Below are 114,091 nucleotides of genomic sequence, written 5' to 3'. Positions count from 1 at the left end.
CGTGGAACAGCGGCCGGATGTGGGCGAACATGCCGTCGCCGTCCAGTCCGTCGAGCGGGGTGGCGGTCAGGTCGTGCGTGGCACCCATCACCAGCAGGTGTGACAGGCCGTTCAGGCGGGAGATGACGTACTCGGCGGTCGGCAGGGTCTCGTCGTTGGCCTCGAACGGGCCGGTCTCGTGCATCGGGCCGAGCTTGACGCCGGTCCGTTCCGGGCCGACAGTCGCGGCCACCGCCTCGGCGATCTCCAGGGTCAGCCGGGCGCGGTTCTCGATGGAGCCGCCGTAGGTGTCGGTGCGCTGGTTGGTGGCCTTGTTGAGGAACTGGGCCGGCAGGTAGAGGTAGTTGGCGAGGATCTGAACGCCGTCGAACCCTGCGGTGATGGCGTTGCGGGCCGCGGTTGCGTAGTCGGCGATGGTCTGACGGATCTCGGCCCCAGTCATCGCGCGCGGTGTGACCGTGGGCTTGCGGCCGGTCGGGGTGACGCTGCGCTGTTGCGGGTCGACCGCGGAGGCCGACAGCGGGAGTGCTCCGTCGCGCAGGTCGGGGTGCGAGATGGCCCCGGTGTGCCAGAGCTGGGCGATCATCCGGCCGCCGGCCGTGTGCACGGCCTCGGTCACCTGCCGCCAGCCGTGGATCTGCTCGGAGCTCCACAGTCCGGGGGTGTCGGCCCAGCCGAAGCCCTCCGGGCTGATCGCGGTCGCCTCGCCGACGATGAGGCCGGCGGAGGCCCGCTGGGCGTAGTACTCGGCCTGCAGTGCGGTCGGCACATGGCCGGGGTTGCCGGCCCGCATGCGGGTCAGCGGTGCCATCGCGATGCGGTTGGGCAGCTCCAGGTCGCCCATCCGGACCGGCGTGAACAGCGGTGCGACGTTCATCGTGTGCCTTTCTCGTCCGCTCTCATCGCAGAATCACGACGCGATCGTGGCTGCCGCCGAGACGCTGTTCCGCCAGCGTGGAACGGAGGCGGTCGGCCTGGTGGAGCTGATGGCGGCCGCCGGAATGACCCGCGGCGGCTTCTACAACCACTTCGCTTCCAAGGGAGCGCTGGTGGACGAGGTCGTCGCCAACGCCATGACGCATGCGCTGGCCAACCTCACCGCGGCCCTGGACGCGTCCCGTGCGGACGGGGCCGACCCCCCTGGACGCCCAGATCGACTGGTACCTCTCACCGGAACACCGCGCCGACATCGACCACGGCTGCCCCAACGCGGGCTTCCTCGGCGATGCCCCCCGCCTCGACGACGACGCCCGCGCCCGCTACACCACCGGGCTGACCGCCAACCTGCACCGCTTCAGCCAGGCCGTCCAGGACGCCACCGGACTGGACGAGGAAGAAGCCTGGTCACGCGCGCTCGCCCTCTTCAGCCAGATGGCCGGCGCACTCCTGCTGTCCCGTGCGGTCGCCTCCACGGACCCCGAACTGTCCGACCAGGTGCTCGCCGCCGCCCGCCAGGACCTCCACGACCGCGCCCACCAGAGCTGAAACCACGCCGTCAGCTCGCTCGCAGGGCACGCGACGCCTGCAAGCGCGTCAGCCGCAACGAACGACCCACCGCCCTGGCCCGAGAACGTCGGAGGTGGGTAGCGCGCAGAAGGCCCAAGGGGGGAGGCCCCGACCCAGGCGGTTTCGTGCCAGGAGGTCAGGGGCGGACGGCGGCCATGAGCTCGTCGGTCGTCACGACCCGGGCGAAGCGTCCGCCGTGCAGCGAGACGGCACTCGCCCGGGCCAGCTCGTCGGCCGTCAGATGCCAGCCGTTCGGGCCGGTCAGGTCGAAGGTGTGGGTGGCATCGAGAGCGACCAGCACGTCGTAGCCGAGGTTGCCGCCCATGCGGGCGGTGGTCTCCACGCACATATTGGTCTGGATGCCGGCCAGTACGACCTGGGTGATGCCCGCCGCCTTGAACCAGTCGTCGAGGTCGGGGGTGCCGTAGAACGCCGAATTCACGGACTTGGTGACGAGCAGCTCCGGTCCGCCGCCCTTGCCGCGCCGCTCCTCCACGTACTCCTTGAAGTCGTTTCCCTCCTGCCCGGTTCGCAGCGGCGAGCCGGGTTCGTTCGAGTCGTGCCGCACGAAGACGACCGGCCGGTCCGTGCCCTGCCAGGCCGCGATCAGCGAGGCGATGTTCTCGTCGGCGGCCGGGTTGTTGCGCGGGCCCCAGAACTCCGACTCGTCGAAGCCCTTCTGCACGTCCACCACTACCAGCGCCGCGTTCTGTGTGATCTCCATGCCCACGATCCTGCCGTCCCGCCGGGTCCGCTCACAGAAGGCGGAAAGACAGCGATCGATGGTTTACTGCCAGGATGACCCGACCGGCGCCGGCCCATCGCATCGCCCTGCTCGCCTTTCCCGGCATCCGGGCCTTCGACGTTTCGGTGATCACCGAGGTGTGGGGGGCGGACCGCACCGACCGCGGGGTGCCCGCGTTCGAGTTGCGCCGGGTGGCCGCGGGCCCCGAACCGGTACCGATGCGCGGCGGGCTCGCGCTCACACCGGACCGCACCCTCGCCTGGCTCCCTCGCGTCGACCTCATCCTGGTGCCTGGCCTGGACGACCACGTCACCCCAGCACCCGAGCCGGTCCTGGCGGCGCTGCGCCGCGCCCACGCCCGGGGCACCACCATCGCCGCACTGTGCGGCGGCGCGTTCACGCTCGCCCAGGCGGGACTGCTGGACGGTCGTCGGGCGCTGACCCACTGGGCACTGACCGACCTGCTGCGGGCCCGGCACCCACGGGTGCGGGTCGAACCTGACGCCCTGTTCGTCCAGGACGGCACTCTGTGGACCTCGGCCGGCACCGCCGCCGGCATCGACCTGTGTCTGCATCTGGTACGCGCCGCGCATGGCGCCGAGGTGGCTGCGACAGTCGCCCGCTCCATGGTCACCGCGCCGTTCCGGACCGGCACCCAGGCCCAGTTCATCGAACATCCCACCCCGCACGCCGACCGCGACGCGGACGCCCTGGCCCAGGTGCGCGCCTTCGCCCTGGCCCATCTCGACGAGCCGCTGACCGTGTCCGCGCTCGCCGCCCGCGCCGGGATGTCGCCGCGCTCCTTCGCCCGGCACTTCACGGCGGCCACCGGGACCACCCCACTGCGCTGGCTCGTCGACCACCGCATCGCGGCGGCCCAGAAGCTCCTCGAACGCACCGACCTGCCCATGCCCGAGGTCGCCCGCCGGTCCGGATTCGGCAGCGAGATCACCATGCGCCAGCACTTCGCGTCCCGCCTGGCAACCAGCCCGCGCGCCTACCGCGCCGCATTCGCCGAACAACCGCCCGCTGCGCAGAGGCTGTGACTTTTCGGGGGAGGGGCGAGGGCCCCTCGATACGTCCGCGGAGGGTGCCTTGGCCGGCGTGGAGGGTGAAGTGCCGTACCAAAATGGCAAGTTGGGCGAGGGCCGCGCCGATCCCGCGCCGGTACTCACTCCTCGACCAGGAAAGTTATGGGCTGCTGCACCAGTGCACTGGCCGTGGTCGACATGGTGCCGTTCTTCGTCGAGGCGAATCCGTACGCCCGTGGGCGGCATCGTGCCCGGCATCAGCCGCAGCGCTGAGGCACTGCGCAGGGTCGACGGCCTGACCACCCCCGACCACGCCTCCTTTTCGGGGGATACGGGGCGGAAATGGCCGGCATTTCCGATGTCCCTCACTATTCTTCTTGTATGCCAAGGCCCTTGGGTGATTTGGAAGACGCGGTGATGACGCGGGTCTGGGAGTGGAACCGCCCGGTCACCGTTCGAGAAGTTCTGGAGGATCTCCAGAAGGAACGGTCGATCGCCTACACCACGGTCATGACCGTATTGGACAACCTCCATCAGAAGGGCTGGGTACGCCGCGAAGCCGAAGGTCGCGCCTATCGATACAAGGCGGTCTCCACTCGCGCCGCCTACTCGGCCGCACTCATGAACGAAGCATGGTCCACCAGCGACAACCCCGCCGCCGCACTCGTTGCCTTCTTCGGCATGATGGCGCCGGAACAACGACGTTCTCTCCGTGACGCCCTACGGATGGCGCAGGTCGACGGTCAGGCCGAAGCGAAGGAAAAATAGGGTGGCCGCCGGCCGCATACCGTCTCGGCCCGGGTTCGAGGGCGTGGTGCCGTGGCTGTGCCCCACCGCGTAGCCGCTCTCAGCGGCCACTGTTGCGCTCTCCGGCATGGCGCAAAGCGTGGGGTATGTGTCGTTGACGCCCTCCGGTGCCGAAGACAGGGTGGAGGCGTGGAGCAGCGCCGCATCGTTTTTGTGATCTTCGAGGGTTTCCAGCCCCTCGACCTCTTCGGCCCGTACGAGGTGTTCGACCATGCTCACAAGCTCACCGGTGGGTACACCTGCCAGATCACGGCACCGCAGCCGGGAGCGGTCCGGTTCGGCAGTGGCCTCTCGGCGCACGTTCCCCACGGCGTGGCTGATGTGGACCCCGAGGGGATCGACACCGTGGTGGTGGCGGGGGGCGGTGGCGTCGACCAGGCCAGGCATGATCCCGCGCTGACGCGTTGGATCGCCGAGGCAGGGGTCAGTGCCCGCCGGGTCACCTCGGTGTGCAGTGGGGTGTTTCTGCTGGCTGCCGCCGGTCTGCTCCGGGGGCGCAGGGTGACCACTCATTGGGCGCGTGAGCAGCAGCTTGTGCGGGAGCATCCGGAGCTGATCGTCGACTGTGATCCGATCTTTCTCAGGGATGGGCGGGTGTGGACGTCGGCGGGGGTGACGGCGGGGATGGATCTCGCGCTGGCCTTGGTGGAGGATGACTTGGGCAGGGAGGTCGCGCACGCGGTGGCGCAGGAGATGGTGTTGTTTCTGCGCCGCCCGGGCAGCCAGTCGCAGTTCAGTGTGCCGTTGTGGTCCGCGCAGCCGGCCACCGATCCCCTCCGTGCCGTGGTCGCGGCGGTCCATGCCGACCCCGGTGCTCGGCACGGCATCACCGAGCTCGCCTCGCGCGCCGGGCTGAGCCCCCGTCATTTCCAGCGCAGGTTCACAGCCGAACTCGGGGTCCCGCCGGCGACGTATGTCGAGGGCGTACGCATCGAGGCCGCCAAGCGGGCGCTCGCCGAGAGCGACCACCCCATCGAGACCCTCGCGCGACGGTACGGCTTCGGCACCGCGGAGACGCTGCGCCGTGCGTTCCACCGGCACGTCGGCGTTGCACCGTCCGACTACCGCGACCGATTCCGATCCACCAGGGAGCACCTATGACCGCCTACGGGATATTGATCTTCGAGGGAGCGGAGGAGCTGGACTTCGTCGGGCCGTGGGAGGTGTTCACCGCCTCCTCCATGCTGCGCGACCACACCGACACCGTGCGGCTCATCGCCGAACACCCCGGCGCCGTCCGTTGCAACAAGGGCATGCGGGTCCTGCCGGACCACACCCTGGACGACCACCCCGCGCTGGACGTCCTGCTGGTCCCGGGCGGCAACGGGACCCGTCGCCAGGTGTCCAACCCCGTCCTCATCGACTGGATCCGCACCACCGCCGCCCACACCACCTGGACCACCAGCGTGTGCACCGGAGCCCTGCTCCTGCACGAAGCAGGCCCGGCACGCGGCCGACGGGTCGCAACCCACCACCTCTTCGAGGACACTCTGCAGGCCAGGGGCGACGTCACCGTGGTCCGCGACGCCCGCTATGTCGTCGACGGGAACCTGGTCACCAGTCAAGGCGTCTCGGCCGGCATCGACATGGCCCTGTGGCTCATCGGCCGCCTCCATGGCCGCGACCACGCCCGCGCCGTCCGCCGGTACATCCAGTACGAACCCGCCCCGCCCTACCTCGCCGACGACCCTGCGCCCGCATGACACCGTGGGTTTTGCACGAAGGAGGCAAGGACGGCGGCGATCCTGGGGAGGAAGATCCGCCGGCGACCCTCTGGAGGGTTGCCTTGTGCTCCCCGGTCTCGGCCCAGAGCCACGGACGGTGCAACTTTTCCGGCCGATGGAGTGGGAAGTGGGCGCGCCTGCGTGAAATCCGGCGTGCAGAGGTACACATCTCGCGCCCGATTTCCTGCCGACCAGGAGAAAACGCGATGCATACGTACATAGGCCGTTCGCTTGCCGCTGCGGCGCTCGCCGTCGTGATGGCCGCCCCGTTCGCCGGCCCGGCCCAGGGTGACCCCCAGGGCCGGGCCATGGGGACGAGCGGCGACCACGGCCGCGATCGACGGCACGATGGGTGTGACCCGTGGTGCCGTGGCGGTGATGATGACGGTTTTGACTCGGGGGGCGTTGGTGCGGGGGGTGATGGGGAGCGGGGTGACCCTCGGCGGCACGATGGGTGCGATCAGTGCCGTGGTGACGGCGATGGGTTCGGCGCGGGTGGCGTCGGCTCGGGTGGTATCGGCTCTGATGGTGTCGGCGCGGGGGGCGATGGCGGCGGGCAGGTTGACGGTCGGCGGCATGACGGGTGCGATCAGTGCCGTGGTGACGGCGATGGTCTGGGCTCGGGCGGCGTTGACCCGGGGAGCGTCGATGGGGGCGACGGCGAACGGAGCCATGGCGACCAGGGTGGCTCCGATGGGGATGACCCCGGCCTGTTCGACGAGTTCGGTTCCGGGCTCTTTCGCTTGGGACTGTTCGGCGTGGATCCGCTCGGCTTCGGTAGCTCCCTGTTCGGTAGCTCCCTGTTTGGTTGATTCCGCCGCCGGAAGCCGGAAGCCGGAAGCCAGTCAGGGATGCCGAGCTCGGTGGGCTGTTCGCACAGCTCGTCATGCTGACCGGAGTGGCTCGATGCCGTGAGTCCGTCGTGATTTCGCGGCATCGGTACAGGGACCGCCATGGAGGGTGAGGGCGCCAACGGAGCGGTGATGGGCGGGCGTTACCGGCTTGTCGACGTGATCGGCCGAGGTGGGATGGGCCGGGAGGGGCGCGGCCTCAGCGGGTGGGGTCTGGCGCGATGTTCTGGCCGGCCCTGGTCATCGTGACTTCCACTGGGCGAACGCCTCCTGCACGTCGTGTGGTGAGTTGGCGAGGGCGTCGTCGTCGGGTTGGGCTGCGGTGACGTGGGGGAGGTGGACGATGACGTCGTAGGCGTCCAGGGGCCTCACATCGGAGTAGAGGGTGCCCAGACGCTGCTGGGAGCTGGCCCGGACGGCGGCGGTGTCGGCGGGGGACAGCCGGCGCAGATCGGTGGCGAAGGGGCCGTCGCTGCTGGCGGCCATGAGCGCATCCAGGCTGCCGGGCCGGGGCGGCTCCAGATCGGTGAAGAGCTGGCCGGCGTAGAAGTCGGCTCCTGCGCTGAGGGTCTGTCCGGTGCCGTTGGTGATGCCGATGGCAAGGTAGTCCTCGCCGATCCGATCGGCCAGGTGCATGCCCATGGCGGCGGCCGAGGTCATGCCGGGCCACAGGGCCGGCCAGCGCTGGACGTGGCCGTTGTGGGCGACCAGTATGATCCGGTCCTCCCGGCGCAGGATCCATTCGACGGTGTCCGCGATGGCGGCGTCACGGTTGGCGAACAGGCTGTCCCGGTCGCCTCGGGCCATGGCGCGGGCATTGGCGTCGATGACGACTGCCAGGCGCAACGCGCGCAGCGCGCGTTCGTAGGCGCCGGCAGTGGTCCGTCCCCGGTAGTGCAGGCTTCGTCCCTCCATGCGCCCGGTGAGCTCGGCCAAGCCCGCCGTCAACGCGTCCCGACGCGCGGGTGCGAGCTGCCCGTAGGCGGCAACGGCCTGGGCGAGGGAGAGGGCGGAGGGCGCCGCGAAGGCGGCTGCGGTTTCCCGGATGCTCGGGTCCACCTCGAAGTCGGGGTCCGCCTGCGCGAGGTAGGCGGTGGCGGTGTCCAGGCCGGGCAGCACGGACACGTTCGACCCGGACAGGTCGATGCCGTAGAAGCCGACCGGTCGAGCGGCGGTGAGGTTGTGCCCGCGCATCCACTCCAGATGGTCCCGCATCTCGGTCCACAGACCCATCAGCGAAGTGATGCCGTTGGCCATGACGTGGCCGGGCTGCCCCTGGCCGCCGCGGACCCAGTCGTCGGTCAGCCAGCCCTCGACGAATCCCGACTCCATCGCGTAGGCGCCGAACCCGTGCCGCTCGACCAGGTAGCGCATCAGGCGGTGACGTAAGAGGTAGGACTCGTGGTTGTAGTGCGCGTTCTCGCCGATCGCCACCACCCTCGCGTCGCCGATCGCCTCGTCCAGCCACGCCAGATCGTCCTGCGGCCCGTCCGGGTCCAGGGTGCGCAGCGGATGCACCGCCTCGCTGCTCAGCCGAGTCGATGCCGGCGAGGCGTCCGTGTTCGCTGTCATGTTCCCATGCCCCCTTCATGAGTTCTCAACTTTGGGAACGGTATCAGATATGGGAGCATTGGGGAGTGGACACCCTCGACCTGCTGCTGCACCCGGTGCGACTGCGCATCACCCATGCCATGTCCGGCGGACGGACCTGCTCCGCCGTCGAGTTGTGCGCGGTACTGCACGACGTCCCCAAGTCCACCGTGTACCGACACGTCGGTCTGCTGGCCGAGGGCGGAGTGCTGGAGGTGGCGGGCGAGCAACGGGTGCGCGGCGCGGTGGAGCGGCGCTACCGGCTTCGCCGGGACCGGATGGCGATCACCCCCGAGGCGGGAGCGTCGATGTCCCTGGACGACCACCGCCGCGGGTTCGCCGCCGCCATGGCCGTCCTGCTCGCCGAGTTCAACGCCTACCTCGACAGGCCGGGAGCCGCGCCGTTCGCCGACTCCGTGGGCTATCGACAGGGCGTCTACTGGCTCAGTCCTGACGAACTCGCCGAAATGATCGATGAGTTGCGTCATTCCTTCGCGTCGCGCGCGGGCAACGGGCCGGCGCCGGGCCGCAGGCCCCATCTGATGAGCCCGATCTTCTTCCCGGCCGAGGAACCAGTCAGCTGCGAAGAGCACCCCGACGGCCGCGGCGGGGCCGATGGACAGGCACATACCGAGGGACAGGCGAAGTAGGCTGGGCGGGCCCATTGGCAGGCCGACGGAGAGTGACGCGGTCACCGGGCAATCCGCGCCACCCCGCCGGCCGCCTCGCAGTGAGTGTCTGGTCTCACCGCCGCCAGTCGACGGCGGGCTGCCGACCAGGGGTGACTGGCTTCGTCGAGACGACCGCTCGCCGGCTGGGCGTGGAGATCCCAACCCGATGGCCTGCGTCGACTCGGCTCGTTGAGACGGATCGGTCGATTCCGGCCGCCCCGAAGTGGGCCGGCCGCCCCCGCGCCAAGCCGGACGGCGACCTCCCCGCCAGGGCTGTGATCGGCAGTCGGAGACCGAGCAGATGAAAGAATGAGCAAAAAGTTCACTTAGGGTGTGTCCGGATCTCTTCGCACGGCAGAACGGACACAGCCCGCCATGGACATGAGCGCGGCCAGCACAAAGAACCTCAGCCTTTTCGCCTTGATCATGATTGGGCTGGGGTCCATTTTCGGCTCCGGCTGGCTCTTCGGGGCAGGTCAGGCCGCACAGGTCGCAGGACCCGCGGCGCTGGTCGCCTGGGTCGTCGGGGCCCTCTTCATCGGCATGATCGCCATGTCGTACGCCGAGGTCGGGGCCGCCTACCCGCTGCCCGGCGCCATGGCGCGCTTCGGATCGATCTCCCACGGCCCGGTGCTCGGATTCGTCAGCGGCTGGGCGGTGTGGATCGGGGTCGCCTCCCTGATCCCGATCGAGTCCATCGCGGGCACCCAGTACATGTCCTCCTGGAATTACGACTGGGCCAGGGGGCTCGTCTCCGACGGCAGCCTCACGGCCTCCGGCATGGCGATGGCCCTGTTCCTGACCTTCGTCCTGTGGTTCGCCTGCTACTGGTCGGTCGCGCTGCTGGCCCGGGCCAATACGGTGCTGACCCTGGTGAAGTTCGCCATCCCGGTGCTCGTCGTCGCCGCGCTGATCGCCTCCGGCTTCCACCCCGGCAACTTCACCGGCCACGGCGGCTTCGCGCCCAACGGCTGGTCCGCCGTGATGACGGCCGTCACCACCTCGGGCGTCGTCTTCGCCTTCAACGGCTTCCAGGCCGTCGTCAACCTCGGCGGTGCCGCCCGGAACCCCGGCCGAGCCATCCCGCTCGCCCTGGTCGGCGCGCTCTCCCTGGGACTGGTGATCTACCTCGCGCTGCAGGTCGCCTTCCTCGGCTCGGTACCGCCGGAGAAGCTCGCCGCGGCAGGCGGGTGGCACGGCATCAACTTCGCCTCCCCCTTCGCCGACCTGGCCAAGCTCCTGATGCTGCACTGGGTCGCCACCCTGGTCCAGTTCGGCGCCTTCATCTCGCCGTGCGGTGCCAACATCGCCAACGTGGCCTCTGCCTCGTACCTGGCGCAGAACCTGGCGGAGACCGGCTTCTTCCCCAAGAAGATCGCCGAGGTGCACCCCCGCTACGGCACCGCCCGGCCCGCGATGTGGCTCAACCTCGGCTTCTCCGTGCTCCTGCTGCTCACCATCGGCCACAGTTGGGAAGCCCTGGCCAGTGTCGTCTCGGCCGCCATGGTCGTCTCGTACCTGATCGGCCCCATCGCGGTGGGCGTCCTGCGCCGGACCAAGCCGGATCTGCCGCGCCCGTTCCGCCTGCCGGCCGCCTCGGTGCTCTGCCCGATCACCTTCGCCTTCGCGGCGTGCGCCCTGTACTGGTCGAAGTGGCCCAACACCGGCAAGGTGACCCTGCTCGTCCTGGTGTCCGTACCGATCGCGGCCCTGGTGTTGCGCCGCCGAGGCGAGCGGAACCTGTCCCGCCAGTTCGCCGCCGCCTGGTGGATGATCGGGTTCTTGCTGTGGCTCTCGACGCTGTCGGCCCTGGGCGGCAAGGAGTTCGGCGGCAACGGCGTGCTGCCGGGCGGTGTGGACATCGCCCTGGTCGGTGTGTCGGCCCTGGGCTTCTACTTCTGGGCGGTGCGCGCCGGCGTCCAGGCCGATCGTGCCGGCCTGACGGATTCCGACCTCACCCTCGCCACCGAGCCCGAGGCGGAACGGACCGTCCTGCCCGGCCAGCGATCCGGGGAGCGCGAAGCCGTCGTCTCCTGAGACAACTCGCTCGGACAGCCGTCGGATGGGCAATGACCCGTCCGGCGGCTGTCTGTTTCTGGATGCCTTCGTATGTCTGCGTCCCAGGCGATCGGGCGATGGGGCGATGGGGACGCGTACGTGGACGACCGTCGGTCCGACGCGGGAGCACGACGGGCCGGTCAGCGGTCCGCACAGCGGATTCGCGGCGAGCGAGGTCCGCGAGGCCCTCGGCCCCGGCCCCCACAGCACCTACTGGCACGGTGTCGATCCTGAGAGCCCAGGCTTGCTCCGAGCCCACCGGGAGATGCGCGCCCCCACCAGCCGGCGAGCCCACCGCCAGGCATTTCGAACCATGCTGTACAGCGGGCTCGTCCCGATGGTGGCCATCGCGCTGGACCACTTCTGCGACGACGAGGGGCTCACCCGGTTCGACCTGGACGTCGAGGCGCTCCGCCCCAACGTGCTTGCTCTCGCCCGCCATCTCCTGACGCTGTCGCCGTCAGCGGTGCGGGCCAGCCCGGAGACCGGTGCCGGAGCCAGTCACGCCAGCGCGCTGGACGTTCCGGCGTTGCTCGCCGGGCCCGAGGACGCCACTCTGCTCACGACGGCGCTCCGACGCCGCGACGCCGAAGCGCTGGTCCGCGAGCGTGCGATCCGCGCGGCGCAGGACTGCCTCGAACGATGGGAAGAGCCGGACGCCCGAGTCGTCGCCGCCCTGGAAGAACTCGTCTTCGACCCCACGGCAGCCATGGACGACCGCACGCTCGCCGTCATCGCCCCGTTCGACGTGCCCGGACCACAGGTCACCGCCGTGCTCCTGCGCGCCGCCCACTCCGACGTCCTGCCCCTCCAGGCCGAAGGCGCGCTGGGCCTCACCCACGACGACCTGATCGACCAGCACCGCGACCTCGTCGCCTCCTGGCCCGGCGGCGACGACGAACCCCAACGGGCCTGGCTCGTCCGGCACGCACTGAGGGCCTGACACCCAGCGAGAACCATTGCGGCGCCGCGGCAGCACCGGCGAGGACGGAACGAGCGGATGCCGCGGCGGAACGAGACGGCGTGGTGCATGGTGATGTCTTCGCCCGGCCCAACGGACCCGACCTGGGACAGAATTGACTTGTCCCAGGCGCAACGCCCCGATACCTTCCGGTCCATGCCTGCTCAGACTCCGCTGCCCGTCACGCTCACCGGCCGCCAAGTACGCCTGGAGCCGCTGGCGATGAACCATCTCGATGAACTCTTCGAGGCGGGGGGCGGCGACGAGGAGCTGTGGCGGTGGCAGGGTGGGCCGGCGCCACAGACACAGGCGGAGCTGGGCGACAAGCTCGCCACTGTGCTTGAGGCCGCCGAGCGGGGCGTCTACGTTCCCTTCGCGGTCGTCCACCGTGCCACCGACAAGGCCATCGGCTGGACCACGTACATGGACATCGACGTGGACGACGAACGACTGGAGATCGGCTGGACGTGGTACGGGCGCGCATACTGGCGCACCGCCGTCAATACCGAGTCGAAGCTGCTCCTGCTCACCCACGCCTTCGAAGACCTGGGCATGGGGCGCGTGCAGTTGAAGACCGACCATCTCAATCACCGCTCCCAGGCCGCGATCGCACGTATCGGGGGGCGCCGCGAAGGCGTACTCCGCCGCCACTACCGACGCCCCGACGGCACCTGGCGGGACACGGTGTACTTCTCGATCCTCGCCGACGAGTGGCCTGAGGCCAAGCACAACCTGGCTGCTCGCCTGGGAGAAGCCGGCCACGCAGGATAGTTGTGACGCGCACCTGCTGCGGGCGGGAACGCGGGTACATCGACAAGGGGCGGGTCTACGCGGCCGAGGAGCGCAAGGGCCGGCTGTGCCCCTGGTGCATCGCGGCGCCTGAGCGCGGCGCCCTTGGTGTTGGAGCGGCACGCGCCGGGCACGGCGCGCATCACGCTAGGGCCGGTGTCCGTCGGGCGCATTCGCGAAGCGGTCCCGCGCGGCTGTCGTCTCAGTCGAGGATGTGACGTAGGTAGGACTGCGGGTCGGCGAGATAGCGACGCCAGTGGTCGACCAGGGTGAGTTCGTGCCAGGCAAGTCGGCGCATGCCGTGCTCGCCGACCTCGATGATGTCCGCGCCAGGCAGTGCGGTCAGCAGGGGCGAGTGGGTGGCGCAGATGACCTGACCGCCGTTCTTCACCAGCTGGTCGAGGTGTCCGAGCAACTCCAGGCAGGAAGCGAACGACAGTGCGGCCTCGGGCTCGTCCATCACATACAGGCCGGGCTGGAGGAACTTGCCTCGGAATGCGGCGAGGAAGCCCTCTCCGTGACTGACCGACTCCGGCGTGAACCCTTCTCGGTCCAGGGCGTCCAGCGCCGTCTCGGCGCGCAGGAAGAACCCCTTGCGGGCGGCCCAACTGCCCAGCATGCGCCGTCCGCGCGGAGTCGCGTCGAAACGGATCCGCTCACCCAGCACCGACTTGGGGCGGTGACTGGCGTAACGCCAGTCGTGCGAGCCGCCCCACGAGTCCAGACCGAATCCCTCTGCGAGGGCCTCGACCAGGGTCGACTTGCCCGAACCGTTCTCGCCGACGAGGAAGGTCACCGGCGCGGTGAACCGCAGCCCTTCCGCCATCAGCCCGCGCACACAAGGAACGGACCAGGGCCACTCATCGCGGGCATACGAGGCCACATTTGCGTACGCATGTTCGATAATCACAAGGCGAGTCTCCCATATGGCGGGCGAAGGGTGCGGGGTGCGGCGCGGGTGTGTGATCAGCTCTGGGGCGCATGGCCGATGGCGCGCAGGATCTCGGACAGCCAGACGAGATGGCAGTCCAGGGCCTCGTCCGGCTCGTCAGGCAGCTTCTCGACCGACTCCCAGGAGTGGGCGAGCGAGCCGAGGGTGAGTTCCGTCGGCCGGCGTCCCGTGTCGTAGAGCTCTTCCTGGGGGATGGACCAGAAGTAGTCCTCGGCTGGCGCCTCGAAGTGGACTGCTGAGCGGCGGGAGCGGCACGCCGACGACCAACGTCCGGCGCGATCATGCCTGACGTGAGAGCGGTGGGGATCGGTGTGAGACTGGGCACGGAAGGGGTGATCCCTGTGTCGGACCTACCGCGCACGTCCGCCGGTCCGGACACAGCCGTCGACGAGAATCGGCTGGAAGAGCTGATCATCGAGGCACAGACGGCCCTGCCGTTCGAACTGCCTGCCCTGGCGAACCGGTGCGCCTCGGCCCTCGGCCTGGACTCTGCACTGATCTACCTCGTCGACCTGCAACAACGACTGCTCATCCCGCTCGACGAGGTCACGGAGCCGCTGCCGGTGGACCGCTCGCCGGCAGGCTGGGCGTACCGCACGGTCTCCGCGCGGGTGGCCGAGGCCGACGACGGCGTGATCGTCTGGCTGCCCTTGATCGACGGTGCGGAGCGGCTGGGCGTGCTGGCGGTGCGGACCGCCTCGCTCAACGGGGCGCGGATGCGCCGTAGCCGGATGTTGGCCCATCTGTTCGCCATGCTGATCACCTCCAAGCGCGCCTACAGCGACTGGCTCGCCGGCCTCACCCGCACCGCCACCATGCGGTTGCCCACCGAGATGCTGCGGGCCTTCCTGCCACCCCACACCGTCGGCAGCAGCAGGTGCGTCTCGACCGCGGTCCTGGAACCGGCGTACACCGTCGCCGGCGACGCCTACGACCACTCGGTGGTCAAGAACGTGCTGCACACCATGATCCTCGACTCCATGGGGCACGATCTGATCGCCGGCCTGACCACCTCGGTCGCCATGGCCGCGGCACGGAACGCCCGCCGCGGCGGTGGCGACCTGGTCGACGTCGTCGGCTCCGTCGACCAGGCGCTCGCCCAATGGCTGCCCGACCACTTCTGCACCGGCGTGCTGTGCCGGCTCGACGCGGTCACCGGGGTGCTGCAATGGGTCAACTGCGGTCACCCGCCGCCGCTGCTGATCCGCGCCAAGCGAGTGCTCGACGGCGTGTTGGACAGGCCCCCGCAGCCTCCGATCGGCCTGGCCGGCCAACTCGCCCCGGCAGTACGGGAAGTGCACGAGACCACGCTGGAACCAGGCGACTGCGTCCTGCTCTACACCGACGGTGTCGTGGAGGCTCGTGACGCGGACGGAGCGGAGTTCGGCCTCGACCGGTTCACCGAATTCATCATCCGCTCCTCCGCCGCGGGCCAGCTCCCGGCCGAGGTGCTGCGGCTGCTGACGCACGCCATCCTCGATTACCAGCGCAACCAACTGCGGGACGACGCGACCATCCTGCTCTTCGAGTGGCGTCCGCAGTACCGGTGACGCGGTAGGTACGGCATCGAGCCTGGCTGTGCCGCTCTCGCGCCCTCTCCGGCCGGTTCAGGTGCTCGGCCAGCACCTCCGGGAACACCCAGAGTTGCTCGGTGACGGCTGCGGGCTGTGGCGGTGGCGGCGGAAGGCCGGTCGCCTCAGCAGCCAGACCCAGGTGGCTGCCAACAGCGGGCGTATGTGTTCGGCGGCGCAGTGGGTGGCGCCCAGAGCGTTGCCCAGGATGCCAGGCATGCCGTAGGGGAGGGCGAGCACGTCGATCGGTTCCTCGGGCTCGGCCGCTCCAGTCGGTCCAGGGTGTGGAGGCCCAGCTGCACGGAGTGCGTCAAATGCGGGGGAGGGGAGGGGCGGGTCAGAGGCTTCGGGCGGTGATGTCGCCGTTGGGGGTGGTGGCGGCGATGTCGAGTTCGGTGGTGCCGTTGTTCCTGAGGGCGTTGTTGATGCGGCCGTGGCTGGTGCTGGCGTCCAGAGCAGCGGAGATGCCGGCGGCGGCGCCGATGGTGATGTCCCCGGAGCGGGTGTGGAGGGTGACCTTGCCCCCGGTGGCCTCGGCGATGCGGATGTCGCCGTGTGCGGTGCTGACGTCCGCCGGGCCGCACCGGCCGACCTCGACGTCGCCGTCGATCGCGGTGAGGCGGATACTGGCGGCTTCGTCCAACTTGATCTGGCGGTACGCGCCTTCGAAGACGACATCGCCGAGGCGGCCGACGGTGCGCAGTTCGGTGCTGGCCGTCTTGGCCTCGATGCCGGAACCTGCGGGCAGCTTGACCGTCACCTCGACGGATCCGGAGGGACCGAAGTACTGGTCCTTCGCCGAACTGACGATCCGCAGAACTCCGTCGGCGTATTCCACCGTGGTCTGCTCCGCCGCCCTCATGTCGCGGCTCTTCGAGGCGTTCACGGGCAGGATCTCGACGGTGGTGTCGGCGCGGTCTGCGGCGATGAACTGGACGCGTCCCGCGGGGATGTTCAGGACGGCGGAGATCGGGGCGGGGGTGTTGTACTTCTGCATCGTGCTCTCCCTGGTGCTTGCGGCTCGACTGCTGACGGCTTGCTGTTTCGTGATGATGGAAACGCTACGTTGCTTTCCGGGTGGCGGCAACGGTTGTTTTGCTTCCGTGTGGCATTTATGCAGGTGAAGGTGGAGTAATCATTGCAACGCCTTCTCGCTTAATGCAACGGCGAAACGCTTGGTCGTTGCAATGTGTTGAAGGTGAACGCTATGGTGACGGTGTAACGGAACATCGAGCAGCGCCACGGAGCATTCGTGGGGCACGAAGGGGGTCGTGATGCCGGGAGGCAGGCTCACCCAGACCGAACGCCAGCAGATCGCGACGGGACTGGCCGACGGCCTGGCCTACGCCGAGATCGCCCGCCGTCTCGACCGGCCGACCTCCACGATCACGCGTGAAGTGATGCGCAACGGCGGCCCCGCCGGCTACCGCGCCGACCTGGCCCACCGCGCCACCCAGCAGCGCACCCAGGGACGCAGGCAGGCCGTACCCCGAGGATCACAGGCGTCCCCGCAGGCGTACGGACGCGACGCCGAGGCCGTGCGCGACTACCAAGAGGCCCTCACCACCGTCTACATGGTCTCGGGCCTGCCCAAGATGATGGCGCGGGTGCTGGGTTGCCTGTACACCACCGACACCGGCAGCCTCACCGCCTCCGAACTCGCCCAGCGCCTCCAGGTCAGCCCGGCGTCGATCTCCAAGGCGATCACCTTCCTGGAGAGCCAGGACCTCGTCCGCCGGGAACGGGACGAACGCCACCGCCGCGAGCGCTACGTCGTCGACGACGACCTCTGGTACCAGGCGATGATCCGCAGCGCCCGGGCCAACGACCAGTTCATCGAGATCGCACGGCAGGGCGTCGGCATCCTCGGCCGCGGCACCCCGGCCGCCACCCGCCTGGAGAATGCCGCCCGCTTCCTGGACTTCGTCAGCGAGGGACTCATCCGCGCCGCGGAGCAGGGTCGCGAAGTCCTCTACACCAGAACCGAATCGACCCCGGACGGCACCGCCGAGCCGAGTTCGGATGACGGGCGGACCGCCACCCCGACGCCCACACCATGAGACGAAGCTGACCGCGGAGCCGCGGGTTTTCCCCCGCCGGTCGGGTTTCCCTCCGCCGGTCGGGGCGGCCCGCGCGGTCGGGCGCCCGGGCAGCCCGCTCGCTCGCCGCGTCCGGCCCCTCGTCGTCCGTGAGTTGGGGCAGGGCGATGCTCGGGTGGGCCCGGCCGTAGCGCCCGGCCGTACGCAGGGGAGGCGGTGCCGAACGGATCAGGTCGGGAAGTAGTCGCTCAGTACGCAGCCGTCGACGAGTGCCTTCTCCGTCCGGTGGCCGCTCGGCGGCGAGAAGTCCGGGGCGCAGGTCAGGAAGGCGAGCCCGGAAGGGGAGAGAGCCTCGATCTGGTCGTCGCCGACGGGGACGACCGCGTAGTTCTTGCCGATGGCGAAGGGGGCTTTGGCCTTCTTGGCCGCGGTCTGGAACTTCCGCATGTCCGAGACCAGGAGCAGGGCCATGGGGCGCCTGAAGTCCTTGCAGACGGCGCGTTCCTTGATGCCCCAGGACGGGTCCGCCGCCTCCTGTACGCCCCATCCGGCGTCCGTGCCGTCGTGGGAAGCGTCGTACTCCGTGCCTGGCTTCACCTCCTTGCACGAGGTGAAGAGGTCGACCTGGCGGGCGAGGGTGTCCATGGTCGACGCCTCGGGCAGGGCGCCACTGAAGCCCTGCTCGGAGCGGCGCCCACCGCGAACGAGTCGTCTCCTTCGTACCTGCGGCAACGCCTCCCGTCGGCTCTCGAAGAACTCTGCATCGCCCGCCGCGAGGCGGAGTTAGTGACCGGCATCAGTGCGGACGGTCCGCCTCGCCCTGAGCGAGCGACTCCGTCAGACGCTCCAGGCGCATGGCGAAGGCGTCAGCCTCACCCGAAGGCCACGTCGCCATCTCCTCCGCCACGAAGGATTCCAACGCCCCGCGCAACGCCGTGACCGCCCGCTCGCCCTCAACGGTGAGGGCCAGCCTGGTTGCGCGGGCGTCAGCGGGGTCAGGGCGACGGGTGACCAACCCGGCCTCCTGCAGTCTGGTCGCGTAGCGGGTGGTGACGGTGCGGTCCATCCCGATCACCTCGGCCAGCTTGGTGGCGGTGACGGGCCCCAAGCGGGCGAGCCCGGACAACACCGGGTAGGTCGTGGCGTCCACGCCCTCCACTCCGGAGGTCAACCGGCCGTAGAGCCCTGCACGGGTGGCCCGCAGGGTCAGTGCCCCGATGGCTGCGGCCACGCGGGCGGCGGACGTGCTGTCACGTGTCGATTCGCTCACCCCTCGATGATACGTGCAAAAAGCACGGAGTCCTGCTAGTGTCATTTGCGTGCAGAAAGCACGTGCATCAAACACGCAAATGCCCGAACATGCCAACGCACGCCAACGTGCAAACACGCAGAGGACAGTCATGTCGCATTCGTCTTCCCACCCGCACCAGCCCGCCGTGCGCCCCGAAGATGTCCTGCCCGAGGGCATCGACTCGACCGCGATCAACGGGCTGACCGTCCGCAAGGGTTCGGTGGCCGCATTCGTCGCCAACGCCCTACGGCTGGACGACCTCACCGAGGGCACCCCCGAGTACGCAGCCCTCGTCACGCAGATGCGAGAACTCGCTCCCGCCTTGCGCACCATCGGCCTCCTCGACGTCTTCCGGCCTCGCTCCCCGGCAGTGGAGCGGATCCTCGCCGAGGCCGCGTAACGCGGCGCGTGCGGCCGACGGCCGTCCGGCGCCCGGGGGAGCGAAGAGCGCGAACCCGGGCGTCGAACCGTCGAGCGGTGCATGGTGAAACCGCGTGGTGCCCGAACTCCCCGCTGCTGCACAGCCCGTCGGCGTCCGTGAGGTTCCGGGACGCCATAAGGATTCCCTATGGCCTCTGCTGACATTTCGTCTTTGCCTCTCGTTCTCCTCCGGACCTACCGTGAAATGGCTCGACGAGGTGCTCATCGCGATATCTCCGAAGTTTCGCGCTCTGTGTACGTGGGTTCCTCTTCTCCCGTCGAGCGGACAATGACGCGAGGGAAAGGGTCGGTGGCATGGCTACGCATGAGAACGGATCGGGAAAGCGGGAACTGGAGGGAAAGCGGGCACTGGTGACGGGTGGTTCGCGCGGAATCGGAGCGGCCGTCGTGCGCCGACTCCTGGAGGCGGGTGCCGAGGTGCTCACGACTGCCAGGTCGGCGTCGAGCGCGGTGCCGGAGGGGGCCACCTTCGTAGCGGCCGACGTGCGGACCCGGGCGGGAGCGGAGGCGCTCGCCGCGGCCGCGCAGGAGATGCTCGGCGGGGTGGACATCCTGGTCCACAACGCGGGCGGGGCGCGGCCGTACAAGGGTAGTTCGGCCATCCCCGACGAGGAGTGGCAGGAGGCGCTGGACCTGAACTTCCTGGCGTCGGTGCGGCTGGACTCGTTGCTGACACCGGGGATGCGGAAACGGCGTTCGGGGATGATCGTGCATGTTTCCTCCGCCGTGGTCCCCGCGCCGGTAGCGCCGTTCCTGCACTACACGGCGGCGAAGGCGGCGCTGGAGAACTACAGCCGGGGACTGGCCTTGGAGTTGGCCCCGTTCGGGATCAGGGTCAACACCGTCTCTCCCGGCAGAACCGCCACCCCCGGCGGCGAAGAGACGCGGGAGCAGTGGGCTCGCCTGGACGCGGCACCGGACCAGAACAACACCGTGGCACCGGACCAGAACAACATCGTGGCACCGGACCGGAAAGACACCGCGGGGGCGAACCAGGACAACAGCACCGTGCCGCTGGGGCGCGATGGTCGGCCCGACGACATCGCCCACGCGGTGCTGTTCCTCGTGTCCGAGCAGGCGAGCTGGCTGACCGGGAGCAATCTCGTCGTCGACGGCGGTGAATTCCACAGAGGTTGACGCCGACAGTGTTCCGGCGTTCCGGCGTTCCGAACTTTCGGTCTTCCGGCATCTCGGTGTTTCAGAATTCCGGTACTCCGGGGCGTCATTTTTGACGAGGGGAATTCCTGCCCGCCCGCTTTCTTCGCGGCCGTCAGGACGCGGATGAGGAGAGAGCGGACTCGGACCAGGTCTCCTGGCGGAGGAGTTCGAGCAGGGCCGTCTCCGCCGGGCCCGGGCCGGGCCGGACCACCGCGAGGACGGGCTGGGACACGGCCGGGAACACAGGGCGCACAAGGTGCTCGTGACCGTGGGGCACCGCGGAGGCCGGGACGAGCGTCACCCCCAGCCCGTGGGCGGCCCAGCGCACGGCCGTCGCCGTCTGGGACACGCGGGCGACCGTGGTCGGGGTCAGATCGTTGTTGCGCAGCACATCCAGCAGCACGCCGTCGAGCGCGCTGTCGCGGTCGAACCTCACCCACGGTTCTCCCTCCAGTTCGCGCAGCTCGACCCGGTCCGCGGCGAGCTGCCGGTGTCCGGCGCCCAACACCACGACGAACTCCTCGTCGCCGAGGTGGTGGGCGTCGGCGGGGCTCTGCTTGCACGCCGCCATCAGGGCGAGGTCCAGCGCTCCGCGGCGTCCCAGTCGATCCAACTCGGCGGAGCTGGGCTCCTCGAAGACGGTCACCTCCAGCCGAGGGAAGCGGCGACGCAACGCGCTCAGCGCGCCCGGCAGCTGCCGCGTGCCGAAGCCCATCTGCACCGCGACCGCCAGCTCGCCCACCAGCTCGTCGGCGCCGGACCGCGCCGTCGCTCTCGCCCGCCGCGCCGCGCTCACCGCGACCTCGGCATCCCGCAGGAACGCGCGGCCGACCACGGTGGGCACCAGTCCGCTCGGTGTGCGGGCGAAGAGTTGCACGCCGAGGTCCCGCTTCAGGCCGCGGATCTGTTGGGACACCGATGGTTGAGCAACGTGTAGCAGTTCCGCCGCTGCGGTCACCGAGCCCTGCTCGGCAACGGCCAGGGCGTACTCGAACTGACGAAGGCTCATCGGCTCCCGTCCCTCCCTGCGGTGCACCGCGGTCCATCCTGCCGTGATCGTTGTAATAGCCAGTAACCCAGTTCCGCCGGCGGAGATTCCCGGCGTCAGGAACTACTGTCGCAAGCATGGTCGAACACGATGCCCTCACTGCCACCCGCGACGCCTACGACGCCGCCGCCCCTCTGTATGCGCAACTCTTCCACGGCGAGCTGAAGGACAGGCCGCTGGACCGCGCGATCTTGAGTGCCTTCGCCGAGGTCGTACGCGCGGGTGGCGACGGTCAGGTCGCGGACCTGGGGTGCGGCACCGGCCATATCACCGCCCATCTGGAGGAGTTGGGGCTGGCGGTGTTCGGGATTGATGCCTCTTCTGGGATGATCAAGCAGGCTCGGCATGCCTATCCCGGGCTACGGTTCGAGGTGGGTTCGATGGCCGCGGTGAACGTCGCCGACGGCGAGCTGGGCGGCGTACTCTCGCGCTGGTCCATCATCCACACTCCACCGCAAGAACTCCCCGCCATCTTGGCGGAGTTCCATCGCGTACTGGCACCTGGCGGCCACCTTCTGATCGGCTTTTCGGCGAGCGATGGTCCGTCTCACCCGACTCAGGTCTTCGATCACGCAGTCGCGCCGGCCTATCGGTGGTCGCCGGATCACCTTGCCGCGATGCTGCGCACGTTCGAGTTGGCCGAGGTGGCCCGGATGGTGCGCGAGCCTCAGCCCACCGACCGACGGCAGTTCCAGGAAGTTCAACTGCTCGCCCGCAAAGCCTAGGCAGGGGCTGTCTGGCCCGGCACATGACCGCGTCGGAGCAGAGAGCCGTCGGAACCGGTGGAGGGTAGCGGGGCCGGGCCGGACTGGGGTGGCGCCTGCTCGCGAAACCGTTCCAACCTCCAAGGCGACCGACTGTGAGCCAGCGCACGGTTGAGGTTGACCTTGGGGCAGGGTGAAAGCTCGTCGCAGCGGCCCGACGACGACCCGGGCGCAACAGCCGTGAAGGAGCAACATGTCCATCATCCCTTCCGACCAGGGGCAGGATCGCCCGGAGCTGCAGAAGGCGATCGAGGAGATCGTCGAATCCGGCTTCCTCGGGGTCCAGCTCCGGGTGAACGACGAGCAGGGCGAGTGGGTCGGCAGCGCCGGGGCGCGCGAGCTGGGCCAGAGCGGCAAGCCGCTGACCAACGGGCACTTCCGCATCGGCAGCAGCACCAAGAACTTCGTTGCGACCTTGGTGCTCCTGCTGGTGGCCGAGGGCAGGATCGGCCTGGACGCCCCGGCCGATGGCTACCTGCCCGAGTTCGGCCTGGACCGGCGGATCACGGTGCGGATGCTGCTGCAGCACACCAGCGGGATCTTCAACCACACCGGCGAGCTCTACGAGGACGGGACGATCACGCTGGGGGTCCCCTGGCAGGGCAAGGAGTGGGTGGACAACCGATTCCACACCTACCTGCCCGAAGAGTTGGTGCGGCTGTCGTTGTCCAAGCCGGCACGGTTTGCGCCGGGGACCGGCTGGAGCTACGCCAACACCAACTACGTGCTGGCCCGGCTGGTGATCGAGAAGGTCACCGGCCGTGCGTTCGCCGAGGAGCTGCAGCGGCTGGTCCTGGGGCCGCTGGGGATGACCGGCACCGTGGCGCCGGGCACCTCGCCGGAGATCCCCGAGCCCCACAACCACAGCTACTACCGCTACGAGGACGCCGGGCAGGAGAAGACGGTCGATGTCACCCGGCACAACCCCTCCTGGGTTTCGGCCGGCGGCGACATGATCTCGACCACTCAGGATCTGCACACGTACTTCTCCGCACTGATGGGCGGCAGGCTCCTGCCTGCCGAGCTGCTGACCGAGATGCGCACCCCGGAGGCGACCGTCGGCTACGGCCTGGGGGTGTTCGCGCAGGACACGGGCCCGGGTGGCGGCACCGTCTTCCACCACAACGGCGCCACCATGGGCTCGGTGGCGCTGATGTACAGCACACCCGACGGCAGCAAGACCCTGACCGCCGGGCTGACCTGCGTGGACGACGCCGACCTGTCCCTAGCGCCAGCGTTCCACAAAGCCCAACAACGGCTCGTCGACGAGGTGTTCTGCGGCGGGCAGGCCGATCCGGGCCAGCCGACGACGTGAACGCCTGGGGTGCGTACGCTTCGAGTGCCCGACGCCTCCCCGTCGGGAACAGGCAGAACGCGCAACGCGGCCACGCCGAGCCGGGTGAACTCGGCGTGGCCCGTCCCTCCCTATGCTCGGCCGAGGTGTGCGTAGTCGCCGAGCCCGAGCCCGAGCGCAAGGCAGACTGAGCACATGATGAGCGGAGTCACGATCGGGCAGGCGGCGGCGTTCGTCGGCGTCACGGTGAAGACGGTGCGGCACTACCACAAGCTCGGCCTGGTCGAGGAGCCGGAACGCGACAGCTCCGGATATCGGCGGTACGGATCGGACGAGTTGCTCCGGTTGGTGCAGGTCCGGACGCTGGCCGCCGCCGGGGTGCCGCTGGCCGAGACCGGGCCGCTGCTCGACGCCGACGCCGCGCAGTTCGCCGCCACGCTCGTCGACGTCGAGCGGCAACTCACCGCAAAAATCGAGGAGTTGGCGGCTCGGCGGGACGCTCTGCAGCAGCTCGCCGACGGCGACCGGGCCCTGTTGCCCGACCGCGCCTGCGCGATTCTGGACCGGATGCCCGGCCTCGGCTTCAGCCCCGACTACGTGGCCGCGCAACGCGAGGCCCTGGTACTGGCCCGGGCGCTGGTACCGGCGGGCTTCGACGGCTTCCTGACCCAGCTGGAACACCGGCTCGACGACCCCGAGAGCATCGACCTGACCAAGCGTGGCTGGGAGGCCGAGACCTGGGAACCGGACGATCCGAGAATCGAAGAACTGGCGACCGCCATGGCCGACCACTACCTCGCCAACCCCACACTGTTGGGGAATCCCACCAGCCGGCAGGCATGGAGCAAGGCTTCCACCCAGTACCGGCTGATCAACAACCACCGCGGGGACCAGGCACCGATCGCGGCCCGGCTGACCGCGCTCACCGAGGCCAAACTCCGCTCCGCAGGCGTACCCATCCCGCGCCAATGACCGGAGCCTTGCGGCACATCGTGCGTCAGTGGGCGCCCGTACAGGGCACCTCCGTGATCCGCGCCGGTGCACTCGTCTACTGATGTGTCGCCTGCTCGCGGAGGGCCTGGATGAACGCCGTGACGTGGGGGCGGTCGCGAGCGCGGTCGAGCGTGACAACGCCGATGTGCCGGGTCGGAGCCGGCGGTTCGATCGGGACGGCGTGCAGGCCCGGCACCGTCGGAACGAGCGCGATGGAAGGGACCAGGGAGATCCCCATTCCCGCGGCGACGAGCGAGCGGGCGAAGAAGTAGTCGGTGGTGGTGCTGCGCACGTCCGGTGCGAAGCCTGCGCGCTCGGCGTAACGGCGCAGGTAGGCATCGGTCTTCAGGCATCCGAGTACCCAGGGCTCGGCTGCCAGCTCGGCGATGTCGAGCGACTCGCGGTCGGCGAATCGATGCCCCTTCGGCATCACGACGTGCAAGGGATCTTCCAGGAGCGCGGTCCACCGCAGGCGGGAGCTCGGGCCCGGCCCCACGGGCAGCGGGCCGTCGAAGCGGTAGGCGAGAGCGAGGTCGACGGCGCCTTGGCGAACAAGGGGCAAGGTGCTCTCGGGCTCGCCCTCCCTGACGTGGAGCACGGTATGGGGATGGGCTGCCATGAACCGGGGGAGCGCGCCGGGCAGTAGGTGCCTGCCGCCGCTGGTGAAGGTGGCGACGGTGAGCTGTACGCGGCCCGTGCTGAGCCGCTCGACCTGCTGCTTCGCCTGTTCGAGCTCGGCGGTGACGGACTCGGCGGCCCCGACCATGATCTGGCCGGCCTGGGTGAGGGTGACGCCGCGCGTGCTGCGTGCCACGACCTGGGCGCCGAGGCTGCGTTCCAACACCGCTATGTGCTGGGAGACGGCGGAAGGGGTGAGGCGGAGAGCCGTGGCCGCCTGGCTGAAGCTGCCGTGGTCCGCCACCGCCCGCAGGATGCGGAGCCGCTGCACATCAATCAACAGTATTCCTTAAGGCGTTTCCAGTAAGTCACCACTTCTGCTGATGACGATAGGCATCCAGGGTGGGGGCATGCAAAGGATCTGCGTCATCGGCGGAAGCCGGTACTTCGGAAAGCTCCTGGTCGAGCGACTGCAGGCCACCACCGGCCACCAGGTCACCGTGATCAACCGCGGCTCCACCGGGACGCCCGCCGGCGTCGAGCACCTGGTTGTCGACCGCAACGACGAGGCGTCTCTCATCGCCGCGCTCGGCTCCCGCACCTTCGACGTCGTTGTCGATCAGGTCTGCTACACCCCCGTGCAGGCCGCGATCGCCGCCCGCGCCTTCGCCGGCCGCACCCGGCGCTACGTCATGACCTCCACGATCGAGGTCTACGACCCGGCGACCGCCGCGCTGCCGGCCGTGCCGGCGGGCACCCCGGTGCCGGAGGAGAACGTGGATCCGGCCACCTGGCTGGCGGCAATGGACCTGCCCTGGCACGACGAGGCATACCTGGAGGCCCACTACGCCGAGGGCAAGCGCCAGGCCGAGGCCGTCCTCACCCGCGCCGGCAGCTTCGCGTTCGCCTCCGTACGCAGCGCGCACGTGCTCGGCGGCGGCGCGCGGGAGTTCACCGGCCGGCTGGCGCACTTCGTCGAGCACATCTGCCAGGGCGAGGAGATCACGGTGCACGAGAACGCGCTGCCGACGGTGTTCATCCACCACGAGGAGCTGGCGGACCTGCTGCTGTGGGCGGCCACCGCCACCGACTTCACCGGCCCGGTCAACGCCTGCTCCGACGGCCTGCTCGGCGTACGCGACCTTGCCGCGATCGTCGCCGCACAGGCCGGCCGGGAACCCGTCTACCGGGTGGTCGCCGCGGGCGAGACGGCTTCGCCGTTCTCCTACGACCGCCACTACGCCATGAGCAACACCCGCGCGAAGGAACTGGGTTTCGCCTTCTCCCGCGCCATCGACTGGCTGCCCGGCGCCGTCGACGAAACCCTCACTGCATCCGCCACCCTCGCCGCATCCACCATCCTCGCCGTATCCACCACCCCCGCCACCTCTGCCATCCAGGCAGCCCCCGCCACCTAAGGAACACGAACCGCCATGCAGCACCGCACCATCGGAGACACCACCGTCAGCGCCGTCGGCCTGGGCGCCATGCCGCTGTCCATCGAGCACCGCCCGGACGAGCAGCGGGCCATCGCCACCGTCCACGCCGCCCTCGACGCCGGCATCACGCTCATCGACACCGCCGACAGCTACCACTGGCACGCCGACGAGGTGGGCCACAACGAGCTGCTGATCGCCCGCGCCCTGGCCCGCTACGGCGGCGACACCTCCGGCGTCCTGATCGCCACCAAGGGAGGTCGCGGCCGGCCCGGCGACGGCAGCTGGACCGTCAACGGCGCCCCGGAACACCTCAAGCACGCAGCCGAAGCCTCCGCCAAGCGGCTGGGCGTCGACGCCATCGGCCTGTACCAGTTGCACAAGCCGGACCCGGCCGTGCCTTGGGCGGAGTCCGTCGGTGCCCTGCGCGAACTCCTCGACGCCGGCACGATCCGCGCCGCCGGGATCTCCAACGTCACCACCGCCCAGATCCGCCAGGCGCACGCAATCCTCGGCGCCGGACTCGTCTCCGTTCAGAACCAGTACTCGCCCGCCGTCCGCGACAGCGAGCCGCAGCTACGGCTGAGCACCGAACTGGGCCTGGCGTTCCTGCCCTGGAGCCCCCTCGGCGGCATCTCCCGCAGCTCCCTCGACGGCCCCTCCGGGCCCACCTCCATGGGCACCACTTTCCACCGCGTCGCGGCCGAGCACGGCGTCAGCCCGCAGCAGATCGCCCTGGCCTGGTTGCTCGCCCGCTCCCCGGTCGTGATCCCGGTGCCGGGAGCCAGTCGCCCGGCCTCCATCACCGACTCGGCCCACGCCGCGCAACTCAGGCTGAGCGAGGCGGAGCTGACGCGGCTCGACCACGCGCTGCCGAACTGAGCCAGGTGAGGGTGCCGTCACGGTTGGTCGAACAGCCTCGCCTGCTCCTGGGTCCACGGAGACGGGCCCGGACGTCCCTGAGCCTCCATCCTGCCTGGCGAGCCCGGACGTCCCCGTGCTCCCCCCCCGGGAATCCAGGGCACCCCACGCGTCCGACCGCCCAGGCGGCCGACCGCGCCCACCGCGATCCCCGCCGTACCGGGCCGCCATTGACCTTGCCGCGACGTCAGGGTTTCTACTGAACCCATGCGAATCGGCGAGATCGCCGCCCTCGTCGGGGTCACCCCTCGGGCCGTGCGGCACTACCACCATCTCGGGCTGCTGCCCGAGCCCCCACGGCGGGCCAACAGCTACCGCGAGTACGGCTTCCGGGACGCCGTCCTGCTCGCCCGGATCCGGCGGCTGACCGAGCTGGGACTCGGGCTCGACGAGGTCCGGGACGCCCTCGCGGACGACGAGGGGCGGGAGCTGGTGGAGATCCTGGAGGAGTTGGACGAGGACCTCGGGCGGCAGGAGGTGGCCATCCGGGATCGGCGGGTGCGGCTCGCCACGCTGCTGGCCGAGGCGCGAGCCGGGCGGCTGACCGCCGACGGGCCGGTGTCGCCGGAACTCACCAGGGTGTTGGCGGACCTCGGCGACCTGCCGGATTCCCCGATGGCCGTGAAGGACCGGGAAGTCCTGGCCCTCATCGACACCGTGATCCCCGAGGCGGAGCGGGCCCGGCTGATGGGGGCGCTGCGCGGAATGGCGGAGGGCGCGGGCGAGGTGTACGGCCTCCTGGACGCCCTCGCCGACGCGGAGCCGGACGACCCGCGGGTGACCCGCGCCGCGGCGGCGCTGGCGGCCCTGCTGCCGGACGAGTTGGGGGTGCAGCTGCCAGCCGAGGGCGCCGACGGTCTGGCGGACGTCTTCTTCGCGGACCTGGCCCCGGCCCAGTCAGCAGCGGTCCGCCAGGCAGTCCGCCTCGTAGCGGAACGACGGGAGGGAACGCCATGACGGCTCCGTCCCCCCGGACGTCCCGGTCCCAGTCCCAGTCCCAGTCTGGGGCCCAGTCCGGGTCCCGGTCCCGGCCTGCCGCCCCGCCGCGGGGGCGGGTCCTGCGCGGGCTGCGCGCCGTCGCGTACGCCGTGCTACCCGCCGAGGTCGTGCTCGCCGCTTGTCTGATCGGCGGGGTGCGGATACCCGGCGCTGTCCTGCTCGGTGTCGAACTGCTCATGCTGATGTTGCTCGGTGCCGAGGTGTTCGTCTGGCTGCGGCTGCGGCGGCGCGGGCTCTCCCGGCGGGAGACGCTCGCGGAACTCGTGCCCGAGCCGGTGCTGCGTGTCGTCGGGCACGAGCTGCGGCTGATGACGAGCCTGGCCCGATGGGTCGCCCGCCGCCCGCACGGCATCAACGGGGCCGACGCGGTCTTCCCGCACGCTCGCGACCAGGCCGCCCAGATGTACGGCTTCGCGTTCGTCTGCGTCGTCGAGACCGTCGGCATGTCGTTCCTGCTCGCCAACCGGCCCGTCCTCCACGCCGTGGTCCTCGTCCTGGACGTCTACACCGTCCTCTTCGTCCTCGGTCTGCATGCGGCCTCCGCAACCCGGCCGCACGTGCTCGCCGACGGCGTCCTGCGCGTCCGCCAGGCGGCCCACATCGACGTCCGCGTGCCGCTCGACCGGATCGTCTCCGTCCGGCGCGAGACGCTGTTCACCCACCAGAAGGCGGACGGTGAGTTGAACCTGGACGTCGGCTCGCAGACCTCCGTCACCCTCGAACTGGCGGAGCCCGTCGATGCGCCGCGGCTGTTCGGCGCGCCCCGCCCGGTACGGCTGATCAGGCTGCACGCGGACGATCCGAAGGCCCTCCACGACGCCGTCACCCGGTCCCGAACCGCACCTTCGCCCGTCCCGGCCCCGCCTGCGTCGGCCTGACGCGGAACAGCTCCCCGAGCGTCCGGGCCTGGTGGAGGCCATGAGCCTGTCCACGGGGCCCCATGTGAGGGGAAGGAGCCGTCGGGCCGTAGATTCTGTGGCCGAAGATGGAGGCCGAGACGTAGGGGCGCGCATGGGCGATGGACACGTCACGATCAAGCTCACGAGCGATGAGGCACTGGTGCTGTCGCGCTGGTTGGAGAAGCTGCAGATGACGGATCTCGGCCGGGTTGTCGACGATCCGGCGGTCTGGGCGCCGGTCCATCGAATCGCCGGGACGTTGGACAAGGAGCTTCCCGAGCTGTTCGCACCTGACTATGACCAGCGGCTGGAGGCCGCCCGTCGGCGGCTTCGGCCGGAAGATTGATCGACTGATCGATGGCCTGCACGTCGACTCCCTGCCCTGGCCCGCGAGGAGGCCAGGGTGGTGCCATGGCGAGGCGGTCAGCGTGTGCGCTTGGTGGGGCGGGGCCTCGGGCGGCCGGGCCAGCGGACCCAGCGCAGCGCCTCGGCCTCCTCCGGCGGCAGCAGGCCCGCGCCGATGAGCGCGGCCCGGCCTGCCTGTTCCGCACCGATCCGGTAGGCGCTCGCCCAGGAGTCCGTCTCGTGGAAGTAGCCGTCCGTGAGAAGTACCGTAGCCGATACACCGCCGAGCCCCTGAGCCAGGCCCTCCCGGATCGCCGGGAGGAATTCGACGGGCAGCCGCTGCTCGGACACGGCGCTGAGCAGCTCCAGTTCCCCTTCGCCGCCCGGAGGTTCGAAGTCCGCGACGAAGCGTGCGAACGGCCCGCAGCCGCCGCGGTTCATCACCACGCAGACGCTCATGCCTCGCACGGGGAGGGGAAGGACGGTCATGGGGCCACCGTAGGGACGCTGCGATCGTGCGGCCAGCGGATTACGCCGCGGCACCATCGCCGCGGCGCACAGTCCGATTCGGCTGCGACGGCTATGCGGTCCCGAGGCCGGCGGGGCGGCATCAGTTCGTGATGTGTGCGGAGGTTCCACCGTGCGTCCCGTCCCGCGCCCAGGAGGTTCCGTTGGGACCGTCTTCCTGGTGGTCTGCCCGCGGCCGAGGCGCTCTGCGGCCGAGGTCAGGCTGTCGCTGTGGCACGGGAAGTGTCGTGGATCCGCTCGGTGACCTACGATCTCACGCTCGTGCGAGTACAGCCGGGACTGACGCTCCGTCAGAAGCGCCCTGGCGCCTCAATGCCGGGTTGGACCCCGATGCCGACCTGCCGCAACCTCGACTCACTGACGGACAGCGGGCCGAGTGGGGCCTACCTTCGGGCGGAGTGTCGGTGTCTCCAGCGACGCGTCGTCGTTGACGGGCTGTGATGGACGACAGGCAGGACCACGGACTGACCCACGGACTGACCCACGGGCTGGACTACAGACTGAACCACAGACTGCACCACGGGTTGTTGGATGTGGCGGGGCGGTGGCAGACGGCCGCCGGGGAGAGTGGGCGGCTGCCGCTCACCGTTGCGTTGGCGGCGTTCGTCGGGGCGTTCCTGGTCACCCGGGTGATCACGCGCTTGATCCGGGCCGGGCGGGGGCCGTTTCGCAATGTGCGGCCCGGCGGGCTGCACATCCACCATGTGGTGCCGGGTGTGGTGCTGACCGTCGTCGGGGGGTTCTGGGCGGTCGGGGTGTCAGGGGAGGGTGTGGCGCGGTGCCTGGCCGCGGGTGTCTTCGGTGCGGGGGCCGGTCTCGTCCTGGACGAGTTCGCGCTGATCCTGCACCTGCAGGACGTGTACTGGTCGCGGGAGGGACGTGCCTCCATCGAGGCGATCACGCTCACCGTGGCCGCGGTCGGCGCGGTTCTTTCGGGGTTCAATCCGCTGGGCGTCGACTCGTTCGGCGACCTCGCGACTGCCGGGCGCGGCACCTGGATCGCGGTGATCGTGGCCGATCTGCTGTGTGCGGCGGTGGCGTTCGCCAAGGGGAAGATGCGGCTGGGGGTGCTCGGCCTGTTCGTCCCGGTGCTCGGCCTCGTTGCCGCCATCCGGCTGGCCAGGCCCGGTTCGCCCTGGGCAGCCCGCCGTTACCGCGACCGTCCGGCGGCGCTGGCGCGCGCCGAACGGCGCACCGCTTCCCACGACGCCCGCTGGCGGCGCCTGCGCACCTGGTTCCAGGACACGATCGCCGGAGCACCGACGCACACACCGGATGACGACAACGACCGGCCGGATCGCTGACGAGGGTGTCTGTCACCGGGAAGGGGTGGTTGGGGCAGCGGGCCGCGGATTGCGTGCGAACCAGTGGGCGATGGGTTCCATCGTGACGCCGTGCAGGATGACGCTCAGCAACACGGTCGCGCACGTCAGGTTGAAGACGAACACGGCCTCGCCCAAGGGGAGTTGGACGTACGCGAGGATCGCGAAGACGATGGACGTGACACCGCGCGAGCCCAGCCAGCCGATCGCAGCGCGCTCGGCGCGGCCGAAGCCGATACCACTCAGCGTGGCGTACACCGGCACGATGCGGGCCACGGTGAGGGCGAGCAGCGCGTAGCCGATGACCGGCCAGGCAAGGCCGTCCTGTACGAACTCGTCCGCGGTCAGCTTGCCGAAGGCGAACCACACCGCCAGGGCCATCACATGGCTGGCGTCGTGGGCGAGTTCGAGGCTGTGGTGGCCGATGGCGTGCGCGGTACGGGCGTAGCACAGGCCGGTGATGAACGCGGCGACGAAGCCGTTGCCGCCGATCAGGACGGTGGCCGCGTACGTCAGGAACGGCAGAGCCAGGCTGGCCAGGCGCAGCCCGGCGGGCCCGGCCCAGCCGGCCTCCAGGCAACGCCGTACGAGAAGGGCGGCCAGGAATCCCACGGCCGAGCCGACGAGCACCGCGAACACCGACCCCTTGAGGGCATTGAGCACCAGGTCCGTGAAGGAGTCGCCCTTGGTGTTGGTGAGGTTGGCCACGCAGAAGACGAAGAGCGGGGAGATCAGCCCGTCGTTGAAGCCGCCCTCGATGTTCAGCGCGGCCCGTACCCGCAGCGGTACGCGCTTGTCGCGCAGGAACGACAGCACCGGGGCGAGGTCCGTCGGCATCACGACCAGCGCGGCCACGGCCAGCAGCCACCAGCTCGTACCGGGGAAGAGCGCGGCACCGAACACGATGGCCAGGACGACCGAGGTCGGCAGGGCCAGGCCCAGCAGACGGCGCCCGCCCAGCGATTGGCCGAGGGATTCGTAGTCCCTGGCCTCCGTGGCGTCGGTGAACAGCATCACTGCGAGGACGAGTTCCACGCCCCGCTGGAAGAGATGCGTCTCCAGGTCGAAGGAGATGGCCGGATGCGCCCCGCCGGCCAGCACGACACCGGCCACCGCGAACGCGATCGGCGCGGTGATGTTCCAACGCGCCATGCGCTCCGACACCAGGGTCCACACGAACAGCAGCAACACCAGGACGAGAAGAACGAACACAGGAACTCACAGGAACTCACAGGAACAGAAGGGCGGCGAAGGGCTTCTCCGGTGCGGTTCGGACAGTCTCCGCTCATCACTGCGGCGGGCGCGGGAGACGCGCCCCGGCCCTCACCCAGACGGGATCCGGAAGGGATCCGGAAGGGATCCGGAAAAGATCCCGGTGGGAGCCTGCCGGGATGTCGGGGCGTGCAGAGTCCGTGCTCGGGGGGAGGAGGCGGTGGGCCTCTCCGATGTCTGGACTTCTCCGGCGTCTGGACTTCTCCGGTGTCAGGGCTCCCCAGGCACGAGGCACAGCCCGGTCAACGGGTGCTGCAGCGCAGCGATCTCGCGTGGTTCCTGACCGGCGGCAGGGCCGTCCGGCAGGGGGACGGCGCGGATGTGGCCGCCGAGGTCGGAGACGTAGGCGATGCCCGCCCCGCTGTCGATGGCGAGGCCGATCGCCTCGGCGAACCCGTCCGCCAGGATCTCCGGCGCCTGCCCCGCAGCGCCGGGTGCCGGAACGGGCGCGCGGTTGAGCGTGTTGCCGGCGGGTGCCGCGCCGCGGTCGGTCCAGTACAGCCAGTCGCCGTCGAGGTGCAGGTCGATCGGCTCGGGCAGGTCGTGCCAGAGCACCTCGATGTCCGAGCGGTTCTCGGCGGTCTCGCCGGCCGGGATCTCCAGGCCGGCGCGGAAGATCCGGCCCCGGCCGCCCTTGGCCGGTCCCTTCTGCGTCCAGTACAGGTGCCCCCGCGCGGGATCGACGGCCACTCCGACGCACTCGCCCATGATGCCGTCCTCGGCGGGGTTCACGATGAGATGGGTCAGGCCGCTGCCGTCCACCCGGACCCGACTGATCCGGTGGCCCTCACGGTCGCCCCAGTAGAGCGTGCCGGCGCCGTCGCCGGTCAGCTGCTTGCCGGTCGTCATCGCGCCGGTCGGGACCACGTCGCGCCGGGGGCCGCCGTCCAGGTTCAGGGCATGCACGCCGCCGTTGCGGCGGGAGAAGTCCTGGCCGGCTTCGCCGGGCGTGCCGGGATCGACCAGCGGGGCGCCCATGGTGGTCCAGTAGGCGGTGCCGGAGTCGACGACGATGCCGTCCGGGGCGGCGCCGGCATCGTGCAGGAGGGTTTGCACCTGGCCGTCCGGGAGACTGATCCTCAGCACTCTTCCGGGTATGACCTGCAGCGCCAGCAGTGCGTTCGTCACGGTGGTCGTCCTTACGGTGGTCGTCCTTGTCCTCGACGCCTTCGATCTGTCCGGGCCCCCGGTGGGGATGGGGCCGGTGGTCACTGCTGGCGGCCGTCCCCGGAGGCGGGCTCGGTCCAACCCAGCGGCTTGAGGACGGCACGGGTGCGTCCGTCGCGCACGTCGGCGAGGTGCTCATAGGCCGACTCGCCGGTGCCGTAGGCGTCTTCGACGGCGTCGAGGACCTCGCCCATCCGGGCCGGGTCCGGCTCGCCGATCTCGAAGGTCAGCTGGGAGCCGACGTGCGCCATCAGATGGCGCATGCCGCCGGGCCCGCCGCCCAGGACGCCGCTCTCGAACGGGCCGATGGTGGCCCAGCGCAGGCCGAGCGAGGCCCGGACCAGGTCGTCGAGGTCCTGGACGTCGATCACGCCCTGCTGCACCAGGTAGGCGGCTTGGTCGTCGAAGACCTTCTGGAGGCGGTTGCCGACGAAGCCGGGGATCTCCTTCTTCAGCCGGATCGGCAGCTTGCCGAGCTCGCGGTAGACCTCGCTCGCCCGGTCGGCCGTGCGGGCGGACGTGAGCGGCCCCGGCACCACCTCGACCAGCGGCATCAGCCCCGGTGGGTTGAAGGGATGGCCGATCACGATCCGGTCGGCGGCCGGGTTGCCCTGGGCGATCGCCGAGGGCAACAGGGACGAGGAGGACGAGGCGAGCACCACGTCGCCGCGCGTGTGCGCGGCCAGCGTGGCGAACATCTGCTCCTTGATCTCGATGCGCTCCGGTCCGGCTTCCTGCACGAAGTCCGCACCGGTCGCCGCCGCGGCCAGGTCGTCGGTGGCCCTCACCGGCAGGTCCGCCAGCTCGCGCGCCACCAGCTCCCGCAGGTCGGGCCGTGGGTCGCTGATGCGGACCTCCCAGCCGGCAGCGCCGAACAGACGCGCCCAGGAGATACCGATGACGCCGGCACCGACGATCGTCACGACTGCCACGAAGATCACCCCACAGGAAGGAGAGGAACCAGCTCGGGACGCGGCGCGGCAGTGGCCTCATTTCCCAGGGAACGGGGCGAGGGAAGCGGCGGCAAATCGGCCGAACGGAACGAAGCCGCACAGCCGGGGCGCTCCGGCGGGTTTGTCGAGGCCCGGTGGACACCCGAGGGCACAGGTCTATCCACCATATGATTACTTCGTGAACGATACGTTGGGCGATATCAACCTGTCGCGTCGACTGCTGGAACAGTTCCTGGCGGTGGCGCAGGAGAAGCACTTCGGTCGGGCCGCCGAGCGGCTCGGTATGAGCCAGCCGCCGCTCAGCCAGTCGATCCAGCGCCTGGAGCGGGCGGTGGGTGTGCGGTTGCTGGACCGCGGCCCGGGCGGGGTGCGGTTGACCGCGGCCGGTGAGGTGTTCGCCGCCGACGCGCAGCGGCTGCTCGATCTGCAGACCGCGGTGGTCGAGCGGGCCCGGCGGGTCGCGAGCGGCCTGGAAGGAGACGTCCGCGTTGGCTACGTCAGCCTCCTCAGCCACCTCTACCTGCCCACGATGTTGCGGGCGGCGGCCGAGCGGCTGCCCGGGCTCCGGATTCACCTGCAGCACGACTCCTCGCAGGGGGTGGCCGACCGGGTGCGCACCGGGGCGCTCGACCTCGGATTCCTGCGGGACCCGGCGCAGCTCTCCGACGATCTCGTCAGCGGGGTGGTCGCCACCGAGCGGATCGGTGCCGCGATGCCGTGCGACCACCGGCTGGCCGACGCCGACGGGATCGACCTCGCGCAGTTGCGGGAGGAGGACTTCGTCCTGCCCGACCCGAACGCCCTGCCCGTCCTCGCCGAACAGCTCCAACTCGCTTGTCGCCAGGCGGGTTTCACCCCTCGTGGGGTGGTGGTCGCCGACGATCTCAGCGGTCTGTTCAGCTACGTCGCCGCGGGTCTGTGCGTGAGCCTGCTTCCCGAGGGCCTGCAACACCTCACCGGACCGGGCGTGAGTTTCGTCCCCCTCCGGGGGCAGGTCGGCCATCTGGACACCGCCGTGCACGCCGTCCACCGCCCCGACGCCGACCCGGCGGTGATCCGCCTGCTGGAAATGATCACCAGCCTGCCGCCCGGAAGCTTCGAGGGTTCGTGACCACCGGGCGAGCGCGTGGCGGCCTTGCGCGCGCGAACCAGTCAGGCAGCGGTGCCCTGGGCCCGGCTCTCAACGCCGCGTGAGAGGCACGAGAGGCGCAAGAGCCACAAGGGCCGTAAGAGTCATGAGGGCCATGAGGGCCATGAGAGGTGGCACCCTCGTCAGAAGAATCGCTTGTCCCAGTCGCCTGTGACAAGCGCTCGGAGCGCGTTGTCGAAGCCGTTTGCGACCCGCTGGATTCCGGCGTCGCCGGCGAGGTAGACATCACCGTCGTCGGACAGCAGGACGGCTTCCTGGGTATCAGTGGCCGTTCCGACGAGCAGGACGGGACGGCCGATGCGTGTGCTGAAGACGCGCACACTCCTGGGCAGCGAGTGTGCCGAGTCCATCGTTTGCGCCACCGAGGTCGTGAGGAACGTCTCGCCGAAGCGGAAGCTCCAGGTCACGGTGAACTCGCCATATTTTTCCAGGAATTCCCGGAGCGCGATGGTGAACTCGAACCCCTCCTCTGTGTACCGTCGGCGTGCTTCCTCGATATCCAGCGGGTGGATCTCGAACCGGGCTTTTCCCGCAAGAGCGTTCCGCAGCTCTTCGAGTTTCCGCTGTGCGCGTCTGGGTCGTTCGCTTCTGGGGTGTTCGCGTCTGGGGTGTTCGCGTCTCGGGTGTTCGTTCTCCCAGCTCATCCCGTTGCCACCTCTCCTCCGAACCCGGGCGCCCGCGGTTGGGTAGTTGGCGCACATCTTAGGTGGGCCCACTGCCGCCGTAGGGTACGACCCGATCCGGGTGGGTGGGCGGAGCGACCGCGCAGTTCCGATATGACCATGGTGCAGCTTCGGCCCGCGGACAGTGGGTGGGCGGGAGTTATGCGTCTGTGGTCCAAGGAAAGACGTCCACCATCCGGTGGGAGATGCAGGTGCAAGGCCGGCCAGGCGCTCCGGTAGAAGGCCCCTTCCTCGCGCGAGGAAGGGGCCTTCGTCGTTGGGAACCGCGCCTACGCCTCCGATGGGCCGGGCCGGCCGCCCCTGCTTGGCGAGGGCTTTGAGCGGTGCTGGTCACCAGGTGGTGCCGGCGGGTTCCTCGATGGTGGTGTTGATGCGGTTGAAGAAGTTGGTGAGGGCGATCATCAGGATGATGGCGGAGAGCTGTTCCTCGTTGAAGTGGTCTGCGGCGTGGTCCCAGATCGCGTCGGGGACGGCCTTGCCGGTGTGGTCGGCGATTCGGGTGGCGGCTTCGGTCAGGGCGAGGGCGGCGCGTTCCTCGTCGGTGAAGAACGGAGCCTCGTGCCAGGCGGCCACGGCGTGGAGGCGTTCGTCGGTTTCGCCGTTCTTCTTCGCGCCGGTCACGCCGGCGAATACGCAGGCGCTGCAGCCGTTGATCTGGCTGGCGCGCAGGTGCACCAGTTCCAGGATCTGCGGGTTGACGCCGCCTTGGTACATGGCCTTGTAGATGTTCTGGATGCCTTTCATGGCGTCCGGCAGGACCATGGCAGGGTTCTTCATCCGGGCAGCGGTCGTCGCGGTGGTGGTTGCAGTGGTGGTCGTGGTGTTGGCTGCGGTGTTCATTCGGTGCTCTCCTCGTCGTCGTGATCGGCTGGTGCCTGTCACTGGACCGACGGATCCCGACGCGGAGGTGTGACAGCCGGGCGAAGAAAACTTTCCGGTCGACCGGAGCAAGACGCGAGGCCGGGCGGAGCGGCCGGACTGAGGAGCTGTCGACCGATCGTGCCCGACAGGTCAACTTCCTTTCGAAGAAGGCTACTTCGTCGCCCTGCGACGCCGCCGCCGGCGGGCGGTCGCAGCCGGCAGCCGCGGCCGTCCCGTACAGCCCGAACACCACGTATGCAGCGTACGGACCAGCAGCCATAGTGCAGCCAGTGCGAACATCCCAGCGCTGATCAGCAGCCAGCGGGCCCAGAAGACCTGGCTCGGCAGTCGGGTCGTCAGCGTGTAGTGCGCCGCCGCGGCGCTGCCGGGCGCAAGGGAGATCAGCGGCCACCACACCAGCAGGAGCAGTCCGGAGAGCGCCGCAGGAACCCGTACGTACCCGGTCCACGCCCGGTGCCGCGCGGTACCGGCCGTCACCCGCGCCACCGCCTGGGCGGCCACCGTGTACAGCGGCACCAGCACGAGATCGTGCAGCAGTGCCGCCCCCACGAACCACACCACCACCAACGGCCATTGCGCATCGGCGAGCAACCGCACCCCGACATAACCAGTCAGCGCGAACGAGGCCACCATCAGCAGCAGATGCAGCGGCCCTTCGCCGTACCAGCGGCCCGCCCGACGCGCCCCGCCCGCCACGGCTCGTCGTAGCCGCACCCTCACAGTTCCTTGCCGCCGCGCCATCACACCGCTCCGAACGTCATCCGCGCCACCCACTTGGTATTGAGCACCCCGGGCGCCGCCGGCACGATGATCCGCGCCGGATACCCGTGATCCAGCGAGAGTTCCGCCCCACCCACCCGCAGCGCCAGCAACGACCGCGGATCGCGCACCTGGTTGTCCCGCAGTGCGGCCCGCCGGAACGCGCCGGACAGCTGCAGCGACTCCACCAGCACTCCGGGCGGAGCCTCGTCCAGCCCCACCAGCGCGGCCAGATCCCGCAGCCGTACCCCGCTCCACCGCTGGTCCTCCGTCGACCAGCCCTCCACACAGGCGATCGGCAACGCCACTTCGTACTGCGGCAGCCGCAGCAGCTCGGCCCGGCTCAACCGCACCCGCCGCCCGCCTCCCTCGACCGTCAGCTGCCAGTCTTCGCCGGTGTCCGGGGCCCGCACGCCCGCCCCCGCCGCCGACTTGTTGATCTGGAAGCCGTTCGGGCCGCTACCCGGCTCCGCGCCTCCGTGCGGCGCCAGCAGCGCGGTACGCCGCCACCAGCCCCCGATGCTCTGCCCTGCCGTCGTCAGGAACAGCAGCAGCGAACCGGCACCCACCAGCCCCAGTGCACCGCGCCGCGACACCGTCGGCGGGGCCGGGCGGACCGCCACCAGCCCGGTGTCATCGGCCGCCGCATCCGGATCCGTACGCTCGCGCAGCGCCCGTACGGTCCGTGGCAGCTTCAGCGCCACATGAACCACGAACGCCCCGATGAACACCCACGCCCCATAGAAGTGCAGCGAATAGAACGACCCGGGAAACACGTAGTCCAGCTGGACGTTGAGGAGACCGGTGACGAACTCGAACAGCGCCCCGCCGACCAACAGCAACAGGGAGAGCCGCTCCAGCGCATGCCCGATCGACCGGGCCGGCGGCATCGTGAACAGCTTCGGGATCACCGACCACAGCTTCGCCAGCAGCACCGGCACCAGCACCACACCGAGAGTGACATGCACACCCTGGGTGAGCCGGTAGAGCCAGTGCGACCCGGTAGGCCAGGCGAAGAGATAGAAACCCAACAGGCCCTTGCCCGGAGTCTTGTCGTTGACACCGCCGGCCAGATCCGGGTTGTACGCGGCATACGACAGCAACCCGGTCACGAACAACAGGGTGATCCCGGCCAGCAGGACCACGCCGAGCAGCGCCGTCAGCCGGGGGCCGCGCAGCGGGCTGCGCCAGAACGCCGGCGAGGTCGGGGGAGTGAAACGACGGGCAGCACCCATGGGAAACCTCCAGGTGTATCCGTCCGACCATAGGCAGGGCAATGCCCCTCAAGGCCGCCGCGACGTATGACGAAACCCTTACGTCCGCCACCAACTGACGGATCGCTGTGCTGCTGCGCTGCCACTGTGTCCGTGCAGTTGCGCCGTCATGAGCCGGGGCGCTGGTGGTTTGTCAACGTTCAGTCAACGGCTCATCCCCGTAGGGGGCATTCCGTGACAGGCGTGTGTAGAGGGCCCTGGTGTTGGATCAGGATCGGGATATGAGTCCTCAAGTGCAGCAGCCCGTTTTCCATATGCCGTTCACCGCTCGCCTCAACCCTCACCTGGAGCAGACCCGTGTGCACGTGAAGGAGTGGGCCCACCAGGTCGGGCTGCTTGCCCCTGAGTACACCGCTCCCTGGCCGGAGCGTTGGAGCGAGCGGAAGTTCGACGAGGCGGACTTTCCGTTGTGGACGGCGCTGACGCATGCTTCGCAAAGCGCTGGACTGCGACCTGCAGCAGGCAGCCCACCTGCTGAATGCACAGCTCACCGCTCGCGTCGGCACCCTGCAGCACACAGCCGATGCCGAGATGTCCCGTGTTCTGGCGGACGAAAGTCTACCCGAGCCGCTGACCTCCCGGATCACCGGATACCTCCAGGCGCTGCAGAGCGCCACCGCCGGCTCCTACGCCTGGCACGAGCAGACCGGCCGCTTCCGTCAACCTGCCGGTCCCGAACGGGGCTTCGTTCCGCACGGCCCCACCGGTCTGGGCACCTCAGCCGCTCGTCTCACGAAGGCGTGAGAGCAAGCTGCCCGGCGTCGGCTGCGGCCGCGGCTGCCCGCGGTGGTGGCGCACCTTCCAACGGAGATGGGGCGACGAGGGCCCCTGGAAGGCCAAGTCATGCGTCAGGTTGTGCCATGAGGACCCGGCGGAGGGTTTTCACCGTGAGCACCGGGTCGATGGGCTCGACGAGTTGCTCGGTTGCGAGGGCCGTGAGGTGGGGTGGAGTTGTGCCGTCGAGCAACGCGTTGACGCAGTGGAGTGCTTGAGCGGGGGTCAGCTTCGGGAGCTTCCGTCGCAGGGCGCGCACGGAGGGCAGCCGCCCTTGTGCGGTGGCGATCTCGGTTATCTCATCGTGCAGATCGTCCACCGCGGTGCGGACGGGCATGCCGCGGATGCGGGTGCGGTAGTCGGCCTCCCACTCTCCGCCGATCTCGGAGAGGACTCCGATCTGGTGCAGCCCTCCGTCGATACGGTCCACCAGGTAGGGCCCGAGGCCGACAAGCATGGCTGTGAAGTCCCGCGTACGCACGTACTCCTCGGACTGGACGTGGACCTTCCACACCAGCTCGTGTTCCTCGACGTGCGTCACGATGGCGCGTATCGACTCCACGCCCATGGCCGACCACCGCTGATTCTCGCGGTCCAACTCGTCCTCGACGATCCGTACGGCGGCCTCTTGCTCGATCACATGTGCAGCATCCCCCATGGTCCAGGGGCTGACCAGCGAGTTTCCCACCTGGCGCAGGGGTGAAATGCGCGGGGCAGGCAGCCCGCCTCGTGAGCCTGTCTGCCCGGGTGGTCCGGCCGAAGTGTTGGAGAGCAGTTGGAGGATGCCTGTCGAGCAGGGGCTGTTCTATGGTGTGGCAGCCCCGGGTGGGTTCCCGCCAGGTCGGAGGAGACCCGCCTCGTGGGCCAGGAGGGCGGCCTGTACGCGGTTGTCCAGGCCGAGGCGGGTGAGGATGCGGTTGACGCGGCTTTTCAGTAAATAGTGCCTTGGCCTTTGGCTATTTGGGTGGCTCTTGATCAACTGGGAGAGAAGTGGGAGTCGGCGGCATCCACAATCCCCCAGCCGCCTCGTGAAACCGCTCCCACCGACCCTGCTGCGACTCGATGATGTCTTGCAGCGAGGGGCGTAGGTGCGTAGTTGTGGGCCTGAACCTCCCCTGGCGCATGGGAAGTTCGCGCCCTGCCGGCCCGCGCGAACTGGTGGCTACGCTGCCGGGTGTGTCGAAGCATCGTCAGTGGCCCGGCCCGAAGGGGCAGTCGTACGTTGCCGCGCCGGAGCTCCTCGCGTACGACCGGCCACCGGCCTCGGACGTCACCATGGTGCGCCGCGACGGTACCCAGGAGATCCGGCCGGCCCTGGCCCCCAGGGGGTGTCCCGGGGCTCTTACGACCCCGCCCGCGCCAAGCCCCGGGAGACGGGGAAGTCGGCGAAGAAGTGCGCCAGCTGCGAAGGTGAGTTCAAGGAAGGGCAGCAGAAGCAGCGCCGGTACGACGCGTGGCGGCACCTGCCCGGCGGCGAGTGCGCCTGGAAGGCGGTACAGCCGGTACAGCCACGCCCGACGGGCCGGAAGGTCCCCTGCACGAGATGGTCGCCCATCGGTTCTGGATTCGCCGACGCCGCCCGCTCTGCGATGCGAAGGCCGGTCAGGGCTGCACCGACCCGGGCGAGCCGGGCAGCGAGGCAGTCCAGCGGGAGCACGGCCACGACGAACGGATCATGCCGGTCGTCATGGAACGCGAGGCGGCCACGAAGACCAAGAAGGCACGGCGCGCGGAAGACCAGCGCACCCAGCGAGGGACTGCGAGCATGGTGCCCTACTACCGGCTGATGAACATCTCCTGCCCTGTGTGCCATGCCAAGCCGGATGCCGAGTGCGCGCTGCCCGCCGGATCCCACCATGCGAGGCTGGACATCCTCTCCCGCCACCGCAGCGGCAACGGCGGCCGCCGACGCCGGTAGACGCCTCGCACTCAAGCAGCCGGCGGGAGGACTCGACGAGTCCGAGAGACCCGCAGCAGGCCGACTGACACGACTCCCCGGGAAACGTGTTGGAGGACGTCCTACAGGACTCGGGAGAGTCCCCCATCCCTCCCGTGCGTCGACACAACGCACCTGGTCAGGACGCTTGGTAAGTGAGCTGCCGGCGCTGACAACCCTCCGTACGTCCCTTGCCTCCTGTGGCTGTTGGTGTGGTGGTGGTGTTGATGTTGATGGGGTGGGCGGGTGTGGGGCGCGGTCCGTGTGTCGGGTTCGATGTGGCGCTCGCGGCTCAGCGCAGCGACCGGCAGTCGGCCGGCGCCGACTACCCGCCCAGCGCGTACAAGCGGCTCGATGACGGGCGCCACGTACCCGATCGCATTGACCCATCCGCCACGACCGGCCAGCGTCGGGCACCACGACCTGCACTGGCACCTGCTACCCGAGCGTTCCGTTACCGCAGCAGTCCCGCCTGATATTGCTGATCGTGGTGCTGGACTGCTTCCTGGGAAAAGGCGCGGGCCATCCAGTCTTCCGGTGCGCCGACCCGGCGCAGCGTCTTGATCTGCCGGTCGTAGTCGCGTCCTTCGGGGCTGGCGTGGACGCGTAAATAGATGGGGTCGTCTTTGCCCGTGGTGTGACCGTCGAAGTAGAAGGTGCAGGTGTGGTTCCACTGGTAGGGGGCGTTCGGTTCGGCGCAGTGGCAGAACCGGTGTGCCACGTGCACCGGAAGCCCCCATCGCGGGTGGCACAGCCGCTGGAGGAGCTGGTCGTGCCCAGAGGGCCCGAGGGTGAGCAGTGCGGGCGTCGTTCTTCCAGCTGTCGGCGTCGTTCCAGCACTGGACACGGTAGAAAGCGGCGACGGTGTGGAAGAGCGCGATACGTCGGAGCAGAGCGCTGCCTACCGCGGCCCGCCTGGCTCGCGAGCCTTCGAGACTGGGATAGGCGTTGAGGTAGTCGGCTTCCACGGGAGAGCAATAGTCAAGACTTGTGGATTCCGGAACAGGGCGAGAAGTGCCAGTAGGTGGACGTCGAGACCCTCGCCAGGTTGCGCCGGCATCTGCCAGGTCTGCTACGCGGGGAACCGATCGGGGCGGAAGTCCGCAAGCATCTGGTCTCGCTTCCCGCCGTGGATCTCCGAGGCAAGTAGCCGGCCGATGAGCGGTCCGAGTGTGATGCCACTGTGGGAGACGGCCTCGTAGTAGCCCGGTACGGACGGCACTGTACCCACCGAGGGGAATCCGTCGGCCGGGATGGGACGGTTGGACACGCGCGTCCCGGTGATGCGGGAGTTGCCCAACGCGGGAACGACGTGCCGTGCCAGCTCGCGGAGCAGCCGCGCCAGTTCCGATGGGCTTTCGCCTGCCTCGATGAGCGCGTCGATCTCGCGGCTGTGCAGGGCCGCCGAAGCGTCTCCGTCGGGACGGATCTCGATGTGAGGTGCGTGCATGGGGCGGTGAACCGGGACCCGTTCGCAGCTGATCCGTGTGACGACGCCGGGTTCCCTGCGCATCGGCAGGGGCCGTGCGACGAGCCCGGCGACATTGCATGCGCTGGGGCCCGCCGCGTTCACGACGATGTCGACGTCCAGACAGCTCCCGTCGGACAGAGCGACTGTTCGGACACTCCCGTCGGCACGGGTACCGATGTCCCGGACCGCAGTTCCGGCCCGCAGCTCGGCGCCGGACGCAACGGCCTGGCCGACCAGGCGGCCGACGAGATGGCGCCCATGCACCCAGGCTTCGTCGGGATAGAACAGGACTGGAACCTCGTCAGGCACGGTGAGAGCAGGTTCGAGGCGGCGGCGTACCTCGATCCCCGTGAGCGCCTCGACCTGGTAGTCCCAGTCGGCCAGCAGCGCGGCCGTTTCCAGGAGCTTCGCCTCCGTCGCGGGATCGTCTGCCCAGCGCAGATGCCCGCGGGGATACCACCACGAGTCCGGCCCCAAGGTCTCGGCAAGCTCACGGTGCGCAGCCATGCTCGCGACGTTCAGGTCGAAGTAGGACTTGCGCACGGTCTTATTGCTGGCGTTGACCCACGAGAACGACCAGTTGGTGACACCCTCGCCTGGCTTGCCTGCGTCGATGAAGACCACCTTGGTGCCGCGCCGGGACAGGTTCCAGCCCACGCAGGCTCCCAGGATGCCCACTCCGATGACAGCAACACGTTCAGGCCGCTTCACGGATCGCCCCCCTGTCGTCGACAACCTCGTCCAGTCCAGTGTCAGCCACTGGACAGGGCTGTTGTAGTGCTTGGGCGCGATGTCGTCGAGGCGGATGCCGGACTTGCCCGGGTTGGCCGCTTGCTCACCACTCCCCTGAGTGTCAACGGTCTCCCAGCGATTCACTGACACTGCGCCAGCCGGGGAAGGAGCACACCTTTCGCATGACGCCAGCGATGGCGCTCGGAGGAGGGCCGTCGCCCGCATCACCATGTTCGCACCCCGATGCTCGGTCGTCAGGCTGCGACGGTCTCCTCGCGTTCGACCAGGACGCCGTTCTCGAACCGCGCGCCGGCGCAGACCAGGGGCACCAGGTGGGCTCCGGTGATGGCGCGCCATCGCGCTTGGGCTGACTCGACCAGCTTGAACACCATCGCGAGCGCGGCCGCCGGGCTGCCCGCGCCTCGCGTGACCTTGGTGCGGAGCTTGACCGTGGAGAAGGTCGACTCAATAGGGTTGGTGGTCCGCAGGTGGATCCAGTGCTCGGCGGGGAAGTCGTAGAAGGCGAGCAGTTCGTCTCGGTCCTCCGTGATCTTCGCGACGGCCTTTGGAAACTTCGCGCCGTAGGTCTTTGCGAACCCCTCGATCGCCTTCTCGGCGTGGCCTCGGTCCTCGGCGTTGTAGATCTCCTGCATGGCCTTGGTCGCGCCGGGCTGTGCGGACTTGGGCAGGCAGTTGGTGACGTTGCGGGATTTGTGAAGCCGTAAAGAATCAAGGTGCTGCTTTACAGGTGTGGGCTCGTTGTCAGGGTATGGCGGTTCCGGAGGAGATCTGTTCCCAACTCCAGTGCAGGTTCTCGGTGTTGTTGCCCCATCTGAACGAGCGGCAGCGGCGGCTGGCCCTGGCCACCGAGGCCCGACTGATCGGGCATGGCGGGATACGGGCGGTAGCGCGGATCGCGCAGGTCAGCGAGACGACCGTGCGTCGTGGCGTGTCGGAACTGGAAGCGGGGGCCGGGCCACTGCTGGACGGCCGGGTGCGTGCACCAGGCGGAGGCCGCAAGCGGGCTGAAGCCAACGATCCTGCCCTGCTCAAAGCCTTGTTGGGCCTGGTCGAGCCGGACGAGCGGGGAGATCCTCAGTCTCCGCTGCGGTGGACAACGAAGTCGCTGCGCAACCTGGCCGAGGAGCTGACCCGGCAGGGGCACCCGGTGTCCGCGCCGACGGTGGGCCGGCTACTCAAGCAGGAGGGCTTCAGTCTGCAGGCGAACGCCAAGACTCTCGAGGGTGCCCAGCATCCCGACCGGGATGCCCAGTTCCGCTATATCAACGAGCAGGTCAAGCAGCACCAGGCCGACGGTGAGCCGGTAATCAGCGTGGACACGAAGAAGCGGGAGCAGATCGGACGGCTGCCCATGGCCGGCCGCGAGTGGCGGCCCAGGGGCGACCCGGTCGAGGTGGAGGACCATCACTTCTTCTTCAGCGGTCCGGACGTTCAGCAGGCGATCCCGTACGGGATCTACGACATCGCCCGCAACACCGGCTGGGTCAACGTCGGTGTCGACCACGACACGTCGGTCTTCGCGGTCGAGTCCATCCGCCGCTGGTGGCGCTGTCGCGGCAGCCTCGACTACCCAAAGGCGTCACGGCTGCTGATCACCTCGGACGCGGGCGGCTCCAACGGTTACCGCTATCGGGTCTGGAAGAGCGAACTGGCTGCTCTGGCCGCCGAGACGGGCCTAACGATCACGGTGTGTCACTTTCCTCCGGGCACAAGTAAATGGAACAAAATCGAGCACCGGCTGTTCTCCCACATCACGCACAACTGGCGTGGCAGGCCGCTGACCAGCCATGACGTCGTCATTGAGACGATCGTCGCCACCCGTACCCGGGCCGGTCTGCGCGTTGAGGCCCAACTGGATCCCGGCGACTACCCCACGGGCATTGCGATCAGTAAGGATCGCTTCGCCGCGCTGCCGCTGGTCCGGCATGAGGTCCACGGCCAGTGGAACTACACCCTGTTGCCCGAACCCTCCGCGCCGCAGGCCCTGCCCACCAGCGAGGCACATGGCGTCTCCGGCCGGCGCCGCGAGCTTCTCGCCCGCCTGGCGGACCCCGCCTGACCGGGCTGAGTAGTACGGAACTCGCGGATCTACGCGCCGAGTTGGCCCCACTACAGGCTGCTCGGTCCCAGGAACGCTACAGCGAGCAGCGGGGTGGACGGGCCCGGCGCGCCACCGGCAATCAGCGGGCCAAGCCGCTGTTCGACGACGCCGCCCGGGTTCTGCTCACTCTCCTCTACCAGCGACAGGTCTGCTCGATGAAGCTGCTGGCCGACATGCTGGAGGTCACCCCTGAATGCGTCGGCCACCTTGTCGCCGAGACCCGCCGGGTCCTGGAGGACCACGGTCACCAGCCCGGATACGCCCACAGCCGGTTCACCAGGGCGGACGCGCTGATGGCCTTCCTCGACACCGACCAGACCCCGCCGCGCACCCGGATCATGGAGAGCCTGTCCCATCCGCGGCTTACCGGCATGTCCCGCGCGGAGCTGGATGCGCTCACTCGCCGGCTCTCTCCACGCCAGGTTGCCCAGGCTGAACGGGCCTCCTACCAGCGCCGGGGCGCCGATCGCCAGCTGGGCAGCCGCGGCGGCGTCTTCCCCCAGAAGCTGGGTGACAGAGAGCGCGTCGTGGTCGCCATCCTCTACCTGCGGAAACTGTGCACCCTGGACGTCCTCGCCGACGCGCTGGGGGACGTGAGCAGGTCCTCGATCGGGAACGTCGTCCGCGAGATCCGTCCCCTGCTTGCGGAAGGCGGACTCCTCCCGCCTCCGGCCGCCACCCGCTACCGCACCGCCCCCGATCTCCTCGCGGCCGCGGACGAGTAAACCGACACACCGACAAGTTGATTCCTTACGGCTTCTGTGAACCCAGCACCTCTGCGGCCTGGCGGCCGGGAACACCTCGGCGAGCGCCCGCCCCAGGCCCATGGCGCCGTCGCCGATGACCAGCTCGGGGTCGCGCATGCCGCGGCGGCGGCAGTCGCGCAGCAGGTCGGCCCAGGACTCGGTGGACTCGCGCAGGCCCTCGGCCAGGGCAATGAGCTCCTTCGTGCCGTCCAGGCGGACGCCAAGCAGGACCAGGACGCACGAGTGGGCCTGGCCGAGTCGGACCTTGGGGTGGACGCCGTCGGCCCAGACGTAGACGAAGTCGGGTCGGAAGGTCCCGTGTCTGGAAGGCGGCGTGGTCGTCGCTCCACTGCTTGGTCAGCCGCGTGACGGTGGCTGGGGAGAGGCCAGCGGTGCCGCCGAGGAACTGCTCCAGCGCCGGGACGAAGTCGCCGGACGACAGTCCGTGCAGGTAGAGCAGCGGCAGCACCTCCGAGATCTTCGGCGACTTGCGGCACCACGGCGCGAGGATCTTCGAGGAGAACCGCTTGCGCTCGCCGATGGCCTCGTCGACGCGTCGGTCGTTGATCCGCGGGGCCCTGACCTCGACCGGTCCGGCGGCGGTGACCACGGTCCGGGGCCGGTGGTGGCCGTTGCGGACCACCAGGCGCCGCCCGTGCTCGTCGGTCTCGGCAGCCAACTCGGCTATGTACTGGTTGACTTCCGCCTCCAGCGCGGCGGCCAGCATGCGCCGGGCGCCCTCACGGACGATCTCGTCGATCAGGGAGCCGGACTGGGGGGAGCCGTCGTCGGTGACTACGCTGAGCACGGGCGTGCCTTCCCGACCCGCGCTGCGAACGCGGGCCTACTCGGTGACCGTCAAAGGATCATTCGGGAAGGTACGCGCTCCGCGTCCCGCCCGGAACCGATCCACAGTCTTGAGCATTGCTCGGGCCGCCGAGCGTGACGAGGACGCGGTAGCCACCTGGCTCAAGGAGACCTCTGACCACGCGTGGAAAGACGGTGAGGGACCAGGACGCGGGGCTGCGCATCGCCGACGAGTCGGGCCAGGTGCTCCGGCCGCCAAAGGCACGGACCTGGTCCCGGCGCGGTCACATACCTCGTGTCACGGTTCGGGTCGGCGGATCGGGACGCATCTCGCTCGCCGGTCTGGTCTGCCGACACCGCAAGGATGGTCACCGCCCTCAGCTCCTCTTTCGGACGCTGGTGCACCACCGTGGCAAGGGTAGGCGGAGGAGCTTTCACGAGTGGGACTTCGCCCGCCTGCTGGACGCGGCCCACCAGCGGCTCGGCGGCGCCGTCGTGCCGGTGCGGGACAACTACACCCATCATGTCGACGCCGCCATGCGCGAGCTGATCGCGGCCCGGGGCTGGGACTGTCTTCCGCTTCCCTTCGTACACGCCCGACCTCAACCCGGCCGAGGGCGTGTGGGCCCATCTGAAGAACAGCCTGAGCTACCTGGCCCCTTCGAGCATCGACGAACTCGCCGTACTGGCCCGCACGCGCCTGAAATGAATGCAGTATCAGCCCGGGTTGCTCGACGGATTCGTCGCCGAGACCGGACTCATCTCGGCCCCACCATGACTGGCCGCGTAGGTGAGACTTGAGAGCACTTGTTGGCGGGTTCCTAGAGCGGATGGTGACCTGGCACTGGGAAAATGTTGTCGAGATCTGGCAGCACCGGCGCGTCGGCGGGCAGGCTTCCCGGCCGTGGCCGGGAAGCAGGGCGAGCGGTAATTCCGACTGCTCCGCGGGATCTCTCTGCCGCCGAGCCTGGTATGTGAGGCATGATCGCAACCATGGGCGAACCGGGACTGGACCTGCTCTCACGGCTGTGGGAAGAACACATGCGCGCGCCGTTCCCACCACACCTTCGCGGTCGAGAGATCGAAGGCGAAGACCTGGTGTTGCTGGATGCGGACATCGCCGGCTGTGTCTCCTCGTCGCTGTCAGGGTCCCTTGATGGGAAGCGCCGCAGAATCCTTCTCATGTGCCTCGCAGCCCTTGAGAAGGTCCTGCCGTCGATCGATGATGAGGGCGACGCGATCGAGTACTACGAGCGCCTGCGCGAGATGGCCGCGTTGGCAGTCGAACTCGGGAACGCCAACGCCCGGTAGGAGGGCAGCCGGAGTACGCCAGAAACAGTCAATAGGGCCCCATTGAGCGCGATCTGACACCTGGAAGCTCGTCGGCTGACCACCCGTTCGGATGGTTTTCGTATGAATCGCAGCGGGGTCTGGGTGGCTTCTTGCCTGGTCACACGCCCGTGATGCGTTTGTCGGCGGCTGTCATGTGTGCTCCACGCCCACCGTGCCCACGACGGGGACCTGGCCGCCGCGCCAGCCTCGCCGAGCAGCAGGTGCGCCACGTCATCGACGGCCTGCACGAGGGGCCCCTGCTGTTCCCCAGGGCATGTACTGGCAGCGCGGCGCGGCCGTTGCGGGTGCCGGGGCGGTCAGGAGAAGTGGCGGACGTAAATGTGCGACTTGCCGTGGGTGTCGCCGGGCACGATGTCGCCGGCCGTGGACTGGAAGACCACGTCGTGCCCACCGGCGCTGACCGCGTCGGTCTCGGCCGAGGCGGGCTGGTTCGAGACGATCGTGTCGGTGCCTGTTTGCAGGTCGCGCAGCGTGAGCGACGGTCCGTTCGTGTCGTTCGGGGCGTACAGCAGGTAGCGGCCGGTGGGATCGATGGCCACGCCCCGCACATTCGGCACCAGTTGGGCGGTGCCCGAGCGCACGTCGTAGACGTAGGTGTCGGAGCCCGAGAGGTAGACGACCTTGCTGCCGTCCTTGCTGAGCTGGACCAGTGACGCCCTCTCGGACGAGTCCTCGATCGGGCCGGAGGTGGTGCCGCTGGTCCGGTCCCACACGAAGACCTCGTTCGCCTCGCCGTCCTGGTAGGCGACGTAGCGGCCGTCGCCGCTGATGGACGGCCGGGACGGGTAGGTGTGGTCGAACTCGGCGACGGTCACCTTGCGGCCGCCGGTGTTCCAGTCCTGGACCTCGATGCGCTGGTGCTCGGGCAACGACGGTCGCTTGATGAGGATGGCCAGGGTGGTGTGCTGGCCGTCCGCGCTCAGCGACGGCTGGTTGCAGCTGTAGGCCTCGCAGTTGGCGGAAGCCGTACTTCCCGTGCTCACCTGATACTGGCGAACCCGTACGTCTCTCATCCACTTCACCGTATAGGCGACGTATTCCCCGTCACCGCTGATCACCGGGGGCTGGAGCGGGGTCAGGTCCCCCATCCGCTTGAACTGCCCCGTCCTCTGGTCGCGGACGTACACCCTGTCGCGCCCCGTCGTGCCGCCGGGCGTGAGGTTCTGCGCCGACGACGAGAAGACGACGTGGCGGCCGTCGGACGTGATCGAGGCGCCGGCGGAGTTGTCATCGGCCAGGGTGCCGTCGGCCGTGACACTGATCCTCTCGACACCGGCTCCGAGGCTGCCCGCCACGGCCGTGGGCTCGGCCGAGGCGGCGGCGGGCAGTACCGCGGTGACCGCGCAGACCGCGACCGCCGTGCTCAGGGCGGCCCGCACGCGTCTGGCGGTGCTTCGGTTCGCGTTTCTCCTCATTTTTCCCCCAGGAAGGACACAGTCTCTCCTCCAGTTCGCTACCAGAGGACCACAGGGATCCAACCGCGATGGCACTGTAGGGTCAATGCGTACATGACATATCGAGAGGCGCATTCCGGCCATGTAGGAGCGGACCGCTTCGCAGCGACGTGGCGTTGTCGGCGCCCTCGCGCTCCGCCCGCGCCACAAGTCTCGCGGCCATCAGCGCGCCGAACAGCGTGAGCGCGCCATCGACCGAGGAGCCTTCGAGGTGCCACAGGGCGGCCAGCACCGTCGCGGTCCTGCGCGGGTCCGCCAGCCAGCGCAGCGTCGGCGCGTGCGCGTCCATCCCGTACCGGGCCAGCTCCGCCAGCTTCTCCGGCGGCACCCGACACAGGCCGAGCCCGCCCGCCTGCACGCCGTTGATGTCCCGGGTCCGGTTCCAGCGCGGCCTTCTGCCCCGTCCGTCCCGACACCTCACGCGGCCCCTTGCGCCACTTCTCCAGCACCGAGGTCCGCGCGCCGTCCGGCGCATCGAGGAGTTCCAGCAGCTCCCGTCGGAACTCCGGCTCCACCGGGGCGTCCACCACCAAGTGGATCAGCGCCTGTTCGCCCATGCGGACCTCCGCGACCAGGTAGCCCAGCGGCGCGATGCCCGGCAGCAGCACCCGGTTGCGCAGCAGCCACGCCACCGCCCGATCGAACAGCGCCCCCAGCCCCACGTTCGACGCCCACGCCCGGCCGACGATGCACTCCCGCAGCATCAGGCCCCCCTCGTCGAAGTCCCAGAACTTCAACAACCTGCGGATATCCCAGGCGTGTTCGTGCTGGGTCGGCAGCCGCTCCGGATACAGCCCTGGAGCAACACCGGCGGGACCCCGTAAACGAACCTCCGTGACTCCCACCCCCTGAAGGACCCCGGCGATCACCACGCCGGGGTCCTTCTCCGCCCAAAAACCATCTCACCGGTAGCCGCTGCACCAACGGCGACTCGTCCCGGTCAACGTCACACCGTTCTGCCCCGCAGAAGGCGTCTGTTGCCTGTTTCTGACGTACTCCGGCTGCCCTCCCAGTAGCGGCGAGTCACAGCGGATCGCCGCGTACAGATCGACCTTGGACTTCGGCAGCACCCGGGCCCCCTCGTCGTGCAGAGCACAACCATGGTCCCGAAGCAAGCACCTGGGTGTTCTCACAACTCACCTATAAAGCCACCATGACGTTGCCCCGAACCGAAAACCCCCTGTCCTTTGTCAGCGAAGATAGTCGATGGTGATCCACTCACCAGGGCGGACTATGTTCGTTGGCAAGGGCCTTGAGGCAGGCGTGCTGCTGTGGTTGCCCGCTGTTTGACTTGACCGGTTAGTCGGTCCCTGGCGCGGTGAGGGTTGTACGCAGCAGGTCCAGGATGAACCGCTCCGGGATCGGTGGAGGCTCTATACGTTGACTCCAGCCGCCGGTCGGGGTTGGTGTTGAGCGTAGTGGTTGGTCTCGTACTCATGGGGCGGGATGTCGCCGGTCGCGCTGTGGAGGCGCTGGTTGTTGAACCAGTCGACCCATTCCGCGGTGCCGAGCTCGATGTCGGCGAGGCCGTGCCAGGGCCTGCGGGGTTTGATCAGCTCCGTTTTGTAGAGGTCGATCTGGCCCTCCATGAGCGCGTTGTCCAGGGCGTCGCCGATGGTGCCGATCGAGGCGTCGATGCCGGCCTCGATCAGGTGCGCGGTGAACGCGAAAGACGTGTACTGACTGCCCGCATCCGAATGATGAACCAGCCTTGGTCCAGCGGGAGTTCCGGCGCGATTGCGGCGCCATAGGGCCATGTCGAGGGCGTCGAGGACCAGCTTGGCCCGCTTGCTGGTCGCCGCGGACCAGCCGACGATCGCCCGGGAGAACACGTCCATGACGAATGCGACGTAGACGATCCCGGACCAGGTGGCGACGTAGGTGAAGTCCGCGACCCATCGCTCGTTCGGCCTGGAGGCGGTGAAGTCGCGTTGCAGCAGGTCAGCCGCCCGTTCATGCCCATCGTCGCGCAGGGTGGTTCGGATCTTCTTGCCACGACGGGCGCCTTCCAGGCCGAGCTCGCGCATCAGCCGGGCGACCGTGCAGCGGGCCGCGACTATGCCCTCGCGATGCAGCTGCCGCCAGACCTTCCGGACTCCGTAGACGCCGTAGTTGTCGGCATGCACCCGACTGATGTGCGCCTTCAGCTCCGTGTCCCGCATCGCGCGGGCGCTGGGAGCGCGGTTCTTGGCGGCGTAGTAGGTGCTCGTTGCGATCTTCAGTCCGTGGCTGGAGAGCACACGGCAGATCGGCTCGACCCCGAACACCTTCTTGAACTCGTCGATGAACGCTACGAGCGCTTTGACGGCCGGTCGGTGAAAGTCGGCCCGGGGCGCGGTTCCGGCCTTTCGACCGGCCCGTTTCCCCGGACCGCTTCCCGAACCCGGCGGGCACCTCTCAATGCACCGGGCTCTCCACAAGCCCCGGAAAGAGCCGCGTGTTGGACGTTCTCATCCCGTGACAGGCCAGGGAGTCGGGATAACGGAACCCCGATAGCGGTAGCGAGTCGTGCCTACCTTCTCGGGATCGAACAGCTCCCTGTTCTCACTGGCGGGCCACCATCCACCGCCGCAGTAACGGTTGCGGATTTCCTTCCAGGTGGACCGGCGGTGTTTGCGCCGCATCCATCGCCATACCGTCTGCCACACGTAGTGGCTCAAGTAGGCGAAGGTCACGGAGGACACCCCGGGCCGGAAGTAGGCACACCAGCCCCGCAACGCCATATTCAGTCGACGCAGCAGGTCGTCCAACGGTTGATTCACTTCGACCTCTCGGCACAGCGTCTTCACTTTCCGCTTCACGGCCTGGACGGCCTTCTTTGCGGGGTATGTATAGACGTAGTGCTGGCTGGTTCCTCTCTTGCGGTGGCGCTGGAGGTGCCACCCGAGAAAATCCAGCCCTTCCTCGATATGGGTGATCAAGGTCTTCTCCGGTGATAGGCGCAACCTCATCGTGGACAAGACCTCTGCGATCTCCTCGCGCAGAACTTCGGCATCCGCTCGGGAACCGAATACCATCAGGCACCAGTCGTCCGCGTATCGCACAAGGCGATAGGTGGGCAGACCGTGACGGTGTCGTCTGGCTCGTTCCAGCTTCCCAGCTCCGGGGCCTCCTGGCGCCTGGGCGATGTACTCGTCCAGGACGGAAAGCGCCACGTTGCTGAGCAAAGGCGAGAGGATCGACCCCTGTGGGGTTCCGGCAGTGGTCTCCCGCAGCAGGCGGTCCTCACCGAGGATGCCCGCCTTGAGGAATGCCTTCACCAGGTCCAGTACGCGCTTGTCTCCAACTCGACGCCGCACGCGGTCCATCAGGGCCGAATGTGAAATCTCGTCGAAGCAGGCCGTGATGTCACCCTCAACGATCCACTCATAATTGCGTGGTCGCGAGGCGAGGTAGCGCACCTCGGCTACCGCGTCATGGGCCCGGCGATTCGGACGGAACCCGTAGGAGCACGGGAGAAAATCCGCCTCGAAAATCGGCTCCAACACCAGCTTCAATGATGCCTGGGCCACCCGGTCGGCGATGGTCGCGATCCCCAGGCGGCGAAGTTTCCCACCTGCCTTCGGGATCATGCGCTCCCGAACCGGAAGCGGGCGGAAACTACGGTCCTTCAACTGCGACCGCAGAGCGTCGAGAAAATCCCCGACCCCCTGCCCGGCCTCGACCGAACGAGCCGTTCGTCCGTCCACGCCAGCCGTGCGGGCACCCTTGTTACCCCGCACCCGATCCCAGGCCACTAGAAGAAAGCCGGGATCGGCAACGAGGTTGTAGAGGTCGTCGAACCTGCGATGAGGATCATCACGAGCCCAACGGTGCAGCTTGGTCTGGATATTCAGTACCCGTCGCTCCGCCATATATACGGCGTGCTCCAGTTCGTCGGTATTCACCAGCGAAAACCTCCCGATATTCCAGCAGCCTCGACTGCTGACTTGCTGGCCCCCTTGGCCCTGCAGCCGTCTCTCACGGCCTCCACGGCGGGTCGTCACGCCCGCGACTACTACGGGGCCTCCGCCCCATCCCACGGTCCTCAGCCGGCAACGGACCTGCCCGCCCCCGAAATGGCTATCCGGCAGGAGGGCGACCGCGGATGGTTCCCACGTTCACCATGTGATCGATCGGTCAGGTAGGTGCCCAGCTCTACCCCGGCAGCATCGCCACGTCTACGCCGCAGACCTTCGACGTGGCCTCCCCACCGACGGAACTAAACGGCTTCGGAGTTGAGGACCGGCCCGAAAGGCCCAGCCCTCACGCACTGCGCACCGGCCCATATCCACCAGATTTGACCCGGCTTCGCTGTTACGGGGCGTCAACCACTGGTTCGCTCTCGCTACACCTTCTGACCTCGCCGAACGGGCCCGCACCGTCTGGCAGTTCCGGCACGTCCCGCTGTCGTCGGGGCCGCTTGCCACCCTCCCCGGCGTTCCCCGGATCGGGCTGCCCCCAGGCTTCGATCAGGCCGCTGCGACGGCCCGACGGGTGTGGTCTTTCACCACCTCTCGATCAACATCGCGCCTCGTGGCGCACAGCTCGGCCGCGAAGAAAGCCGACGCCGCCTTCAAGATCTCGATCGCCCGCCGCAGTTCGGCGTTCTCCGCCCGCAGACGCTTGATCTCCGCGGCCTCCTCGGACATGGTGCGGGGCCGCTGGCCCGCGTCCACCTCGGCCTTGCGGACCCAGGTCCGCACCGTCTCGGCCGCACCGATGCCCAGCTTCGCCGCGACCGCCTTCATCGCGGCCCACTCGGTCGGGTAGTTCGGACGGATCTCCGCGACCATGCGCACCGCACGCTCGCGAAGCTCGGCAGGGTAAGGGGACGGACGTGCCATGACTCGATCCTCTCAGGGAATCGAGCCTCCATCAGACCCGGAGCGGTTCAGTTCAACAACCTCCGCACACTCACCGCCCTCACCGCCTTCGCTCTGCTGATCATCCTCGCCCTCAGACAGCCGACTGCCCACGCTGCTCCGGAGAATCAGCCGCAAACCACCCGGGCCTGGCCGCCAGGGCTCACCTACACGACTACTAGACGAGTCTTTCCGAATGCCTGCGGGCATGAGACGAGGGTGCTCAAGATCCGTTTGTGACGACGAACTTGACCACCCTCGTAACCGCACTGTACGTGAAGATCGACGATGACTCGGCCGGGATCGCCCGACTGCCAGGCAGGCCGCCGAAACTGAGCCACTCCGAGTTGCTGTGCCTGGCCGTCATGCAGGCCCTGCTCGGCTTCCACAGCGAGGCCCGCTGGCTGCGGCACGTACGCGCCCACTACCGCGGCATGTTCCCGTACATCCCGCAGGACGCCGGCTACAACAAGCGCCTGCGGGCGGCCTTGCCGCAGGTCAAACGCCTCATCCGGGTCCTGGCCAGGGACACAGACTTCTGGCATGACACCGTGTGGCTCTGCGACTCCACCCCCGTGCCCTGCGGCACGTCGCGGCCCACGGTGAAGCGGTCGGAGGTGGCGGGCTGGGCGAACTACGGCTACTGCTCGTCCCACTCACGGTTCTACTGGGGGCTGCGGCTGTTCCTGGTGTGCACCCCAACCGGGATGCCAGTCCTGTGGGCCCTGGCCAGCCCGAAGATCGACGAGCGCGAAGTCCTGGCTGCCATGCTGGAGGTCGATGCCCCGCTCGTGCGTGAGCGGCCCGGCCTGCTGCTGATCACGGACAAGGGCTTTGCGTCCAGAGCCTTCGAGCGGTCATTGTCCGAGCACGGCATTTCGCTGCTGCGGCCGTCGATGAAACGCGAGGCCGCCCGCCCCGGAGAGCCGATGCTCAAGAAGGTCCGCCAGCTGATCGAGTCGGTGAACGACACCCTCAAGGGCCAGCTTGACCTGGAACAACACGGCGGCCGCACATGCGAAGGCGTTGCCGTGCGCGTCGCGCAGCGCGTCCTCGCGCTGGCCACCGCGATCTGGCACAACTTCCAGACCGGCCAGGCGGTCAGCCGCTCACTGACCGCCTACGACCACTAAACGTGTTCGGAAAGACTCGTCTAGATGTGACGTGCGCCCCTTGCGTTGTGGCCCGGCAGTGGCTCGCCACTGGCTCGCTGGGCCCCAACTTCGCCGTACCTTGCGAACGGATCAGGGATATGCCGCAGCTGGCTTGCTGAAGGGGCTGCCACGACGAGAGGAGGCAGGAGCCCGCCACGGTACGTTGGTCCGCTGTGTCAGCAGCGAATCGCCGTCGCCAGCCGCGGTCGGCAACCCACCCGGGATGCGCGTACGAGCCGTCCAACGGGCGGTCCCCACCGCGCGCCTGCTAGCACCTTCGACCAGCTCGTCGGCTCGGCGGGCACCACGCGTCGGTTTGTGCCCTTCCCAACCGGATTCCCACGCCCGGCTGACCCGAGTGACGCATCCCGGAACATGGGCGCCAGCTACATCCCCGAGGAAGAAGCGGGCAACCTCACGTCCCTGGCTGAGCGCTGCTGACGCTGTCTCCTTCCCTGTCGTCGGCGCCGAGACCGCGCCGACGAGGATCAAGGCCCGTTCACACCTCGACGTCCTGCCGTTCCTGAAACCCGCAGGCGATCAGGGCACGGACCTGTTCGCCCTGTGCACCGCATAGACCAGGCCGGTTGGATGGATGCGCCGGACCGGCCGCCGACACTGACTACTGGGCAGGCCGGTGATGTCCACGTCTGCAACCTGTTCCTGGTTCATGTCGCCCAGCTCAACCGTGCCCATGGCCAGCGGTTCATGCCTCAGCCCTTGCTGATCCTGATCGGTCCACTCGACCTCGACTGCTGCGACAGCACCCCCGTCCGCCGCGAGGCGCGTGGTGCGGTTGGTATAGCCAGCGATCACACGCTCAGAACCGCCTCCATGCCACTGGCGGCCCGGCCGCGCACCGATTCCGCGCTCTAGCTGGACCGTTACAACGGCCCGGCACCGGTCCCGTTCCCGATGGCCGACGCTGTCGCTGCAGGTGCGCCATTGAAATCGAACAAAGAAAATTTCGTGCTGCCCCAGCACGCTCATCGGGTCGCTGGCGGGCTGGCTCGGCAGTGGCTCGCTGGTGGCTCGACACTGGCTCGTTATACGTCTGAGCTGGGCAGAAGCAACCAGATGGTCGGTCAAGTCCATGGCGGCATGGGAAGAATACGGCCGCACCACCGGATCGAACGCTCCATCGTGGACGACAAACCTGGCCGGCCGCTCCTCTATTACTTCACGTCAGCGCCAGGCGGATTCGGTCCCGATTTCCGGGTGCCATCTGTCGATGTCCACCACTCCACGCCGCACTCCGGACACGCTCCGTCCTCGCAGCGCACGTTCCTTGCCGACGACTATCTGGCTCCCAGCTCCCGACGAGCCGCACGCCGCACCGGCTGCGGGCACCGTGCTGCCCGACTGGGCCATCGAGCGAATCCGGACCGTGTTCACCGCCCGGGCCGGGCAACTCCCTGTGCCACTGCTCAAGATCTCCCTCCAGGACACCAAGCCGGGCATGGACGCCCGCACCCCCGTTGTCACCTACACCGACGGCACCCCGAGCAGGCTCTCGCTGCTGCTTGCGGAACTCCACCCCGATGCTCTCCCGGACCCCACTGACAATCCTCTCTGCGGCGTGAGTGAGATGCCCGGTGCGATGGAGGACGGCTGGCCCGGGTTCTTCCACCGTGCCCACCGTCTCCTGCCCGCCGACGGACTGCTGTTGCTGGCCACCCGTCAGCGCCGGGACGAGGGCATTCTCACCGACCCGCTCGGCTCCCTCATCGCCAGCGCCCGCACCGCCGGCTTCCGCTACCTCCAGCACGTCATCGTCGCCCACGCCCACCCCGCCGACGACCGCCTCATCCCTACCCCACCCACCGACGCCAGCCCCGGGGTGGCGCACAGCGACCTGGTCGCCCTCTCAGCCGTCCACCCCACCGGAGCCTAAAAGGAGCCCGCTCATGCACTCTCCCACCTCGGTGTGGAACACCGCCCCCACCTCCGCCCCCGCCCAACGCAAAGACCGCTACGTACCAGGCTCGTCAGCCCACCCGGCCAAGATGCACCCGGGCATCGCCGCCCACGCCATCGCCACCTATTCCCGTCCTGGCGATCTCGTTCTGGACCCGATGTGCGGCATCGGCACTACCCTCGTCGAAGCCCTCCGCCTCGGCCGCAATGCCCTCGGCATCGAATACGAACCCCAGTGGGCCACCCTCGCCTCCCTCAACACCCGCAACGCTGCCAAAGTAAGCGGCACCCGTACCGGCATCGTTCGCTGCGGCGACGCCCGCCATCTGACCGACCTCGCCCCCGCCGATGCTCGCGGCGAGGTAGATCTCGTGGTCACCTCACCTCCCTACGGGCCCAGCGTCCACGGACAAGTCCGCTCAAGCAGGGAGACAGGCGAACCGGGAGTGGTCAAGAAGGACTTCCGTTACAGCGTCGACCGCGCCAACCTGGCCCACGTCTCCACCGCCCGCCTCCTGGAGGCATTCACTGAGATCCTCGCCCAGTGCCGCACCATGCTCCGGCCTTGCGGCACGGTCGTCGTTACCACCCGCCCCTGGCGTGAGCACGGCGAACTCATCGACCTGCCCTCCGCCGCCCTCGCCGCAGGCAAGGCCGTCGGCCTCACCCCATCCGAACGGTGCGTCGCCCTCCTCGCCGGCATCCGCAACAGCCGCCTGGTCTCCCGCCCCTCGTTCTTCCAGATGAAGAACGTCCGCGACGCCCGCCGCGAGGGAATTCCGCTCTCGGTGGTGCAGCACGAGGACGTGTTGGTCTTCACCAGGCGCTGAACTCCTGGAACGGCTTGCTACTAAGTGTGGCTCGGTGTCGGATGGACTCCTCTGCGAAGTCGACGTCGTCGCCGTGCACCTGAACAGTGACGCCATGTTCCGTGAGCACCCCGGGCAGGGCGACGTCTCGAACCCCCTGCCCGGGGTAGTCCCAGGCGGCGAACTCCGCCAGCGCGGCATTGCGCTGAGGCACGATAGGCGTCACCGTCCTCGTGGCTGATCAGGGGCTGTCTGCCTACAGGGCCGAGGCCGGCCACGCGCCTTCGTAACCACCGTCAAGCTGCGGCAGGCCAGCATCACAGAGGTCATGGACACCAAGGGCAACTTAAAGGACCTGGTTGGCCACAAGATCCTCCCATCCGTCGCCTAACGAACGCCGCGTCCCCTACCGGTACCCACGACGTCAGCGGTGATCGCCCCCGCGGGTGCGGGGACGACGTCGCGGACACCGCAACCAGGGGCCAGGCTGTGAACTACCCCCCCCGAGTGAGGACAACCCCCGGGTGTGGGGACACCACGACACTGCCCGGGCCCTGGAGATAATCGCGGGACAACCCCCGCGGGTTGCGGGGCGGACCGTCGGAAGGCGCCGCATCTCAATAGCGCCGACGGACAATCCCCGCGAGTGCGGGGACGACGCCGCTCAGGCCACTCCGGCCCAATGCGACGGCGAACAACCCCCGCGGGTGCGGGGACGACAGTCCGCCTATCCCGAAGTCGAAGAGACCCGCGGGACAACCCCCGCGGGTGCGGGGACGACAACAGCACGCGGCGACCTCTGGACCTGATCGTCGGACAACCCCCGTGGGTGCAGGGACGACCCGCCATACAGGGTGGGTTCCGCCATCACTTGCGAACAACCCCCGCAGGCGCGGGGACGACGTGGCCGGTCAGTGTCTCCACCCCCAACGGGTGGAACAACCCCCGCGGGTGCAGGGACGACGCCGGGGCGTCGGGATAAACTTTTCGGTCCTCAGAGCCACCCCCGCGGGTGCGGGGACGACGCGACGACGTAGGCGTGGTGAGCGGCGAGCCAGGAACAACCCCCGCAGGCGCGGGGACGACAGGCGGCCGATCGCGGTGTTGGGGGCATCGATGGAACTACCCCCGCGGGTGCGGGGACAACTGTCGGCGGCCAGTTGGATCTCCCCGCCTGGCGTCATTCATCTGAGCCGGCGCTGCCCGCTGCGGCGCCGACCAGCCCGATCAGCTGAGGATCCGCCAGCAGCACCACACGGTCGGCCGCGGGGTCGAACCCGAGCACCGGATTCCCGTAGTCGCCCTCGCCGGTCATGACGACCGGCTTGCCCAGACGCCGGCCGATCGCCCCCAGCAAGTCGCACAGGGTGTCCACTCCAGCCTGGCCCTGCAGTTCGCGAAGGTCGACGTCGAAGCCGATCTCGTCGGCGGACATAGGACGGAAGATCGCCAGCACATCCGGGACCGGCCAGACCCGCAGATCGGCAGCATCCGCATCGGCGGAGCGCGACAGCACCTCCGCAGCAGACGGCAGCGGCCCGGCGACGCCGCCCTCTGAATACTCCCACGTCCATCCGCTCGATCGGATCAGGTCGAACACGGCCTCCCAGTCGGCGACCGAGGCGTCGGGTACGCATACGTCCGGCAGAGCGCCCATCAGGTCAGGATGGAAGAAGTTCCGCACGTCATCCCACAGCAGATCCGGCATCCCGCCATGCTGCCCGTCAGCCAGCCCGAACGCAGCCCGATTTCCCTGACTAACCTCACAAGGCTCCGCCACGCCTGTCTTGACGTTGGCCGCAGGGAAAGGCGGGAAGCTGCATCGCCGTAACGGCGCGTGACCGGCCCTCCGTCGGCGGGGAGTGCAACTGGCCGCCGTTGGGGACCGTGAGCGGGGAACCGCTGGCCGCACCCGGGGAAATGATCTTGGTCGCTGTCAGGCGACTACCGGCGCACCTTCCACGGCGCGCTGCGGAGCGAACTACCCCCGCGGGTGCGGGGACGACGGTCTCGTGGTGGGGGCTGCGGTCACCCTGATCGAATAACCCCCGCAGGTGCGGGGACGACCACGGAGCCCGGTACGCCGGAGACCGGCAGCACGAACAACCCCCCGCGGGTACGAGGACGACCGCCGGTCAGCCCCCTGCGCCCCGATCCACGCGGAACAACCCCCGCGGATGCGGGGACGACGCCGTCGCCTGTTCGTTCTCGGACCGCACCAGAGAACAATCACCGCGGGTGCGGGGACGACACCGGCTGTGCACGATGCGGTGGGGGCCGAGGAGAACAATCCCCGCGGGTGCGGGGAGGACTGCTCCCTGGCCGACGCCACCTACCCCACCAAGGAACAACCCCCGCAGGTGCGGGGACGACTCGAGCGCGTTAAGCGTGAGCTCGTAGCTCTGGGAACAACCCCCCGCGGATGCAGGGACGACCCGGTGACGTAGCGGCCAGTGCCGTCGGCGGTGGAACAACCCTCGCGGGTGCGGGGACGACATCACCGAGGGGTACGAGCGCAGCGTCTGGGCGGAACGACCCCCGCGGGGCGGGGACCACCAGGATGCTGGAGGCGGCGAACACCACCGCGTAGAACACCCCCGCGGGTGCGGGGACGACGGCGGTGCTCAGCGCCTCCCAGCGGGTCTCGGCGGGCTGCCTCGCGGGTGCGGGGATGATGTCAGGGCCACGCGTATGAAGTCCTCTCGCGCAGAACCACCCCTGCGGGTGTGGGGACACGCCCGCATCCGCAATCAGCGGGCGACGGGCATGGAGCAACCCCCGCGGGGGCGGGGACGACGACCCGATGACGCGGTCACTGCCCCGGGGCGGGGAACAACCCCCGCGGGTGCGGGGACGACCTCACGCCGGACTCCTGGCGGGGAACCATGGTCGAACAACCCCCGCGGGTGCGCGGACGACGCTCTCACGCCGGTGTGGGATCAGGTCCTCACGGAACAACCCCCGCGGGGTGCGGGGGCGACTTTCGCTTCGCTCCAGCGAGGGAGGGCCGCCGCGAACAACCCCCGCGGGTGCGGGGACGACTTTCGGTGAGGCCATCCCCACATCCCAGGTCCCGAACAACCCCGCGGGTGCGGGGACGACCTCGGCACCGGGATCAGCGCGTACCGCACCGGGAACACCCCCCGAGTGCGGGGACGACCACCTGCACCGCAACGGCTGCGACCGCATCGTCGAACAACCCCCGCGGGTGCGGGGACGACCGCGTCTCCGCGGAGACGGAACTGGATGATCTGGAACAACCCCCGTGGGTGCAGGGACGACGCGGTTCCCACGCGGAACCCCTCCTCGTGCAGGGAACAACCCCCGCGGGCGCGGGGACGACCTGCTGGTCGTCGGCGTCCTGGTGGTCATCTCGGAACAACCCCCGCGGGTACGGGGACGACGGTCGACGGGTCGTTGCCGGGCAGACCCAGCTGGAACAACCCCCGCGGGTGCGGGGACGACCCAGCTCGGACGGCTTGGCCTTCTCACGGTTCAGAACAACCCCCGCAGGTGCGGGGACGACGCCTCGTGGGGAATCTCTAGGACCGACTCCAGCGAACAACCCCCGCGGGTGCGCGGACGACGTGTGGCGCAGCTCGTCGGGGACGATCTCAGGAGAACAACCCCCGCGGGTGCGGGGACGACCGCTCGGGTGCCGTACCCAGCCGCTCGGGCCAGGAACAACCCCCGCGGATGCGGGGACGACACCCCCTTCGCCGGCCCACACCAGCTCTCCGCCGAACAACCCCCGCGGGTGCGCGGACGACCAGCAGCCCCCGGCCTTCCCCAAGAAGCCGGACGAACAACCCCCGCGGGTGCGGGGACGACCGGGCCCGCCTGCCCCTCCGGAGACCACAGAGAGAACAACCCCTGCGGGTGCGGGGACGACCGCCTGGCGGTGCTCCGCCCACGCCACCACCTGGAACAACCCCCGCGGGTGCGGGGACGACGGGTCGACTTCGGGGTGCGTGAACCGCACGGGCGAACAACCCCCGCGGGTGCGGGGACGACGCGTCGAAGGGGCGCAGCGCGTTGGGGAGGTCGGAACAACCCCCGCGGGTGCGGGGACGACGAGTGCTACTACGACGACCCGGCCCACCCGTACGAACAACCCCCGCGGGTGCGGGGACGACGGGTAGACGTCGACCCCCATCGATCCCGCCCGGGAACAACCCCCGCGGGTGCGGGGACGACTTCTCTGCGCGGGCCTCGGCTTTGCGTCGAGCCGAACAACCCCCGCGGGTGCGGGGACGACCTTCCGAGCCCTGGCCGAGCTGCACCTCGACCGGAACAACCCCCGCGGGTGCGGGGACGACCTTTGGGTCCTGGGCAACCGCCGGGACCGAGGGGAACAACCCCCGCGGGTGCGGGGACGACGGCCAACGTCCTCTCTTACGACGCCATGATCGCGAACAACCCCCGCGGGTGCGGGGACGACGCCGCGTCCGCGAGGGTCTGGGTGCCCAGGACGGAACAACCCCCGCGGGTGCGGGGACGACCCACCGGCAAGGACGTCGTGCTGCGAGCCAGCAGAACAACCCCCGCGGGTGCGGGGACGACCCCCAGAGCCGGTCGCCGAAGACGTCGCGGGCGGAACAACCCCCGCGGGTGCGGGGACGACCCTTCGGAATCGCATCCCCCGCTCCCGCGAGGAGAACAACCCCCGCGGGTGCGGGGACGACGGCGTGGAGGACCTCCACGTTCAGCGCGAAGGCGAACAACCCCCGCGGGTGCGGGGACGACTTCCCCCGGATCTCGCGCGCCAGCTGTACCAGGGAACAACCCCCGCGGGTGCGGGGACGACGGGATCAGGACGTACATCGGCCAGAGCCAGTAGGAACAACCCCCGCGGGTGCGGGGACGACGCGGTTTCGGCGGCGCGCAGCGTGCCGAGGAGGGAACAACCCCCGCGGGTGCGGGGACGACCTACGGACATGCAGGTCAGCGGCCTGTGTGACGGAACAACCCCCGCGGGTGCGGGGACGACCGGAGCTATGAACCGCAGGTGCCGGTACGTGCCGAACAACCCCCGCGGGTGCGGGGACGACACCGCCAGCCGGTGGCGCCCGCAGTAGCCGAGAGAACAACCCCCGCGGGTGCGGGGACGACGGAAGGACCCATCGTGACCACGCTTGTGTACGAGAACAACCCCCGCGGGTGCGGGGACGACTTCTTCCGCTTGGCGCGCCCCTCCGGCCTCGGAGAACAACCCCCGCGGGTGCGGGGACGACATGGACGGGCACCTGCTCAGGATCTGCGAGCTGGAACAACCCCCGCGGGTGCGGGGACGACTCCACAGGGGTGGTGGTGGGACTGTGGTAGACGGAACAACCCCCGCGGGTGCGGGGACGACGCCGGGTCCTCGTTCGGGTCGATGTAGGGGCCGGAACAACCCCCGCGGGTGCGGGGACGACCAACGGGCCCAGTTGATCAGCAACCCGTCTGGGGAACAACCCCCGCGGGTGCGGGGACGACCGCGTCTCGATGTACGCGGCGTCAAACACCACAGAACAACCCCCGCGGGTGCGGGGACGACGGATCCCGGCCGACCGACACTGACGCCCCCTCAGAACAACCCCCGCGGGTGTGGGGACGACAGCAGACCACCGGCGCCGGCAAGGAAACCTACAGAACAACCCCCGCGGGTGCGGGGACGACATCATCTTCGCCGTCATTGTGCAGATGTTTCTGGAACAACCCCCGCGGGTGCGGGGACGACGTTCCGTCGGGTCGGCCGTCGCCACCGGGGCGAGAACAACCCCCGCGGGTGCGGGGACGACCGCACCCGAGACAGGGTGAGATCCCGCCCCAGCGAACAACCCCCGCGGGTGCGGGGACGACTCCTCTCATGGACCCCGGTCGCCCTGGCACCGGGAACAACCCCCGCGGGTGCGGGGACGACGGCCGCAGGATCGTCCCCGGGCGGAAGCGCAAGGAACAACCCCCGCGGGTGCGGGGACGACGACCGCGCACCGGCAAAACCACGCGTAAGGCGAGAACAACCCCCGCGGGTGCGGGGACGACCTCCTCGCGCAACGCGCCCTGGATGGCCCGATGGAACAACCCCCGCGGGTGCGGGGACGACACAATGCCGGCAGACGAAGCGATCAGCCGTTGGGAACAACCCCCGCGGGTGCGGGGACGACGTCTGGAGGTGGACGACGATGCTGCCTGAGGGCGAACAACCCCCGCGGGTGCGGGGACGACGGCGACACGCGCTGAATTGTGTACCACATGCGGCGAACAACCCCCGCGGGTGCGGGGACGACGACGGGCACCAGGTCATTTCCTTGCCCTCCAGGGAACAACCCCCGCGGGTGCGGGGACGACCTCCCGCCTGACGGGACGGGGCGCTGATCGGGCGAACAACCCCCGCGGGTGCAGGGACGACAGCAGGCGTCAACTGTCTGGTGCAGCCAGGCAGGAACAACCCCCGCGGGTGCGGGGACGACGTCACCGCCACAGACGACGACGGCAACCTGAAGGAACAACCCCCGCGGGTGCGGGGACGACGTACCGGAGACGGAGACGTTCAGCGACCAACGCGAACAACCCCCGCGGGTGCGGGGACGACTCGCCGCCGTGGGTCGGCTCCCCGATGCCGAGTGAACAACCCCCGCGGGTGCGGGGACGACTCACCCACCCCCAGGCTCGCGCGTACTACGAGGGAACAACCCCCGCGGGTGCGGGGACGACCGGTGGGGGCGGGGTACCCCGGCTCAGGAGGGGGAACAACCCCCGCGGGTGCGGGGACGACGGGGTGGCCTACGACCTGCGGGACGTCCAGGAGGAACAACCCCCGCGGGTGCGGGGACGACTGACGCCCCCCGCCAAGCGCGCGGTACAGCTGAGAACAACCCCCGCGGGTGCGGGGACGACCAGGGCGTCGTCGTCGTGCTCGTTGACCCATGCGAACAACCCCCGCGGGTGCGGGGACGACGACCCGGGCGACTGCGACTACGACTGCCCACGCGAACAACCCCCGCGGGTGCGGGGACGACAAAAGGCGCCATCTCCCCATGCCTATCGCGGAAGAACAACCCCCGCGGGTGCGGGGACGACGCCCGCGCACCCCCGCCCCGATTCGGCCGGAACAACCCCCCCGGGTGCGGGGACGACACCGTTCGTCATGGGCCTGGGATCCGTAGGGGGGAACAACCCCCGCGGGTGCGGGGACGACGTCCACCACCGCCGGCTCCCGACTCCAGGTCGGGAACAACCCCCGCGGGTGCGGGGACGACGAGTTGTCGCAGTGAGGTTTGGTCCTCCGTGGGGAACAACCCCCGCGGGTGCGGGGACGACCCGGTCCCACCATGCCGGCTGACGCCACGCGGGGAACAACCCCCGCGGGTGCGGGGACGACACACATCCCGCTTAGAGGTCCTAACAGAAGTGGTTGATCATGTGACTGCTGGCCTATTTGCTCGTTGGTCTGGTCGTGGGGAAACGTCAGTCGCGGCCGTGGATCGTGTCGGATGAACTGTGGGCGTTGGTCGAGCCGTTGCTGCCCAAGCCGGGGCCGAAGCTGGTTGAGGGGCGGCCGAGGGTGCCGGACCGGCAGGCGTTGTGCGGGATCCTGTTCGTGCTGCACACCGGCATCCAGTGGGAGTACCTGCCGCAGGAGCTGGGCTTTGGTTCGGGTATGACCTGCTGGCGGCGGCTGGCCGCCTGGAATGCCGCCGGGGTGTGGGACCAGCTGCATGTGCTGCTGTTGAAGAAGCTGCGGTCGGCGAAGAAGCTGGACTGGTCCAGGGCGGTGATCGACTCTTCCCATGTGCGGGCGGCCCGTAGGGGCCCAAAGCGGTCCCAGTCCGGTCGATCGCGCACGGCCGGGCAGCAAGCACCACGTCGTCACCGACGCCCAAGGCATCCCGCTCGCGGTGTCGCTGACCGGCGGCAACCGCAACGACGTCACCCAGCTCCTGCCTCTGCTCGACAAGATCCCCCCTGTCGCCGGGGTTGTCGGCCGGCCCCGTCACCGGCCCGACGCACTGCTCGCCGACCGTGGCTACGACCACGACAAGTACCGGCGTCTGCTGTGGCAGCGCGGCATCCGTCCCGTGATCGCGCGGCGAGGCGAGCCACACGGCTCCGGCCTGGGCGTCTTCCGATATGTCGTCGAACGAACCATCGCCTGGCTGCACGGCTTCCGTCGCCTGCGCATCCGATGGGAGCGCCGGGACGACATCCATGAAGCCTTCCTCGGACTCGCTACATGTCTCATCACCTACAGACACGTCCAACGCCTTTGTTAGGACCTCTTACCGTCGCCGTTACCGTCGAGAACAACCCCCGCGGGTGCGGGGACGACCTTGGTCAGAGCATTCAGGGCATGCTCCACGGAGAACAACCCCCGCGGGTGCGGGGACGACGCGTGATCGGGGAGGGCGACCGTGTCTGACGACGAACAACCCCCGCGGGTGCGGGGACGACGGTGCCGGCCGGGAGCATCGCCGTACCGAGCGGGAACAACCCCCGCGGGTGCGGGGACGACGGCACGATCCGCGAGGGTGCCGGCAGTCTCCGGGAACAACCCCCGCGGGTGCGGGGACGACCGCCGATGGGTCAGCTGCGGCTCCAGTCGACGAGGGCATGATTCGTTCCACTCTCGTCCGCGCACAGGATTTGCGTGACACCTCGCTCTGCACCGACGAACTGGCCGAATTGGACGGTTTGTTGCGCGGACACATCGCAGTTCTTCTGCCGGAAGCCCAGGCAGCGACGGACAAGCTCTGGCGCGGAGGCATGGAGTGGTCCCGGCGGACAGGCCGGCTGTCCGAAATCCGGTTCCGGTCAGAGCAGGGCCTCGGCGCGGGCCGACTGTCTGCGCTCGTCCAGATCAACCTGCTCGCCCGGGACTGCGAGTGGCTCCTCGCCGACCACAAGGAGCGGCACGAGTGACCATGGACCTGAAGCCGGACCGCCGGATGCGGTGCCGGCGGCAGGTTCGAGGGCACGGCGTGCTCGTGGCGCGGACGGTGAGGGACACAGACGGCCGGCAGGGACGGGGAAGGAGCAGAGTCTCGGACGGACCTATCGGCCCCACCGCGCGAGATGCCGGGCAGGAGCGCGATCGGGAGGCGAACGAAAACGAAGGCTCGACCGAGTCGCTCGGAGCCACAGGCCCATGACCTCGACACGCAGCGACGTCGCCGCCCTCCCGGCAGACACCTGCCACCAGGCAGAATCGCAGAATCAGGGTCAGCCACACGACGGCGACGTTTCACCATCGAGCTGCGAAGCCACCACCTCGAGGTCGGTCAGCCGGCCGAGGCTGGAAACGGGGACAACCTGCCCGCTCCGACCGAACTCCTCGCTGCCGGGGAGCCAACCCGTTCCCTGAATCCTCCCGACACCAGGCGAGACCCACCGATTGCAACGCCCCGACCTGCGGAGCCGCCAAACAGGCAGGTGGCGATCCCGCCCGAACCTCATTCGGCTCCGAGAGGCCATGGGATCAGACGGGTGGACCGGCCTGACACGTGTTGCCCCGATACAAATCAGCGCCACCCACAGAGCCCGGAAGCACGCCCAGCCGATCAGGCCGGCGGCCTTGTGGACAAGACGGCTGTATGAGCGATTGGTTAGCTGTCCAAGGCTCAAGAATGGCGCTTACGGTAGCCACAATTCACCCCACATCACCGGCATGTGTGTAAGGTTCAAGTCCCCCCTCGGACACCTGGACCTCGGCTTCACCCCGTGGGGCAGGCATGAGCGGCGATGAGCTGTCCGGCGTCGACCTGGCCAGGGTCGCGCTGCGGGCCGCGATGGAGGCGGCTCGGAAGAACGGCGGCGGCCGTATGGCGAAGTCGAAGCCGCGCCGGTCCGTACGGTGCTGCGCGACGGACGCGAGCCCATCGGCCTCGGAGCGGCGATCGGCGCAACGGTCACCGGGCGCGCGGGAGAACTCCCGGCCGGCGCCTCGCTGCGTGAGCAGTGGGCGGCCATTGCCCCCGAACTCGCCGGGCACGTCTCGGCCGTCGGCTTCGACCCGGACTCCGGTCAGCTCACCGTGTGCCCGGAGTCGGCGGCGTGGGCGACGAAGGCCCGCCTGGAGCAGACCCGCATCGTCGCGGCCGCCAACGAGGCAGCTGGCCGCACCGTCGTGCGCGTCCTGCGGATTCTGTCGCCCGGCGTCGTGCCCCCGCCCGAGCCGGCCGACGTCGCCCTCAGCCGCCGAACCGGGGGCGGTGCGAAGCGGGACGGGACGCCGACATCAGCGGTCGGCGTCCCGTCGCGAGGGTTCACTGATCGAGCAGGAGGCTGATCGTTGAGGGTCCGGCCCGGTTGCCCCGGTGTCCGGCGCGGTCAGCTCGCAGGCGGTATGGGAGAGGGCGAGACGGTCGATCTTGCCGGTCGAGGTGCTGGGCAGGGACGGGCGCGCGGTGATGAGCGCCGGGACGGCGGAGGGCGGCAGCTGGTTCGCCAACTGCTTGTGCAGTCGGGCGGGCAGGCCCGTGTCGTCCGTCTCTACATGCAGGACCAGCCGGGGCCTGCCGCTCGCTGCCTGGTCGGTCAGCAGCGCGGCCGCGCGCACGCCGCCGAGGTTGAGCTGGCTGTCGACGCGGCCGAGGAACATGTACCGACCGTCCGGCCGCTGCTGCACCCGGTCCCCGGTGCGGTACACCCGTTCCTGACCGTCCGGGCCGGGCAGGCGCAGCAGGAGGAACGCCTCCGCGGTCTCATCTGGCCGGGCCAGGTAGCCAGTGGTCAACCCCTGGCCGCCGAGGTAGAGCTCACCAGCCTCCCCGGCTGGTACCGGCTGCTGGTGGGCGTCGAGGACCCAGGCGCGTACGCCGGGCAGCGGACGGCCGATGGGCACGGGGTCCTCGCCCGGGCTCAGGTGTTCGGCGACGAGCGCTTCCACGCACGTCTCGGTCGGGCCGTAGGCGTTGGCCACGTCGTACCGGCCGATCCACTGCTCCAGCGGGCCCAGGTGCAGTGCCTCGCCGCCGAGCACGATGCGCCGCAGGTGGGGCAGGTCGGTGAACGGCACGGCCGCCAGGTAGGTCGGGGTGCTGGTGAACGCGGTGATCTTGTGTTCGGCCAGGAAGCGGGCAGGGCCGGGCCGGGGATGCGGTCGCGCGGCATGGCGATCTGCAGGCGAGCCCCGGTCGTCAGCGCGCCGAGGACCTCCCACAGCACCGCGTCGAAGGTCAGAGCGGTCAGCTGGGCGATGCGGTCGGTGTGCGTGAGAGCGGACCAGGACGGCAGGACCGCCGCGCGGGCGGCTACGGCGCGGTGGGAAACCAGGACGGGCTTGGGGGTTCCGGTGCTTCCGCTGGTGTGCCAGATGCAGGCGGTCACCCGGCGTGCGATGCCGTGCGGATGACTGAGATGTACGTGATGTCGCCCGGCGCAGCGTTGATTCATCGTTTATAGGAAATTCATCGTTTTCTGGCGGACTGGTAGGGGCTCGGCGACAGGATGCCGAGCCTCGGGTTTGGCCACGACATTGTCATGTCCTCGGCGTGTTTGTGTGACGTTGTCCCAGGAGCGCTCCGGATGGTGGACACGCGGCAGGAACCGGATTTCAACTCGCTGAGAGGAAGACCATCCATGCGTCTGACGAGGCTCCGTTCGCGTGCCACGGCGGTGATGGCCGGACTGGCCGCCGCCCTGGCAACTGTGGGAGTGACAGCCGCTGCTGACGAGGCATCAGGTCCACATCCGGCAGCGGTGAGCGTGACGCCGGTCGCTGACACTGCGCCGGGTCCGGCCGGTAAGGACAGACAGGCGGACGCGCGGCGGCTGACCTCGCAGCGGTCGCCGAGACTCGCCGACGCAGACGACGGGACGGTCAACACCGACTACTCGATCGTCAACACCGCCGTCACCACCTCGCGGGTCTGGTACAAGACGGTCCCGGCCCCGCCGTTCCGACTCACGGACATGGGGGTCGCGGTGATCTGGCAGATCCCCAGTGATCGCGCCGCCTACGACAAGCACAAGAACGACTGGATCGGCATCTACGAGGGGAACGGCACCAAGGGCACGCGCGTCTACTGGGACTGGACCTGCCCCAGCTCCGACTACAAGGAGCAATGCGGGGAAGCGTTCGGCGCCACGGTGATCGCGACCGGAAAACTGACCCACGGCAAGGAATACACGGCTGCCTACTACTCGGACGGCGGGGCCTCGAGCAACGGAACACTGCGCGCGACCTACACCTTCTGGGCGTGACCACATGAGCCTCGAAATGGTGAGACACCGTTCCCGCATGTCTCTCTGGCGGCGCGGGGCGAGGTGGCGCGGCGCGACGTGGGCTGTGATCGGTGCCCTGTTGGTGTCCCTGGCTGTGAGCTCGGGGCCCGGTATCGCGCAGGCAGCCACACCCACGCAGCCCCGCACCCAGCAGGATGACGGGCATGAGACGGCGGACCGGTATCTGGAGATCGTCGGGAATCTGCGCAACACCATGACGCGGAACGGCAACGGGCAAGCCCAGCCCGTCGCGGACACTCCGGGCGTGGGGCGGGTGATGCAGCAGCCGAACTGGCAGATCATCGGCATCGGAGCTCTCGGGGGCCTGGACCAGAACGCGGTGCAACTGGTCATCGATCCCAACGACCTCTACGTCCGGGGCATCTACGTACGGGCTCGGAACGTGCTGTATGCCTATACCCGCAACGGTCAGACAGACGGGGAAGTCTATATCCCGCAGGACGTCCAGAATTCCCTCGATCCGGATCTAAGGCGGGTGCCCCTGTCTTTCGCCGAGAGGTACGGCAACGTTTACGGCATCGAGCTGGGTGCAACACCGCTGCGCAATGCGGTGCGGTACATCGCGGCATTCGACGGCAGGACCCTGGACGATCTACGGGAGTCTTTCGAGCGTGTGATCATGCCGATCGCCGAGGGCGCCAGGTTCGGCATCTTCGCCGGTCGTATCGCCCAGGCGATGCGGGGCGGGCAGCAGACGTTCCACCTGGACGCAACGCGTGCCGGGGACACCTGGGTCGAGTACCTGATCCACAACTGGACCGCCCTGTCCGACCGCATCCGGCAGGCCGCTCAGAACGATCCCAGGGCCGAGGGAACAGAGTTCACCCAGAGGCGCACCTTTGAAAACACCCAGCACGGACACACGTTTCGCTACTTCCTCTCCTACCTGGACATTGCCAGGAGGATTGCCACGCTGAAGCCCCCGCCGCGACGGAAGGGACGGGTGGGGATCGCGCCCGTGCCGCGTGACGGGGAGCCGAGGATCGGGCCGCCGCCGGGCGCCTCGAACGACAACGAGAAGTGCCGTCCGGACGGGATGCCACGCACGCCGGGTGTGGATACGCCGTACTGCCTCGCCTATACCGGTGAGGGCCGGGAATGGATGGGCAAGACCCACGACCGGCGGGTGATCGGGTACTTCGCCGGATGGCGGACCGGCAAGGACGGAAGCCCGGCCTATCGGCCGCAGAACGTCCCCTGGGGCCAGATCACGCATCTCAACTACGCGTTCGCACACGTCACCGACAACAAACTGGCGGTCGGCGACCAGGACGTGGAGAACATCCGGCTGCTGAACGAGCAGAAGGCCGAGCACCCGCGCGTCAAGACGCTGATCTCGGTGGGTGGTTGGTCCCAGACCCGCGGGCTCTACACGCTGGTGACCGGCAGCGACGCCCAGTCGAAGATCGACACGTTCGCGGACTCTGCGGTGGAGTTCATCCGGCAGAACCACTTCAACGGCGTCGACATCGACTTCGAGTACCCGACGTCGCTGGAGAACACCGGAAACCCCGAGGACTGGCCGGTGTCCAACCCGGTGCGTGGGGAGCTGACGGCCGGATACGGCAAGCTGATGAAGACGTTGCGGGAGAAGCTGGACCGGGCCAGCGCAGCCGACGGCACGTACTACCTGCTGTCCTCGGCCGTGTCCTCCTCGGGGTATCTGGTGCGTGGGATGGAGAACCACGACCCGGCCAAGTACCAGGACTACGTGGACGTGATGGCGTACGACTTCCACGGCACCTGGAACGGGTATGTCGGCCCCAACGCCCCGCTGTACGACGACGGCAAGGACACCGAGCTGGCCGATGCCGGGGTGTACTCCACCAAGGAGTACGGAGGCATCGGGTACTTCAACACCGACTGGGCGTTCAAGCACTTCCGCGGCGCGTTGCAGGCGGGCCGGATCAACATCGGCATCCCCTACTACACCCGCGGGTGGAGCGATGTGTCCGGTGGCAACCAGGGCATGTGGGGCACCTCGAAGATGCCCGACCAGTCCCAGTGCCCGGCCGGGACCGGTAGCGGGCCCGGCGCGCCGCCCGGCACCAGACCGTGCGGGGAGGGCGCCCGGGGGATCGACAACATCTGGCACGACACCACCAACGCCGGCGGCGAGTTGCCGGCCGGCACCAACCCGATGTGGCACGCCAAGAACCTGGAGGCCAACATCGAGCCGAACTACGGCTCCCAGGTGGGGCTGGACCCCGAGCGCAACGCGTCCGACAGGCTGACCGGCAACTACGCCCGGCACTGGGACGACACCACCAAGACGTCGTGGCTGTGGAACGAGCAGAAGAAGACCTTCCTGTCGACCACCGACACCCAGGCCGTCGATGCGGTCGCCGACTACGTCACCCGCAGCGGCGCCGGCGGCGTCATGATCTGGGAGCTGGCCGGCGACTATTCCTGCCCTGCCACCCCCACCGCCGAGAACCCGTGCGGGATCGGCTACACCATGACCAGCCGTCTGGACGAAAAACTCGGCCACGCCGGTGACTACGGCAACTCCCGTGCCGCCGGAAGCACCGCCCAACTCCCCGCCCGGACCGCGAACCTTGAGGTCGACCTGGCCGACTACCCGGCCGGGTCGGCCAAGCTGTACCCGTTGGAGCCCAAGGTCCGCCTCACCAACAACACGGGCAAAGCGATCGGCGGCGGTGCGGAACTCTCACTCGACATCCCGACCTCGACCTCACCGCTGGTCAAAGACGGCAACTGGCAGGGCAGCGACACCCCCGACGGCCTGTGGAGACTCACTCCCGGACACACGGGCCCCAATGCCGGAACCGGCCTGAAGGGCGACTTCCACCGCGTCACCACCAAGATCGAATACTGTCAGGTGATCCCCGCAGGGAAGAGCATCAACATCCCGATCAAGTACTACCTGCCGATCACCGGCCCCGCCAACGCCACCTTGACCACCTCCGGCGGCACCTACGGCCTCGCCTCGGACAACCGGCGCGGCGCGGAGGATGCCGGCGAGGTCGCCGACACCGGCTGCAACGCCCCCGACTGGGACGCCGCCAAGGCATACGACCCGGCCACACAGTCACACGAAGACGTCACCGTCAAGTACAACGGCCACTACTGGCGCGCGAAGTGGTGGACCCAGAACAACGCCCCCGGGACCGGCCCTGACGCCGACCACGAACCCTGGAAGGACCTCGGCCCCACCTCCTGACTGGATCGTCCAACCCTGACAGGACAGCGGCCTCAGACCCCCGGCGGGTCTGAGGCCGCGCCCGGTTCTGGTGTTCCTCCACCGGGATCGTTCTGTGGGTGTGTCAGTGCCACAGGTTGAACAGGCGATGGCGACCGCTTCGGGCGGAGACGCACGGAGGGCCAACGTCTGGTAGCAGAAGGTGGCGGCGAAGGCAAAGGCCGCCGTACCGTCCGGATATCCCTGAGGCGCGATGTATGCGGAGCATCCCCCATCGAGGAAGCTGCGGGCCATGGCGTCGTTTCCGAATCATGCAGCCGGTGGAGAGCGCCACCGGCTTGGCCAGACACCCCAGCTCAGCTGTGCTGAGTAGGGTCGGGGACCGGCTGTGGCAGCACCTTCAAGGCACGGCGGATGGCCGTTCGCGCCTGCGTCAGGGCGCCGGGCGCGCCCGGGTTGCCCAACAGCTGGAACGCCAGGAGCAGTTCCTTCGTCCCTTGCACGACGCCCGAAAGCTGCTTTGTCGGAATGCTCGACTTTCGCTGCCGATCGGCCTCCCGTAGTCCGTCCTTGGTACGCGCGGGCGGTGACCGGTCGGGCACCGCCTATGGGCATCGGGTGGGGTGACGGGGAGTCGGTTGATGCCCTGATGTTGCCGCGGCCTCAAGGGCCGCGGTGCCTGCGGTGGTCAGTCGCCATCGCTTTCCGAAATGACCGCGGACGGCGGACAGCTCGGTGTCACCAGTTACCCACCCCCTGTCCGCCAACCGTTTGACGGCGGCGTCTGCCTTGCGGCCCAGCTTCCCCATCTCGCGCCGCGGCTCGGCTGGGTCGGATGGTGGGCTGGCTGCGCGCCGGGCGGAGGGTGAACACGCTCCCCTCAGCGATCAGTTGCAGCAGCTTCACCTCCGCGGGAGTCAGCGGCGCCGGAGCCCCCAACGTGCGTACCTGCCGGACGTACTCCAGGCACCGCGTGCAGTTCGCCGGGGTGTTGACCGGCTCGCTCAGGCGCAACGGCCTCGCCTGCGCGGTCGCGGACCTGGTCAAGGGCGAGGGCTCCGCGCAGGATGAGCAAGCCGTCGCGGTCGAAGGTGAAGCCGGAATACGCGACCTCACCAGTCCCGAGACCGGTCTCGAACCACCGGGGTTACTGCGGTTTTCGGCGTGAAGTCGTTGGTGACGACTGGTGATCCCTGCGGTACGCCATGTTCATGCGGTACGCGCAAGGGGTGGCCTGAACGCCGAACGGCGGCAGGCCCGCGAACAGATCCGGCTGGAGGCTGCGGGCCGCTTCGCCCGCGGTGAGAAGAACGCGCGCATCGCGAAAGAACTGCGGGTCACCGAGCGGTCCGTGGAACGCTGGCGACGCAGATGGCACGAAGCAGGCGAGCAAGGACTGGCTTCACGAGGATCACCAGGACGCCCCAAACTGTCGGACACCCAGTTCGCCCTCCTGGAGCAAGAACTGGCCAAGGGGCCCGCGGTCCACGGCTGGGCTGACCAGCGGTGGACCCTGTCCAGAGTCCAGACCGTGATCGGCCGGCGCTTCCACCTCACCTGCTCGGTGGCCGCCGTGTGGCGGCTTCTGCACCGCCACGGTTGGTCCTGGCAGGCCCCCTCCCGACGCGCCCTGGAACGCAACGAGGAGGCATTCTCGATGACGCCGCCACGTGCCAACACCTGGGGCCCATGTGGCCAGACGCCCGTCGTGCGGGTCCGCGGCCGATCCTGGCGACGCTGGTCCATCGCCGCCCTGTGCTGCTACAAGTCAGGCAAACGGTCCAGGCCGATCTACCAACCCCGCCCCTACCGAAGGCGGAAGAACGAACGCAAGAGCTTCGACTGGACCGACTACCGAGACCTCGTCCGACGAGCCCACCTCCAGCTCGGCGGGCCCGTGATGCTGATCTGGGACAACTTAAACACCCACCTGACGGCAGGCATGCGCGAATACATTGCCGAGCATGACTGGCGCACCGTATTCCAACTCCCCCCATACGCACCCGACTTGAACCACGTGGAAGGGATCTGGTCACTCCTGCGACGCGGCCCACTGGCCAACGTCGCGTTCGCCGACAACGAGCACCTCGTCCGCACCCTCCGACGCGGTCTACGACAAATCCAATACCGTCCCCACCTGATCAACGCCTGCCTCACCGAGACAGGCCTCACCACCAGCAACAAACACCCGACAACACGCCGAAATCCTCAGTAGTCACACACGCGAAGGCGTTGCGAGTAATAGTCACGACCTGTGGATTGGTTCGGGTTGTCCGCACGCGTTGTTCCGAGGTGTCGTGCGGTGTTCAGCGGAGGTTGCGGAGGAAGGTCCGGAGGTCGGTGAGGAGGAGGTCGGGGGTTTCCAGGCCCGGGAAGTGACCGCCACGGGGGAACTCCGTCCAGTGGACGATGTTGTCGGTCCGTTCGGCAAGATGGCGTACGGCCACGGAGGTGTCAGCCGGGAAGGAGGCCAGGCCGGTGGGGGTGGAGGAAGGCTCGGTAGCGCCGGCGAAGCCCGTGCCCGCGTGGGCGGTTTCGTAGTAGATCCGGGCCGAGGACGTGGCGGTGCCGGTGAGCCAGTAGACCATGACGTTGGTCAGCAAGGTGCCGCGGTCGATCACTTCTTCGGGCGACTCACGGCAGTCGGAGAAGGCTTTGAACTTCTCCAGGATCCAGGCGAGTTGGCCGACCGGAGAGTCGGTGAAGGCGAATCCGAGGGTCTGCGGGCGTGTGGACTGGAGGATGCCGTAGCTCATCTCCTCACGCTGATTGCGGGCGCGGCGGGCGGCGGACGCGCGCATGCGGACGATCTCCGCTTCGGTGAGGCCGGCCGCCTCCTGCTCGGTCGGCTCGGCGGTGGCCGTGGCGGACAGGAGCGTGGTCACGTGGATCCGAAGCCGGGCAGGGACAGGACGACGACGTCATGGCCGTCGGCGGTGAGCGGCTCGACGAGCGCGGTGTGTTCGAGGATCGAGCCGGGCCAGCCGTGCATGAGGACCACGGGCAGCGTGTGGGGCCTGGGGGCACGGGCGTGGATGAAGTGGAGGTTCGCGCCATCGATCTCGGTGGTGAACTGGGGCAGCTTGTTCAGTTCGGCCTCGTGGGGACGCCAGTCGTAGGCGTGGCGCCAGGAGGCCGCGAGGTCTCTGAGGTAGGCGGGTGGCACGCCCTGACTCCAGCCGATGCCGGGCATCTCGTCGTCGGGCCAGCGGGTCCGGTCGAGCCGTTCATGCAGGTCGGCCAGCGCCGCCGACGGAATGTCAATACGGAACGGGGTGAACTGACCGGAGGCGGATTCTGCGCTCATGAACCGACCGTAGGCGGCATTGCGGACGGAAAGTGTCCGCAGTCTTCACCCTGTCATGAGGTCAGGAGGACATCACGGCGCTCTGTCTGTCAGGCCGCGAGAGGTTTGGGTCGTTCGATGAGGTGGCCGCGTTCGAAGCGGGCTCTCGTCCGGGCCGGAGCCCGCTTGGAACGCGGCCACCTCATCGAACGCCCCGAGGCTCACGCAGCCTGAACAACCTCAACTGATCTACAGATTTTGGCAATTGCTCACAGCTTCGGCGATCGCAGTGATGAGGGAGTACCGGTCAAGGGTCAGGCGGCCGGCTTCGACGTCTTGAACCCAGTGTTCTGACCGGCCGAGGAGACCAGCCATTTCAACTTGCGTAAGTCCTGCGGCACTTCGGGCGATGCGCACGCGTGTGCCGATGTGCTCGCTCATGCCCTGAGGCATACTGAACTCCGTTCTGCGGTGACATCAGAACGGCACCCGCGGGCAAGCCCCGCGAGAACGGCGATCGGACCCTGCCTCGACGGGGGCCGTCGCGTTTCGGGGGCTGGGCAGATGCCTCGGTCTTCCGGGTGCGACAGGTGAGGGCAGGCAGCAGCGCGGGCATTCGACAGCCTCGTTACGTCTTACCGATGACGGCAACTACCAGAAGAGGGCGCCGCCAGCACCCTGCCGAGGGCCTCGTTGTATACCTCGGGCAGCGGCGCCCGTCCCCTGCAGCGCACGTCAGACGGAGTAGCTCAAGCTGCCGTCGAACGCGGTGGCGCGCACGGTGGGGTCATGGCCGTGCGCGTCGTCGTGTACCCGCCGGACGACTCTGGCGGCCGTCACGTGCGCGCGGACGGCGAGATCCTCGGCACGGTCTACTGCCTGCTGGGATCGTTCGGTGGCGAAAGGTGGAATCGGTGCATAGCTTCCAAGAACGCCGACGGGCGACGGCCTGGCTGCAACAAGGCCGCGTCGGCGACGGCATCACGGAACCCACCGGAGCTGAGGTGACCGAGGATGCCGCATCCGGCGCGCTGGAGGCGGGGAAGCTGTACCGCTATGTCGCCGGTGTCGACCAACAGGCGCGCTCGCTGGACCCGCAGGAGGTACAGCAGCTGGGAGACCCGATGGCGACGGTCTTCTTCCGGCAGGGCCGGTTCCCGATGACGGTCCAGGATCTCCTTGCCGGCCTGCCCCAGCCGGAAACCACAGCCAACCAGCAGATCTACCTGACCAGCGAGGCCGGGCAGATCCTACCCGGGGCCGATTTGCCGCGCGACCCAAGGTTCGCCATCGCTCGCGCTATCGCCGGCCGCGAGGCGGACCTGCTGATCAGCACGGGTGCCACGGGCGACCCCGCCACGACGTTCCTCCAGGTCGCCGCCTGGGACCAGGCTGCCGGCGTTTTCAACTACTACATGCGGCGCACGCCCGTCTGGGTCTGGGCGGGCAATTCGTGGTTGTCTCTGACCTCCGATTCGCGTGGACACGGATGCTTCGACAGCCACGTCAACGGCAGCGTCGTGATGAAGGAACTGAAGCAGCCGTGGATCAACTGGCAGTCCCAGTCCGCAACGATTCAGCTCGCCCCGGACGACCCGCTACGGAGCAACCCGCTGTACCAGCAGGTCGTCGGCGGCCAAAACCTCGAACTCACGGTCCGTTCGCTGGTCAGCCGTTGGACGGCGGCGCGCCTGGCCGCCGTCACGGCCGACGGGCGCGTGGCGCACCCCGACCACTTGATGCGCCATCTGTTCACCACGACCACGGTCAACCTGGCCAGTTCGGCGACGCCCAGTGCGGTCGTCACACCGTCCAGCGGCGACCTGGCGCTGCCAGCGGGATTCTGGCTGAACACCGACGCCCTCCTCACCGACGAGCTCGCCCTGCCGGTGAGCTCAGCCCTGCCCATGGCGCCCGCGGCCCACTACGTCGCCAGCTTGACCACCTTCGGCTTCCGCCTGGAGGAGAAGACCAGTGGGTTCTCCCAGCCCGGTGACACCTTTTTCGCTTTCGTCGTACCGGAAGCCGCCTACGAGGACTACGACGTCGTGCTTCAGATGGTGCGCAAGAAGCTCATTACTGCCAAGTTCGCCGCCTGCGCGCTCATGCTCGATTTCACCAACCCGGTGTTCAGCCCGGAGCGCGCACGACTGATGACATACGTGCCCACCGTGGCGACCGCCGTCGCAGACCTGGAGGGTCAGATCGTCCAGGCGATCTCACGAGCCGCCGCTACCCTGCAGCCCGACAGCCCCGAGCGGCGGTTCACCGCCGACTGGGCGCTGCCCGCTGCCGACTGGCCCAAGGCGTTCGCCCAGCGCATCGACGACTACCTGGCCCATGTCACGAAGCTGATCGGCGCGTCCGCCGCGTTCGACGACTATGTCCGGTTGGCCGAGTCCCGTCGCCGTGACTTCAAGGCGATGCGGCTCAACGAGTTCGAGCTCACCCTGCCGACTACCAACATCCCCGGGGACGCGCCCCGTCTTCGGATGCGCGAGGACGGCACGGTCGAACCCAGGCCATAGCAATGCCTCCCGGGGCCCACCCCGTTCTCGGTCACGTCACACTTGAGCGAAGGAGCCCACCATGAGCACGATCGACTCTTATAGCCCGCCCGGGAACCTCGACGATCTCGACGACACCGGGCGGAAGGTCTGGAACAATTTCATCAGCGATAGCGTCGAGCAGGCGGTCAAAGGCCCCGATTCCAGCAAGGTCCTCAACGACAGCCCCCGCAGCCAGTTCTACGACCTCACCAAGACGGGCACCGCCGCCGACGCCCAACAGGCCACTGTCACCTGGACTGCCTTCCCCCGCCGGATCAAGGTCAGCTCCCTCAGTGACGCCCAGCGCTGGCAGCGCGCCGACGCCAGCCGGGACGTCCAGGACGAGTACTGCGAGTGGAGCATCACCCGCGACCCCACCTCGGGGAAAATCACCAAGGTCATGTTCACCTGCGAAGGCCCCGAGTACTGGAACCTGCTCGCGCAGTCCGACCCTGCCAAGGTCCTCCAGCTCTACCAGACCCACATCAGTCCCGACGTCAAGCACGGCGACCTCTTCGGGGCCACTGGCACCTACCAGCCGCGTAACCGGTGGAACGACTCCACCACCCACGGGGCCATGCATCTCGTCCAGGTCAACAACACCCTCGGCGCCGAGATCGAGCTGGCCGCTGCGGCCACCATCGTTCGCGTTATCAACGGCTCCGAGCTGACCACCGAGCCGGACCTCGTCCAATGCAGTCAGTACGGTGAACCGGAACGCAACAGTGATCCACACATCGGCGGAGCCGTCAACGCCCTCGCCCGCCAGAAGGCCGACATCTCCCTCGCCGACCCGGTCGGACTCTACTTCGACGACTTGAAGACCGACGGCTGGGTCACCCCCGACGGCTCCGACCCCAAGGGCTACTGGACCCGCCAACGCGGCGACGCCGTCCACCCCGTACGGTTCGTCTACGAGGTGCCCCAGAGCAAGGGCTTCACCGTTGGGGACATCACGATCAACGGCAGCCCCATCCAGTACGGTGCGCAGATCGCCGACTACATCAGCATCAAATTGACCGCGGTCGCCTGCCGCTTCGGACAGAGCGGAACGCCACCGCAGACCACGTGTGTCCAGTTCCCCGCTGCCCCGACCGATGCCACCGAAGCCGCCAAGCACATCAGCGCGCTGTCCCTCCAGGGCTACCACGCAGCCCCGCACCCCATCTCCCGCACCCGCCGTCGCTGATCCCGTAATCCGGCAGCGCGAAGGGTGCCTCGGGCTGGTCCTTCTGCGGGACACCCAGCGGCGCGGGATGCGAGCCCCCGTCCTGGCCGTCGGCGACGGCGCCCTGGGCTTCTGGAAGGCACTGAGCAAGGTCTTCCCCGAAACCCGTCACCATCGGTGCTGGGTTCGCACGAAGCCGTAAGGAATCAAGGTGCCGCTTTACAGGTACGGGCTCGTTGTCAGGGTATGGCGGTTTCGGAGGAGATCTGTTCCCAACTTCAGTGCAGATTCTCGGTGTTGTTGCCGCATCTGAACGAGCGGCAGCGGCGGCTGGCCTTGGCTACCGAGGCCCGGCTGATCGGGCACGGCGGCGTACGGGCGGTGGCGCGGATCGCGCAGGTCAGCGAGACGACCGTGCGTCTGGCGTGTCGGAGCTGGAAACGGGGGTCGGGCCGCTGCCGGACGGTCGGGTGCGTGCACCAGGCGGGGGCCGCAAGCGGGCCGAAGCCAACGATCCTGTCCTGCTCAAAGCCTTGTTGGGCATAGTCGAGCCGGATGAGCGAGGTGATCCGCAGTCACCGCTGCGGTGGACGACGAAGTCGCTGCGGAACCTGGCTGAAGAGCTGACCCGGCAGGAGCATCCGGTGTCCGCGCCGACGGTAGGCCGGCTGTAAAGCAGGAGGGCTTCAGTCTGCAGGCGAACGTCAAGACCCTTGAGGGTGCCCAGCATCCCGACCGGGATGCCCAGTTCCACTACATCAACACTTCTTCTTCAGCGGCCCGGACGTTCAGCAGGCGATCCCGTACGGGATCTGCGACATCGCCCGCAACACTGGCTGGGTCAACGTCGGGGTCGATCACGACACTTCGGTCTTCGCGGTCGAGTCGATCCGCCGCTGGTGGCGCTGTCGCGGCAGCCTCGACTACCCGAAGGCGTCACGGCTGCTGATCGCCTCGGACGCGGGCGGCTCCAACGGCTACCGCTACCGGGTCTGGAAGAGCGAACTGGCCGCCCTGGCCGCCGAGACGGGCCTGAGTATCGCTGTGTGTCACTTTCCTCCGGGCACACAATGCCGTTGCTTGAGTGTGGCAAGCAGTTCGCGGTGACGTCCGAGGATCGCGGTCGTTGGACCCGGCGTGCATCCGTGGGTGGGGTTATCTGATCAGGTGCGGCTGGGGGTGGTGACCCGATGGGTGACTCCGGAGCTGGTCGCCGAAGTGCTGGAGAAGTGCGGGGTGCGCGACAAGAAGTCCGGTGCCCTGCCGGCTGGCTTCATGGTCTACTTCACGCTTGGCCTGGCTCTGTTCCAACAGGACTCCTACGACGACGTGGCGGAACAATTGGTCGGCAACATAGGTGAGTTGAGCGGGAGTATTCCCAACAAATCCTCGTTCACGCGGGCGCGCAGGCGCCTGGGCCCGCTGGTCTTGGAAACCGTGTTCCGCGAGCTGACTGGCCCGTTGGCCCCTGTCGGCTTGGAGGGCGCCTTCTACCATGGGATGCGCCTGGCTGCGGTGGACGGGTTCGTGCTGGATGTGCCGGATACGAAGGTCAACCGGGCCGCGTTCGGCGGTCCGGTCAAGAACGGCCAGGCAGCGGGGTTCCCGCAGGCGCGGGTGGTGACGCTGACCGAATGTGGTACGCACGCGCAGATCGATGCGGCGGTGGGCGGGTTCAACGGCGGCGAGCCGGAGTTGGCGATCAAAATGGCCGACTCGGCCACCGGGATGCTGGTCATCATGGACCGGTGTTTTCCCGGTGTGGCGCTGTGGAAGGCGTACACCAAGGCTGGGGCGCACCTGCTGATCCGGGCCCGGTCGAGCGTTGCGGCGCGTCCGGTCGAATATCTCCCCGACGGCACCTACCTGGCGAGGATGAACCTGGCCGGGCAGAAAGGCGCCCATCCCGGCGGGGTGCTGGTCCGGGTGATCGAGTACCGCATCGACGGCGGCGAGGTGGTCAGACTGTTGACTGACCTGCTGGACCCGGTTGCCTGTCCAGCGGCGGAGTTGGCGGGGCTTTACCACTCGAGGTGGGAGGCGGAGTCGGCGTTCCGGCAGATCAAGACGTTCCAGCGTGGGCCGGCTGAGGTCCTGCGTTCGGGCGACCCGGATCTGGTGCGTCAGGAGGTCTGGGCTCACCTGGCCGTTCACCACTGCCTCACGCAGGTCATCATGGGGCTGGCCGGCGACAGCGGGATCAATCCGGACCGGGTCTCGTTCGTCAAGGTCCTCAAGCACGCGCGGCGCAGCGTGGTTCGCCAGTGCACAGACACGCCCACGAAGATCAAGGAATTCCTGTCTGTGCTGGCGGCGAAAGTGCATCGGAAACTCGACAACGGCGTCAGACGCCTGCGCGAGGCGGACAGGCACCTGAAGCGTCCGGACTCGAAGTACTCCTCGAAGCTCTCCTACCGCATCAACACCCGGGACCGCCGGCCAACACGACGGGTCACAGCCAAGGTCATCACGTTGCAACCCGCGATAGTTCACTGATTCAAGCAACGGCATTGTCCGGGCACAAGTAAAGTCGGGTAGCCGGAGGGATTCGCACCCTCCGGCTCCCACAGATCCGTACGTGACGATCTCTCGTCATACGGCTCTTGTCATCCTGATCACCAGGCCAAGGAGGGGGAACTGACCCATCTCCACTGCGCGAACATCCCCGGGCGGCGCTTGGCTGCCCTCTGGAAGGCCGCGATGGCCTTCCTCATCGCGCGAAACCGTCTGTACTTGTTGCGGAGCCAGCGCACCAGGTAGGCGTTGATGCGCATCAGAAGTGGATACAAGGCCGATCGGTAGAACCGGCCGTAGTACTGCATCCAGCCCGCGACGATCGGATTGATCCGCTGCGCGAGTTCTTCCACGGTGTGGTTGACCCGCCGGTGAAGCCGCCAGGAGCGGACCTCCTCGCCGAGTCGTTTGAGGGCGTCCCTGCTGACCGCGGGACGGAACGACCATCTGATGCGGCCGTTCTTGTCCCGCATCTGGCGCTGTTGGAACGTGAACCCCAGGAACGTGAAAGACGTGTGCTCGTACGAGCCGCGCCGCAATCCGTCCTGGCAGTAAACGATCCGGGTCTTGGCCGGGTGCAGACGCAGCCCGACCTCGGCCATCCTGTCCGAGAGCGCGGCCAGCACCTGGCGGGCCTGGCGCTCAGTGACGCAGTGCACGACCGCATCGTCCGCATAGCGTTCGAACGAGACAGCAGGGAACTCCCGGGCCATCCAGACGTCGAACGCGTAGTGCAGGAACAGGTTCGCCAAGACGGGAGAAACCGGGGCTCCTTGTGGCGTCCCGCACTCCCGTTCCAGCAGGGTGCCGTCGGGCATCTTGAGCGGGGCAGCAAGCCACCTCCGCACATACAACTTCACCCAAACGGCTTCGGTGTGTGCTTCTACCGCCTTGACCAGGAGGTCCCAGGGCACACTGTCGAAGAACTGGGAGATGTCGAACTCGACAACCCAGTCCCGTTTCCAGCTGCGTTCCCGACACTTCTCCACGGCATCCAAGGCGGACCGTCCGGGCCGGTATCCGAAGCTGTCCGGATGGAAAATAGGATCCACCCTCCGCACCAGATGCCGGGCCACTACGGTCTGAGCCACACGATCAGCGACGGCGGGAATACCAAGGATTCTCTCACCGCCGCCATGTGGCTTAGGAATAGCCACCGCACGCACCGGAGGAGGAAAGTAGGAGCCCGACGACATCCGGTTCCAGACCCTGTAGAGATTGTTCTTCAGGTCCTTCTCGAATTCGGCGATGCTCTGCCCGTCCACTCCCGGTGCTCCCCTGTTAGCCCTGACTTCCTCCCATGCTTCTTTGACTTCCCACTTAGAAATCTCAAACGGCTTGGCCTGTGACTTCAACTGGCTCACCGAACTCCTCCCGGACACCGTCCGGTTGATGCGATCAACACAGTCACGGACGACCCGGCCCCTTCGCTCCACCCCCGTTACAGGGGCTTCACCACTACTACGAGCCGGTCCGCCGGCACGTCCCGCGTCGGTACTCGGCCCCTTCGCGGCACAACCGCTCGGGGTGCTCCCTCTCGCCCGCCCCTACCAGGACGGGCTGTATCGGTACGCGCCTTCTCCTGTTCCACATGACCGCGGCAGATCAGGTTCACGTCGTCTCCATGCCGGACACCGCCTGGCCAGTCGGCGGGCTCCCGCCAGGCTTATCCCGGGACGGTTCCAAGCTTCCCGGTTTTGATGTCGTCGGAATCTTTTCGACACGTCAGCAACGATTCACTTGCGTTCGTCTCCCTGATCCCCACCTGACGCCTCTTGGACGCCTTTTCCTCATCGCTCACCACGACAGTCTTCGGCTAACGCGGCATGAGGCGGTTTGAAGCCTCCCCCCGCAGGGCGACTTCGAAGGGCCAATCCTTCATCGGTCACGCAGCACTGCTGCAAGAAACTCGTCCTACATCGAATTCCCCTCTGCATTCAGGACACACTGGAACAAAATCGAGCACCGGCTGTTCTCCCACTTCACCCACAACTGGCGCGGCAGACCGCTGACCAGCCACGACGTCGTCATCGAGACATCACCGCCACCGGTACCCGGGCCGGTCTGCGCGTCGAGGCCCACCTGGATCCCGGCGACTATCCCACCGGCATCGCGATCAGCAAGGACCGCTTCACCGCACTGCCGCTGGTTCGGCATGAGACCTGCGGCCAGTGGAACTACATCCTGCTGCCCGAGTCCTCCGCGCCGCAGGCCCTGCCCGCCAGCGAGACGCACGGCGTCGCCGACCGGCGCCGCGAGCTTCTCGCCCGCCTGACGGACCCCCGCCCGACCGGGCTGAGCAGCGCGGAACTCGTAGATCTAAGCGCCGAGTTGGCCCCGTTGCAGGCCGCCCGGGCCCAGGAACGCTACAGCGAGCAGCGCGGTGGACGGCAGGCGCCGCGACAGAGCCGGAGGGGTGCGCGAGGGCGCACGTCGGCTTCCGCGCGCCCGTGTCGTGTCTCTGACCGCTGGTCCGGTGACGTACGTGACCGTGGTGGCCCGGCGCCTGACCGTGAGCCGGCGTCTCGAAAGGCTCGGCGCGGGTTTACCGGATCTTGCGACGCGCTCGCCGGACACGGCATCCCACGGGACAAGATCTTCTCCGAGAAGATCAGCACCCGGGTCCGGGTACGCCCGCAGTTCGAGGCCGCGCTCGCCGCTGCGAGGGAGATCAAGGCGCACGCCCCGCACTGCCGGGTGATCTTCACGGTGAACGAGATGAAGCGGCTGGGGCGCGACGCCTCGGAGCTGACAGCCCTGGCCGATCACCTCACCGCCCACGGCCTGGTCTTGGAGATGCTCGCCGGTCCCCTCCAGGGGATGTACGACCCCAGCGGGCCGGGACGCCTGCTGTTCGGGTTCTTCGCGGATCTGGCAGCTCGGGATGATGCGCCGGTATGACGGCTCTGCGTCACGCCCAGCCAAGATCATCTGGCGGCGGCATTTGGGCTCACCTTGGCTGGACCCCTCCGGGGCCTGGAGGCGTTACGAGGCGGCCGGTGTCGGCGGGCGCATGGTCGATGGCGCCAAGTGTGAAGCCCTTTGGCGTCACTGTCACCGGCCGGTACGGCCTGCTTGCTTGAGGCGGCCAAACTTCGATGACGATCGCTGATACGGGAGACGGCTCCCCGGTCCTTCTGCGTCCTCGGCTGCCGGGGGAGTGGGAGACGAACGGGAGTCGATCATGGAATTTTGCTGCGCGGAGCTGCGCGAATCGACACACGCGTGAATCTACCCGCCGGTGCGGTCCAAAGTGCTGGAAAGCACTTGTTGAGCAGGCATTCTCTACAGTGCGGTGCCGCCGGTCGCGTCTGGGCCGGGCTGGAAGAGCCCTGCCTCGTGGGCCAGGAGGGCGGCCTGGACGCGGTTGTCCAGGCCGAGGCGGGTGAGGATGCGGTTGACGCGGCTCTTCACGGTGGCCTGGGACAGGCCGAGGTCCTCGCCGATCTGGAGGTTGGAACGGCCCCGGGCGACCAGGACGAGCACCTCCAGCTCGCGGGCGGTGAGGGCGTCCAGGAGTCGTGCGGCGCCCCCGTGGGGAGGCGGGGCGTCGGGCAGCAGGGCCGCGGGCAGTGCGGTGAAGGTGTTGATCAGGCGGTGCGTGACGCTGGGGGCGAGCATCGCCTCCCCGTCGGCCACCACCCGTAGGGCGTGGGCGAGTTGGTCCGGCGGGCTGTTCTTGAGCAGGAATCCGCCGGCCCCGGCGCGCAGCGCGGCGTGCACGTACTCGTCCAGGTCGAAGGTGGTCAGGACCAGGACGCGGGGCGGCGGTCCGGGGTGCGGCCAGTCGGCGTGCAGTCGGCGGGTGGCCTCCACGCCGTTCATGCCGGGCATCCGGACGTCCATCACCACCACGTCCGGGCGCAGCGCGACGGCCAGGGCGACCGCCTCCGCGCCGTCGGCGGCGGTACCGACCACCTCGAAGTCCGGGCGGCGGTCGATGACGGCCCGCAGCGCGTCCCGGACCATCTCCTGGTCGTCGGCGAGGAGCACACGGAGGGTCATGCCGGGGCCTCCAAGAGCAGGGTGGCGGACAACTGCCAGCCGCCGTGCGGGCGCGGCCCGATACGCACCGTGCCACCGAACGCCGCGACGCGCTCGCGGACGCCGAGCAGTCCCCGACCGGAGCCAGGCGGCGGCCGGTGCCCGTCGGCGGGCGGGCCGTTCTCGACGGCGACGGTCAGCGTCGTCCCGTCCTGACACAGCGCGACCCGTACGTCCGTGGGGCCGGCGTGCTTGAGGACGTTGGTGAGCGCCTCCTGGACGATGCGGTAGGCCGAGATCTGGAGCGCGGGCGGCAGCTCGCCGAGGGCCTCGTCCAGCGTCGCGGCCACCGGGCAGCCGGCCGCCTCGGCCGCGGCGAAGAGCCGGTCGAGGTGGCGGAGGGACGGTTCCGGGGCCGGGCCGGCGTCCCCGTCCCGCTCCTCGCCAGCCGTCAGCAGGCCGAGGATGCGGCGCATCTCGACGAGCGCGGTGTCGGCGGTGGCCGCGATGCGTGCCACGCCCCGCCGGCCGTCCGCCGGATCGTCCTGGACCACCTCCTCGGTGGCGCGCGCCTGGAGGGCGATGGCGCTCACGTGGTGGGCGACCACGTCGTGGAGGTCGCGGGCGATCCGGGCCCGCTCGGCGACGACCGCCTGGCGGGCGTTGATCTCCCGCTCGGCGCGCAGCCGTTCGTTGGCCTCGCGCAGCCGGGCATTGACGTCCTGCAACTGGCCGTTGGCCGCGCCGAGCCGCAGATTGAGGTCGCCCAACCGGTCGGCCTGGCGCACGATCCGCCGCCGCCCGTACCCCACGAGCCAGCCGGCACCGTAGAAGACGACGAAGGTGGTGGCGGTGATCGGCTCCAGCGAACCGGGCTGCGGCGGCCCGGTACGTCCGGTGAGCAGGTCCGTCGTCACCGCCGTGAGCAGCGACAGCACCACCCAAGGCAGACCTGCCGGCACCGGCGTGTAGCGGGCCACCGCGTACACCCCGAAGACCAGCAGGAACGGGCCCGGGATCTTGCCCGGCACCGGATCGGCCACCTCGAAGGCGACGAACGCGGCGGTCATGGCGCACAGCACGGCGCGCGGCCAGCGGCGGCGCCACAGCAACGGAACCGTCTGGAGCCCCCACAGCACCACCCCGGCCGGCCCCGGCGCCGGCTCCCGCGCCAGCAGCGTCAGCATGTCGAACGCGGTGAGCCCGCCGCCGAGCGTGAGATCGGTGAGCCGGGGACGCCGGTCGGCGAGCCGGCGCCAGGCGCCGCGCGGGGCGGCAGTGAGATGTGTGTCCATAGCTGCGCGCAAGGCTAGCCACTCGCATCGGCCGAGGTCATCGTGCCAGAGGAGGGAAGGGGACGACGGCCGACGCAACCAGGGTTGCGCGGGCCCGCGACGGATCGGCACCCAGGACGACGCCCAGGCCACCTCCCCCTTCGTAGCGTCGGAACCCGACCGGAAAGCGCCACCGCGCCACCTCGAAGGGACCGACGAACCACGTGAACACGACGAGCACCGCCGGGCGGACGGCCCGCCCCGGCCCCCGTACACCGGCGGCCCGCGCCCGCTGGGCCTGGCTGGTGCTGGGCACCGCGGCACACCTCCTCGCCGTCGGCGGCCGCTGGGACATCGCCGCCGCGGCCTGGATCTTCCCCGTCCTGCTGCTGCGCTTCGCCCGCACCGGCCGCGTCTGGTCCGGCGCCCTGTGGCTGTGGGCGGCCAACATCGCGGCGGCGGTCTTCTGGCTCGCCGAGTCGGCGATGTTGAGCCCCGCCACGTTGGGGGGAGCGGTCGCGCTCGCCGCGCTGCTGACCCTGCCGTTCCTCCTGGACCGGCTGCTCGTGGGCCGGTTGCGGCCGTGGGCGGCGCTGCTGGTGTTCCCCACCGCGGTGGCCGGCGCCGAGTTCCTGATCACCCTGCTCTCGCCGTTCGGCACCGCCTACGGCTCGCTGGCGGTCACCCAGTACGGTGTGCTGCCGCTCCTCCAACTGGTCTCGGTCACGGGCTCCTACGGCATAGGGTTCCTGATCGCCTGGTCCGCCGCGGTCGCCAACCTCGCCTGGGAGAGGGCTTCCTGGCGCGCCGCGCGCCGCGCCGTCTCCACCTGCGCCGCGGTGCTGCTGGCCGTCGTCCTCGCCGGCGGTGCCCGGCTCGCCTTCTTCCCGGCGGACGGGCCGACGGTGCGGATCGCCGGGGTCACCGCAGACAGCGCCGTACTCCGGGCCCAGAAGGCGGCGTACGCCCAGGTCACCGGCGGGCCCGCGGAGCTCGTCAACCACCCGCCGGCGAGCCTTGGGCCAGCCATGCGGGCGGTGCTCGACAACCTGCTGGCCGCCACCCGGCGCGAGGCCGCGGCCGGCGCGAAGATCGTGGTCTGGCCCGAGCGCGGGGTGCGGACGCCGGCCGCCGACGAGCCCGCGGTCATCGCGGCGGCCCGGGAGGAGGCCCGCCGCTCCCGGATCTACCTGGAGATCGGCATCGGCGTCCACACCGCCCAGGCACCGGCCTACGGCCGCAACGAAACGCTGCTGATCGACCCCCGCGGTACCGTGCGCTGGACCTACCAGAAGGCCCACCCCATCCCCGGCTCGGAGACCTACGTCCCCGGCGACGGCCGGGTCCCCGTGGCCGCCACCCCGTACGGCCGGCTGGCCAACGTCATCTGCTACGACGCGGACTTCCCCGGCATGATGCGGGTCCCCGCCGACATCATGCTCGTCCCGTCCCACGACTGGCGGGAGTACGGCCGCGCGCACACCCGCAAGGCCGCCCTCCGGGCCGTCGAGGCCGGCTACGCGCTGTTCCGCCAGGACGCCGAGGGCGTTACGGCCGCCTTCGACAACCAGGGCCACGTCCTGGCCGACACGGACTACTTCACCACCGACCGGCAGGCCACCGTGGCGTACGTCCCGATGCACGGCACCACCACGGTCTACGACCGGATCGGCGACACCTTCGCCTGGCTGTGCCTGGCGGCCGTCGCGGCACTGCTGGTGGCCGGAGCGGCGGCCCGCCGTCGGCCGTCGGACCGCGGCTCCCGAGCCGACGAACCTTCCCAACCGGCCGCGCAACTACGGTAGTCGGGCCCCGCGCGCGCCCGGCTGCTCACCGGCCACGGCCACCTGGGCGGGGCGCAGCAGCCGGTCGCCCACCCGGAACCCCGGGCGGAGGACATCGGCGCAGACCGCCCGCTCGCCCGCCGCGGTCCGGGCGGCCGACCCGGCCGTCGACCCGGCCCGCTCGGGCGGGGTGTAGACGAGCGCCTCGTGGACGGTCGGGTCGAACGGCTCGCCGGCGGTCCCGAAGGACGTCAGGCCCAGGGACGCCAGCTCCGTTTCCAGGAGGTCGGCGACGCGCCGGAAGCCGTCGGTCAGCTGGCCCTGGCCGGCGGCCTCGGCGATCGCGTCGAGCACCGGCAGCAACCGGGCCAGCACATTGCCCACGGCGATCTGGCCGACCGCCAGCCGGTCGCGGTGCACCCGGCGCCGGTAGTTGTCGAACTCGGCCTTGAGCCGCTGCAGATCGGCCGTGCGCTCCCGCAGTTCACCCGCCAGCCGTTCGAGGTCGGACCCGCCGGCCTCCGGTCGGGCGGCGCCGGGCGGTGTGGTGCCGCGTCGGGTCGGGGGCGTCACCGCACCGGCGGTGCCCCGGTCCGGCCGCACCGGGTCCGACTCAGGCCGGGGCGGCGGGGCCGGGCCGCGCTCCGGCCCGGTGCGCCCGACCAGCGCGAGCGGCGGCCGGGGGAGGCGACCGACATCGGTCGGACGGTTCATCGTCCGCCTCCTTCCCGCTTCTCGTCGTCCACGATCTCCGCGTCGACGACCTCGTCCTCGGCCTTGGTCTGCCCGCCGCCGTGCGTCCCGGTGCCGTCCGCGCTCGCGCTCTGGGCGGCCTGGGCGTCGGCGTACATGGCCTGGCCGAGCTTCTGGGAGACGGTCGCGACCTTCTCCGACGCGGTGCGGATCTCGGCGGTGTTGTCGCCCTTGAGCTTCTCCTTCAGCTCGCCGACGGCGGTCTCGACCTCGGTCCTGACGTCGCCGGGCACCTTGTCCTCGTTGTCCTTGAGGAACTTCTCGGTCTGGTAGACCAGCTGCTCGCCCTGGTTGCGGGTCTCGGCGGCCTCCCGCTTGCGACGGTCCTCCTCGGCGTACTGCTCGGCGTCGCGGACCATCCGGTCGATGTCGTCCTTCGGCAGCGAGGAGCCGCCGGTGACGGTCATCTTCTGCTCCTTGCCCGTACCGAGGTCCTTGGCGGTCACGTGCATGATGCCGTTGGCGTCGATGTCGAAGGCGACCTCGATCTGCGGGACGCCGCGCGGGGCCGGCGGCAGACCGGTCAGCTGGAACATCCCGAGCTTCTTGTTGTACGCCGCGATCTCCCGTTCGCCCTGGAAGACCTGGATCTGCACGGACGGCTGGTTGTCCTCGGCCGTGGTGAAGGTCTCCGAGCGCTTGGTCGGGATCGTGGTGTTGCGCTCGATCAGCTTGGTCATGATGCCGCCCTTGGTCTCGATACCGAGGGACAGCGGGGTGACGTCCAACAGCAGGATGTCCTTGACCTCGCCCTTGAGGACACCGGCCTGGAGGGCGGCGCCGATGGCGACCACCTCGTCCGGGTTGACGCCCTTGTGCGGGTCCTTGCCGGTCAGCTGCTTGACCAGTTCCGTCACCGCGGGCATCCGGGTCGAACCGCCCACCAGGATCACGTGGTTGATATCGGCGACCTTGATCCCCGTGTCGTCGACGGCGTTGTGGAACGGTGCCTTGCAGCGCTCCAGCAGGTCCGCGGTCAACTGCTCGAACTGGGCGCGGGTGAGCTTCTCGTCCAGGTGCAGCGGCCCCTCGGGCGAGGCGCTCAGATAGGGCAGGTTGACCGTGGTCTCGGTGGCCGACGACAGCTCGATCTTCGCCTTCTCCGCGGCCTCGCGCAGCCGCTGGGTGGCCATCTTGTCCTGGGACAGGTCGATGCCGTACGCGTTCTTGAACTGCTTGGTCAGGTGATCGACGATCCGCTGGTCCCAGTCGTCGCCGCCCAGGTGGGTGTCGCCGTTGGTGGCCTTCACCTCGACCACGCCGTCGCCGATCTCCAACAGCGACACGTCGAACGTGCCGCCACCGAGGTCGAAGACCAGGATGGTCTGGTCGTTCTCCTTGTCCAGGCCGTAGGCCAGGGCGGCGGCGGTGGGCTCGTTGACGATCCGCAGGACCTTCAGCCCGGCGATCTCCCCGGCCTCCTTGGTCGCGGTGCGCTGCGCGTCGTTGAAGTACGCGGGGACGGTGACCACCGCGTCGGCGACGTCCTCGCCCAGGTAGTTCTCGGCGTCCCGTTTCAGCTTCTGCAGCACCCGTGCGGAGATCTCCTGGGCGGTGTAGTGCTTGCCGTCGATGTCGCCGCTCTCGGGGAAGCGCCATGAGGCGTCTCCCATGTGGCGCTTGACCGAGCGACATGTGCGGTCCACGTTGGTCACCGCCTGGCGCTTGGCGATCTCGCCGACCAGGACGTCCCCGCCCTTGGCGAAGGCGACCACCGAGGGGGTGGTCCGGGCCCCTTCGGCATTGGCGATGACCGTGGGCTCGCCGCCCTCCAGCACGCTGACCACCGAATTCGTCGTCCCGAGGTCGATACCGACTGCTCGTGCCATGGTCTTCTCCTCGTCTCGCGGCCCGATCCGGGGCGACGACGCGGCGGTGGGCCCGCCCCGGCCGGGACGGCCCCGGCCGCATTCCTCGCAACGCCTCTCACCTGCTGATATGGCGACCAAGCCGGCTACATCATCTGCATAGAACGTGCCCCGACGACTGTCAAGATGCACCTTTTATTGTGAATATTCCCCATGGTGGGTGGGCGGGTTCCCCGCCGCGCGCAGCATCCGCGGCCCCATCGGCGGAAAACGCATGCGGTCGCTTCGTCTGACGGCGTCCCTGGCGTCCCCGGGGGGCGCGACGGCCGGTACGCGTCGCGGCGAACCGGGGATGCCTCCCCGCATGACCATCCACCTCGGAACCTCCGGCTGGCAGTACCGCGACTGGCGCGGCGCTCTCTACCCGCCCGACCTGCCGCAGCGCCGGTGGCTGGAGGAGTACGCCCGGCACTTCGCCACCGTCGAGAGCAACGCCGCCTTCTACCGGTTGCCCGAGGCCAGGATCTTCGCCGACTGGCGGGACCGCACGCCGGACGACTTCGTCATGGCCGTCAAGGCCAGCCGCTACCTCACCCACATCAAACGGCTCCGCGACCCCCAGGAGCCGGTCCGCCGCCTGATGGCACGGGCCGCCCACCTCCGCCCCCGGCTCGGCCCCGTCCTGCTGCAACTGCCGCCCACCCTGCCCGCGGACGCCGGACTGCTGGCCGACTGCCTGGACTGCTTCCCCACCGGTACCCGGGTGGCCGTCGAACCCCGCCACGACTCGTGGTGGACCGACGCGATCCGCACCGTGCTGGAACGCCGCGGCGCCGCCCTGTGCTGGGCGGACCGCGGCTCCCGGCCCGTGACACCCCTGTGGCGCACCGCGGACTGGGGGTACCTGCGCTTCCACGAAGGCCGCGCCGCCCCCTGGCCGCGCTACGGGCGGCAGGCGCTGGACGCCTGGGTCCGGCGGATCGCCGACGCCTGGCCCGACCGGGCCGACGTCTACGCGTACTTCAACAACGACCCCGGCGGGGCCGCCGTCCTCGACGCCACCCGCTTCGCCCACGCGGCCACCGCCGCCGGCCGCGCGGTGACCCGCACGCCCGCCGGACGGGAGTGAGCCCCGTCGGCGTGCGGTGCCGACTGTGCACGCGGCCGCTCATGACGAAGCGGCGTGCCGCCCGGGGCGACCCGCCGCTGTGCCGTGTGGCGCGGGTGTCAGTCGATGGCGAGCTCGCCCATCGCGCTCCAGCCGTCCGCGCCCGGAATCACGTGGCTCACGATGTCGGGCGTGCGGCGCAGCAGGGGACGCATCGCCTCCAGGCCGGCCCGGAAGTGGTCGGAGTTCACATGGGCCTCGCCCGCGTCGTCCTGGAACGCCTCGACCAGGACGTAGGTGTTCGGGTCCTCAAGGCTGCGGGACCACTCGAACCAGAGGTTGCCCGGCTCCTCGCGGGTGGCGCGGGTGAACGCGCCGACCTTCTCGGGCCACTCCTCGACGTGTTCGGGCTTCACGGGAAACTTCACAACGATAAAGATCATCCGTGCACCCTAAACCATTTGTCCCATCTCTCGCATTTCGCCCCTCGGGTGCCGTCAAGTAGCTCTTTCGTGCGGTGAGTTACCGGCCGGTAATTTGGCTGATCATGATCTCGTCCGGGGTGGCCGCGCCGTCCTACGCTCCCGATCACCGCACCGGACGGGCGCCACCGTGGCGCCGCGGTCTGAAACCTGGAGAAGTGATGGCGCGACCCCGCCGTACCGCTGGCAACCCCCTCGGCCGACGACGCAGGACGACAACGTCCCTCTGCGCCGCGGTAGTTGCCGCAGCCCTGGCCGTGGCCGTGCCCGGCGGCCCCGCGGTGGCCGCCGCGCCGGGCCGGCCCTCGGCCCCCGCCTCCGTGGCGTCGGCCGCCCCGGCCTTCCACCTGGCCGACATCACCATGAAGGACGGCACGGTCCTCAAGGCCGATGTGTTCACGCCCGCGCCCGGCACTCCCGGCGCCGACCGCAACGGCCACTACCCCCTGGTCGTCCAGCCGGCCAGCTGGGGGCAGAACGACCTGGAATACGTGGCCCAGGGCCGACAACTGGCCGCCGACGGCTATATCGCGGTGACGTACACGGTGCGCGGCTTCTGGGCATCCGGCGGGAAGATCGACGTCGCCGGGCCCAAGGACGTGGCCGACATCTCCGCGGTCATCGACTGGGCCCTGGCCCACACGCCGGCCGACCGGAGCCGGATCGGCATGGTGGGGCTCTCCCTGGGCGGCGGCCTGACGCTGATGGGCGCCGCCTTCGACCCGCGGGTCAAGGCGGTCGCCTCGCTCAGCGGCTGGGCCGACCTGACCGACGCGCTCTACAGCGGGCAGACCCGGCACCTCCAGGCCGCCGGGCTGCTGGCCGCCGTCCAGACGCCGACCGGCCGCCGCAGCCCCGAGTTCGCGCGGACCCTGGCGGACCTCTTCGCCGACCGCGACCTGCCCCGCGTCGTCCAGTGGGCCGACACCCGGTCCCCGGCCACCTACGTGGACCGCATCAACGCCCACGGCACCGCAGTCTTCCTCGCCAACGCCTGGGGCGACAGCATCTTCAACCCGGGCCAGATGACCTCCTTCTACCAGCGGCTGACCGTGCCCAAGCGGCTCGAACTGCGGCCCGGCGACCACGCCACCCAGGAGCTGACCAGCCTGCTCGGCCTGCCCAACGCCACCTGGTCGAGCGCGCGGCAGTGGCTCGACCGCTACCTCAAGGGCTCGGGCGGCGCCGAGAAGGCGCGCCAGGGGGTGGAGTTGGAGGTCCGGCCCGGCGGCGGGCACGAGAGCTACCGGGACTGGCAGGCCGTCAGTTCCCGGACCGAACGGCTGCGACTGGGCCGCCCCGACTCCCACGGCACCGGGACCCTCGGAGCCCCGGCCGGCGACGGCTGGTGGCGGCAGGTGACCGGCGGCAAGGACTCGGGTGCCGACGGCGGCATCGCCGAGCTGTCCGGCGCCCTCGACCAGATCGTCGGCCTGCCGCCCACCGTCGTCGTCCCGCTGCTGCCGCGCAGCGCCGCCGCGGTGTGGCAGAGCGCGCCGTACGCGACGGACCAGCACCTCCGCGGCGCCGCGCGGCTGCACACGGCCGTCACCGCGTCCGCACCGCAGGGCACCGCCTTCGCCTACCTCTACGACGTGAACGCCCTGGGCGTCGGCAAGCTGATCTCGCACGCCCCGCAGAGCTGGTCCGGTCAGAAGCCGGGGCGCGCCTTCCCGCTCGACGTCACGCTCTTCCCGACCGCGTACGACCTGCCGGCCGGGCACCGGCTCGCCCTGGTCCTGGACACCGCCGACCCGCTGTACGGCGGGAGCACCCCGCGCGGCAGCAGCGTCTCGTTCGGCTCGCCGGCGGGCGGCCCCGCCGAGCTGGCGGTGCCGCTGAGGTGAGGGGCCGGCGGCGCGGTCAGGTGCCGGCGATGAGCGGTGTGCCGCAGTCGGGGAAACCCGCGGTGTGCCAGCACCCGCCGTCCGCGGTGACCGCCAACGCCTCGTGACCGGGCAGGGACTCCAGCCAGTCGGCGGCCTTCGCACCCCTCGCGAAGGCCGCCGTGGCGTAGGCGTCGGTCATGGTCAGCGAGCGGCCGATGACGGTCACGGCGGCCGGGCCGTGGGCCGGGGCGCCGGTGTGCGGGTCGAGGATGTGCGCGCCGCGTTCGGCGGTGCCGGAGGTGGCGACGGCCAGGTCGTGGCCGGTGACGACGGCGCACAGGGTGTCCGGGCGCAGCGGATGGGCGATGCCGATGCGCCAGGGGACGCCGGGGGCCGTCCCGCCGCTGAACCGCAGGTCACCGCCTCCGTTGACGCAAACATGGCGGGCACCCGCGGCCCGCAGACGCTGCGCGGCCCGCTCCACCGCCCATCCCTTCACCAGGCCCGACGGGTCGAGGACGCCGCCGGCGACCGGGCTGAACCAGCCGTCGGTGGCGTGCCGGGCGACTTCGCACAGGTCGAGGACCTCGCGCACCTCCGCGGAGCAGTCGTCGGGGCGCACGGTGCCGCGGGCGAGGCGGCTGACGGCGCTGTCGGGGCGGTAGGGGGAGAAGACCCGGTCGACGTCGTGCAGCCAGGCGACGGCGTCGCCGAGGGCGGCCTCCAGGGCGGGGGTGGCGGGGTCGCGGACGTCGAAGGAGAACACCGTGCCCATGACGTGTTCGACGTGCCGCAGGCCGGCGCGCCGTCGTTCAGGCACCGGCCCGGTCCAAGGCGCTCTGGAGCGACTGGATGTAGCCCGCGCTCGTGTAGCTGGCGCCGGACACCGCGTCGATCGCGGCGCCGTGCACGCTCAGCGCCTCCTGCGTCAGGCGGGGCACGGCATAGCCGGCGATCTCCTGGTCGCGCCCGTTGTCGGACGGTACCTGGAGCACCTTGACGGCGGTCAGCCGGCCACCCTTGAGGGTGGCGGCGACCTGCACGGTCCCGTATCGGGTGGGTATCGGTGAGCCGGTGTACGTGCCGTCGGCGGGCCGGGTTCCGGGATGCCGGGTGCCGGTCGGCGACGGCTCCGGGGCGGCCGCGGGCAGCGCGGCCGGATGGTGTGGTTTGAGCGACAGCAGCAGGACGACCAGTGCGCTGGTCGATGCGGCGGTGAGGACGGCTCGGCGCACGCGGCGGCTCCTTAGGGGTTGCGGATCGGCACGGGAGGCGGGGGGCGTCAGAAGTCGAAGGACTCGTGGTGGATGCGGTGCCGCGGTACGCCGGCGGCGCGCAGGGCACGGCGCGCGGCTTCGGTCATGCCAGGCGGTCCGCAGACGTAGACGTCGTGCGCGGCCAGGTCGGGGACCAGCCGGCCAAGGGCGCGGGCGGTCAGCGGGCAGGGGGTTCCGGCCGGCTCGCTGACGGCGTAGTGCACCACCGCGCGGCGGGCGGCGGCGATCGCGTCGAGTTCGCCGCGCAGCGCGAGGTCCTCGGGGCTACGGGCCCGGTAGAGCAGGGTGACCTCGCCGGGGAGGGTTTCGAAGAGCGCGCGCAGCGGGGTGATGCCGACGCCGCCCGCCAGCAGCAGCACCTTCGGGGCGCTGCGCCGTGCCGCGGTGAACGCCCCGTAGGGACCCTCGGCCCAGACCCGGGTACCAGGCCGGAGCCGGGCCAGCGCCGCACTGTGGCCGCCGGCCGCCTTCACCGTGATGCGCAGTCGGTGGGGGAGCGGGGGCGCGGACAGCGAGTAGGGGGTGGCGGTCCACCACAGCCCGGGTGCCAGGAAGCGCCAACGGAAGAACTGCCCTGACTCGGCGCGCAGTTCGGTCAGCCGCCGGCCGGTGAGGTGGACGGACAGCACACCCGGCGCCTCCGGGTGGACCTCGACGACCCGCAGGCGGTGGCGCAGGGCCCGGCGGAGGGGGAGCAGGAAGCGGTACCAGGCGACCAGTGCCCCGGCGCCGACGTACAGGGCGTACCACGCCAGCTGGACGGTGCGGTTGCCCACGAAGTCCGCGCCGTTGGAGAGCTGGTGGCCGAAGGCGAGGAACAGCGCCACGTAGGTCAGGAAGTGGAGGTAGTGCCAGGTCTCGTAGCTCAGCCGGCGGCGGGCGGCCCGTGCGGAGACGACGCCGGTGCCGACCAGCAGCAGGAAGCCGGCGGTGGCCATCAGCATGTCCGGGTAGTGGAGGACGAGGGCGGTGGTCTCCTGGACCACGCCGCTGTGCACGGTGAGCGAGGACCCCCAGACGATCAGCAGGGCGTGGGCGAGGGCCAGGCCGACGGTGTACCGCCCGCCCATCGCGTGCCAGCGTGCCAGCCGGTCGGTGCCGACGGTGTGGTCCAGCAGCGGGACCCGGGCCATCAGCGCGACCAGCACCGCGCAGGCGTACCCGGCCAGCAGCCCGGTGATCCGGCCCGCCCCGGTCAGCCACCCCGCCGTACCGGTCACCGACGCGGTGTCGGCCCACCACAGGCCCAGCACACCGGCCGCGCCCGCCCAGATCAGGAGCTGGGCCAGCGCGGGGACCAAGGCAGCCGGTCCGCGCGCGAACCTGCTGGTCGGGGTGGTGTCGCGGGGTGGGGTGAGGACACTCATGGGGCTCCGTTCCGGTGGGGGCGCCAGCGTCGCAGCGGAACTTCTGAAGAAGCTCTGAGCAGCGCCCCGGCCACCGGATTCAGAGGAAACTCAGAGCCGGCCGCGGACCGGGAGCGCGGCGGGGCGGGGGATGCTGGAACCACCATGACGAACCACCGCACCACCCCCGCCCGCCTGAACAGCGACGACGGCTCACCGGTCCGGGTCCTGGTGATCGACGACGAGCCGGACCTCACCGAGGTGCTGTGCGGCGCGCTGGCGGGCGAGGGCTGGCAGGTCCGTGCCGCGCCCGACGGCGCCACCGCGCTCACCGTGGCCCGGTCCTTCCGCCCGCACGCCGTCGTCCTCGACTGGATGCTGCCCGACACCGACGGCATCGAGGTGCTGCGGCTGCTGCGCCGGGAGCTGGAGACGGTCTGTGTGCTCTTCCTCACCGCCCGGGACTCCGTCGAGGACCGGATCGCCGGGATCACCGCGGGCGGGGACGACTACGTCACCAAACCCTTCAGCCTGGAAGAGGTCCTCGCGCGGGTGCGCGGGCTGCTGCGCCGGGCCGGCATGGCCAGGGAGCCGGTCGGCGACCGGCTGGCCGTCGGGGACCTCGTCATGGACGAGGAGGCCCGGGAGGTGTTCCGCGGCGGCGATCTCGTCGAGCTGTCCCGCACCGAGTTCGAGCTGCTCCGGTTCCTGATGCGCAATCCGCGACGGGTGCTGTCCAAGGCGCAGATCCTCGACCGGGTCTGGTCCTACGACTTCGGCGGTCGGGCGCACGTCGTCGAGCTCTACATCAGCTACCTGCGCAAGAAGGTCGACGCCGGCCGGACGCCCATGATCCACACGGTGCGCGGGGTCGGCTATGTGCTCAAGCCGGACGCCTCGTGAGGCCGCCGCTCCCGCGCAGCCTGCGGGGCCAGCTCACCGCCGGGCTGGTCGCGCTCCTGGCGCTGGCCTGTCTGGCGGTCGGCGTCACCACCGTCTTCGCCCTCGAAGGGTTCCTGGTGGGGCGGCTGGACCAGCAGCTGTCCGCCTCGGCCGGTCGGTTCGCCGCCAGCCTGGAGCACGAGGCGCGGCCCGACGCCGACAACCGGCCCGACACCCGCGGGCAGGCCGACGGCACCTTCGGCGCACGGCTGCTGCACGGCACACCGACGCAGGCCGCCGTCGTACGGCAGGCCACCGACGCCGCCGTCCCGCTCGACGCCGGTGACCTCCGGTCGCTGGCCGGACTGCCGACCGACGGCACCGGGCACGGCGTCCGGCTGTCCGCGCTGGGCGCGTACCGGGTCAACGCGGTGCGCGGGGACGACGGCGACGTGCTGGTGACCGGGCTGCCGCTGCATCCGGTCGAGGAGACCGTGCACCGGCTGGAAGCGGTGGAAGCGGGCGTCTTCGGCGCGGTGCTGCTGGTCACGGGCGTCGTCGGAGCGCTGTGGGTGCGGCTGTCCCTGCGACCGCTGCGGCGGGTGACCGCCACCGCCGCCGGGGTGGCCGAACTCCCGCTGGCCAGCGGTGAGGTGGCCATGCCGGCGCCGGTGCCGGTGGCCGATCCGCGGACCGAGGTCGGCCAGGTGGGCACCGCCTTGAACCGGATGCTCGGCCACGTCGGCAACGCCCTGGAGCGCCGCCAGGCCGGCGAGGAGCGGCTGCGCCAGTTCGCCGCCGACGCCAGTCACGAGCTGCGCACCCCGGTGGCCAACGTCCGCGGCCACGCGGAGCTCGCGCTCCGCCACCGGGGGCCGGTGCCGGGCGAGGTCCGGCACTCCCTGGAGCGCATCAACGCCGAATCGGAACGCCTGAGCCGCCTGGTCGACGACCTGCTGCTGCTCGCCCGGATCGACGCGGGCCGGGCGCTGGAGCGGACGCCGGTCGACCTGACCCGCCTGGTCCTGGACGCGACGGACGACGCACGGGCGGCCGGCCCGGACCATCGCTGGCTGCTGGACCTCCCCGAGACGGCGGTCACGGTGACCGGCGACGAGCACCGGCTGCACCAGGTCATCGGGAACCTCCTGGCCAATGCCCGGACCCACACCCCCGCCGGGACCACCGTCACGGTGCGGCTGCGGACGGCCGCCCGGACCGTGCGGCTGACGGTCGCCGACGACGGCCCGGGGATCCCGGAGGAGCTGCGGCCGGAGGTCTTCGGTCGGTTCGTCCGTGCCGACCACGGCCGTTCCCGTGCCGCCGGCGGTACCGGTCTGGGCCTGGCGATCGTGCACGCCGTGGTCACCGCACACGGGGGCACGGCCGGCCTGACCAGCCGCCCGGGGCACACGGCGGTCACGGTCGGTCTGCCGATGCGCCGTCCCGCCGGCGGGACGCAGGAGGCGCCGACCGACGACCGGACGAGTCGTTCCGATCCGTGACCGGTCGCGCGGGTCGGCCACTTCGGTGCTTAGGGCGTTTCTGACGGATCTCCGCGGCGTCGCGGCGTTCCGTCAGAAGCGCCCTAGCGGCCAGGAGCATCCGGTCAGTCGAGGACCGCGGTGGCTTCGATCTCGACCAGATGGTCGGGGACGTCCAGTGCCGCGACGCCCAGCAGCGTGGCCGGCGGAACCGGGGTGACCCCCAGTTTTGCGGCCGCCCGGGAGATCCCCTCCAGGAGCCGGGGCATCTTGTCGGGCGTCCAGTCGACGACGTAGAAGGTCAGTTTCGCCACGTCGTCGAAGGAGCCGCCGGCCGCGGCCAGGGCGGTGCCGATGTTGAGGTAGCACTGCTCGACCTGCGCGGCGAGGTCGCCCTCGCCGACCGTGGCCCCCTCGGCATCCCAGGCGACCTGCCCGGCGATGAAGACCAGCCGCGACCCGGACGCGATCGACACCTGCCGGTAGACATCGATGTGGGGCAACTCGCCGGGGTTCGCCAGGCCTCGTTCGGGCGGTTCGTCGGTCATGGCCGGGCCCGCGGCGGCCCGGGCCGTTCGGCCCCGGCGCGGTGCCCATCGGCCCACTGGCCGTGCGCGGCCGGGACGCGCAGGCTCGATAGCGCGGGGCGAGCGCTCCGCCCATCGCACCGTGTGAGGAACAGCCATGGAGCCGGAGATCATCACCGTCGGGCTCGACGGCTCGGCGGAGGCACTGGCGGCGGCTCGCTGGGCCGCCGACGAGGCGCACCGGCGCGGCGCCGTGCTGCGGCTGCTGCACGCCTGGATCCTGCTGGCCGCCCAGGCCCCGGACACCGCCCCCGAGCGAGACCAGAACGTCTACGCCCGCCAGGTCGTCCGCGACGCCACGGCCGCGGTGCGGGCCCGCCATCCGGATCTGCCGATCATCGAGGACCTGGTGGGCGACGAGCCGGAGCCGGTGCTGCTGCGGGCCGCGGCCGAGTCCCGGCTGCTGGTCCTGGGGTCGCGGGCCCTCTCGACGTGGCGGAGCTTCGTCCTCGGCGACGTCAGTCTGAGCGTGGTGGCCCGGGCCGAGGGCCCGGTCGTCCTGGTGCGGGCCGACGACGGGGAGCCGCAGGACCGTGCCCGGCCGCCGGAGGCCGCCGGGCCGCGGGTCGTGGCCGGGCTCGGCCTCGGCGGGCCCGCCGAGCGGCTGCTGGCCTTCGCCTTCGACGCGGCGGCCAGCCGCGGGGCGCTGCTCCAGGTGGTGCACGGCCGCCCGTTCCCGGTGACGGTCTACAGCCCGTGGGGCGTGGACCCGGACGCGGCGCACGAGGCGACCGCGGAGGCGGAGCGCGAGTTGGCCGAGGCGCTGGACCCGTGGTGCGCACGGTTCCCCGACGTACCGGTGCAGCGGACCGTGCTGCCCGACAGTCCGGCGCGGGCCGTCGTCGAGGCCGCACCGGGCGCCGGACTCCTGGTCGTCGGCCGCCGGCACCACCACCGGATGCCGGCACCCCGCATCGGCCCGGTGGTGCACGCCGCCGTCCACCACGTGACCTGCCCCGTCGCCGTCGTTCCGCAGGACTAGGTCGTGTCCGGTGGGCCATGCCCGGTGCCGCGCGTTGCGGTCCGCCGTGGGCCCCGTACGCCGTTCGGGAGCGCGACGCGGGATCATGAGGGCAGGACTCCTGCCGAAACCGGCCGGAGCCGACAGAACGAGGCACATCCGGAGGTAGTGGCCCACCATGAGGCACCGCAGAGTGGCCGACCTGATGACCCCCAACGCCGTCACCGTCCAGCGGGGCACCCTGTTCCGGGAGATCGCGCGGTTGCTCGACGAGTACGACATCACCGCCGTGCCGGTCGTCGACGACGACGGTCGGCCGGTGGGGGTGGTGTCCGAAGCCGATCTGCTGCGCCGGCAGCTCTCCAAGGCCGGGGCGGCCAACGCCGAGGCGATCATGACCAGTCCGGCCGTGGTGGCGCGGCCGGACTGGAGCGTGGTCGAGGCGGCCCGCACGATGGAACAGCGCAAGGTCAAGCGGCTGCCCGTGATCGACGACGGTGGCCGGCTGATCGGGGTGATCAGCCGCAGCGACCTCGTCCAGCTGTTCCTGCGGCGCGACCGGGCGATCCAGGAGGAGATCCTGGAAGAGGTGCTGACCCGCACCCTCGGCGTCGCACCGTCCGCGGTGACCGTCGCCGTCGCCGACGGCACCGTGACGCTCACCGGCACGCTGGACCGCAAGAGCCTGGTCCCGATAGCGGTCCGGCTCTGCGAGAGCGTGGACGGGGTGGTGGAGGTGATCGACCGGCTCACCTTCGAGCGGGACGACGCGGCCCGGGACGGCAGCGTGCCGGACGGCGCCGCCCGCCCCGGCCGGCCCGCGCCCGAACCAGGGTGACGGGCGCGGCGGTCCGGTGCCCCGGACGGCCCACCGGACCGGGCGCCCTCCGGATGCCGGAGGTGTACTTGACACACAGCGACTCGTACGGAAAGTGAGGTCGGCCGCCGGTCGCCGCCGGCGGCCGTGAACGAGGGGAGCGGCCCGTGTCGCCATCGGATGCCACTGCCCTTCCGGCCCGGCCCGACCGGATCTTCGACCGCGCCGACGAGTGGACGGACCTCGTGGCGTTCGCCCAGGACCCCCGTCCCGGCCCCACCCTCGCGCTGGTCTCCGGGCAGCGCCGCCAGGGCAAGACGTTCCTCCTGGAAGCGGTGAGCCGGGCCACCGGCGGCTTCTACTTCGACGGGCAGGCGGCGGCCGAGGCGGAGTCCCTGCGGCGCTTCGCCGAACGGCTCGCCGCCCACACCGGCGCGGAGTCGGTGCCGCACTGGCACGGCTGGGACGAGGCCGCACAAGCGCTGCTCGTGCTGGGCGACGAGCGACCGGCACCGGTGATCATCGACGACTTCCCCGAGCTCGTCGGCCACAGCCCCGCGCTCCCCTCGGTCCTGCACGCCGCCTTCGCCCGGGTGCACCAGGAGCGCCCGCACAACCGCACCCGGCTGATCCTCAGCGGCGCCAGCCCCGCCGTCATCCGCCGGCTCTTCGCCGGCCCGTCGTCGCTGCACGGCCTGGCCTCCCTGGAACTCGCGATGCGGCCGTTCGGCTTCCGCAAGGCCGCCCGTTTCTGGGGCATCCGGGCGCCCCGGCTCGCGGTGCAGGTGCACGCCGTCGTCGGCGGCACCCCCGCCTACCGCGGCGACCTGGTCTGCGACGACGTGCCGGCCGGGCCGGACGACTTCGACGCCTGGGTGTGCCGGACCGTCCTCAATCCGCGGGTGCCGCTGTTCTGGGAGGCCCGCCACCTGCTGGAGCAGGAGGGCGACTACGCAGACCGCGCCTTGTGCCACTCCGTGCTGGTCGCGATCGCCGGTGGTCGTTCCACCCCCGGTGGGATCGCCGACCGCCTGGGAGCCTCGCTGCACGACGTCTCGCACGTCCTGGCCGTGATGCACAAACACGGGCTGCTGCACGGCGAACCCGATGCGTTCCGACCGGGGCTGACCCGCTACCGCATCGCCGAGCCGCTGCTGGCCTTCGAGCACGCCATCGCCTGGCCGCACCGGGCCGCACTGGAGCAGGAGGAGGCGCCCGCCGTCTGGCGCCGGATCCGCCCGGTCTTCGACGCCACGGTCGCCGCACCGCACTTCGCCCAGCTGTGTCGGGACTGGGCCACCCAGTACGCCGCCTGGGAAACCTTCGGGGGTGAGCCGACCACGGCGGTCCGCGGCACCGTCCCCGACCCGGAGGAGGACACCCGGCTCGACGCCGAGGTGGTGGTGCGCGGCATGGCCGACGGGCGTCCGGGGATGCTGCTGTCGGTCGGGCTGGCCCGTTGGAACGAGATCATGGACGCCCCGCACCTGGCCCGGCTGCGCCGGATCCTCGCCCTGCTCACCGCGTCCGGCGAGGACATCGGCCAGGTCGTGCCGGCCTGCTACAGCGGCGTCGGCTTCGGTCCGGAGCTGCGCGCCGCGGAGGCCAAGGGCGAGGTCCTGCTGATCGGCACCGACCGGCTCTACCACGGCGATTGACCACCGTTCTCTGACGTCCTGTCAGTGGGTCGGGGGCCGTCCGACTCGCGCCGCCGCGCCCGGGGTGGCCAGCATGGAGGGAGCAGAACCGTTCTGCTGCCCGTACGGGGAGGTGACCCGCGATGAATCTGCCCATCCGCCACCGGTCCGGCGGCCTGCGGGAGCGCGGGCGGGGCTGGCCCCAGCCGATGGCCGAGTTCCAGGAGCTGTTCGACCGGATGAACCACTTCCTGGAGTCCGCCTCGTTCACCCCGTCCCTGACCGAGCCGACGGCCTTCGCCCCGCCCGCCGACCTGCACGAGACCGACGAGGCGTACCTGGTCGAGTGCGAACTGCCCGGAATCAAACGCGAGGACATCGACGTCGAGGTCGGCGAGCACGAGGTGAGCATCTCCGGGGAGCTCACGGCGTGCGAGCGGGAAGGCGCGGTGCGCCGCCGCGGCCGTCCCACCGGGACGTTCGAGTACCGGGCGCTGCTGCCGGTGGACGTGAAGTCCGACGAGGTGACCGCTTCGCTCTCGGACGGTGTCCTCACGGTGACGATCCCGAAGGCCCAGCCCGCCACGCCGCGCCACATCGAGATCCAGGGCTGAACCGCCAGGGCGCCGCCGGGCCTTGCCGCCGCCCCCCGTGCGGTCCCCGGCCGCGTACGCACACTGGAAGCAGGCGCGACGCGCGCCCCGGCAGGGCGAGCGCGCAGAGTCACGGCAGTGCAGGGAAAGGGTGAGCGGCGATGCAGGCGCACAAGGGAGACGTACTGCGCTTCACCGGGCGCGCGGTGGGCAGCCCGGAGCACCGGGCCACGGTGGTCGAGGTGCTCGGGGCCAACGGTGAACCCCCGTACCGGGTGCGGTACGAGGACGGCCACGAGACGGAGATCTACCCCGGCCCGGGCTGCGTCACCGAGACCCCCGCCGGCGCGGCCCCGGCGCGGACCGACGCGCCCCGGCACGCGGTGTAGTCCCCATGGGACGCAAAGCGGCGGCGCGCCGACACCACGCGATGCCCGCCAAGAACGGACAGCCCGACCGCATCGGCAAGCCGGGTCGCGTCGACCAGCCGGGCCGCACCGGGAAACCGGGCGGGCCCGGGAAGCCCGGCCGCACCGGGAGGCCGCAGGGCCCCGCCGTCGATCCCCCGCGGGCCGACGAGACCCCCGGCGGCCGGCTGCCGCCGCACCAGGAGCCGAAGCAGAAGCGACCGGTCCGGACGATCCGGGTGCCCGGCCTCTTCGGCTGACCCCGTGGCCCGGCCGCCGAGGTCGCCGGGCCCGACCGGGACGCGCAGCATGGAACCAGGCACACATCAGCCGAACACAGGGCGAACACCCGTCGTTTCGCGGAGGTGACCGCGATGAACATGCCCGTGCGACACCGAACCGGCGGCTTTCTGGAGCAGATTCTGCCGCCGTTGAACTGGAGCGAGCCGATCGCCTCGGAATTCGACGACCTCTACGAGCGGATGGGCCGCCTGCTGGAGTCCGCCGGCGGCGTCTCCGCACTCGCCGGACGGACCCAGTGGGCGCCGTTGGCGGACCTGCACGAGACCGACAACGCCTATGTCGTCGAGGCCGAACTGCCCGGTGTGCAACGCGACGCCATCGACGTCGAGATCGGCAACCGGGAACTGCACATCACCGGTGAGTACAAGGAGTGCGGCAACGAGGGCGTGCTGCGCCGCACCACCCGCCGCACCGGCCGCTTCGCGTACCGGTCGGCACTGCCCGTTGACATCAAGTCCGACGAGGTCACGGCGAACCTGACGGACGGGGTGCTGACGGTGACGATCCCCAAGGCGGAGGCCGCGACACCACGGCACATCGAGATCACGGACTGACCCGCACCGGCGCCCGGCCCCCTCAACTCGACTGAGATGCCTGCTCTCGCTCCTCGACGGTTGCCACGAGGGTGATCGCGACCAGACCGGTGCGCTGCGGCCCTGCCCGCGATTGACATGCAGCCGAATGGCTGCCTATTGTTTTTAGGCAGCCATTCGGCTGCATATGAGGGGTGGGACAGGAGAGCGGGCATGGACGAGGTCTTCAAGGCGCTGGCCGACGCGGGGCGCCGCCGGCTGCTGGACAGCCTCAACGCCCGCAACGGCCAGACCCTGCGGGAACTGTGCGCGGAGCTCGACATGACACGGCAGTCGGTCAGCAAACACCTGGCCGTCCTGGAGGCGGCCAACCTGATCACCACGCTCCGCCGGGGGCGGGAGAAGCTGCACTACCTCAACGCCGAGCCGATCAACGCCCTCGCCGACCGCTGGATCAGCCACTACGACCGCGACCGGGCACGCGCCCTCGCCGACCTCAAGCACGCACTGGAGACACCACCCATGGACAGCAACGCGTTCGTCTACACCACCTACATCCGGACCACGCCGGAGCGCCTCTGGCAGGCCCTCACCGACCCGTCGTTCACCAGCCGTTACTGGGGAGTGGAGTTCGCGACGGACTGGCGGAGCGGATCGACCATGGCCTGGACCGAGCGCGGGGCCACCACCGCCCACCCCGAGCAGGTCGTCCTGGAGTCCACCCCGCACCGCCGGCTGTCGTACACCTGGCACACCTTCACCCCCGAGTGGGCCGAGAGCGCCGGCATCGCCGACGACGTCGCGGCCAGGCTCGCGGCCGAGCCGCGCTCGAAGGTGACGTTCGAGATCGAGCCGCTCGGCGAGATGGTCAAGCTCACCGTCGTGCACGACGGCTTCGCGCCCGACTCCACCGCTCGCGGCATGGTCCAGCACGGCTGGCCCGCCCTGCTGTCCAACCTCAAGACCCTGCTGGAGACGGGTGAACTGCTCCCCGAGCCCGAGCCCGTGTCCGAGACGCGGCAGGCGTGACCCCAGGCCCCCGGCCGCCGACCCCGCCCCCGACCCCGACCCCGTCCGCCGAGCTTCCCGCTCCCTCCGTGCCCTCCGCACATTCCGCGCCCTCCGCACCCACCCCTCCGGGCCGCAGGACCTGGGCGCCGGCCAGCAGTTCCGCGATCACCTCGTCGAGGTCCAGACGCCGCTCCACCGCCTGCAGTTGGGGCAGGGCGGCCCGGGTACTGACCCGGGGCGGGGCGAGCAGCCGGCAGCAGTCCTCGTCCGGCAGGACCGAGATGTCCGCCGTGCCGATGGCCCGCGCCTCGTCGATGATCTCCTGTTTCTCCCAGCCGATCAGCGGCCGGAGGAGGGGAAGGGCGGCGGCCTCGTCGACGGCGGCGAGGTTCGCCAGCGTCTGACTGGCCACCTGCCCCAGGCTGTCCCCGGTCACCAGCGCCTGCGCCCGGATCCGGCCGGCCAGCACCGAAGCGGTCCGGACCATCAGCCGCCGCTGGGCGACCACCTGCAGCCGCCCCGCGCCGGCCACCGCCAGCTGCCGCTGCGCCCGCCCCAGGGCGACGACGTACAGCCGGCCCGGCGGCTGATGGCGGTTGAGCTCCCGGGCGAGCGCGTACGCCTTGTACGTCGAGGACGCGTCGGTGTACGGGGCGCCCGTGAAGTGGACGAAGTCGCAGGCCAGGCCGCGGCGCATGGCGCGGTAGGCGGCCACCGGCGAGTCGTAGCCGCCGGACAGCAGCACCAGGGCCCGGCCGCTCGCCCCGACTGGCAGCCCGCCCTGCCCCGGATAGCGGACCCAGGACAGATACGTCTCCCTGTGGTCGATCTCGACCGCCAGCCGGACGCCGGGGTGGGACAGGTCCACCGGCAGACCGTCCAGTGCCTCCTGGATCCGCGCCCCGACATGGGCCTCCAGCTGCGACGACGTCATCGGGAACGCCTTGTCCCGACGCTTGGCCCGGACGGCGAAACTCGCCACCGGCCGCTCCGCGCGCACCGCGCGCAGCGTCCACACCGCCGCGACGCTGATCGCGTCGATGGTGCTGGGCACCCGGATCGCGGGCTCGACGGAGTTGAACCCGATCACCCGGCGCGCCCGTTCGACCAGGGCCTCCTGCGGCACCTGCCCGCCCAGCACGGTGACGTTCTGCGCGATCTTGATCCAGGTCGAACCGCCGACGCCGCGCAGCGCCAGCCTGAGGTTGTCGTGCAGCCGCTCGGTGAACAGCCGGCGGTTGCGCCCCTTGAGGAAGATCTCCCCGTGCTTGAGCAGGACACAGCGGCGGTACGGGCCGGGCGTCCCGGTGGCGGGGACGGGTGCTGCGCCGGACACGACTCTCCTTCGCGCGTCGTCGTGCGGCCGGAGGGCGCGGGCCACCGGCTTCCCCCTCCGGTGCCCGGCCGGCGGACGGGGCGGACCTGCCGCAACTCCAGAGTAGACACGCGGGCCGGCTCTGCCCCACGGGTCGCGCCCCGGCCTCCCGGCCGCGCCCGCTCAGGCCGCCGGAGCGGGCCGGTGACGACCGGCGAGCACCCGGGCGGCGAGTTCGAACCGGAGCGCGCACTCGTGCCGCCCCGGACCCGGGCCGGCGGCGATGGCCGGCTCGAACGCCCGCTGCAACACGACCACCAGGTCGTCGTGCTTGCCGGCGAAATAGGCGAGGTTGCGCCGCCACTCGCGGTGCCGCGCGGTGGCGACCGGCTCCCCGTACAGGTGGTAGACCGCCGCCTCGGGGGCGTACCGCAGCCGCAGTCCGCGCCGGGTGAGCCGGTAGCCCAGCTCGGCGTCCTCCAACCCCCAGCCGACGAACGCCTCGTCGAACCCGCCGGCGGCCACCAGGTGGCGCCGCCGGACCGAGGCGTTGCACGCCCACAGGTAGTGCCAGGCGGTCTCCAGGTCGGCGAGCTCGCAGCCGAACGCCTCCAGCACCGGCTCCCGTTCGTCGCCCCGCACCACCGGCGGCAGCGTCTCGAAGCTGAACTCGTAGCGCAGCCGCTCCCGATCCACCGGCCCGTCCCCCAACTGGAACCTGCGGCCTACGACCACCGCCGCGTCGTCCCCGGCGTGGGCCCGGGCGTGCTCGGCGAGGAAGGTCGGCGCCACCACCTGGTCCGCGTCGAGCAGCACGACGAGATCGCCGGTCGTCTGCGCCAGCCCGAGGTTGCGGGCCCGGGCGCGGCTGGAGGTGGGGGAGCGCGGTATGTACACATAGCGGAGGTCCAGGCCGGACGGGAGCGCGGCGACCATCCGGTCCGTGCCGTCGGCCGAGCCGTCGTCGACCACGATCACCTCGGCCGAGAGCTCCGCGTCGAGCGACTGACGGGCCAGGGACAGCAGGCACAGCTCCAGCGCGTCCCGGGCTCGGTAGGCGGGGATGACGACACTGATCCTCATGCTCCGACGGGCCTCATTCCTCGACGGGCGGCAGCCTGGTGCAGGACCTGCGTGACCCATGCTCCCCCGGGGCCGGGGCGATGCCCACGGCGTTCGACGAACCCGGGGATGCGCTGGTCCCTGCCGGGGTGCGCGGCGTGCTGCGGGTGACGGGGGATGACGCGGGAAGTGAACCACCGCGTCAAGGTGAGGGTCAACGGCACTCCTGCGTACCGGAATTGACCATCTTGACAGGTATCGATTCCGTGCAGTAGCGCGCTCGCGCAGCGCCCCACCCGCACCACTGATGACATTGGGACGCGTGCGCGGTCCTGAGGCGGGGCCCCGCGGTGACGGCCGCCCCCGGCGCGCGCCGGGCCGGCCCGTGCCCCACCCGCCCCGGCCCCCGGCAGCCCGAACGGCGCAGCGGAAACCGGTCCGAACACGGCCGAGAAGGCCGCCCCACGGGTGGGCGGCCTTCGACTGCCGTGCCGCCCGGGGTTATCGGCGGCGCTCCACCCGCCGCTCGTCCCACACCGGTTCGGGGGTCTCCCGGACCCGGCCGTCCTGCCCGAACACCAGGTACCGGTCGAACGACCGCGCGAACCAGCGGTCGTGCGTGACCACCAGCGCCGTCCCCTCGTACGCCTCCAGGCCCTTCTGCAGCGCCTCCGCCGACTCCAGGTCGAGGTTGTCCGTGGGCTCGTCCAACAGCAGCGCGGTCGCCCCGCCGATCTCCAGCAGCAGGATCTGGAACCGGGCCTGCTGCCCACCGGACAGCTTCTCGAAGGGCTTGTCCCCGTGCTGGTCGAGCTCGTAGCGGCGCAGCGCGCTCATCGCCGGCCCCCGGCTCTTGGCATGCTCGGTCCAGAGGATGTCGACGAGCGTGCGCCGCATCAACTCCGGCCGTGCGTGCGTCTGCGCGAAGTGCCCCGGCACCACCCGGGCGCCCAGCTTCCACTGCCCGGTGTGCGCGACCTCCTCACCCGCCAGCAGCCGCAGGAAGTGCGACTTGCCCGACCCGTTGGAACCGAGCACGGCGACCCGCTCGCCGTAGAAGACCTCCAGGTCGAACGGCTTCATCAGCCCGGTCAGCTCCAGTCGCTGGAGGGTCACCGCCCGGACGCCGGTGCGGCCGCCCTTCAGCCGCATGGTGATCTTCTGCGGACGCGGCGGCTCCGGCGGCGGCCCGATCTCCTCGAACTTCTGCAACCGCGTCTGCGCCGCGTGGTACCGCGACGCCATCTCGTCGCTGCGCGAGGCGTACTGCCGCATGTCGGCCACCAACCGCTTCAGCTGGGCGTGCTTCTCGTCCCACCGCCGCCGCAGTTCCTCGAACCGTGCGAACCGCTCCGTCCGCGCCTGGTGATACGTCGCGAAGCCGTCGCCGTGCACCCACACGTCGCTGCCCGCCGGGCCGGGCTCCACGCTCACGATCCGCTGCGCCGCCCGGGCCAGCAACTCCCGGTCGTGCGAGACGAACAACACCGTCTTGCGGGTCTCCCGCAACTGCTCCTCGAGCCACTGCTTCCCGGGCACGTCCAGGTAGTTGTCCGGCTCGTCGAGCAACAGCACCCCGTCCGGCCCCCGGAGCAGCGCCTCCAGCACCAACCGCTTCTGCTCGCCGCCGGAGAGCGTCCGCACCGCCCGCCACTGTGCCTTCTCGTACGGGATCCCCAGCGCGGACATCGTGCACATGTCCCACACCGTCTCGGCCTCGTACCCGCGCGCCTCCGCCCAGTCGCTCAGTGCCTGGGCGTACTGCATCTGCGCCGCCTCGTCGTCCCGCTCCATGATGGCCGTCTCGGCCTCGTCGACGGCGTGCGCCGCGTGCCGGATCCGGTCCGGCGCCACCCCCACGAGCAGGTCGCGCACCGTCCGGTCGTCCCGAACGGATCCGACGAACTGGGGCATCACCCCCAGCCCCCCGCTCACCGTCACCGACCCGCCGTGCGGTTTCAACTCCCCTGAGATCAGCCGCAACAGCGTGGTCTTGCCCGCGCCGTTGGCGCCGACCAGCGCGGCGACGGCCCCCTCTCCCACTCGGAAGGAGGCGTCGTCGAGCAACACCCGCCCGTCCGGCAGGTAGTACTCCACGTGCGCGACTTCTACATGCCCCATGATCGGCCCAAACTGCGAAAGCTTAAGAAACGTGCAAAACCAGAACCAGAGAAAGCGTGCCGCACCCCACCGGACGCCTCGCCACGACCGGCATCCCGCCGGCGTGATCACGGCCCGCTTTGTCACTGTATCGGAACGCGAAACCGCGCACCGTCCGCCGAACTCCCGCCGCACACCGCGCTCTTGCCCCGCGCGCCGTCCGGCAGGCCGTCGT

99 protein-coding genes, 11 pseudogenes and 2 CRISPR repeat arrays (2 of these 112 cut by a window edge) are annotated in these 114,091 nt (G+C 69.8%); of the genes and pseudogenes, 60 read left to right on the top strand and 50 right to left on the bottom strand.

The genetic code is table 11. From position 1 onward, the window contains the following. Positions 1-877 carry the 5' portion of an alkene reductase gene (locus MOV08_RS04470; protein WP_275306379.1) on the bottom strand. It extends 221 nt beyond the left edge of the window, so only the first 877 of its 1,098 coding nucleotides appear in the window; the start codon lies at positions 875-877; its stop codon lies beyond the left edge, outside the window. Here MOV08_RS04470 and MOV08_RS44070 point away from each other — a divergent pair. Beyond that, a pseudogene (locus MOV08_RS44070) lies at positions 792-1,001 on the top strand (hypothetical protein); the annotation flags it as partial. The gene MOV08_RS04470 and the pseudogene MOV08_RS44070 sit on opposite strands and share 86 nt — an antisense overlap. A 118-nt stretch (positions 1,002-1,119) precedes the next feature. After that, a complete protein-coding gene (locus MOV08_RS04465) occupies positions 1,120-1,485 on the top strand; it encodes a hypothetical protein (protein WP_275306378.1) in 366 nt (121 codons plus the stop codon). Between the two features lie 157 nt (positions 1,486-1,642). Here MOV08_RS04465 and MOV08_RS04460 read toward each other — a convergent pair whose 3' ends face one another. After that, complete coding sequence (locus MOV08_RS04460; protein WP_275306376.1) at positions 1,643-2,230, bottom strand: cysteine hydrolase family protein; 588 nt, start codon at positions 2,228-2,230, stop codon at positions 1,643-1,645. Between the two features lie 74 nt (positions 2,231-2,304). Between MOV08_RS04460 and MOV08_RS04455 the strand changes: the two genes are divergently transcribed. The 4 genes from MOV08_RS04455 (at position 2,305) to MOV08_RS04435 (ending at position 5,792) form a co-directional block, all read left to right on the top strand. Then, positions 2,305-3,297, top strand: a complete 993-nt coding sequence (locus MOV08_RS04455) for a GlxA family transcriptional regulator (protein ID WP_275306374.1) — start codon at positions 2,305-2,307, stop codon at positions 3,295-3,297. A 366-nt stretch (positions 3,298-3,663) separates the two neighbouring features. Beyond that, positions 3,664-4,050, top strand: a complete 387-nt coding sequence (locus MOV08_RS04445) for a BlaI/MecI/CopY family transcriptional regulator (protein ID WP_073445608.1) — start codon at positions 3,664-3,666, stop codon at positions 4,048-4,050. Positions 4,051-4,218: 168 nt separating this feature from the next. Then, on the top strand, positions 4,219-5,190 hold the full coding sequence (locus MOV08_RS04440) for a GlxA family transcriptional regulator (RefSeq protein WP_275306373.1): 972 nt from the start codon (positions 4,219-4,221) through the stop codon (positions 5,188-5,190). After that, positions 5,187-5,792 carry a DJ-1/PfpI family protein gene (locus MOV08_RS04435; protein WP_039629655.1) on the top strand — a complete coding sequence of 202 codons (606 nt, stop codon included), beginning with the start codon at positions 5,187-5,189 and terminating at the stop codon, positions 5,790-5,792. Before MOV08_RS04440 ends, MOV08_RS04435 begins: the two co-directional genes overlap by 4 nt. Here the strand turns inward: MOV08_RS04435 and MOV08_RS04430 are convergent. Then, on the bottom strand, positions 5,762-6,487 hold the full coding sequence (locus MOV08_RS04430; protein WP_275306372.1) for a hypothetical protein: 726 nt from the start codon (positions 6,485-6,487) through the stop codon (positions 5,762-5,764). The two genes, MOV08_RS04435 and MOV08_RS04430, sit on opposite strands and share 31 nt — an antisense overlap. Positions 6,488-6,904: 417 nt before the next feature. Beyond that, positions 6,905-8,236, bottom strand: coding sequence for an erythromycin esterase family protein (locus MOV08_RS04425; RefSeq protein WP_275306371.1), 1,332 nt, complete (start codon positions 8,234-8,236; stop codon positions 6,905-6,907). Between the two features lie 65 nt (positions 8,237-8,301). Here MOV08_RS04425 and MOV08_RS04420 point away from each other — a divergent pair, with 65 nt between their 5' ends. The 5 genes from MOV08_RS04420 to MOV08_RS04400 all read left to right on the top strand — a co-directional run bounded on the left by MOV08_RS04420 (position 8,302) and on the right by MOV08_RS04400 (position 12,951). Continuing rightward, positions 8,302-8,904 carry a helix-turn-helix domain-containing protein gene (locus MOV08_RS04420; RefSeq protein WP_275306369.1) on the top strand — a complete coding sequence of 201 codons (603 nt, stop codon included), beginning with the start codon at positions 8,302-8,304 and terminating at the stop codon, positions 8,902-8,904. 396 nt (positions 8,905-9,300) lie between these two features. Beyond that, positions 9,301-10,962 carry an APC family permease gene (locus MOV08_RS04415; protein ID WP_039629653.1) on the top strand — a complete coding sequence of 554 codons (1,662 nt, stop codon included), beginning with the start codon at positions 9,301-9,303 and terminating at the stop codon, positions 10,960-10,962. Positions 10,963-11,068: 106 nt separating this feature from the next. Continuing rightward, positions 11,069-11,926, top strand: coding sequence for a hypothetical protein (locus tag MOV08_RS04410; protein ID WP_275306367.1), 858 nt, complete (start codon positions 11,069-11,071; stop codon positions 11,924-11,926). Between the two features lie 174 nt (positions 11,927-12,100). Then, positions 12,101-12,715, top strand: a complete 615-nt coding sequence (locus MOV08_RS04405; RefSeq protein ID WP_275306365.1) for a GNAT family N-acetyltransferase — start codon at positions 12,101-12,103, stop codon at positions 12,713-12,715. Positions 12,716-12,717: 2 nt separating this feature from the next. Further along, the gene (locus tag MOV08_RS04400) at positions 12,718-12,951 is read left to right on the top strand and encodes a CbrC family protein (protein ID WP_275306363.1); all 234 of its coding nucleotides are present in this window, start codon (positions 12,718-12,720) and stop codon (positions 12,949-12,951) included. Here MOV08_RS04400 and MOV08_RS04395 read toward each other — a convergent pair. Beyond that, positions 12,936-13,643: an AAA family ATPase gene (locus MOV08_RS04395; protein WP_275306361.1), complete on the bottom strand. Its 708-nt coding sequence runs from the start codon at positions 13,641-13,643 to the stop codon at positions 12,936-12,938. The genes MOV08_RS04400 and MOV08_RS04395 overlap by 16 nt on opposite strands. A 374-nt stretch (positions 13,644-14,017) precedes the next feature. Here MOV08_RS04395 and MOV08_RS04390 point away from each other — a divergent pair, with 374 nt between their 5' ends. After that, positions 14,018-15,235: a PP2C family protein-serine/threonine phosphatase gene (locus MOV08_RS04390; protein WP_275306360.1), complete on the top strand. Its 1,218-nt coding sequence runs from the start codon at positions 14,018-14,020 to the stop codon at positions 15,233-15,235. Between the two features lie 358 nt (positions 15,236-15,593). Here the strand turns inward: MOV08_RS04390 and MOV08_RS04385 are convergent, their stop codons facing one another. Beyond that, positions 15,594-16,253, bottom strand: coding sequence for a DUF4097 family beta strand repeat-containing protein (locus tag MOV08_RS04385; protein WP_275306359.1), 660 nt, complete (start codon positions 16,251-16,253; stop codon positions 15,594-15,596). A 277-nt stretch (positions 16,254-16,530) separates the two neighbouring features. On the opposite strand from MOV08_RS04385, the gene MOV08_RS04380 reads away from it, so the two are divergent. After that, positions 16,531-17,316 (top strand): GbsR/MarR family transcriptional regulator, encoded by a 786-nt coding sequence (locus MOV08_RS04380; RefSeq protein ID WP_275306358.1) that lies wholly within the window; start codon positions 16,531-16,533, stop codon positions 17,314-17,316. Between the two features lie 207 nt (positions 17,317-17,523). Here MOV08_RS04380 and MOV08_RS04375 read toward each other — a convergent pair whose 3' ends face one another. Together MOV08_RS04375 and MOV08_RS04370 are read right to left on the bottom strand one after the other, a co-directional pair. Next, positions 17,524-17,940 (bottom strand): hypothetical protein, encoded by a 417-nt coding sequence (locus MOV08_RS04375; protein WP_275306356.1) that lies wholly within the window; start codon positions 17,938-17,940, stop codon positions 17,524-17,526. Between the two features lie 151 nt (positions 17,941-18,091). Beyond that, entirely contained in the window at positions 18,092-18,565 is a 474-nt protein-coding gene (locus MOV08_RS04370; RefSeq protein WP_239009937.1) for a MarR family winged helix-turn-helix transcriptional regulator, read from the bottom strand. Between the two features lie 166 nt (positions 18,566-18,731). Between MOV08_RS04370 and MOV08_RS04365 the strand changes: the two genes are divergently transcribed. Both MOV08_RS04365 and MOV08_RS04360 read left to right on the top strand, forming a co-directional pair. Next, the gene (locus MOV08_RS04365) at positions 18,732-18,986 is read left to right on the top strand and encodes a hypothetical protein (RefSeq protein ID WP_208622207.1); all 255 of its coding nucleotides are present in this window, start codon (positions 18,732-18,734) and stop codon (positions 18,984-18,986) included. Between the two features lie 335 nt (positions 18,987-19,321). After that, positions 19,322-20,164, top strand: a complete 843-nt coding sequence (locus tag MOV08_RS04360) for an SDR family oxidoreductase (RefSeq protein ID WP_275306354.1) — start codon at positions 19,322-19,324, stop codon at positions 20,162-20,164. A gap of 133 nt (positions 20,165-20,297) precedes the next feature. Here the strand turns inward: MOV08_RS04360 and MOV08_RS04355 are convergent, their stop codons facing one another. Further along, entirely contained in the window at positions 20,298-21,194 is an 897-nt protein-coding gene (locus MOV08_RS04355; protein ID WP_275306352.1) for a LysR family transcriptional regulator, read from the bottom strand. A gap of 116 nt (positions 21,195-21,310) precedes the next feature. Here MOV08_RS04355 and MOV08_RS04350 point away from each other — a divergent pair, with 116 nt between their 5' ends. The 3 genes from MOV08_RS04350 (at position 21,311) to MOV08_RS04340 (ending at position 24,263) form a co-directional block, all read left to right on the top strand. Next, complete coding sequence (locus tag MOV08_RS04350; protein ID WP_275306350.1) at positions 21,311-21,958, top strand: class I SAM-dependent methyltransferase; 648 nt, start codon at positions 21,311-21,313, stop codon at positions 21,956-21,958. 232 nt (positions 21,959-22,190) lie between these two features. Then, a complete protein-coding gene (locus tag MOV08_RS04345; protein WP_275306349.1) occupies positions 22,191-23,312 on the top strand; it encodes a serine hydrolase domain-containing protein in 1,122 nt (373 codons plus the stop codon). A gap of 174 nt (positions 23,313-23,486) precedes the next feature. Next, positions 23,487-24,263, top strand: a complete 777-nt coding sequence (locus MOV08_RS04340) for a MerR family transcriptional regulator (RefSeq protein WP_275306347.1) — start codon at positions 23,487-23,489, stop codon at positions 24,261-24,263. 76 nt (positions 24,264-24,339) lie between these two features. Here MOV08_RS04340 and MOV08_RS04335 read toward each other — a convergent pair whose 3' ends face one another. Continuing rightward, the gene (locus MOV08_RS04335) at positions 24,340-25,242 is read right to left on the bottom strand and encodes a LysR family transcriptional regulator (RefSeq protein WP_275306345.1); all 903 of its coding nucleotides are present in this window, start codon (positions 25,240-25,242) and stop codon (positions 24,340-24,342) included. A 70-nt stretch (positions 25,243-25,312) separates the two neighbouring features. On the opposite strand from MOV08_RS04335, the gene MOV08_RS04330 reads away from it, so the two are divergent. The 5 genes from MOV08_RS04330 (at position 25,313) to MOV08_RS04310 (ending at position 29,503) form a co-directional block, all read left to right on the top strand. Then, positions 25,313-26,320 (top strand): NAD-dependent epimerase/dehydratase family protein, encoded by a 1,008-nt coding sequence (locus tag MOV08_RS04330; RefSeq protein WP_275306343.1) that lies wholly within the window; start codon positions 25,313-25,315, stop codon positions 26,318-26,320. A 15-nt stretch (positions 26,321-26,335) separates the two neighbouring features. Beyond that, positions 26,336-27,220, top strand: coding sequence for an aldo/keto reductase (locus MOV08_RS04325; protein WP_275306342.1), 885 nt, complete (start codon positions 26,336-26,338; stop codon positions 27,218-27,220). A 246-nt stretch (positions 27,221-27,466) separates the two neighbouring features. Next, positions 27,467-28,216 carry a MerR family transcriptional regulator gene (locus MOV08_RS04320; protein WP_275306341.1) on the top strand — a complete coding sequence of 250 codons (750 nt, stop codon included), beginning with the start codon at positions 27,467-27,469 and terminating at the stop codon, positions 28,214-28,216. After that, a complete protein-coding gene (locus MOV08_RS04315) occupies positions 28,213-29,136 on the top strand; it encodes a hypothetical protein (protein ID WP_275306340.1) in 924 nt (307 codons plus the stop codon). The genes MOV08_RS04320 and MOV08_RS04315 overlap by 4 nt, the downstream gene beginning before the upstream one ends. A 133-nt stretch (positions 29,137-29,269) precedes the next feature. Next, entirely contained in the window at positions 29,270-29,503 is a 234-nt protein-coding gene (locus MOV08_RS04310; protein ID WP_275306338.1) for a hypothetical protein, read from the top strand. A gap of 77 nt (positions 29,504-29,580) precedes the next feature. On the opposite strand, the gene MOV08_RS04305 is transcribed toward MOV08_RS04310, so the two are convergent. Then, the gene (locus MOV08_RS04305) at positions 29,581-29,991 is read right to left on the bottom strand and encodes a hypothetical protein (RefSeq protein ID WP_275306336.1); all 411 of its coding nucleotides are present in this window, start codon (positions 29,989-29,991) and stop codon (positions 29,581-29,583) included. Between the two features lie 479 nt (positions 29,992-30,470). On the opposite strand from MOV08_RS04305, the gene MOV08_RS04300 reads away from it, so the two are divergent. After that, positions 30,471-31,334: a hypothetical protein gene (locus MOV08_RS04300; protein WP_275306334.1), complete on the top strand. Its 864-nt coding sequence runs from the start codon at positions 30,471-30,473 to the stop codon at positions 31,332-31,334. A 12-nt stretch (positions 31,335-31,346) separates the two neighbouring features. Here the strand turns inward: MOV08_RS04300 and MOV08_RS04295 are convergent, their stop codons facing one another. The 3 genes from MOV08_RS04295 to MOV08_RS04285 all read right to left on the bottom strand — a co-directional run bounded on the left by MOV08_RS04295 (position 31,347) and on the right by MOV08_RS04285 (position 34,723). Beyond that, the gene (locus tag MOV08_RS04295; RefSeq protein WP_275306332.1) at positions 31,347-32,564 is read right to left on the bottom strand and encodes a cation:proton antiporter domain-containing protein; all 1,218 of its coding nucleotides are present in this window, start codon (positions 32,562-32,564) and stop codon (positions 31,347-31,349) included. 270 nt (positions 32,565-32,834) lie between these two features. Further along, positions 32,835-33,752, bottom strand: coding sequence for an SMP-30/gluconolactonase/LRE family protein (locus MOV08_RS04290; protein ID WP_275306331.1), 918 nt, complete (start codon positions 33,750-33,752; stop codon positions 32,835-32,837). 80 nt (positions 33,753-33,832) lie between these two features. Further along, a complete protein-coding gene (locus MOV08_RS04285; protein ID WP_275306329.1) occupies positions 33,833-34,723 on the bottom strand; it encodes a 3-hydroxyacyl-CoA dehydrogenase NAD-binding domain-containing protein in 891 nt (296 codons plus the stop codon). Between the two features lie 199 nt (positions 34,724-34,922). Here MOV08_RS04285 and MOV08_RS04280 point away from each other — a divergent pair, with 199 nt between their 5' ends. Further along, positions 34,923-35,855 carry a LysR family transcriptional regulator gene (locus MOV08_RS04280; protein WP_275306328.1) on the top strand — a complete coding sequence of 311 codons (933 nt, stop codon included), beginning with the start codon at positions 34,923-34,925 and terminating at the stop codon, positions 35,853-35,855. A gap of 161 nt (positions 35,856-36,016) precedes the next feature. Here MOV08_RS04280 and MOV08_RS04275 read toward each other — a convergent pair whose 3' ends face one another. The 4 genes from MOV08_RS04275 to MOV08_RS04260 form a co-directional block, all read right to left on the bottom strand. After that, on the bottom strand, positions 36,017-36,538 hold the full coding sequence (locus tag MOV08_RS04275) for an SUKH-3 domain-containing protein (RefSeq protein ID WP_039629613.1): 522 nt from the start codon (positions 36,536-36,538) through the stop codon (positions 36,017-36,019). Positions 36,539-36,907: 369 nt separating this feature from the next. Further along, positions 36,908-37,417: a carboxymuconolactone decarboxylase family protein gene (locus MOV08_RS04270; protein WP_420834126.1), complete on the bottom strand. Its 510-nt coding sequence runs from the start codon at positions 37,415-37,417 to the stop codon at positions 36,908-36,910. A gap of 192 nt (positions 37,418-37,609) precedes the next feature. After that, positions 37,610-38,092 (bottom strand): hypothetical protein, encoded by a 483-nt coding sequence (locus tag MOV08_RS04265; protein ID WP_275311695.1) that lies wholly within the window; start codon positions 38,090-38,092, stop codon positions 37,610-37,612. Between the two features lie 107 nt (positions 38,093-38,199). Further along, positions 38,200-39,453 (bottom strand): molybdopterin-dependent oxidoreductase, encoded by a 1,254-nt coding sequence (locus MOV08_RS04260; RefSeq protein WP_275306327.1) that lies wholly within the window; start codon positions 39,451-39,453, stop codon positions 38,200-38,202. A 465-nt stretch (positions 39,454-39,918) separates the two neighbouring features. Here MOV08_RS04260 and MOV08_RS04255 point away from each other — a divergent pair, with 465 nt between their 5' ends. Then, a complete protein-coding gene (locus MOV08_RS04255; RefSeq protein WP_275306326.1) occupies positions 39,919-40,236 on the top strand; it encodes a hypothetical protein in 318 nt (105 codons plus the stop codon). 97 nt (positions 40,237-40,333) lie between these two features. On the opposite strand, the gene MOV08_RS04250 is transcribed toward MOV08_RS04255, so the two are convergent. Next, positions 40,334-40,906: a YrhB domain-containing protein gene (locus MOV08_RS04250; protein WP_275306325.1), complete on the bottom strand. Its 573-nt coding sequence runs from the start codon at positions 40,904-40,906 to the stop codon at positions 40,334-40,336. Between the two features lie 903 nt (positions 40,907-41,809). On the opposite strand from MOV08_RS04250, the gene MOV08_RS04240 reads away from it, so the two are divergent. Continuing rightward, positions 41,810-42,184 (top strand): hypothetical protein, encoded by a 375-nt coding sequence (locus tag MOV08_RS04240; protein ID WP_275306323.1) that lies wholly within the window; start codon positions 41,810-41,812, stop codon positions 42,182-42,184. A gap of 472 nt (positions 42,185-42,656) precedes the next feature. Here MOV08_RS04240 and MOV08_RS04235 read toward each other — a convergent pair whose 3' ends face one another. The 3 genes and pseudogenes from MOV08_RS04235 to MOV08_RS04225 form a co-directional block, all read right to left on the bottom strand. Beyond that, positions 42,657-43,049, bottom strand: coding sequence for a hypothetical protein (locus MOV08_RS04235; protein ID WP_275306321.1), 393 nt, complete (start codon positions 43,047-43,049; stop codon positions 42,657-42,659). Positions 43,050-43,274: 225 nt separating this feature from the next. Then, the gene (locus MOV08_RS04230) at positions 43,275-44,549 is read right to left on the bottom strand and encodes an NAD(P)/FAD-dependent oxidoreductase (protein ID WP_275306320.1); all 1,275 of its coding nucleotides are present in this window, start codon (positions 44,547-44,549) and stop codon (positions 43,275-43,277) included. Positions 44,550-44,659: 110 nt separating this feature from the next. Further along, positions 44,660-45,121 (bottom strand): annotated as a pseudogene (locus MOV08_RS04225) (transposase); the annotation flags it as partial. A gap of 53 nt (positions 45,122-45,174) precedes the next feature. On the opposite strand from MOV08_RS04225, the pseudogene MOV08_RS44065 reads away from it, so the two are divergent. Then, positions 45,175-47,252, top strand: a pseudogene (locus MOV08_RS44065) (ISAzo13 family transposase). A 33-nt stretch (positions 47,253-47,285) separates the two neighbouring features. Here the strand turns inward: MOV08_RS44065 and MOV08_RS04210 are convergent. Next, a pseudogene (locus MOV08_RS04210) lies at positions 47,286-48,081 on the bottom strand (IS256 family transposase); the annotation flags it as partial. 115 nt (positions 48,082-48,196) lie between these two features. On the opposite strand from MOV08_RS04210, the pseudogene MOV08_RS44060 reads away from it, so the two are divergent. Together MOV08_RS44060 and MOV08_RS04205 are read left to right on the top strand one after the other, a co-directional pair. Further along, positions 48,197-48,858: pseudogene (locus MOV08_RS44060) on the top strand (transposase); the annotation flags it as partial. Between the two features lie 203 nt (positions 48,859-49,061). Then, positions 49,062-49,391 (top strand): hypothetical protein, encoded by a 330-nt coding sequence (locus MOV08_RS04205; RefSeq protein ID WP_039629604.1) that lies wholly within the window; start codon positions 49,062-49,064, stop codon positions 49,389-49,391. 338 nt (positions 49,392-49,729) lie between these two features. On the opposite strand, the gene MOV08_RS04200 is transcribed toward MOV08_RS04205, so the two are convergent. The 6 genes and pseudogenes from MOV08_RS04200 to MOV08_RS04180 all read right to left on the bottom strand — a co-directional run. After that, complete coding sequence (locus MOV08_RS04200; protein WP_275306319.1) at positions 49,730-50,812, bottom strand: TolB-like translocation protein; 1,083 nt, start codon at positions 50,810-50,812, stop codon at positions 49,730-49,732. Between the two features lie 118 nt (positions 50,813-50,930). Beyond that, on the bottom strand, positions 50,931-51,308 hold the full coding sequence (locus tag MOV08_RS04195) for a hypothetical protein (protein ID WP_275306318.1): 378 nt from the start codon (positions 51,306-51,308) through the stop codon (positions 50,931-50,933). A 151-nt stretch (positions 51,309-51,459) separates the two neighbouring features. Then, a pseudogene (locus MOV08_RS44055) lies at positions 51,460-51,732 on the bottom strand (DUF4158 domain-containing protein); the annotation flags it as partial. Between the two features lie 528 nt (positions 51,733-52,260). Beyond that, positions 52,261-53,307 (bottom strand): IS3 family transposase, encoded by a 1,047-nt coding sequence (locus tag MOV08_RS04190; RefSeq protein WP_275306316.1) that lies wholly within the window; start codon positions 53,305-53,307, stop codon positions 52,261-52,263. Positions 53,308-53,337: 30 nt separating this feature from the next. Beyond that, positions 53,338-54,774 (bottom strand): group II intron reverse transcriptase/maturase, encoded by a 1,437-nt coding sequence (gene ltrA, locus MOV08_RS04185; RefSeq protein WP_275306315.1) that lies wholly within the window; start codon positions 54,772-54,774, stop codon positions 53,338-53,340. A 591-nt stretch (positions 54,775-55,365) separates the two neighbouring features. Continuing rightward, positions 55,366-55,713 (bottom strand): annotated as a pseudogene (locus MOV08_RS04180) (transposase); the annotation flags it as partial. Positions 55,714-55,967: 254 nt separating this feature from the next. Here MOV08_RS04180 and MOV08_RS04175 point away from each other — a divergent pair. Beyond that, on the top strand, positions 55,968-56,864 hold the full coding sequence (locus tag MOV08_RS04175) for an IS982 family transposase (protein WP_275306313.1): 897 nt from the start codon (positions 55,968-55,970) through the stop codon (positions 56,862-56,864). A gap of 561 nt (positions 56,865-57,425) precedes the next feature. Here the strand turns inward: MOV08_RS04175 and MOV08_RS04170 are convergent. Continuing rightward, the gene (locus MOV08_RS04170) at positions 57,426-57,980 is read right to left on the bottom strand and encodes a hypothetical protein (protein ID WP_275306311.1); all 555 of its coding nucleotides are present in this window, start codon (positions 57,978-57,980) and stop codon (positions 57,426-57,428) included. 193 nt (positions 57,981-58,173) lie between these two features. On the opposite strand from MOV08_RS04170, the gene MOV08_RS04165 reads away from it, so the two are divergent. Together MOV08_RS04165 and MOV08_RS04160 are read left to right on the top strand one after the other, a co-directional pair. Further along, positions 58,174-58,779 (top strand): hypothetical protein, encoded by a 606-nt coding sequence (locus tag MOV08_RS04165; protein ID WP_275306309.1) that lies wholly within the window; start codon positions 58,174-58,176, stop codon positions 58,777-58,779. 13 nt (positions 58,780-58,792) lie between these two features. Further along, positions 58,793-59,632 (top strand): TRM11 family SAM-dependent methyltransferase, encoded by an 840-nt coding sequence (locus tag MOV08_RS04160; protein ID WP_275306308.1) that lies wholly within the window; start codon positions 58,793-58,795, stop codon positions 59,630-59,632. A gap of 1,159 nt (positions 59,633-60,791) precedes the next feature. On the opposite strand, the gene MOV08_RS04155 is transcribed toward MOV08_RS04160, so the two are convergent. Continuing rightward, complete coding sequence (locus MOV08_RS04155; protein WP_275306307.1) at positions 60,792-61,319, bottom strand: hypothetical protein; 528 nt, start codon at positions 61,317-61,319, stop codon at positions 60,792-60,794. Positions 61,320-63,170: 1,851 nt separating this feature from the next. After that, a CRISPR array of direct repeats spans positions 63,171-66,977; the repeat unit is 28 nt; unit sequence GAACAACCCCCGCGGGTGCGGGGACGAC. Between the two features lie 75 nt (positions 66,978-67,052). Here MOV08_RS04155 and MOV08_RS04150 point away from each other — a divergent pair. From MOV08_RS04150 to MOV08_RS04140, 3 genes are all read left to right on the top strand, one after another. Then, positions 67,053-67,869, top strand: a protein-coding gene (locus MOV08_RS04150; RefSeq protein WP_420834112.1) for an IS5 family transposase whose coding sequence is annotated in 2 segments (ribosomal slippage) — positions 67,053-67,414 and positions 67,413-67,869 — 819 coding nt in all. Because the reading frame shifts where the segments join, the coding sequence is not laid out codon by codon here. Between the two features lie 27 nt (positions 67,870-67,896). Then, positions 67,897-68,169: direct repeats of the CRISPR family, unit length 28 nt; unit sequence GAACAACCCCCGCGGGTGCGGGGACGAC. 37 nt (positions 68,170-68,206) lie between these two features. Beyond that, entirely contained in the window at positions 68,207-68,515 is a 309-nt protein-coding gene (locus MOV08_RS04145) for a DUF6415 family natural product biosynthesis protein (RefSeq protein ID WP_275306306.1), read from the top strand. Between the two features lie 931 nt (positions 68,516-69,446). Continuing rightward, positions 69,447-69,881: a DciA family protein gene (locus MOV08_RS04140; RefSeq protein WP_275306304.1), complete on the top strand. Its 435-nt coding sequence runs from the start codon at positions 69,447-69,449 to the stop codon at positions 69,879-69,881. On the opposite strand, the gene MOV08_RS04135 is transcribed toward MOV08_RS04140, so the two are convergent. Continuing rightward, positions 69,831-70,754 (bottom strand): AMP-binding protein, encoded by a 924-nt coding sequence (locus tag MOV08_RS04135; RefSeq protein ID WP_275306302.1) that lies wholly within the window; start codon positions 70,752-70,754, stop codon positions 69,831-69,833. The genes MOV08_RS04140 and MOV08_RS04135 overlap by 51 nt on opposite strands. Beyond that, positions 70,751-70,987: pseudogene (locus MOV08_RS04130) on the bottom strand (AMP-binding protein); the annotation flags it as partial. The gene MOV08_RS04135 and the pseudogene MOV08_RS04130, both read right to left, overlap by 4 nt. Positions 70,988-71,119: 132 nt before the next feature. On the opposite strand from MOV08_RS04130, the gene MOV08_RS04125 reads away from it, so the two are divergent. The 4 genes from MOV08_RS04125 to MOV08_RS44050 all read left to right on the top strand — a co-directional run bounded on the left by MOV08_RS04125 (position 71,120) and on the right by MOV08_RS44050 (position 77,217). Further along, positions 71,120-71,797, top strand: a complete 678-nt coding sequence (locus MOV08_RS04125) for a hypothetical protein (RefSeq protein WP_275306300.1) — start codon at positions 71,120-71,122, stop codon at positions 71,795-71,797. Between the two features lie 37 nt (positions 71,798-71,834). Continuing rightward, positions 71,835-75,023, top strand: a complete 3,189-nt coding sequence (locus MOV08_RS04120) for a glycosyl hydrolase family 18 protein (RefSeq protein WP_275306298.1) — start codon at positions 71,835-71,837, stop codon at positions 75,021-75,023. A 952-nt stretch (positions 75,024-75,975) separates the two neighbouring features. Further along, positions 75,976-76,170 carry a hypothetical protein gene (locus MOV08_RS04115; RefSeq protein WP_039629532.1) on the top strand — a complete coding sequence of 65 codons (195 nt, stop codon included), beginning with the start codon at positions 75,976-75,978 and terminating at the stop codon, positions 76,168-76,170. 43 nt (positions 76,171-76,213) lie between these two features. After that, positions 76,214-77,217 (top strand): winged helix-turn-helix domain-containing protein gene (locus tag MOV08_RS44050; RefSeq protein ID WP_420834125.1). Its coding sequence is split into 2 segments: positions 76,214-76,229 and positions 76,229-77,217, totalling 1,005 coding nucleotides; codons are not numbered across the junction. Positions 77,218-77,308: 91 nt separating this feature from the next. Here the strand turns inward: MOV08_RS44050 and MOV08_RS43750 are convergent. From MOV08_RS43750 to MOV08_RS04095, 3 genes are all read right to left on the bottom strand, one after another. Continuing rightward, complete coding sequence (locus tag MOV08_RS43750; RefSeq protein ID WP_338057135.1) at positions 77,309-77,887, bottom strand: alpha/beta fold hydrolase; 579 nt, start codon at positions 77,885-77,887, stop codon at positions 77,309-77,311. Further along, the gene (locus tag MOV08_RS43745) at positions 77,884-78,309 is read right to left on the bottom strand and encodes an epoxide hydrolase N-terminal domain-containing protein (protein WP_338057134.1); all 426 of its coding nucleotides are present in this window, start codon (positions 78,307-78,309) and stop codon (positions 77,884-77,886) included. The genes MOV08_RS43750 and MOV08_RS43745 overlap by 4 nt, the downstream gene beginning before the upstream one ends. 228 nt (positions 78,310-78,537) lie before the next feature. Beyond that, positions 78,538-78,729, bottom strand: a complete 192-nt coding sequence (locus MOV08_RS04095) for a helix-turn-helix domain-containing protein (RefSeq protein ID WP_275306297.1) — start codon at positions 78,727-78,729, stop codon at positions 78,538-78,540. A gap of 464 nt (positions 78,730-79,193) precedes the next feature. Between MOV08_RS04095 and MOV08_RS04090 the strand changes: the two genes are divergently transcribed. From MOV08_RS04090 to MOV08_RS04070, 5 genes and pseudogenes are all read left to right on the top strand, one after another. Then, positions 79,194-80,816: a hypothetical protein gene (locus MOV08_RS04090; RefSeq protein WP_275306295.1), complete on the top strand. Its 1,623-nt coding sequence runs from the start codon at positions 79,194-79,196 to the stop codon at positions 80,814-80,816. 61 nt (positions 80,817-80,877) lie between these two features. After that, positions 80,878-82,026: a hypothetical protein gene (locus MOV08_RS04085; RefSeq protein ID WP_275306293.1), complete on the top strand. Its 1,149-nt coding sequence runs from the start codon at positions 80,878-80,880 to the stop codon at positions 82,024-82,026. A 40-nt stretch (positions 82,027-82,066) separates the two neighbouring features. Continuing rightward, a pseudogene (locus MOV08_RS04080) lies at positions 82,067-82,189 on the top strand (transposase); the annotation flags it as partial. Between the two features lie 62 nt (positions 82,190-82,251). Next, a pseudogene (locus MOV08_RS04075) lies at positions 82,252-83,073 on the top strand (ISAzo13-like element transposase-related protein); the annotation flags it as partial. Between the two features lie 69 nt (positions 83,074-83,142). After that, positions 83,143-84,501 (top strand): IS4 family transposase, encoded by a 1,359-nt coding sequence (locus MOV08_RS04070; RefSeq protein ID WP_338057133.1) that lies wholly within the window; start codon positions 83,143-83,145, stop codon positions 84,499-84,501. A 119-nt stretch (positions 84,502-84,620) separates the two neighbouring features. Here the strand turns inward: MOV08_RS04070 and ltrA (MOV08_RS04065) are convergent, their stop codons facing one another. After that, positions 84,621-85,883, bottom strand: coding sequence for a group II intron reverse transcriptase/maturase (ltrA, locus tag MOV08_RS04065; RefSeq protein ID WP_275306292.1), 1,263 nt, complete (start codon positions 85,881-85,883; stop codon positions 84,621-84,623). 584 nt (positions 85,884-86,467) lie between these two features. Between ltrA (MOV08_RS04065) and MOV08_RS44045 the strand changes: the two are divergent. Both MOV08_RS44045 and MOV08_RS44040 read left to right on the top strand, forming a co-directional pair. Beyond that, a pseudogene (locus tag MOV08_RS44045) lies at positions 86,468-86,910 on the top strand (ISAzo13-like element transposase-related protein); the annotation flags it as partial. A gap of 189 nt (positions 86,911-87,099) precedes the next feature. Further along, positions 87,100-87,420 carry a recombinase family protein gene (locus MOV08_RS44040; RefSeq protein ID WP_420834277.1) on the top strand — a complete coding sequence of 107 codons (321 nt, stop codon included), beginning with the start codon at positions 87,100-87,102 and terminating at the stop codon, positions 87,418-87,420. 384 nt (positions 87,421-87,804) lie between these two features. Here MOV08_RS44040 and MOV08_RS04045 read toward each other — a convergent pair whose 3' ends face one another. Further along, positions 87,805-88,524, bottom strand: coding sequence for a response regulator transcription factor (locus MOV08_RS04045; RefSeq protein ID WP_275306290.1), 720 nt, complete (start codon positions 88,522-88,524; stop codon positions 87,805-87,807). Further along, positions 88,521-89,798: a sensor histidine kinase gene (locus tag MOV08_RS04040; protein ID WP_275306288.1), complete on the bottom strand. Its 1,278-nt coding sequence runs from the start codon at positions 89,796-89,798 to the stop codon at positions 88,521-88,523. Before MOV08_RS04040 ends, MOV08_RS04045 begins: the two co-directional genes overlap by 4 nt. A gap of 203 nt (positions 89,799-90,001) precedes the next feature. Here MOV08_RS04040 and MOV08_RS04035 point away from each other — a divergent pair, with 203 nt between their 5' ends. Continuing rightward, on the top strand, positions 90,002-91,582 hold the full coding sequence (locus MOV08_RS04035) for a nitrilase-related carbon-nitrogen hydrolase (protein WP_275306286.1): 1,581 nt from the start codon (positions 90,002-90,004) through the stop codon (positions 91,580-91,582). On the opposite strand, the gene grpE is transcribed toward MOV08_RS04035, so the two are convergent. Continuing rightward, positions 91,574-92,275: a nucleotide exchange factor GrpE gene (grpE, locus tag MOV08_RS04030; RefSeq protein WP_275306285.1), complete on the bottom strand. Its 702-nt coding sequence runs from the start codon at positions 92,273-92,275 to the stop codon at positions 91,574-91,576. The two genes, MOV08_RS04035 and grpE, sit on opposite strands and share 9 nt — an antisense overlap. Continuing rightward, complete coding sequence (gene dnaK / locus MOV08_RS04025) at positions 92,272-94,143, bottom strand: molecular chaperone DnaK (RefSeq protein WP_275306283.1); 1,872 nt, start codon at positions 94,141-94,143, stop codon at positions 92,272-92,274. The genes grpE and dnaK overlap by 4 nt, the downstream gene beginning before the upstream one ends. Before the next feature lie 343 nt (positions 94,144-94,486). Here dnaK and MOV08_RS04020 point away from each other — a divergent pair, with 343 nt between their 5' ends. Next, complete coding sequence (locus MOV08_RS04020) at positions 94,487-95,251, top strand: DUF72 domain-containing protein (RefSeq protein WP_275306282.1); 765 nt, start codon at positions 94,487-94,489, stop codon at positions 95,249-95,251. 98 nt (positions 95,252-95,349) lie between these two features. On the opposite strand, the gene MOV08_RS04015 is transcribed toward MOV08_RS04020, so the two are convergent. Continuing rightward, a complete protein-coding gene (locus MOV08_RS04015) occupies positions 95,350-95,673 on the bottom strand; it encodes a putative quinol monooxygenase (RefSeq protein ID WP_039629524.1) in 324 nt (107 codons plus the stop codon). A gap of 200 nt (positions 95,674-95,873) precedes the next feature. Here MOV08_RS04015 and MOV08_RS04010 point away from each other — a divergent pair, with 200 nt between their 5' ends. Continuing rightward, positions 95,874-97,559, top strand: coding sequence for a CocE/NonD family hydrolase (locus MOV08_RS04010; protein WP_275306281.1), 1,686 nt, complete (start codon positions 95,874-95,876; stop codon positions 97,557-97,559). Positions 97,560-97,575: 16 nt separating this feature from the next. On the opposite strand, the gene MOV08_RS04005 is transcribed toward MOV08_RS04010, so the two are convergent. From MOV08_RS04005 to MOV08_RS03995, 3 genes are read right to left on the bottom strand one after another with little or no spacing between them, the layout of a single operon-like run. After that, entirely contained in the window at positions 97,576-98,316 is a 741-nt protein-coding gene (locus tag MOV08_RS04005; RefSeq protein WP_275311691.1) for an FAD:protein FMN transferase, read from the bottom strand. Between the two features lie 37 nt (positions 98,317-98,353). Further along, positions 98,354-98,776, bottom strand: coding sequence for an FMN-binding protein (locus MOV08_RS04000; RefSeq protein ID WP_275306279.1), 423 nt, complete (start codon positions 98,774-98,776; stop codon positions 98,354-98,356). Between the two features lie 47 nt (positions 98,777-98,823). Next, positions 98,824-100,185 carry a ferredoxin reductase family protein gene (locus MOV08_RS03995; RefSeq protein ID WP_275306277.1) on the bottom strand — a complete coding sequence of 454 codons (1,362 nt, stop codon included), beginning with the start codon at positions 100,183-100,185 and terminating at the stop codon, positions 98,824-98,826. 144 nt (positions 100,186-100,329) lie between these two features. On the opposite strand from MOV08_RS03995, the gene MOV08_RS03990 reads away from it, so the two are divergent. Both MOV08_RS03990 and MOV08_RS03985 read left to right on the top strand, forming a co-directional pair. Then, positions 100,330-101,067 (top strand): response regulator transcription factor, encoded by a 738-nt coding sequence (locus MOV08_RS03990; RefSeq protein ID WP_275306276.1) that lies wholly within the window; start codon positions 100,330-100,332, stop codon positions 101,065-101,067. Then, positions 101,064-102,551 (top strand): sensor histidine kinase, encoded by a 1,488-nt coding sequence (locus tag MOV08_RS03985; protein WP_275306275.1) that lies wholly within the window; start codon positions 101,064-101,066, stop codon positions 102,549-102,551. The genes MOV08_RS03990 and MOV08_RS03985 overlap by 4 nt, the downstream gene beginning before the upstream one ends. A 104-nt stretch (positions 102,552-102,655) precedes the next feature. On the opposite strand, the gene MOV08_RS03980 is transcribed toward MOV08_RS03985, so the two are convergent. After that, a complete protein-coding gene (locus MOV08_RS03980) occupies positions 102,656-103,078 on the bottom strand; it encodes a RidA family protein (RefSeq protein ID WP_275306274.1) in 423 nt (140 codons plus the stop codon). 136 nt (positions 103,079-103,214) lie between these two features. Between MOV08_RS03980 and MOV08_RS03975 the strand changes: the two genes are divergently transcribed. The 8 genes from MOV08_RS03975 (at position 103,215) to MOV08_RS03940 (ending at position 109,397) form a co-directional block, all read left to right on the top strand. After that, the gene (locus MOV08_RS03975; RefSeq protein ID WP_275306272.1) at positions 103,215-104,099 is read left to right on the top strand and encodes a universal stress protein; all 885 of its coding nucleotides are present in this window, start codon (positions 103,215-103,217) and stop codon (positions 104,097-104,099) included. A gap of 157 nt (positions 104,100-104,256) precedes the next feature. Beyond that, on the top strand, positions 104,257-104,916 hold the full coding sequence (locus MOV08_RS03970; protein ID WP_052286473.1) for a CBS domain-containing protein: 660 nt from the start codon (positions 104,257-104,259) through the stop codon (positions 104,914-104,916). Positions 104,917-105,062: 146 nt separating this feature from the next. Beyond that, complete coding sequence (locus tag MOV08_RS03965; protein WP_275306271.1) at positions 105,063-106,553, top strand: AAA family ATPase; 1,491 nt, start codon at positions 105,063-105,065, stop codon at positions 106,551-106,553. 122 nt (positions 106,554-106,675) lie between these two features. Beyond that, positions 106,676-107,146, top strand: coding sequence for an Hsp20/alpha crystallin family protein (locus MOV08_RS03960; RefSeq protein WP_039629515.1), 471 nt, complete (start codon positions 106,676-106,678; stop codon positions 107,144-107,146). Positions 107,147-107,286: 140 nt separating this feature from the next. Further along, complete coding sequence (locus MOV08_RS03955; RefSeq protein ID WP_039629514.1) at positions 107,287-107,514, top strand: DUF1918 domain-containing protein; 228 nt, start codon at positions 107,287-107,289, stop codon at positions 107,512-107,514. Positions 107,515-107,519: 5 nt separating this feature from the next. Then, positions 107,520-107,792 carry a hypothetical protein gene (locus tag MOV08_RS03950; protein WP_159030758.1) on the top strand — a complete coding sequence of 91 codons (273 nt, stop codon included), beginning with the start codon at positions 107,520-107,522 and terminating at the stop codon, positions 107,790-107,792. Between the two features lie 114 nt (positions 107,793-107,906). Further along, positions 107,907-108,389: an Hsp20/alpha crystallin family protein gene (locus tag MOV08_RS03945; RefSeq protein WP_039629512.1), complete on the top strand. Its 483-nt coding sequence runs from the start codon at positions 107,907-107,909 to the stop codon at positions 108,387-108,389. A gap of 192 nt (positions 108,390-108,581) precedes the next feature. Beyond that, positions 108,582-109,397 (top strand): ArsR/SmtB family transcription factor, encoded by an 816-nt coding sequence (locus MOV08_RS03940; protein WP_275306270.1) that lies wholly within the window; start codon positions 108,582-108,584, stop codon positions 109,395-109,397. Here MOV08_RS03940 and thiI read toward each other — a convergent pair. The 4 genes from thiI to MOV08_RS03920 all read right to left on the bottom strand — a co-directional run. Further along, complete coding sequence (gene thiI / locus MOV08_RS03935) at positions 109,327-110,715, bottom strand: tRNA uracil 4-sulfurtransferase ThiI (RefSeq protein WP_275306268.1); 1,389 nt, start codon at positions 110,713-110,715, stop codon at positions 109,327-109,329. The two genes, MOV08_RS03940 and thiI, sit on opposite strands and share 71 nt — an antisense overlap. A 162-nt stretch (positions 110,716-110,877) precedes the next feature. Then, positions 110,878-111,777: a glycosyltransferase family 2 protein gene (locus MOV08_RS03930; RefSeq protein WP_052286472.1), complete on the bottom strand. Its 900-nt coding sequence runs from the start codon at positions 111,775-111,777 to the stop codon at positions 110,878-110,880. Between the two features lie 480 nt (positions 111,778-112,257). Beyond that, on the bottom strand, positions 112,258-113,877 hold the full coding sequence (locus MOV08_RS03925) for an ABC-F family ATP-binding cassette domain-containing protein (protein ID WP_039629510.1): 1,620 nt from the start codon (positions 113,875-113,877) through the stop codon (positions 112,258-112,260). A gap of 213 nt (positions 113,878-114,090) precedes the next feature. After that, a protein-coding gene (locus MOV08_RS03920; protein ID WP_275306266.1) for a class I SAM-dependent DNA methyltransferase crosses the window boundary here: on the bottom strand, position 114,091 shows a 1-nt sliver of it. It continues 758 nt past the right edge of the window; only 1 of the gene's 759 nt is visible here; the start codon falls outside the window, past its right edge — the gene reads right to left on this strand; its stop codon straddles the right edge of the window (only 1 of its three bases is visible, at position 114,091).

The organism is Streptomyces yunnanensis (assembly GCF_029011865.1).
Taxonomy (GTDB): Bacteria; Actinomycetota; Actinomycetes; order Streptomycetales; family Streptomycetaceae; genus Streptomyces; species Streptomyces yunnanensis.
The sequence above is the reverse complement of the archived record's forward strand: the minus strand, read 5'-3'. Positions and strand labels throughout refer to the sequence as shown.

What these genes read in the sequence shown, in the direction of transcription:
- dnaK (WP_275306283.1), bottom strand. Translation starts at nt 94,143, where the DNA reads ATGGCACGAGCAGTCGGTATCGACCTCGGGACGACGAATTCGGTGGTC.
- MOV08_RS03955 (WP_039629514.1), top strand. Translation starts at nt 107,287, where the DNA reads ATGCAGGCGCACAAGGGAGACGTACTGCGCTTCACCGGGCGCGCGGTG.
- MOV08_RS03930 (WP_052286472.1), bottom strand. Translation starts at nt 111,777, where the DNA reads ATGAGGATCAGTGTCGTCATCCCCGCCTACCGAGCCCGGGACGCGCTG.
- MOV08_RS04155 (WP_275306307.1), bottom strand. Translation starts at nt 61,319, where the DNA reads ATGCCGGATCTGCTGTGGGATGACGTGCGGAACTTCTTCCATCCTGAC.
- MOV08_RS04095 (WP_275306297.1), bottom strand. Translation starts at nt 78,729, where the DNA reads ATGAGCGAGCACATCGGCACACGCGTGCGCATCGCCCGAAGTGCCGCA.
- MOV08_RS04020 (WP_275306282.1), top strand. Translation starts at nt 94,487, where the DNA reads ATGACCATCCACCTCGGAACCTCCGGCTGGCAGTACCGCGACTGGCGC.
- MOV08_RS43745 (WP_338057134.1), bottom strand. Translation starts at nt 78,309, where the DNA reads ATGAGCGCAGAATCCGCCTCCGGTCAGTTCACCCCGTTCCGTATTGAC.
- MOV08_RS04345 (WP_275306349.1), top strand. Translation starts at nt 22,191, where the DNA reads ATGTCCATCATCCCTTCCGACCAGGGGCAGGATCGCCCGGAGCTGCAG.
- MOV08_RS04380 (WP_275306358.1), top strand. Translation starts at nt 16,531, where the DNA reads ATGCCGGGAGGCAGGCTCACCCAGACCGAACGCCAGCAGATCGCGACG.
- MOV08_RS04315 (WP_275306340.1), top strand. Translation starts at nt 28,213, where the DNA reads ATGACGGCTCCGTCCCCCCGGACGTCCCGGTCCCAGTCCCAGTCCCAG.
- MOV08_RS03940 (WP_275306270.1), top strand. Translation starts at nt 108,582, where the DNA reads ATGGACGAGGTCTTCAAGGCGCTGGCCGACGCGGGGCGCCGCCGGCTG.
- MOV08_RS03950 (WP_159030758.1), top strand. Translation starts at nt 107,520, where the DNA reads ATGGGACGCAAAGCGGCGGCGCGCCGACACCACGCGATGCCCGCCAAG.
- MOV08_RS04405 (WP_275306365.1), top strand. Translation starts at nt 12,101, where the DNA reads ATGCCTGCTCAGACTCCGCTGCCCGTCACGCTCACCGGCCGCCAAGTA.
- MOV08_RS04045 (WP_275306290.1), bottom strand. Translation starts at nt 88,524, where the DNA reads ATGACCCTCCGTGTGCTCCTCGCCGACGACCAGGAGATGGTCCGGGAC.
- MOV08_RS04085 (WP_275306293.1), top strand. Translation starts at nt 80,878, where the DNA reads ATGAGCACGATCGACTCTTATAGCCCGCCCGGGAACCTCGACGATCTC.
- MOV08_RS03945 (WP_039629512.1), top strand. Translation starts at nt 107,907, where the DNA reads ATGAACATGCCCGTGCGACACCGAACCGGCGGCTTTCTGGAGCAGATT.
- MOV08_RS04040 (WP_275306288.1), bottom strand. Translation starts at nt 89,798, where the DNA reads ATGGACACACATCTCACTGCCGCCCCGCGCGGCGCCTGGCGCCGGCTC.
- MOV08_RS04435 (WP_039629655.1), top strand. Translation starts at nt 5,187, where the DNA reads ATGACCGCCTACGGGATATTGATCTTCGAGGGAGCGGAGGAGCTGGAC.
- MOV08_RS04120 (WP_275306298.1), top strand. Translation starts at nt 71,835, where the DNA reads ATGTCTCTCTGGCGGCGCGGGGCGAGGTGGCGCGGCGCGACGTGGGCT.
- MOV08_RS03970 (WP_052286473.1), top strand. Translation starts at nt 104,257, where the DNA reads ATGAGGCACCGCAGAGTGGCCGACCTGATGACCCCCAACGCCGTCACC.
- MOV08_RS04385 (WP_275306359.1), bottom strand. Translation starts at nt 16,253, where the DNA reads ATGCAGAAGTACAACACCCCCGCCCCGATCTCCGCCGTCCTGAACATC.
- MOV08_RS03925 (WP_039629510.1), bottom strand. Translation starts at nt 113,877, where the DNA reads ATGGGGCATGTAGAAGTCGCGCACGTGGAGTACTACCTGCCGGACGGG.
- MOV08_RS04410 (WP_275306367.1), top strand. Translation starts at nt 11,069, where the DNA reads ATGGGGACGCGTACGTGGACGACCGTCGGTCCGACGCGGGAGCACGAC.
- MOV08_RS04330 (WP_275306343.1), top strand. Translation starts at nt 25,313, where the DNA reads ATGCAAAGGATCTGCGTCATCGGCGGAAGCCGGTACTTCGGAAAGCTC.
- MOV08_RS04415 (WP_039629653.1), top strand. Translation starts at nt 9,301, where the DNA reads ATGGACATGAGCGCGGCCAGCACAAAGAACCTCAGCCTTTTCGCCTTG.
- MOV08_RS04310 (WP_275306338.1), top strand. Translation starts at nt 29,270, where the DNA reads ATGGGCGATGGACACGTCACGATCAAGCTCACGAGCGATGAGGCACTG.
- MOV08_RS04260 (WP_275306327.1), bottom strand. Translation starts at nt 39,453, where the DNA reads ATGGGTGCTGCCCGTCGTTTCACTCCCCCGACCTCGCCGGCGTTCTGG.
- MOV08_RS03960 (WP_039629515.1), top strand. Translation starts at nt 106,676, where the DNA reads ATGAATCTGCCCATCCGCCACCGGTCCGGCGGCCTGCGGGAGCGCGGG.
- MOV08_RS04325 (WP_275306342.1), top strand. Translation starts at nt 26,336, where the DNA reads ATGCAGCACCGCACCATCGGAGACACCACCGTCAGCGCCGTCGGCCTG.
- MOV08_RS04425 (WP_275306371.1), bottom strand. Translation starts at nt 8,236, where the DNA reads ATGACAGCGAACACGGACGCCTCGCCGGCATCGACTCGGCTGAGCAGC.
- MOV08_RS04300 (WP_275306334.1), top strand. Translation starts at nt 30,471, where the DNA reads ATGGACGACAGGCAGGACCACGGACTGACCCACGGACTGACCCACGGG.
- MOV08_RS04160 (WP_275306308.1), top strand. Translation starts at nt 58,793, where the DNA reads ATGCACTCTCCCACCTCGGTGTGGAACACCGCCCCCACCTCCGCCCCC.
- MOV08_RS04375 (WP_275306356.1), bottom strand. Translation starts at nt 17,940, where the DNA reads ATGGACACCCTCGCCCGCCAGGTCGACCTCTTCACCTCGTGCAAGGAG.
- MOV08_RS03975 (WP_275306272.1), top strand. Translation starts at nt 103,215, where the DNA reads ATGGAGCCGGAGATCATCACCGTCGGGCTCGACGGCTCGGCGGAGGCA.
- MOV08_RS04125 (WP_275306300.1), top strand. Translation starts at nt 71,120, where the DNA reads ATGGTGGACACGCGGCAGGAACCGGATTTCAACTCGCTGAGAGGAAGA.
- MOV08_RS04270 (WP_420834126.1), bottom strand. Translation starts at nt 37,417, where the DNA reads ATGAACACCGCAGCCAACACCACGACCACCACTGCAACCACCACCGCG.
- MOV08_RS04340 (WP_275306347.1), top strand. Translation starts at nt 23,487, where the DNA reads ATGATGAGCGGAGTCACGATCGGGCAGGCGGCGGCGTTCGTCGGCGTC.
- MOV08_RS04350 (WP_275306350.1), top strand. Translation starts at nt 21,311, where the DNA reads ATGGTCGAACACGATGCCCTCACTGCCACCCGCGACGCCTACGACGCC.
- MOV08_RS04360 (WP_275306354.1), top strand. Translation starts at nt 19,322, where the DNA reads ATGGCTACGCATGAGAACGGATCGGGAAAGCGGGAACTGGAGGGAAAG.
- MOV08_RS04445 (WP_073445608.1), top strand. Translation starts at nt 3,664, where the DNA reads ATGCCAAGGCCCTTGGGTGATTTGGAAGACGCGGTGATGACGCGGGTC.
- MOV08_RS04275 (WP_039629613.1), bottom strand. Translation starts at nt 36,538, where the DNA reads ATGAGCTGGGAGAACGAACACCCGAGACGCGAACACCCCAGACGCGAA.
- MOV08_RS04460 (WP_275306376.1), bottom strand. Translation starts at nt 2,230, where the DNA reads ATGGAGATCACACAGAACGCGGCGCTGGTAGTGGTGGACGTGCAGAAG.
- MOV08_RS04430 (WP_275306372.1), bottom strand. Translation starts at nt 6,487, where the DNA reads ATGGCTCCGTTCGCCGTCGCCCCCATCGACGCTCCCCGGGTCAACGCC.
- MOV08_RS03980 (WP_275306274.1), bottom strand. Translation starts at nt 103,078, where the DNA reads ATGACCGACGAACCGCCCGAACGAGGCCTGGCGAACCCCGGCGAGTTG.
- MOV08_RS04005 (WP_275311691.1), bottom strand. Translation starts at nt 98,316, where the DNA reads ATGGGCACGGTGTTCTCCTTCGACGTCCGCGACCCCGCCACCCCCGCC.
- MOV08_RS04305 (WP_275306336.1), bottom strand. Translation starts at nt 29,991, where the DNA reads ATGACCGTCCTTCCCCTCCCCGTGCGAGGCATGAGCGTCTGCGTGGTG.
- MOV08_RS04205 (WP_039629604.1), top strand. Translation starts at nt 49,062, where the DNA reads ATGATCGCAACCATGGGCGAACCGGGACTGGACCTGCTCTCACGGCTG.
- MOV08_RS04320 (WP_275306341.1), top strand. Translation starts at nt 27,467, where the DNA reads ATGCGAATCGGCGAGATCGCCGCCCTCGTCGGGGTCACCCCTCGGGCC.
- MOV08_RS04355 (WP_275306352.1), bottom strand. Translation starts at nt 21,194, where the DNA reads ATGAGCCTTCGTCAGTTCGAGTACGCCCTGGCCGTTGCCGAGCAGGGC.
- MOV08_RS04240 (WP_275306323.1), top strand. Translation starts at nt 41,810, where the DNA reads ATGGTCGCCCATCGGTTCTGGATTCGCCGACGCCGCCCGCTCTGCGAT.
- MOV08_RS04265 (WP_275311695.1), bottom strand. Translation starts at nt 38,092, where the DNA reads ATGGTGGCCTCGTTCGCGCTGACTGGTTATGTCGGGGTGCGGTTGCTC.
- MOV08_RS03990 (WP_275306276.1), top strand. Translation starts at nt 100,330, where the DNA reads ATGACGAACCACCGCACCACCCCCGCCCGCCTGAACAGCGACGACGGC.
- MOV08_RS04170 (WP_275306311.1), bottom strand. Translation starts at nt 57,980, where the DNA reads ATGGACTTGACCGACCATCTGGTTGCTTCTGCCCAGCTCAGACGTATA.
- MOV08_RS04015 (WP_039629524.1), bottom strand. Translation starts at nt 95,673, where the DNA reads ATGATCTTTATCGTTGTGAAGTTTCCCGTGAAGCCCGAACACGTCGAG.
- MOV08_RS04455 (WP_275306374.1), top strand. Translation starts at nt 2,305, where the DNA reads ATGACCCGACCGGCGCCGGCCCATCGCATCGCCCTGCTCGCCTTTCCC.
- MOV08_RS04145 (WP_275306306.1), top strand. Translation starts at nt 68,207, where the DNA reads ATGATTCGTTCCACTCTCGTCCGCGCACAGGATTTGCGTGACACCTCG.
- MOV08_RS03995 (WP_275306277.1), bottom strand. Translation starts at nt 100,185, where the DNA reads ATGAGTGTCCTCACCCCACCCCGCGACACCACCCCGACCAGCAGGTTC.
- grpE (WP_275306285.1), bottom strand. Translation starts at nt 92,275, where the DNA reads ATGAACCGTCCGACCGATGTCGGTCGCCTCCCCCGGCCGCCGCTCGCG.
- MOV08_RS04255 (WP_275306326.1), top strand. Translation starts at nt 39,919, where the DNA reads ATGCTTCGCAAAGCGCTGGACTGCGACCTGCAGCAGGCAGCCCACCTG.
- MOV08_RS04010 (WP_275306281.1), top strand. Translation starts at nt 95,874, where the DNA reads ATGGCGCGACCCCGCCGTACCGCTGGCAACCCCCTCGGCCGACGACGC.